The organism is Desulfovibrio subterraneus, from assembly GCF_013340285.1.
GTDB lineage: Bacteria > Desulfobacterota > Desulfovibrionia > Desulfovibrionales > Desulfovibrionaceae > Halodesulfovibrio > Halodesulfovibrio subterraneus.
In genome coordinates, this window is sequence record NZ_BLVO01000016.1 from 467,707 (window position 1) to 583,049 (window position 115,343).

93 protein-coding genes and 2 riboswitches (2 of these 95 only partly in view) are annotated in these 115,343 nt (G+C 58.4%); of the genes, 31 read left to right on the forward strand and 62 right to left on the reverse strand.

Features of this window, described 5'->3' with window-relative positions; genetic code table 11:
• The 10 genes from HUV30_RS16345 to HUV30_RS16390 all read left to right on the forward strand — a co-directional run.
• Nucleotides 1-1,106 carry the 3' portion of an iron-containing alcohol dehydrogenase gene (locus HUV30_RS16345; RefSeq protein ID WP_174406571.1) on the forward strand. 76 nt of this gene lie to the left of the window's left edge, so the window shows 1,106 of its 1,182 coding nt (coding positions 77-1,182); its start codon lies off the left edge, out of view; its stop codon occupies nucleotides 1,104-1,106.
• Nucleotides 1,107-1,230: 124 nt separating this feature from the next.
• Complete coding sequence (locus HUV30_RS16350; protein WP_174406572.1) at nucleotides 1,231-1,785, forward strand: 4Fe-4S dicluster domain-containing protein; 555 nt, start codon at nucleotides 1,231-1,233, stop codon at nucleotides 1,783-1,785.
• Between the two features lie 9 nt (nucleotides 1,786-1,794).
• Complete coding sequence (locus HUV30_RS16355; RefSeq protein WP_174406573.1) at nucleotides 1,795-2,691, forward strand: CoB--CoM heterodisulfide reductase iron-sulfur subunit B family protein; 897 nt, start codon at nucleotides 1,795-1,797, stop codon at nucleotides 2,689-2,691.
• Nucleotides 2,688-4,646, forward strand: coding sequence for a CoB--CoM heterodisulfide reductase iron-sulfur subunit A family protein (locus HUV30_RS16360; protein ID WP_174406574.1), 1,959 nt, complete (start codon nucleotides 2,688-2,690; stop codon nucleotides 4,644-4,646). Before HUV30_RS16355 ends, HUV30_RS16360 begins: the two co-directional genes overlap by 4 nt.
• Nucleotides 4,634-5,098, forward strand: coding sequence for a hydrogenase iron-sulfur subunit (locus HUV30_RS16365; RefSeq protein WP_174406575.1), 465 nt, complete (start codon nucleotides 4,634-4,636; stop codon nucleotides 5,096-5,098). The genes HUV30_RS16360 and HUV30_RS16365 overlap by 13 nt, the downstream gene beginning before the upstream one ends.
• Before the next feature lie 12 nt (nucleotides 5,099-5,110).
• Entirely contained in the window at nucleotides 5,111-6,073 is a 963-nt protein-coding gene (locus tag HUV30_RS16370) for a 4Fe-4S dicluster domain-containing protein (RefSeq protein ID WP_243452225.1), read from the forward strand.
• Complete coding sequence (locus HUV30_RS16375) at nucleotides 6,070-7,140, forward strand: 4Fe-4S dicluster domain-containing protein (RefSeq protein ID WP_174406576.1); 1,071 nt, start codon at nucleotides 6,070-6,072, stop codon at nucleotides 7,138-7,140. Before HUV30_RS16370 ends, HUV30_RS16375 begins: the two co-directional genes overlap by 4 nt.
• Complete coding sequence (locus HUV30_RS16380) at nucleotides 7,133-7,972, forward strand: FAD/NAD(P)-binding protein (RefSeq protein WP_174406577.1); 840 nt, start codon at nucleotides 7,133-7,135, stop codon at nucleotides 7,970-7,972. The genes HUV30_RS16375 and HUV30_RS16380 overlap by 8 nt, the downstream gene beginning before the upstream one ends.
• A gap of 157 nt (nucleotides 7,973-8,129) precedes the next feature.
• Nucleotides 8,130-9,866: an aldehyde ferredoxin oxidoreductase family protein gene (locus HUV30_RS16385; RefSeq protein ID WP_174406578.1), complete on the forward strand. Its 1,737-nt coding sequence runs from the start codon at nucleotides 8,130-8,132 to the stop codon at nucleotides 9,864-9,866.
• 165 nt (nucleotides 9,867-10,031) lie between these two features.
• Complete coding sequence (locus HUV30_RS16390) at nucleotides 10,032-10,832, forward strand: hypothetical protein (protein ID WP_174406579.1); 801 nt, start codon at nucleotides 10,032-10,034, stop codon at nucleotides 10,830-10,832.
• Between the two features lie 89 nt (nucleotides 10,833-10,921).
• Here HUV30_RS16390 and HUV30_RS16395 read toward each other — a convergent pair whose 3' ends face one another.
• Together HUV30_RS16395 and HUV30_RS16400 are read right to left on the reverse strand one after the other, a co-directional pair.
• Complete coding sequence (locus tag HUV30_RS16395; protein ID WP_174406580.1) at nucleotides 10,922-11,116, reverse strand: hypothetical protein; 195 nt, start codon at nucleotides 11,114-11,116, stop codon at nucleotides 10,922-10,924.
• 388 nt (nucleotides 11,117-11,504) lie between these two features.
• A complete protein-coding gene (locus HUV30_RS16400; protein WP_174406581.1) occupies nucleotides 11,505-12,164 on the reverse strand; it encodes a ferredoxin-like domain-containing protein in 660 nt (219 codons plus the stop codon).
• 379 nt (nucleotides 12,165-12,543) lie between these two features.
• Here HUV30_RS16400 and HUV30_RS16405 point away from each other — a divergent pair, with 379 nt between their 5' ends.
• On the forward strand, nucleotides 12,544-13,323 hold the full coding sequence (locus HUV30_RS16405) for a DUF169 domain-containing protein (RefSeq protein WP_174406582.1): 780 nt from the start codon (nucleotides 12,544-12,546) through the stop codon (nucleotides 13,321-13,323).
• Between the two features lie 252 nt (nucleotides 13,324-13,575).
• Here HUV30_RS16405 and HUV30_RS16410 read toward each other — a convergent pair whose 3' ends face one another.
• The 5 genes from HUV30_RS16410 to HUV30_RS16430 all read right to left on the reverse strand — a co-directional run bounded on the left by HUV30_RS16410 (nucleotide 13,576) and on the right by HUV30_RS16430 (nucleotide 19,539).
• The gene (locus HUV30_RS16410) at nucleotides 13,576-15,243 is read right to left on the reverse strand and encodes a nickel-dependent hydrogenase large subunit (protein ID WP_174406583.1); all 1,668 of its coding nucleotides are present in this window, start codon (nucleotides 15,241-15,243) and stop codon (nucleotides 13,576-13,578) included.
• A 39-nt stretch (nucleotides 15,244-15,282) separates the two neighbouring features.
• Entirely contained in the window at nucleotides 15,283-16,248 is a 966-nt protein-coding gene (locus HUV30_RS16415) for a hydrogenase small subunit (protein ID WP_174406584.1), read from the reverse strand.
• 15 nt (nucleotides 16,249-16,263) lie between these two features.
• The gene (locus HUV30_RS16420; RefSeq protein WP_174406585.1) at nucleotides 16,264-16,665 is read right to left on the reverse strand and encodes a cytochrome c3 family protein; all 402 of its coding nucleotides are present in this window, start codon (nucleotides 16,663-16,665) and stop codon (nucleotides 16,264-16,266) included.
• Nucleotides 16,666-17,005: 340 nt separating this feature from the next.
• A complete protein-coding gene (locus tag HUV30_RS16425; RefSeq protein WP_174406586.1) occupies nucleotides 17,006-17,584 on the reverse strand; it encodes a hypothetical protein in 579 nt (192 codons plus the stop codon).
• A gap of 68 nt (nucleotides 17,585-17,652) precedes the next feature.
• A complete protein-coding gene (locus HUV30_RS16430; RefSeq protein ID WP_174406587.1) occupies nucleotides 17,653-19,539 on the reverse strand; it encodes an alkaline phosphatase family protein in 1,887 nt (628 codons plus the stop codon).
• Between the two features lie 728 nt (nucleotides 19,540-20,267).
• On the opposite strand from HUV30_RS16430, the gene HUV30_RS16435 reads away from it, so the two are divergent.
• Nucleotides 20,268-21,827: a BCCT family transporter gene (locus tag HUV30_RS16435; protein ID WP_174406588.1), complete on the forward strand. Its 1,560-nt coding sequence runs from the start codon at nucleotides 20,268-20,270 to the stop codon at nucleotides 21,825-21,827.
• A 373-nt stretch (nucleotides 21,828-22,200) separates the two neighbouring features.
• Here HUV30_RS16435 and HUV30_RS16440 read toward each other — a convergent pair whose 3' ends face one another.
• Nucleotides 22,201-23,703, reverse strand: coding sequence for a sigma-54 interaction domain-containing protein (locus tag HUV30_RS16440; RefSeq protein WP_243452226.1), 1,503 nt, complete (start codon nucleotides 23,701-23,703; stop codon nucleotides 22,201-22,203).
• Nucleotides 23,704-24,101: 398 nt separating this feature from the next.
• Between HUV30_RS16440 and HUV30_RS16445 the strand changes: the two genes are divergently transcribed.
• From HUV30_RS16445 to HUV30_RS16465, 5 genes are all read left to right on the forward strand, one after another.
• Nucleotides 24,102-24,527, forward strand: coding sequence for an OsmC family protein (locus HUV30_RS16445; protein WP_174406590.1), 426 nt, complete (start codon nucleotides 24,102-24,104; stop codon nucleotides 24,525-24,527).
• A 32-nt stretch (nucleotides 24,528-24,559) separates the two neighbouring features.
• Nucleotides 24,560-25,981: a dihydrolipoyl dehydrogenase gene (gene lpdA, locus HUV30_RS16450; RefSeq protein WP_174406591.1), complete on the forward strand. Its 1,422-nt coding sequence runs from the start codon at nucleotides 24,560-24,562 to the stop codon at nucleotides 25,979-25,981.
• Between the two features lie 43 nt (nucleotides 25,982-26,024).
• Entirely contained in the window at nucleotides 26,025-26,414 is a 390-nt protein-coding gene (gcvH, locus tag HUV30_RS16455; protein WP_174406592.1) for a glycine cleavage system protein GcvH, read from the forward strand.
• 519 nt (nucleotides 26,415-26,933) lie between these two features.
• Complete coding sequence (locus tag HUV30_RS16460; RefSeq protein WP_174406593.1) at nucleotides 26,934-27,899, forward strand: DMT family transporter; 966 nt, start codon at nucleotides 26,934-26,936, stop codon at nucleotides 27,897-27,899.
• Nucleotides 27,871-28,734, forward strand: coding sequence for a YitT family protein (locus tag HUV30_RS16465; RefSeq protein ID WP_174406594.1), 864 nt, complete (start codon nucleotides 27,871-27,873; stop codon nucleotides 28,732-28,734). Before HUV30_RS16460 ends, HUV30_RS16465 begins: the two co-directional genes overlap by 29 nt.
• A gap of 56 nt (nucleotides 28,735-28,790) precedes the next feature.
• On the opposite strand, the gene HUV30_RS16470 is transcribed toward HUV30_RS16465, so the two are convergent.
• Complete coding sequence (locus tag HUV30_RS16470) at nucleotides 28,791-29,630, reverse strand: MerR family transcriptional regulator (protein WP_174406595.1); 840 nt, start codon at nucleotides 29,628-29,630, stop codon at nucleotides 28,791-28,793.
• Between the two features lie 455 nt (nucleotides 29,631-30,085).
• Between HUV30_RS16470 and HUV30_RS16475 the strand changes: the two genes are divergently transcribed.
• On the forward strand, nucleotides 30,086-30,982 hold the full coding sequence (locus tag HUV30_RS16475) for an AEC family transporter (protein ID WP_174406596.1): 897 nt from the start codon (nucleotides 30,086-30,088) through the stop codon (nucleotides 30,980-30,982).
• Nucleotides 30,983-31,082: 100 nt separating this feature from the next.
• Here the strand turns inward: HUV30_RS16475 and HUV30_RS16480 are convergent, their stop codons facing one another.
• The 12 genes from HUV30_RS16480 to HUV30_RS16535 form a co-directional block, all read right to left on the reverse strand.
• Nucleotides 31,083-33,089 (reverse strand): ABC transporter ATP-binding protein, encoded by a 2,007-nt coding sequence (locus HUV30_RS16480; RefSeq protein ID WP_174406597.1) that lies wholly within the window; start codon nucleotides 33,087-33,089, stop codon nucleotides 31,083-31,085.
• Between the two features lie 140 nt (nucleotides 33,090-33,229).
• Nucleotides 33,230-34,009 (reverse strand): energy-coupling factor transporter transmembrane component T family protein, encoded by a 780-nt coding sequence (locus HUV30_RS16485; RefSeq protein ID WP_174406598.1) that lies wholly within the window; start codon nucleotides 34,007-34,009, stop codon nucleotides 33,230-33,232.
• A gap of 20 nt (nucleotides 34,010-34,029) precedes the next feature.
• A complete protein-coding gene (locus HUV30_RS16490) occupies nucleotides 34,030-34,623 on the reverse strand; it encodes an ECF transporter S component (RefSeq protein ID WP_174406599.1) in 594 nt (197 codons plus the stop codon).
• Nucleotides 34,624-34,628: 5 nt separating this feature from the next.
• Nucleotides 34,629-35,078: a PPC domain-containing DNA-binding protein gene (locus tag HUV30_RS16495; protein WP_243452227.1), complete on the reverse strand. Its 450-nt coding sequence runs from the start codon at nucleotides 35,076-35,078 to the stop codon at nucleotides 34,629-34,631.
• 521 nt (nucleotides 35,079-35,599) lie between these two features.
• Nucleotides 35,600-36,604: a substrate-binding domain-containing protein gene (locus HUV30_RS16500; protein ID WP_174406600.1), complete on the reverse strand. Its 1,005-nt coding sequence runs from the start codon at nucleotides 36,602-36,604 to the stop codon at nucleotides 35,600-35,602.
• Between the two features lie 6 nt (nucleotides 36,605-36,610).
• Entirely contained in the window at nucleotides 36,611-37,537 is a 927-nt protein-coding gene (gene rbsK, locus HUV30_RS16505) for a ribokinase (protein ID WP_174406601.1), read from the reverse strand.
• A gap of 199 nt (nucleotides 37,538-37,736) precedes the next feature.
• A complete protein-coding gene (gene rbsB, locus HUV30_RS16510) occupies nucleotides 37,737-38,612 on the reverse strand; it encodes a ribose ABC transporter substrate-binding protein RbsB (protein ID WP_174406602.1) in 876 nt (291 codons plus the stop codon).
• 23 nt (nucleotides 38,613-38,635) lie between these two features.
• Complete coding sequence (gene rbsC / locus HUV30_RS16515) at nucleotides 38,636-39,610, reverse strand: ribose ABC transporter permease (protein ID WP_174406603.1); 975 nt, start codon at nucleotides 39,608-39,610, stop codon at nucleotides 38,636-38,638.
• Nucleotides 39,607-41,124, reverse strand: coding sequence for a ribose ABC transporter ATP-binding protein RbsA (gene rbsA, locus HUV30_RS16520; RefSeq protein ID WP_243452228.1), 1,518 nt, complete (start codon nucleotides 41,122-41,124; stop codon nucleotides 39,607-39,609). The genes rbsC and rbsA overlap by 4 nt, the downstream gene beginning before the upstream one ends.
• Entirely contained in the window at nucleotides 41,124-41,543 is a 420-nt protein-coding gene (gene rbsD, locus HUV30_RS16525) for a D-ribose pyranase (RefSeq protein WP_174406604.1), read from the reverse strand. Before rbsD ends, rbsA begins: the two co-directional genes overlap by 1 nt.
• 179 nt (nucleotides 41,544-41,722) lie before the next feature.
• The gene (gene ybaK, locus HUV30_RS16530; RefSeq protein ID WP_174406605.1) at nucleotides 41,723-42,190 is read right to left on the reverse strand and encodes a Cys-tRNA(Pro) deacylase; all 468 of its coding nucleotides are present in this window, start codon (nucleotides 42,188-42,190) and stop codon (nucleotides 41,723-41,725) included.
• A gap of 129 nt (nucleotides 42,191-42,319) precedes the next feature.
• Nucleotides 42,320-47,119, reverse strand: a complete 4,800-nt coding sequence (locus HUV30_RS16535; RefSeq protein WP_174406606.1) for an AAA family ATPase — start codon at nucleotides 47,117-47,119, stop codon at nucleotides 42,320-42,322.
• A 443-nt stretch (nucleotides 47,120-47,562) separates the two neighbouring features.
• Between HUV30_RS16535 and HUV30_RS16540 the strand changes: the two genes are divergently transcribed.
• Together HUV30_RS16540 and HUV30_RS16545 are read left to right on the forward strand one after the other, a co-directional pair.
• Nucleotides 47,563-48,471 carry a helix-turn-helix domain-containing protein gene (locus HUV30_RS16540; RefSeq protein WP_174406607.1) on the forward strand — a complete coding sequence of 303 codons (909 nt, stop codon included), beginning with the start codon at nucleotides 47,563-47,565 and terminating at the stop codon, nucleotides 48,469-48,471.
• Nucleotides 48,472-48,534: 63 nt separating this feature from the next.
• Nucleotides 48,535-49,089 (forward strand): YbhB/YbcL family Raf kinase inhibitor-like protein, encoded by a 555-nt coding sequence (locus HUV30_RS16545; protein WP_174406608.1) that lies wholly within the window; start codon nucleotides 48,535-48,537, stop codon nucleotides 49,087-49,089.
• Between the two features lie 181 nt (nucleotides 49,090-49,270).
• On the opposite strand, the gene HUV30_RS16550 is transcribed toward HUV30_RS16545, so the two are convergent.
• The 5 genes from HUV30_RS16550 to HUV30_RS16570 form a co-directional block, all read right to left on the reverse strand.
• Complete coding sequence (locus HUV30_RS16550) at nucleotides 49,271-50,065, reverse strand: dimethyl sulfoxide reductase anchor subunit family protein (protein ID WP_174406609.1); 795 nt, start codon at nucleotides 50,063-50,065, stop codon at nucleotides 49,271-49,273.
• Nucleotides 50,066-50,068: 3 nt separating this feature from the next.
• Nucleotides 50,069-50,629, reverse strand: a complete 561-nt coding sequence (locus tag HUV30_RS16555; RefSeq protein ID WP_174406610.1) for a 4Fe-4S dicluster domain-containing protein — start codon at nucleotides 50,627-50,629, stop codon at nucleotides 50,069-50,071.
• A 12-nt stretch (nucleotides 50,630-50,641) separates the two neighbouring features.
• Entirely contained in the window at nucleotides 50,642-52,888 is a 2,247-nt protein-coding gene (locus HUV30_RS16560; protein ID WP_174406611.1) for a molybdopterin-dependent oxidoreductase, read from the reverse strand.
• Nucleotides 52,889-52,896: 8 nt separating this feature from the next.
• Nucleotides 52,897-53,505: a molecular chaperone TorD family protein gene (locus HUV30_RS16565; protein WP_174406612.1), complete on the reverse strand. Its 609-nt coding sequence runs from the start codon at nucleotides 53,503-53,505 to the stop codon at nucleotides 52,897-52,899.
• A 116-nt stretch (nucleotides 53,506-53,621) separates the two neighbouring features.
• Nucleotides 53,622-54,968 carry a LuxR C-terminal-related transcriptional regulator gene (locus tag HUV30_RS16570; RefSeq protein WP_174406613.1) on the reverse strand — a complete coding sequence of 449 codons (1,347 nt, stop codon included), beginning with the start codon at nucleotides 54,966-54,968 and terminating at the stop codon, nucleotides 53,622-53,624.
• A gap of 73 nt (nucleotides 54,969-55,041) precedes the next feature.
• Between HUV30_RS16570 and HUV30_RS16575 the strand changes: the two genes are divergently transcribed.
• Entirely contained in the window at nucleotides 55,042-55,458 is a 417-nt protein-coding gene (locus tag HUV30_RS16575) for a hypothetical protein (RefSeq protein ID WP_174406614.1), read from the forward strand.
• Nucleotides 55,459-55,579: 121 nt separating this feature from the next.
• On the opposite strand, the gene HUV30_RS16580 is transcribed toward HUV30_RS16575, so the two are convergent.
• Complete coding sequence (locus HUV30_RS16580; RefSeq protein WP_174406615.1) at nucleotides 55,580-56,308, reverse strand: sulfite exporter TauE/SafE family protein; 729 nt, start codon at nucleotides 56,306-56,308, stop codon at nucleotides 55,580-55,582.
• 328 nt (nucleotides 56,309-56,636) lie between these two features.
• Here HUV30_RS16580 and katG point away from each other — a divergent pair, with 328 nt between their 5' ends.
• Complete coding sequence (gene katG / locus HUV30_RS16585) at nucleotides 56,637-58,832, forward strand: catalase/peroxidase HPI (RefSeq protein WP_174406616.1); 2,196 nt, start codon at nucleotides 56,637-56,639, stop codon at nucleotides 58,830-58,832.
• Nucleotides 58,833-59,161: 329 nt separating this feature from the next.
• Here the strand turns inward: katG and HUV30_RS16590 are convergent, their stop codons facing one another.
• Nucleotides 59,162-59,464 (reverse strand): HlyD family efflux transporter periplasmic adaptor subunit, encoded by a 303-nt coding sequence (locus HUV30_RS16590; protein WP_174406617.1) that lies wholly within the window; start codon nucleotides 59,462-59,464, stop codon nucleotides 59,162-59,164.
• A 717-nt stretch (nucleotides 59,465-60,181) separates the two neighbouring features.
• On the opposite strand from HUV30_RS16590, the gene rnk reads away from it, so the two are divergent.
• From rnk to HUV30_RS16610, 4 genes are all read left to right on the forward strand, one after another.
• Complete coding sequence (gene rnk, locus HUV30_RS16595; RefSeq protein WP_174406618.1) at nucleotides 60,182-60,595, forward strand: nucleoside diphosphate kinase regulator; 414 nt, start codon at nucleotides 60,182-60,184, stop codon at nucleotides 60,593-60,595.
• Nucleotides 60,596-60,670: 75 nt separating this feature from the next.
• A complete protein-coding gene (locus HUV30_RS16600; protein ID WP_174406619.1) occupies nucleotides 60,671-61,735 on the forward strand; it encodes a lipid II:glycine glycyltransferase FemX in 1,065 nt (354 codons plus the stop codon).
• A 165-nt stretch (nucleotides 61,736-61,900) separates the two neighbouring features.
• Entirely contained in the window at nucleotides 61,901-62,347 is a 447-nt protein-coding gene (locus HUV30_RS16605) for a DsrE family protein (RefSeq protein ID WP_174406620.1), read from the forward strand.
• Between the two features lie 380 nt (nucleotides 62,348-62,727).
• Nucleotides 62,728-62,815, forward strand: a riboswitch (glycine riboswitch).
• Nucleotides 62,816-62,818: 3 nt separating this feature from the next.
• Nucleotides 62,819-62,903, forward strand: a riboswitch (glycine riboswitch).
• 116 nt (nucleotides 62,904-63,019) lie between these two features.
• Entirely contained in the window at nucleotides 63,020-64,405 is a 1,386-nt protein-coding gene (locus HUV30_RS16610) for an alanine/glycine:cation symporter family protein (protein WP_174406621.1), read from the forward strand.
• 361 nt (nucleotides 64,406-64,766) lie between these two features.
• Here HUV30_RS16610 and HUV30_RS16615 read toward each other — a convergent pair whose 3' ends face one another.
• The 15 genes from HUV30_RS16615 to HUV30_RS16685 all read right to left on the reverse strand — a co-directional run bounded on the left by HUV30_RS16615 (nucleotide 64,767) and on the right by HUV30_RS16685 (nucleotide 87,938).
• Nucleotides 64,767-65,879, reverse strand: coding sequence for a glycosyltransferase (locus HUV30_RS16615; protein WP_174406622.1), 1,113 nt, complete (start codon nucleotides 65,877-65,879; stop codon nucleotides 64,767-64,769).
• 1,184 nt (nucleotides 65,880-67,063) lie between these two features.
• Nucleotides 67,064-67,774: an SAM-dependent methyltransferase gene (locus tag HUV30_RS16620; protein WP_174406623.1), complete on the reverse strand. Its 711-nt coding sequence runs from the start codon at nucleotides 67,772-67,774 to the stop codon at nucleotides 67,064-67,066.
• Between the two features lie 108 nt (nucleotides 67,775-67,882).
• Nucleotides 67,883-68,155 (reverse strand): CD3324 family protein, encoded by a 273-nt coding sequence (locus HUV30_RS16625; RefSeq protein WP_174406624.1) that lies wholly within the window; start codon nucleotides 68,153-68,155, stop codon nucleotides 67,883-67,885.
• 226 nt (nucleotides 68,156-68,381) lie between these two features.
• Entirely contained in the window at nucleotides 68,382-69,797 is a 1,416-nt protein-coding gene (wbaP, locus tag HUV30_RS16630) for an undecaprenyl-phosphate galactose phosphotransferase WbaP (RefSeq protein WP_174406625.1), read from the reverse strand.
• A 107-nt stretch (nucleotides 69,798-69,904) separates the two neighbouring features.
• Entirely contained in the window at nucleotides 69,905-71,170 is a 1,266-nt protein-coding gene (locus HUV30_RS16635; protein ID WP_174406626.1) for an O-antigen ligase family protein, read from the reverse strand.
• A gap of 77 nt (nucleotides 71,171-71,247) precedes the next feature.
• Entirely contained in the window at nucleotides 71,248-72,333 is a 1,086-nt protein-coding gene (locus tag HUV30_RS16640) for a glycosyltransferase (RefSeq protein WP_174406627.1), read from the reverse strand.
• Nucleotides 72,334-72,635: 302 nt separating this feature from the next.
• Nucleotides 72,636-73,214, reverse strand: coding sequence for a DNA-3-methyladenine glycosylase I (locus tag HUV30_RS16645; RefSeq protein ID WP_174406628.1), 579 nt, complete (start codon nucleotides 73,212-73,214; stop codon nucleotides 72,636-72,638).
• Between the two features lie 173 nt (nucleotides 73,215-73,387).
• Entirely contained in the window at nucleotides 73,388-75,490 is a 2,103-nt protein-coding gene (locus HUV30_RS16650; protein ID WP_174406629.1) for a methyl-accepting chemotaxis protein, read from the reverse strand.
• A gap of 399 nt (nucleotides 75,491-75,889) precedes the next feature.
• On the reverse strand, nucleotides 75,890-76,714 hold the full coding sequence (locus tag HUV30_RS16655) for a nitroreductase family protein (protein WP_174406630.1): 825 nt from the start codon (nucleotides 76,712-76,714) through the stop codon (nucleotides 75,890-75,892).
• Nucleotides 76,715-77,190: 476 nt separating this feature from the next.
• Nucleotides 77,191-78,501 (reverse strand): cyclic 2,3-diphosphoglycerate synthase, encoded by a 1,311-nt coding sequence (locus HUV30_RS16660; protein WP_174406631.1) that lies wholly within the window; start codon nucleotides 78,499-78,501, stop codon nucleotides 77,191-77,193.
• Nucleotides 78,502-78,535: 34 nt separating this feature from the next.
• On the reverse strand, nucleotides 78,536-82,660 hold the full coding sequence (locus HUV30_RS16665) for an AAA family ATPase (RefSeq protein WP_174406632.1): 4,125 nt from the start codon (nucleotides 82,658-82,660) through the stop codon (nucleotides 78,536-78,538).
• Nucleotides 82,657-83,985, reverse strand: a complete 1,329-nt coding sequence (locus HUV30_RS16670) for a metallophosphoesterase family protein (protein ID WP_174406633.1) — start codon at nucleotides 83,983-83,985, stop codon at nucleotides 82,657-82,659. The genes HUV30_RS16665 and HUV30_RS16670 overlap by 4 nt, the downstream gene beginning before the upstream one ends.
• Nucleotides 83,986-84,283: 298 nt before the next feature.
• Complete coding sequence (locus HUV30_RS16675) at nucleotides 84,284-84,850, reverse strand: DUF3568 family protein (RefSeq protein ID WP_174406634.1); 567 nt, start codon at nucleotides 84,848-84,850, stop codon at nucleotides 84,284-84,286.
• Nucleotides 84,851-85,073: 223 nt separating this feature from the next.
• Nucleotides 85,074-86,183 carry an RluA family pseudouridine synthase gene (locus HUV30_RS16680; RefSeq protein ID WP_174406635.1) on the reverse strand — a complete coding sequence of 370 codons (1,110 nt, stop codon included), beginning with the start codon at nucleotides 86,181-86,183 and terminating at the stop codon, nucleotides 85,074-85,076.
• Between the two features lie 84 nt (nucleotides 86,184-86,267).
• The gene (locus HUV30_RS16685) at nucleotides 86,268-87,938 is read right to left on the reverse strand and encodes an FG-GAP repeat domain-containing protein (RefSeq protein ID WP_174406636.1); all 1,671 of its coding nucleotides are present in this window, start codon (nucleotides 87,936-87,938) and stop codon (nucleotides 86,268-86,270) included.
• Nucleotides 87,939-88,199: 261 nt separating this feature from the next.
• Here HUV30_RS16685 and HUV30_RS16690 point away from each other — a divergent pair, with 261 nt between their 5' ends.
• Nucleotides 88,200-89,432, forward strand: a complete 1,233-nt coding sequence (locus HUV30_RS16690) for an RsmB/NOP family class I SAM-dependent RNA methyltransferase (protein ID WP_243452245.1) — start codon at nucleotides 88,200-88,202, stop codon at nucleotides 89,430-89,432.
• 174 nt (nucleotides 89,433-89,606) lie between these two features.
• Here the strand turns inward: HUV30_RS16690 and HUV30_RS16695 are convergent, their stop codons facing one another.
• The 5 genes from HUV30_RS16695 to topA form a co-directional block, all read right to left on the reverse strand.
• The gene (locus HUV30_RS16695) at nucleotides 89,607-89,906 is read right to left on the reverse strand and encodes a metal-sensitive transcriptional regulator (protein ID WP_174406638.1); all 300 of its coding nucleotides are present in this window, start codon (nucleotides 89,904-89,906) and stop codon (nucleotides 89,607-89,609) included.
• A 198-nt stretch (nucleotides 89,907-90,104) separates the two neighbouring features.
• Nucleotides 90,105-91,394, reverse strand: coding sequence for a type 2 periplasmic-binding domain-containing protein (locus tag HUV30_RS16700; RefSeq protein WP_174406639.1), 1,290 nt, complete (start codon nucleotides 91,392-91,394; stop codon nucleotides 90,105-90,107).
• Nucleotides 91,395-91,548: 154 nt separating this feature from the next.
• A complete protein-coding gene (locus tag HUV30_RS16705; RefSeq protein ID WP_174406640.1) occupies nucleotides 91,549-92,175 on the reverse strand; it encodes a cytochrome b/b6 domain-containing protein in 627 nt (208 codons plus the stop codon).
• A 10-nt stretch (nucleotides 92,176-92,185) separates the two neighbouring features.
• Nucleotides 92,186-93,778 carry a tetrathionate reductase family octaheme c-type cytochrome gene (locus tag HUV30_RS16710; RefSeq protein WP_174406951.1) on the reverse strand — a complete coding sequence of 531 codons (1,593 nt, stop codon included), beginning with the start codon at nucleotides 93,776-93,778 and terminating at the stop codon, nucleotides 92,186-92,188.
• A 559-nt stretch (nucleotides 93,779-94,337) separates the two neighbouring features.
• On the reverse strand, nucleotides 94,338-96,611 hold the full coding sequence (topA, locus tag HUV30_RS16715; RefSeq protein WP_174406641.1) for a type I DNA topoisomerase: 2,274 nt from the start codon (nucleotides 96,609-96,611) through the stop codon (nucleotides 94,338-94,340).
• A gap of 285 nt (nucleotides 96,612-96,896) precedes the next feature.
• Here topA and HUV30_RS16720 point away from each other — a divergent pair, with 285 nt between their 5' ends.
• A complete protein-coding gene (locus HUV30_RS16720) occupies nucleotides 96,897-97,679 on the forward strand; it encodes a M48 family metallopeptidase (protein WP_174406642.1) in 783 nt (260 codons plus the stop codon).
• Nucleotides 97,680-98,391: 712 nt separating this feature from the next.
• A complete protein-coding gene (locus HUV30_RS16725; protein WP_174406643.1) occupies nucleotides 98,392-98,553 on the forward strand; it encodes a hypothetical protein in 162 nt (53 codons plus the stop codon).
• 499 nt (nucleotides 98,554-99,052) lie between these two features.
• Here the strand turns inward: HUV30_RS16725 and HUV30_RS16730 are convergent, their stop codons facing one another.
• Nucleotides 99,053-99,307: a hypothetical protein gene (locus HUV30_RS16730; protein ID WP_174406214.1), complete on the reverse strand. Its 255-nt coding sequence runs from the start codon at nucleotides 99,305-99,307 to the stop codon at nucleotides 99,053-99,055.
• Nucleotides 99,308-99,406: 99 nt separating this feature from the next.
• Entirely contained in the window at nucleotides 99,407-99,670 is a 264-nt protein-coding gene (rbp, locus tag HUV30_RS16735; protein WP_174406644.1) for an RNA-binding regulator, read from the reverse strand.
• A gap of 863 nt (nucleotides 99,671-100,533) precedes the next feature.
• On the opposite strand from rbp, the gene HUV30_RS16740 reads away from it, so the two are divergent.
• Nucleotides 100,534-101,220 (forward strand): substrate-binding periplasmic protein, encoded by a 687-nt coding sequence (locus HUV30_RS16740; protein ID WP_174406645.1) that lies wholly within the window; start codon nucleotides 100,534-100,536, stop codon nucleotides 101,218-101,220.
• Nucleotides 101,221-101,486: 266 nt separating this feature from the next.
• Here HUV30_RS16740 and HUV30_RS16745 read toward each other — a convergent pair whose 3' ends face one another.
• From HUV30_RS16745 to lgt, 3 genes are all read right to left on the reverse strand, one after another.
• Complete coding sequence (locus tag HUV30_RS16745; RefSeq protein ID WP_174406952.1) at nucleotides 101,487-104,513, reverse strand: proline dehydrogenase family protein; 3,027 nt, start codon at nucleotides 104,511-104,513, stop codon at nucleotides 101,487-101,489.
• A gap of 572 nt (nucleotides 104,514-105,085) precedes the next feature.
• Nucleotides 105,086-105,304, reverse strand: coding sequence for a translation initiation factor IF-1 (gene infA, locus HUV30_RS16750; protein ID WP_174406646.1), 219 nt, complete (start codon nucleotides 105,302-105,304; stop codon nucleotides 105,086-105,088).
• Between the two features lie 178 nt (nucleotides 105,305-105,482).
• Nucleotides 105,483-106,271: a prolipoprotein diacylglyceryl transferase gene (lgt, locus tag HUV30_RS16755; protein WP_174406647.1), complete on the reverse strand. Its 789-nt coding sequence runs from the start codon at nucleotides 106,269-106,271 to the stop codon at nucleotides 105,483-105,485.
• Nucleotides 106,272-106,454: 183 nt separating this feature from the next.
• On the opposite strand from lgt, the gene HUV30_RS16760 reads away from it, so the two are divergent.
• Nucleotides 106,455-106,868, forward strand: a complete 414-nt coding sequence (locus tag HUV30_RS16760) for a universal stress protein (protein WP_174406648.1) — start codon at nucleotides 106,455-106,457, stop codon at nucleotides 106,866-106,868.
• A gap of 190 nt (nucleotides 106,869-107,058) precedes the next feature.
• On the opposite strand, the gene bioD is transcribed toward HUV30_RS16760, so the two are convergent.
• The 9 genes from bioD to bioB all read right to left on the reverse strand — a co-directional run.
• Nucleotides 107,059-107,823 carry a dethiobiotin synthase gene (gene bioD, locus HUV30_RS16765; RefSeq protein WP_174406649.1) on the reverse strand — a complete coding sequence of 255 codons (765 nt, stop codon included), beginning with the start codon at nucleotides 107,821-107,823 and terminating at the stop codon, nucleotides 107,059-107,061.
• On the reverse strand, nucleotides 107,820-109,214 hold the full coding sequence (locus tag HUV30_RS16770) for an aminotransferase class I/II-fold pyridoxal phosphate-dependent enzyme (RefSeq protein ID WP_174406650.1): 1,395 nt from the start codon (nucleotides 109,212-109,214) through the stop codon (nucleotides 107,820-107,822). The genes bioD and HUV30_RS16770 overlap by 4 nt, the downstream gene beginning before the upstream one ends.
• A complete protein-coding gene (locus HUV30_RS16775; RefSeq protein ID WP_174406651.1) occupies nucleotides 109,211-109,807 on the reverse strand; it encodes a hypothetical protein in 597 nt (198 codons plus the stop codon). The genes HUV30_RS16770 and HUV30_RS16775 overlap by 4 nt, the downstream gene beginning before the upstream one ends.
• On the reverse strand, nucleotides 109,808-111,283 hold the full coding sequence (locus HUV30_RS16780; RefSeq protein WP_174406652.1) for a beta-ketoacyl-[acyl-carrier-protein] synthase family protein: 1,476 nt from the start codon (nucleotides 111,281-111,283) through the stop codon (nucleotides 109,808-109,810). It lies immediately after the preceding gene.
• Between the two features lie 89 nt (nucleotides 111,284-111,372).
• Nucleotides 111,373-111,837: an acyl carrier protein gene (locus HUV30_RS16785; RefSeq protein ID WP_174406653.1), complete on the reverse strand. Its 465-nt coding sequence runs from the start codon at nucleotides 111,835-111,837 to the stop codon at nucleotides 111,373-111,375.
• 14 nt (nucleotides 111,838-111,851) lie between these two features.
• A complete protein-coding gene (locus tag HUV30_RS16790) occupies nucleotides 111,852-112,676 on the reverse strand; it encodes an SDR family oxidoreductase (RefSeq protein ID WP_174406654.1) in 825 nt (274 codons plus the stop codon).
• Nucleotides 112,669-113,094, reverse strand: a complete 426-nt coding sequence (locus tag HUV30_RS16795; RefSeq protein WP_174406655.1) for an ApeI family dehydratase — start codon at nucleotides 113,092-113,094, stop codon at nucleotides 112,669-112,671. Before HUV30_RS16795 ends, HUV30_RS16790 begins: the two co-directional genes overlap by 8 nt.
• A 31-nt stretch (nucleotides 113,095-113,125) precedes the next feature.
• Entirely contained in the window at nucleotides 113,126-114,499 is a 1,374-nt protein-coding gene (gene bioA / locus HUV30_RS16800) for an adenosylmethionine--8-amino-7-oxononanoate transaminase (protein ID WP_373869342.1), read from the reverse strand.
• Nucleotides 114,496-115,343 carry the 3' portion of a biotin synthase BioB gene (bioB, locus tag HUV30_RS16805; RefSeq protein ID WP_174406656.1) on the reverse strand. Its footprint extends 205 nt past the window's final position, so the window shows 848 of its 1,053 coding nt (coding positions 206-1,053); its start codon lies off the right edge, out of view — the gene reads right to left on this strand; it ends in the stop codon at nucleotides 114,496-114,498. Before bioB ends, bioA begins: the two co-directional genes overlap by 4 nt.

The window sequence follows — 115,343 nt, forward strand, 5'->3', positions numbered from 1 at the left end:
TCCCCAACAAGATCAAGGCGCTTGGCAGCAAAAAACCTTTGCTGGTAACCGACAAGGGTATCACCGCTGTAGGGATTACCCAGCAGATAGTCGATCTGCTCAAGGCCAACGGCATGGACTGCGTGGTCTATGACGAAACCATACCCAACCCCACTGACAAGAACGTGCACGACGGCGTTGAAGTCTACAAGAAGAACAAGTGCGACTCCCTTATCACCCTTGGCGGCGGCAGCTCGCATGACTGTGGCAAGGGCGTGGGTCTCGTCATTGCCAACGGCGGCAAGATTCATGACTTCGAAGGTGTGGATAAGTCCACCAAGCCCATGCCCCCCTATATTGCGGTGAACACCACCGCCGGCACCGCATCTGAAATGACCCGTTTCTGCATCATCACCGATACCTCCCGCAAGGTGAAGATGGCCATTGTTGACTGGCGTGTTACTCCCACCATCGCCATCGACGATCCGCTGCTCATGATGGGTATGCCTCCTGCCCTGACCGCAGCCACCGGTATGGATGCCCTGACGCACGCCGTAGAAGCCTATGTCTCCACCATAGCCACCCCCATGACCGACGCCTGCGCCGAAAAGTCCATCAAGCTCATTTTCCAGTTCCTGCGCCGTGCCGTTGCCAACGGTCAGGACATCGATGCCCGCGAAGGTATGTGCTACGCACAGTATCTGGCCGGTATGGCATTCAACAACGCCAGCCTCGGCCATGTGCACGCCATGGCTCACCAGCTGGGCGGCTTCTACGATCTGCCGCATGGCGAATGTAACGCCATTCTGCTGCCGCACGTTGAACAGTTCAACCTTATTGCCCGGGTTGAGCGCTTTGCCGAAATGGCAACCTGGATGGGTGAAAACATCGAAGGCCTGAGCCCCAGAGCAGCCGCCGAAAAGGCGCTTGTTGCCATCCGTCAGCTTTCCTCTGACGTGGGCATTCCTTCCGGCCTCATCGAACTCGGCAAGCGTTACGGAAAGGACGTGAAGGCCGAAGACATCCCCACCATGACCTCCAATGCACAGAAAGATGCCTGCGGCCTGACTAACCCCCGCCGTCCCAAGGACAGCGACGTCACGGCCATCTACCAGGCAGCTCTGTAACCCCGTAGCAGGGGGGAGAAAGCCCCCTCCCCCTTCACCCAGTCCCTTTGCTCCTGTCAGCCCTGCTGCGTAACCCCCGCAGCAGGGCACAGGAGCCCCTTGCCTAAAAACGGAGTAGAAGCTGATGCCCACCCCCAGTGCAACCCACCGTTTTGACGAAGATTTCCTCAAAGAAGTGCAACAAGGCAGCGAACAGAACCTTACCCGCTGCTATCAGTGCGGCAACTGCACGGCAGGCTGCCCGCTCTCTTTTGCCTACGACATTCCGGTCAACCGGCTCATGCGCCTGCTGCAGGCCGGAGAAAAGCACGCCGTGCTTTCCTCCAAGGCCATATGGCTGTGTGCTTCGTGCGAGACGTGCACCACCCGCTGCCCCAACGAGATAGACGTTGCCCGCATCATGGACGTGCTGCGGCACATGGCGCGGCGTGAAGGGCTGGTGGCGGAACCCCCTGTCCGGCATATGTGGGACGCCTTTCTCAGCTCCGTGGAAAAATACGGCCGTGTGTTCGAGGCAGGCATGATGGCCAACTTCGTACGACGCACCGGCCGGTTCTGGACCGATGCCGACCTTGCTCCTGTTGCCATAGGCAAGGGCAAGCTGGGGCTGCGTCCGCATGCCATCAAACATCCGGATGAAGTGCAGCGTATTTTCGCCCGCTTCAGGGACCAGCGCTAGGGAGACCGCATGACCAGACAATATGCTTATTACCCCGGATGCTCCGCCATGGGCTCCTCCATCGAATACGATATTTCCACCCGCGCCCTGTGCAAGTCACTGGGCGTGGAGCTGGTGGATATTCCGGACTGGAACTGCTGTGGCTCCACTCCGGCCCATGCCAGCGATCACCTTCTTTCGGCCAGCCTTGTGGCGCGCAACCTCGCCATTGCAGAGAGCATGGACGTGGAAGGCATCATCACCCCCTGTCCCAGCTGCCTGAAGAATCTGAAGACCACCAGCCTGCGCATGCAGCGCAAGGGGTTTCACGAAAAGGTGGAGCATATTGTGGAGCGCCCCGTGCGCGCCGATCTGCCCATCCGCTCCGTGCTGCAGACCGTTATCGAGCACTGCTCGCCCGAGGCCATTGCCGAGCATGTCTCCAAGCCGCTCAAGGGCCTGAAGGTGGTTCCCTATTACGGGTGCATCATGAACCGCCCGCCGGATGTCATGACCTTTGACGACCCTGAGAATCCCACCAGTCTGGACAGGCTCATGCAGGCTCTGGGGGCCGAGGTGCTGCCCTTCCCCCACAAGGTGGACTGCTGCGGTGCCTCGCTGGGCCTTGTGCGGCGCGAGCTTGTTACCCGCCTTTCCGGTCGTATTCTCGATACAGCGGCCTCGCTGGGGGCGGATGCCATCGTCACCGCCTGCCCCATGTGCCAGATGAACCTTGATCTGCGCCAGAACCAGATAAACAGGGCCAACGGAACGCAACACCGTATGCCGATCTTTTATTACACCCAGCTCGCGGGTCTGGCGCTGGGGCAGCACGAATCCTGCCTGCGCATGGACAAGCTGTGCGTGAGCCCTGCCAGAGCCCTGCAACAGGTCGGAGCACCTGCCCAAGAGGAGCCAGCACGATGAATATAGGGGTTTTCGTGTGCCACTGCGGTTCAAACATCGCAGGCACCGTGGATACGGAAAAGGTTGCGGAAGCGGCACGCAGCTTCCCGGACGTGGCCTTTGCCACGGACACCATGTACGCCTGCTCCGAACCGGGACAGGCGGGCATAATTGACGCCATCAAAGATTACGGGCTGGACGGCATTGTTGTTGCTTCCTGCACGCCCCGCATGCACGAGGCAACCTTCCGCAAGACGCTGGAACGCGCCGGTCTGAACAAATACCTCTTTGAAATGGCCAACATCCGCGAGCATGTTTCGTGGATTGGCAAAGACAAGGAGCTCAATACCAACAAGGCCGCGGAACTGGTGCAGATGGCCGTTGCCAAGCTGCGCAACAATACCGAGCTGCACGCGGGCGAGTTCGAGATAAACAAGCGCGTCATGGTCATAGGCGGCGGTGTGGCGGGCATCCAGGCTGCGCTGGACTGCGCGGACGGCGGGCTTGAAGTCATTCTCGTCGAGCGCGAATCGACCATTGGCGGCAAGATGGCCAAACTGGACAAGACCTTCCCCACCGTGGACTGTTCCAGCTGCATTCTCGGCCCCCGCATGGTGGACGTGGCCCAGCATCCCAACATCACGCTCTACGCTATGTCGGAAGTGGAAAGCGTGAACGGGTTTGTGGGCAACTTTGATGTCTCCATCCGCAAAAAGGCCACCTACGTGGACTGGGAAGCCTGCACCGGCTGCGGCCAGTGCATGGAAAAATGTCCCAGCAAAAAGGCAGAAGACCGCTTCAATGAAGGCGTGGGTACCACCACGGCCATTAATATCCCCTTCCCGCAGGCCATTCCCAAGAAGGCCGTGATCAATGCGAATGCCTGCATCATGCTCTCCAAGGGCAAGTGCGGCGCCTGCGCCAAGCTGTGTCCCACGCAGGCCATACGCTTTGAGCAGCAGGACGAGATTGTCCAGGAACAGGTGGGAGCCATTATCGCGGCCACCGGCTACGATCTTTTCGACCATACCCTGTACGGGGAATATGGCGGTGGAAGATATCCGGATGTCATCACATCCATCCAGTACGAACGCCTGCTTTCGGCATCCGGCCCGACGGGGGGGCACATCAAGCGTCCCTCCGACGGCAGGGAACCCAAGAACATCGTGTTCATCCAGTGCGTGGGCTCGCGCGATCCTTCGGTGAACCGCCCGTACTGTTCCGGTTTCTGCTGCATGTATACGGCAAAGCAGGCCATTCTGACCAAAGACCACATCCCGGATTCCCAGTCCCACGTCTTCTACATGGACATCCGCTCGCCCGGTAAGCTCTATGACGAGTTCACCCGCAGAGCCATGGAAGAATACGGCGCGCGCTACATCCGCGGTCGTGTTTCCACCATCCAGCCCCGCGACGGCTATTATGTGGTCAAGGGTGCCGATACCATCATGGGCTCGCAGGTGGAGGTGAAAGCCGACCTCGTTGTGCTGGCCGTGGGTGCGGAGGCATCAAAGGGAGCCGGTGCGCTGGCCGAAAAGCTGCGCATTTCCTACGACGGTTACGGCTTCTTCATGGAAGGCCACCCCAAGCTCAAGCCCGTGGAAACCAACACGGCAGGGGTCTATCTGGCCGGGTCCTGTCAGGGGCCCAAAGACATTCCCGCCTCCGTGGCACAGGGCAGCGCGGCCGCCAGCAAGGTGCAGGCGCTGTTCTCCAAGGACAAGCTCGCCAGCGACCCGCAGGTTTCCAGCGTGGCCATACAGCGCTGTGTGGGCTGCGCCAAGTGCGAATCCACCTGTCCCTTCGGGGCCATTGAAATGACGGAGTTCCGCGGCATGCCCAAGGCATCGGTTGTGGAAACCGTCTGTCAGGGGTGCGGCGTCTGCGCAGTAACCTGTCCGCAGGGGGCCATTCAGCTTCAGCACTTTACCGATAACCAGATTCTTGCCGAGGTGAACGCCTTATGCCCGTACTAGAAGGAAAAGAACTGCGCATTGTGGGATTTCTCTGCAACTGGTGCTCCTACGGGGGCGCAGACACCGCCGGAGTGGGACGCTTTGCCCAGCCCACGGACCTGCGCGTCATCAAGCTGCCCTGCACGGGGCGCGTGAATCCGCTCTTCGTGGTGCGCGCCTTTCTCAACGGTGCGGACGGCGTGCTGGTTTCCGGCTGTCATCCAGGCGACTGCCACTACACTGCAGGCAACTTCTATGCCCGCAGAAGGCTTGAGGTTCTGCGCGAACTGCTCGACGTCATGGGCATTCAGCCCGAGCGTTTTCACTACACCTGGGTTTCCGCATCGGAAGGGCAGAAGTGGAAACAGGTCGTCTCGGATTTCACCGCCCGCATCCATGAACTTGGCCCTGCAACATCCTTCAGCAGTTGTGCTGCTGTTGCGGTCGAAACCGGCATGAAGACCGCAATCTGAGGAGGCCCGAACGTGTCACAGCATACATTGGAACTGCGCAAGCTCATTGCAGAAGCCCTGCCAGGGCTGGATGTGGTGCTGGCATGGACATCCGGCTTCAGCCCGATGACCAGCACCCCGCTTTTCATCGCGACCGACGAAGATCTGGACAGGCTGGATTTCGGTCCCATGCATGTGCAGAACCTTGCCGCCTATCTGCCTTCGCTCAAGGGCCGCAAGGTGGGCATTGTCACCCGCGGGTGCGACAGCCGCACCATTATCGAGCTGCTGCAGGAAAACCTGATCAACCGCGACGAGATTACCATCTTCGGCATTTCCTGCACCGGCGCGATCAACATCCGCAAGGTGCGCGAGGCCGTGGGCGGCGAGAAATTACGGTCGGTGGAGACGGGCAAGGACATCGTTTCCGTCACCACGGACGAAGGCACGCACACGGTTCCCCTGCACAATGTGCTGATGGACAAGTGCTACAGCTGCCAGAGCCAGACTCCGCTCATCCATGACCATATGGTGACGGAGCGCACCGGCTGCCACCTGACCGGCGAAGCACCGGAAAGCTCGCTGGACAGGCTGGATGCCATGGAACCGGCCGCCCGTTTTGCCTTCTGGGAAGAGAGCATGGACCGCTGCATTCGCTGCTATGCCTGCCGCAACGCCTGCCCGCTGTGCGTCTGCAAGGATAGCTGCGTGGCACAGAGCCGCGATCCGCACTGGCTTGATCAGTCCGACACCCCGCGGGAAAAGCTGATGTTTCAGGCCATTCATGCCCTGCACACCGCAGGCCGTTGCACCGAATGCGGCGAATGCGAACGCGCCTGCCCCATGGGCATTCCCGTGCTCGCCATGAAGCAGGCCCTGAACCGGCGGATCAAGCACCTGTTCGACTATCAGGCAGGCATGGATGCGGAGAACACTCCGCCGCTCTTCATGTTCCGCCAGCAGGAAGAACACATCAAGGAGAGGGATGCACGATGAGTACCGTTCGTTTTCTCAAGGCCCGTGACATTGCCCCGTGGCTGGAAGAACTGAGCCGCGACAGAACCGTGCTGGCACCCGCGCAGCATGGCGGCACCATTGTGTTCTGCGAGTTCGACCCCGCACGGGGCGTAGAGCTTTCGCAGCTTTCCACCACTCCCGCCAAACGGGCGCTGCTGCCCCCCTGTGAAACGCTTTTCGAATATGAAACGACCAAAACCCTTGAGCCGCCCTACAAGACACATGTGGAGCTGCGGCCCACACTGCCGCAGGGCAAGGCCGTGGTCTTTGGTGCGCGTCCCTGCGATGCACGCGCCATGCAGATTTTCGACAGGGTGTACAACGGCGAGCAGGTCAAGGACCCGTACTATACGGCCCGCAGAAACAACGCCACCATCGTCACCCTTGCCTGTTCCGAGCAGGATGATACCTGCTTCTGCGACCGCGTGGGCGGCAGCCCCGTGGATGCCACAGGCTCGGATGTGCTGCTCACCCCGCTCAAGGCAGGCTATGTGGCCGAGGCGCTGACCCCCAAGGGCGAAGAGCTGCTGCAGAGCACCAGCTTCATGAAGGCGGAAGGTCTGCGGCAGGAGGCGCTCAATGCCCGCAACAGGATACTGGAGCATGTGCCGGAGCGCAGTTCCTTCCTCGACATGGAGCGCAACCTGCTCTCGCTGTTCGGTGATCTGGGCTTCTGGGACAAGACGGCGGAAGCCTGTCTGAGCTGCGGCGCCTGCACCTACCTGTGTCCCACCTGCTACTGCTTCAACATCACGGACGAAACTCGCGGCGAATCGGGCAGGCGTATCCGCACATGGGATAACTGCATGTCCAGCCAGTTCACCCTTGAAGGCAGCGGGCATAATCCGCGCCCGACCAAGGCGCACCGTATGCGCAACCGCATAGGGCACAAATTCAGCTATTATCCGCAGCTGCATGATAAAACGCTTGCCTGTGTGGGCTGCGGCAGATGCGTTTCCAACTGTCCTGTATCATTTGATATCCGCAACGCCGTTGCCTGCGCCATACAGCAGGCAGACGCAGCCCGGGAGCACGCTCATGACTAGCAATCCACCCAATGTGTATCTGCCGGATATGGCCACCATTGTGGAGGTGGTGCAGGAAACGCCTGCCATCAAGACCTTTCGCGTGGTCCTGAATAATGAAGAGAGAATGCGGGCTTTCAACTTCGAGCCCGGTCAGGTGGGCCAGCTTTCCGTGCTTGGCGTGGGTGAATCCACCTTTGTCATCAACTCCCCGCCCACCAGAAAGGACTACCTGCAGTTCAGCGTCATGAAGGTGGGCGAGCTGACCGGCCGTCTGCACCGCCTCAAAGCGGGCGACCAGATCGGCGTGCGCGCTCCGCTGGGCAATGCTTTTCCCTACGAGTCCATGAAGGGCAAGAACATCGTGTTTATCGGCGGCGGCATCGGCATGGCCCCGCTGCGCACCTTGCTGCTCTTCATGCTGGATAACCGTGCGGATTACGGCGACATCACCCTGCTCTACGGCGCCCGCAGCCCCCGCGACATGGCCTATGGCTATGAAGTGGAGGAATGGCTGAAGCGCAAGGACATGCACACCGTGCTGACCGTGGATAACGGCACGCCGGAGTGGAAGCACAAGGTGGGGCTTATTCCCAACATTCTGCGCGAGATCAATCCCAGTCCGGAAAATACCGTGGCCGTCACCTGCGGCCCGCCCATCATGATCAAATTCACGGTGCAGGCGTTGCAGGAACTCGGTTTCAACGACGAACAGGTCGTGACCACGCTCGAAAAACGCATGAAATGCGGCGTGGGCATCTGCGGCCGCTGCAACATCGGCACAAGCTACGTCTGCAAGGACGGGCCTGTGTATACGCTGGCGCAGCTCAAGCAGCTCCCCGCCGAAATGTAGATATTCCGAACCTCCAATTCTTTCGTGGGGGCGGCGTGGTGCCGCCCCTGCGGAAGGCGTTACCGGCAGACGGCCAGCTGCATGGCCGCTGCCGGAGCCGGGAGGTTTCAGGGCAGCCTGGATCGCAACGTGCGGTAACAGCAGGGAAGGAGAATCCATGGATACCATTCTTCGTGTGCGGTGCAACGGCACCGGAATACCGGCCCTGACCACGCACTCCATCGGCACCTATGCCGGACTGGGGGGCAGAGGCATGACCTCCAAGGTAATCTGCGCGGAAGTGCCTGCGGACTGCCATCCGCTGGGGCCTGAAAACAAGCTTGTGTTCGCTCCCGGACTCATGAGCGGTACGGCGGCCGCAACCTCGGGGCGTCTGTCTGTAGGCTGCAAGAGCCCGCTCACCGGCACCATCAAGGAAGCCAATGCGGGCGGCACGGCAGCGCAGGCGCTTGCCAAGCTGGGCTATGCCGCGATCATTTTCGAAGGAGAGGCCAAGGGCGATGCCCTGTATCGCCTTGTCATCGACGAGAAGGGCGCAAAGGTGGAACCTGCGGACGAATACCGCATGCTCCCCAACTATGCCCTGCGTGACAAGGTGCAGGAAGAGTTCGGCGACAAGGTTTCGCTCATCAGCATCGGCACCGCCGGTGAAATGCGCATGTCCAACTCCACCATCGCGGTCACGGACCCCGAGTTCCGGCCCACGCGGCATGCCGGTCGCGGCGGGGTGGGCGCTGTCATGGGCTCCAAGGGCTTCAAGTGCATTATCGTGAATGCGGAAAAGGCCTCCATCCGCAAACCCGCATTGCCGGAAGCCTTCAAGGCCGCCAACAAGAAATTTGTGGAAGGGCTGAAAAGCCATCCTGTCACTGGCACCGGGCTGCCTGCCTTCGGAACCAATATACTGACCAATATCCTGAATGAGGCCGGGGGCTACCCCTCCCGCAACTTCTCCACGGGACGGTTCGAGGGGGCAGGCAGCATTTCCGGAGAGGCACAGGCCGAACTGGAACGTGCACGCGGTGGCAACCCGACCCATGGTTGCCACAAGGGTTGTGTGATCAAGTGTTCCGGCATCTACGTGGACAAGGAAGGCAACTACCTGACCAAGCAGCCGGAGTATGAAACCGTGTGGTCGCATGGCGGCAACTGCGGCATTGACGATCTGGACGCCATAGCCATGATGGACCGTCTTGATGACGACTACGGGCTGGATACCATTGAAATGGGTGCCACCATCGGCGTTGCCATGGAGGCGGGTGTTATTCCCTTCGGCGACAAGGAAGGGGCCATCAACCTTATCCATCAGGTGGGCAAGGGCACGCCGCTGGGCCGCATTCTCGGAGCGGGTACGGCTGTCACGGCCAAGTGCTACGGGCTGGAACGCGCGCCTGTGGTCAAGAATCAGGCCATGCCTGCGTACGATCCGCGTGCGGTAAAGGGCATAGGGGTAACCTATGCAACCACCACGCAGGGCGCCGACCACACCGCAGGCTATGCCGTTGCCACCAACATTCTGAGCGTGGGCGGGCATGTGAACCCGCTTGGCTCCGAAGGGCAGGCCGAGCTTTCCCGCAGCCTGCAGATAGCTACCGCCGCGCTGGACGCCACGGGCTACTGCCTGTTCATTGCCTTTGCCATTCTCGATCAGTCCGAAACCTTCGATGCCATGGTGGACAGCATCAACGCCATGTACGACCTCAAGCTGACCGGCGGCGATGTTGTGGCCCTAGGGCAGGATATTCTGCGCATGGAGCGTGAATTCAACAAGGCTGCGGGCTTCGGTCCTGCCCATGACCGCCTGCCGCGTTACTTCACGCGTGAACCGCTTGCCCCGCACGGCGTTGTCTTTGACGTGCCGGAAGCGGAACTGGATTCCGTGTACAACTTCTAGTGACTACGGTGTATGCGGCCGGACTCCTGACAGGGTTTGGTAGAATGCAAACAGGTGTTCGGCCGTTTTTCCGGAAAGGAGCGTTTACGGCGCGCCACGTCCTCCGTACGTTGTTCGGCGCTCCTTTCCGGATTCCGCACACAGCATTCCGTAAGGGGAGACAGCATGCTCTATGACGATGGCTTCCTGCACGACAGGGAACCTATGCAGATAGGCTGGCGCTACGGCGCGCACGATGCGGGCAGTGCAACCATAACCCCTGCGGAGCGGCAGTTCATGCAGCTGCCTCCCGAACTGCTGTTTGCTTCGGATTGTTTTCAGGCCATTTATGCGCGCAAACGCCAGCATGTGAGCCGCCACCCCCTCGTCACGGCCCTGCCCCAGTTCACGCTTCTGTATACGGGAGAGCGTCTGGATCAGTTCGATCTGGACGTGCTGCTCGCCTGCCTGCGCAGCACCCACAGGGCTGTGCCGGTCAAGGGCATGGTCAGAATATCCCTGCGCGAACTGGCGCAGAAGGTATCGCGCACAACGGGGAAAATGGTGCAGGCCCGAGTAAGGGGCAGCCTGCGCAGGCTGGAGGCCGGAACCCTGCATATCAGCGATGCCCGCTACGAATTTCTGTTTTCCTTTCTGCAGCAGGTCATGATCAACAGGGAGAACGATCTCTGTCTTGTTGCCGTGCACCCGATGCTGCTGGAAAGCCTGAACGCCATTCCCCGTCTGGACCTGAAGATACGGGACAGGGGGGCTCTTGCCGCAGACGGGCTGCTGCGCTGGCTGCATGCCCTGTCGCATTGCTGCAGCGAAATGTGCATTCCGCAGGCCATGTTGCCGGAACTCAGCGGCAGCCGCGCCCTGCCCCGCGACAGGGTGGAAACGGCCATGGCAACCTTGGCGGATACCGGGTGCCGTCATTATCTGGGCCTGACAGACACGCAGGAGTTGTTTCTCTGCCTGCGCTGAGTGTTCATACCCTGAATCCGTAAAGCAAGAACGCCTGCCCGCAAAGCGGACAGGCGTTTTCATATGTTCAGCATGAGCATGCCCCGTGCCTATTGCACGGTACCCTCATCATAGTGGTAGAGAATTTTGTCTTCCTGCGAGGCCCTGTCGTAGTCGGTCCACTGAAGGTCCGTCTGGCTCAGGAGCCACTGAATCACCTCGCCCTGACTGCCCGGTCTGCCGGGATAATCCACAAGCTTCGTGATCTCTTCGCCGAAAAATGTCAGTCTGACAGCTATCTTCATGGCGCCCTCCCTGCATTGTCGCAGCCTGCGTTAGGGCTGCATTCCGGTCGGCCATGCGGCCTGCGCACCCCGTGCAAACAGAGTACTCTCCACTATCAAGCATAAGCACGGAAATGCGGGGCGCAATGATTGGTTTGCGGGGCCGGACGTGCAAGCAGGCGTAGACTGTCGTGGACTGCGGCCAGTCAGGCCTGTTTTCGATTTGTATTCCAAGAAAAAGGCTCCGTACCAGAGCTCCTGAACCTAAAGGCTCGGTGAATGCTAATGCGCTTGTCAAAGGAGAGCTTTGCGCCGCCTGCAAAGAAAAAACGCCGGACTGAGACGTGCTCTGTCCGGCGCTTACGGGGCAGTCGATCTGCTGATATGGGCAGATAGTTGTGTGCTGTCGTTATGCGTTCACAGCATCCAGCAGGGCCTGCTTGCCCAGTCTGGTCACGGTGGCGGCAGTGCGCTCGCGCTTTTCACCGTTCTCGCGGTAGAACACCAGCGCCTTCTGCAGCAGGGCAAGGGCGTTGTCGCTGCTGACATGCTCGCCGATGAGTACGCCCGGAGCTGCGTTCTGCAGGGCGCAGCCGCCGAAGAACACGTTCCAGCCCTTGGCGGTGGCCACAAGGCCGATATCGCGAACATAGCTCAGGCCGCAGCTCATCTTGCAGCCGGAAACGCCGCTCTTCACCTTATAGGGGTAGGGGCCGTTCTGCTTGACCAGCTCGACAATGGCGTTGCCAAGGTCGGTAGTTTCCTGAATGCCGAGCCTGCAGGTTCCCTTGCCGGGACAGACCGTTGCACCGGGGGCGCATTTTTCGACACGGGTGCCGAGAAAATCGCATATTTCATCCAGCTTGCCGGCGGGAATGCCCTCCAGATTCATGCGCTGGCCGGTGGTGGCCCGCAGGGAGGGCAGGTTGTATTTTTCGATCACTTCAAGGACGCGGCGGAGCATCCCGGGAGTCATGAGGCCCTGATTGAGGCACAGGCGCAGAACGTAGATGTCGTCCTTGCGTGCGATGGGCATGACAGTGAGGGATTCGGTAATGGTATTGTTCATGATGTCTCCTGAAAATGCTGAAGCCGGTGCAGGCACCGGCTGGTGGGGAAGATAGGCATATGCGGGCATGAAGGCCAGCATTTTCCTTGCGGCATCACGCTTCCTGTGAGGGGCGGGAGCAATGGTGAGAGGTTGGTCATTATTCACCGTAACATAGGAGAGATGAAGGGTATTTCTCCATATCTCCGTGAGTGTTTGTTAAAAATATCACAATCTATTCCGGCTCATGAGACGCATGTTATGCCAAAAGGAACATATGATTGTGACGAATGCCACTTTCGCTGTTTGGTTTGCCCCTTGTGCACGATCTACCTATGAACGGGACAGTCAATTTTGGCTTGTGCCATTTTATACGCAAGAAATACAAGGAGGAGTGCTCATGACCAGCTACAAAGAGGCGCAGGAAGTTCTGATGAAGGAACTGCGGCTGTATCATTACCCCGTAGCCGTGAAGTTCTTCTATGATCAGGCCGAGCTGGATGCGTTTCATGCCAAGGCTCCCGAGATCCACACCCCGCTCAAGCCCATGACCTTTTGTCAGTGGGAACTTGGTGCCCGCATGAAGGGACAGATTGTCTATTCCGACATGCAGGGACTGGGCTGCGGCAACGCGCAGTTCTGTTTCGGCTGGAAGGGGCTGGACGACGGCGAGATCAAGGGCCATGCAAAGTACACCCGCGATCTGGATCAGGCCGAGCGCTTTGTGAAGAGCAAGTCCCGCCTGAAAGAAGGCCTGCTGGGCATTGCCGTTGCTCCTCTGGGCAGCGTGGACGGCCTTTTCGAGCCTGACACCGTTCATTTCTACTGCGACAACATGCAGGCATACCACCTTGCTGTCGATTACATGGCCGCCACCGACACGCATCCGCTGCGCCCCAGCATCACCATGAACTCCTCTGCCTGCGGCGGCAACGTGTTCTCGTATGTGGAGCAGGAATTCAACATGCTTCCCGCCTGTTCCGGCAGCTACAACGCCGGCAAGACCGAGCGCGGCGAGATTAACGTCATCATCCCCGGCACCAAGTTCGGCGCGATGTTTGACAGACTGATGGACCGCATCAATGCCGCAAGCAGCTCCATCACCCGTCCCGGTGACGGCTTCCCCGGTGCGGACATCTGCAAGAACTGCCCGCTCATCATCTTCAAGAAAGAAAAGTAGACTCTTCTGCTATGCATCGGCGGAGAAGGCGCTTCCCTTGCGTCTTCTCCTCCCCTCCCATCGGCAAGGGATCTGCGCGGGCAGTCGTCCGGCATTGTGTGGTTCAGCCGGACGCAGGCTTGCCGCTTCCCCGTTCCCTTCGCCAACCCATGCCCGCTTAAGCCCATATAAGCCCGCATAAGTCCATATAAGCATGAAGCGGTCAGGTTTTGCCCAACCTGACCGCTCTGCTTGTTTGTTCTGCCGATAAGGCTATCGGGCTGTGAATGTGCGCATCGTTCTGCCCCGTGCGTCCACCAGATGCACCGCGCAGGCGATGCAGGGGTCAAAGGAGTGGATGGTGCGCAGAATCTCCACAGGACGCTCAGGGTCGGGACACGGGCAGCCTATGAGGGACTGCTCGCCTGCGCTCAGTTTGCCGTTGGCGCAGCGCGGCCCGAGATTCCATGTGGAGGGAACCACCATCTGGTAGTTCTCGATCTTGCCGTCCTTGATGTTGATCCAGTGGGAAAGGCCGCCGCGCGTGACGCAGCACAGGCCCACGCCCTTCACTGCGGCGTCCGGCATTGTCCATTTCTTGTAGATGGTGTCATCTCCGGCCTTGATGCGGGCTTCGGTATCGTTGATCCATCCTTCCATGCGGGCCAGCAGCAGGTTGGTTTCCACCACGCGGCAGACGGTGCGCCCCATGGTGGAGAACAACTGGTCGGGCTTCATGCCGGTTTCCTTGAACACGCTGTCCAGCAATTCGCGGGTTTCTTTTTCCTTGCGGGCATAGGCAAGGGCGCGGCGGGCCAGCGGGCCGGTTTCCATTGCTTCGCCCTTGTACCGCGGGGCCTTTGCCCAGGAGTATTTTTCCTTGTCCTCGTAGTTGGTGTAGTTGGGCTCGGTTGCGCCCTCGTACGGCTTGCGGGCCTCGTTGCCCACGTACCAGCTGTGCGCCACATGTTCGTCGATGAGGCCGATATCCATCTCATCATGCTTGGTGAGGTCGTTCCCCCACAGCACGCCGGAACGGAAGTACGGGTCATTGCCCTTTTCCGGGTCGTGGAAGTCGGGGAAGGCGAAGAAGTTGGTGGTGCGGCCGTATGCAAGCGCTTCGGGAAAGCGTTTGGCCATGAGCTTCACATCCGGCAGCATGGCGTTTTCGGCGAACTCCATGGACTTTTCCCAAATCTGCCTGAAGTGGGCTATGACATCGGGCTTCAGGCTGTCGTAGCAGGTGACCCCGCCCACAACCAGCGACTGGGCGTGCGGGTTTTTGCCTGCGAACAGGGCCATGGCCCTGCCCAGCTCAAGCTGCACGCGCAGCCCCTCAAAGTAGTGGGCGGCCATGATGAGGTTTTCTTCCGGACTCATGCGATAGGCTGCATTGCCGCCGAGGAAGTAGGCGTTTTCCAGAAAACCCAGCTGACCGGATGCCACAAAGTCCTTCAGGCGTTTCTGCACGATATACAGGTCTGCGGGGTTGTCGCCACGCGCGCTGGTCTGGCCCACAATCTTGCCTGCGGCGGCAGGGTCGGCCGTTGTTGCGGCGGCAAAGTCAATCCAGTCCATGCCGTGCAGGTGGTAGAAGTGCACCAGATGGTCGTGTACCACCAGCGCGGACAGGATAAGATGGCGGATGAGTTGCGCCAGCGGCGGCACGGTGAGATCAATGGCGTTCTCAATGGCGCGTATGCTGGTCAGGGCGTGGGTGTTGGTGCACACCCCGCAGGTACGCTGGGTAAACAGCGGGGCATCCTCCGGTGGTCTGCCCTTGAGTATGGGTTCTATGCCCCGGAACAGCTGGGTGCTGAGCCAGGCGTTTTTCACCCGGTCCTGTTCCAGTTCCACTTCGATCTTCAGGTGGCCTTCTATGCGTGTCACCGGATCGATGATAAGCCGCTTGCCGGATTCGGTGGCCGTTTTCGTGCTCATGCAGTTAATCCTCCTTGGCTGTACGGATTGCCGGGCGGCTTACCCTTTCGGGCCGTCTTCGATGGGGTGGAAGAAGGGCGAATAGTCATCCCAGAAATTGGGTTCGCTGCAGCCTATGCAGGGGGCACCGGCCTTGACGGGCCAGTTCACCTGATTGAACAGGGCAGTGGGGCAGTTGTTGTAGGTGTAGGGTCCCTTGCATCCGAGCTTGTAGAGGCACCAGCCCTTCTTGGCTTCGGGGCTGTCAAAACTCAGGGCGAACTCGCCGCTGTTGAAGTGCTTCTGACGCGGACACTGCGAGTGCACGGTGTCGCCGTAGAACAGCGTGGGCCTGTTCCAGTGGTCCAGATCGGGCATGCCCTTGGTGAGCAGGTGCACCACGGTGCCGACAAAGTTCATGGGGTTGGGCGGACAGCCCGCAATGTTGATGGCGTTTACCCCAACTGCCTTGAGCGCTTCGTTCACGCCCTTGGCGCCGGAGAGATTGGGTCTGGCAGCCTGCACGCCGCCAAAGCTGGCGCAGGAACCCATGGCAATGGTGGCCTTGGCCTTGGATGCCACCCGCGCACACAGTTGGAACATGGTTTCGCCGCCGACCTTGCCGTATTCGCCCCCGTGGAAGGTGGGTATGCCGCCTTCGATAACACAGATGAATCCTTCGGGGTTGGTTATGGCCTTTTCCAGCGCCGCATGCGCTGCCGTGCCTGCAGCCGCCATGACCGTTTCGCAGTAATCGAGCGAAATGGTGCTCATGATTATTTCATCAAAATAGGGTTCATAGGCCCTGAGCAGGCCTTCGGTGCAGCCTGTGCATTCCGCGCAGTGCAGATACACGACCGAGGGACGCTTCTTTGTGGTGAGGGCATGGGCCACTTCGGCGGCGAATCCGGGTCCAAGCCCGATGAACGTGGCCATGAGCCCGCAGAATTTCATGAAGTCGCGTCGGCTTACGCCACCCTGTCCGGCCATCATCTTCAGTCCGTCAAATCTGGTTCCGTTCGGCATGTGATCCTCCCGGGGCTATTTGGGTTTATGGCAGGCGGTGGTACAGCCCACGGGGTTCTTGCCGCCTTCGGAGCGCATCTGCGTATGACAGCCCAGACAGCTGGGAGGCCCCGGCGAATGCCATGCCCTGTAGAAACCGGATTCCGCAGTGGGATCATCGTCGGTATGGCACTGGCGGCAGGGCACATACTTGCCGAGGGTCTTGTCGGTTTCCTTGTGGTGGCAGTCGCGACAGGCCAGCCGGATGGCATGGAAACCGTGGGGGAAGCTGACAGGGGCCACCCATGAATTCAGCTTCTGATTTCCTTTGGGGCGCTCGATCAGAACCTTGTCCGGCACTTCGTACGCCAGCACGGTGGTGACGGCGAATATGAGCATGGCCGTCAGCGACACAAAAAGTAACATGTTGCGAAGCATGGAACCTCCTGATGGATGGGGTGACAACACACATGCCAGAATATCGCGAAACGTCTGCCCGTATATTATAAGTGGGTTGGAATAGAGGGTGCCCTGTAAGGGGCGTGTCTGGAGCAAAGAAGGGGGGGAAGAGGCAAGTTCGGATGGCGCATACGGAGTGACTGTTTGGGGCAACTCCTTGGACAAAACGCCCTGAACAGCACCTGAACAGCACTCGAACAGGACCTTGGACAGAGCTTTGGAGAGGCAGATGGAGCGGCAGATGGAGCGGTAGGAACGCAAAAAAGAAAAGCGGGGTGGTTAACCCCGCTTTTTCAAGTATGGCAGCATGCCGCAACTGCTATGCGCAGTCGTGCTTGTCCCAGGGTTCGCGGTTGTCGCGAGCCAGGGCGCCTTCCATGCGGATGAGGGCTTCTTTCAGCTTGGTGGTTTCATCCAGCTTCATGTTGGCGCTCTTCAGAGCCTGATACAGGATGGCACCGCAGCATTCGGTGGTGATGGGGAAGTCGGTGATGTATGCCAGAGTGGGCACGATGTCCTTGGCGCAGGCTGCGCGGTCCACGGAACCGGCCTTGGCGTTGATGCCGGACCCCTGCAGAACGAGGGCGTTCTTGGCGGCAACGGCGATAACGGTCTTGCGGTCGGCGGCGTCCAGAATGGTAGCCAGAGCGGCATCAAGGGCAGCGGTGTCGGCATTGCCGAGGTCGATCAGGCCGAGGGCCACGCCGTTTTCAATGGCGGCTGCCACGTCCTGGGGCTGCAGGGCGGTAACGGTTTCAGCGGCCACAGCAGCGTCGATCACGTCGCCGGCTGCAAAATTGGCGAACTTCACGCCCTTCTTGAGCAGCTTTTCAATGGAAGCGCCTGCGCCGAGTTCGGCTGCGGGGGCAAGTACGATAAGAGCTTTCTTCTCAGCCATGATTCAATCCTTGCAGGTATACCCCGTGCGGCAGAGCGGGTCTGCCGCACGGGATGAGATGTTTGGAATTACTTAACCAGGTTGGGGTCTTCCATGATCTGGTACATGATGCCGCCTTCGGCATCGTCCGGAATGGGGTTACCGGTGGCGTAGCAGATGGTGGGCACGATGTCGGCCAGCCAGCGGGGACGTTCGTACTTGAAGTTCTTCTTGATGTTGGGGCCCTTGAACAGAAGGATGTTCTTCAGGCTGCCGCATCCGGATTCGCCGGTGGGGAACCCGTAGCCGTGTTCTGCCATGTATTCGGGCTTCAGTGCGTATACAACGTCACCGGCCTGGGCGCCGCCCATGCCGAACACGGTTGCATCTTCCTTGCGCACTGCCAGCAGCACGGGGCGTTCGCCGGTGTCGGGGTGCTTGAAGTCGAGCAGGGCGTCGATGATCTGGTCGCGCACCTTTTCATAATCTTCAGCTTCAACAATGCCGCCCGGGTACTTGTCCTTCAGGTTCACGTACACGAACATGTAGCGCTGGGGCACTGCCACAGACTTGGAAACGTCCAGCACGTAGTTGAAGCCTTCGGTTTCTTCGTAGATTTCCCAGTAGTTCTCGGAATTCTTGGGCTCGTAGTGGCACAGACCCTTGGCCTTGAGTGCCTCTGCGGTGTTCAGAATGGGACCGATGGGGGTTGCGCCGTGGTCGGAGCACAGGCAGACGAGGGTTTCGTCGCCGAAGATTTCCATCATCTTGCCGAGCATGCGGTCTTCGATCTGGTAAATCTTGCGTTCCATGTCGTAGGCGCGGTTGCGTACTTCTTCGTCCTTGCTGTCCATGTCGCCCAGCCAGCCGTGGTAGAACCAGTCGATGGGGTGGGAGTGCATGTAGAAGAGGTCCCAGTCGGCATTGGAGGTCAGCAGGCTGGAAGCGACACGCACGAGCCAGTCGGAATGGAACTGGGCCAGTTCGACCACGGTGTCCATGTCCAGAATGCCGTGCATGAAGCCCACGAGACCGATGTCGTTGGCGATGACGTCATGGGAGAAGTCGATGTCGCCAGCTGCCTCGGCAGGAGCAATGAAGCCGCGATGACCGGAAATGCCGGTGATGTAGAGCTTGAATTCTTCGGCATCGTCGGAAAGGCTGATCAGCTTGCAGCGGAAGGTGCCCTTCTCGTTGCGGCCGTCTTCCTTGACGGTGAAGTCGTGCACCACGGGGGCGCTCCACTTGCCGGTGGTGATGGTGAAGAAGGCCTTGGAGTAGTCCTTTTCAGGACACAGCGCGAAGGTGTCGAAACCGTCGTCGCCGCTTTCCCAGCACAGGCCGTACCAGGTCTGGTTTTCCAGCGGGGACATGGATTCCTTGAAAGCCATGTCTACGGTGAACTCCAGAGGCTCATCGCACTCGGGAAGGTTCGCCCAGCCGCGTGCCTTATCAAAGCTGGCCTGCACACCCATGGGGAAGAAGTCGCTGGAGATGACGCTTTCGGAAGCGAGGAATTCGCGGTGCGCGTTGCCTTCTTCCATCCAGCGGGTTTCAGCAGGGGAGATGCCTTCGCCCATGACCATGACGCCGTTCTTCATCTTGCTCGGCCATGCCATGGGGTAGTTGACGACGATGCACTTCTTGCCGTCCTTGTCCCAACGGTCCCAGATGGTCTGAGCGGTCAGGATTTCGGAACCGAATGCCTGTACGGTCTGCTTATGTTCGAGGCTTCTGCCTTCAACGTAGTAGTAATAGTCTTCAACACCGTGGGTGCGGGGGTAAGCGCCGGTGCAGATGGTTGCCCATGAGGGCGGGGTAACCGTAGGCAGGTTGTAGCCTTCGGTCATATAGCTGCCGGTTTCCATGAATTTCTTGAAGTTGGGCAGCGCGCCTTCGGCAACGAGTGCCTCAAGGCGCTTGGGGATGGCGCAGTCAAAGCCCAGAAGGGCCGCGCGCTTTGCTTTGACAGTCATGTTCCGACTCCTGTGTGATTATGAAAAGCGCCTGAGCGCAGGTCCAGCTGGCCCCACAGTTACAAAAACAGTGCCACTTCGTTTTATTCTTTTATTTCAATGTGATGTCTAAATACTGATTGCTGGAGGGCATGCAGGGGCGACAGAGGTGTCTCCCGTGCTCTGCCCAAACTTTCACAAAGAGTGCCTGTCGCGCTTGGGTTTATACTATGTCGCCTTTCATGCCCCGCAAAAAGGCGCAGGGATGGGGACGACAGGCAGAGGCGACAGTTGTGACGCAGTTTGCGAAGGATACCAGCGAGGTGGAACGGAGAGACAGACAGGGGTTGTGAATTCCGTGGCAAATCGCCGCAGCACAAGAGGGTCCGGCATGTTTTTTTAGCTTGTCAGGAAGGCGCAGTAAGGCGAAAAGGCGCGCAGCCATGCAGCGGAAAAAGCCTGAAAAGCAAGGCGGGGCGACATTCATGACGTTACCCGCAGCCGCTGCCATTTGAAGATGGATGTATGTTCTCGGGGAATGTCCTTACAGCATAGCAGGTTAGGGCTGAGTTGTGAAAAATGGCACAAAACGTGCTCCTATAGGGGAACGTATCGCCTGATTCGCTCGTCCAGCTGAGCATCTGGAGTACTATGCAGCTGAAACACACGGTATTGGCCGGGAGGTACCCCGGTCTCAACCTGAAACGGACAGCCCCCCCTGAACATCCTTATTTGAGGAGCTGACGCGTATGTCTATGAAACCGAACGACGAAACCCCGAACCTTCGCCCTGATAAATTCATTCTTATTCCTGCGACCCTGGTTCTGGTCGCCATCATTGCCTGCTCCATTCTGTTCACCAAGTCTTGTGAAGAGATTCTGAAGACGGCTTACAACGCTTTCACATACACCACCGGTACCTGGTACCTCTGGGTTACCGTGTTCATGATCCTGCTTTCCGGTTATTTTGTTTTCAGTAAGTACGGCGAAATCAAGTTCGGCGAACCTGATGAAAAGCCCGAGTTCAACAATTACTCGTGGCTGGCCATGATGTTCTGTTCCGGCGTTGCCGGTGCGGTCATGTTCTGGTCCATTGCAGAGCCGCTGTACAACCTTGCCTATCCCCCCATGTTTGCAGAGCCCCTTTCGCGCGAATCCTATGAATGGGCCATGTCCTATGTGCTGCTGCACTGGGGGCCTGTTACCTGGCCCTGGTACATGGTGACTGCGCTGCCCATCTGCTACATGTTCTACAAGCGCAAAAAGCCCGTTCTGCGCATCAGTTCCGCCGCTGAACCGGTTCTCGGCGAGAGGGTGAACGGCGGCATCGGCCGTGCCATTGAAGTGTTCTTCATCATCGGCCTCATGTTCTCCAACGCAGCCGTCATGGGCGTTTCCGTACCGATTGTTAACCATGCTCTTGCTGCCACGCTGCATATCGAACCTTCGTTTACTCTTGAGCTTATCATTCTGGCCGTCAGCGCCGTTATCTTCACCGCCTCCGTTTCTCTCGGTCTGCAGAAGGGCATCAAGCTGCTTTCCGACGCAAACGTGGTTATTGCCCTGATGCTTGTGTTCTTCTGTTTTGTGACCGGTCCCACCGTATTTATTGTGAACAACTTCACCAGTTCCTTCGGTCACATGCTGAATAACTTCTTCGAGATGATCTTCTGGACCGACCCCTACACCAAGGGCACCTTCCCGCAGGACTGGACCATCTTCTATGCTCTCTGGATGGCTTCCTACGGTCCCTTCATGGGTCTGTTCATTGCCCGTATCTCCCGCGGCCGTACCGTTCGTCAGGTTGTGGCCATGGGTCTTGCAGGCGGTATTGCCGGTTCGTACATGATTCACGCCGTGTTCGGCGGGTACACCCTCTTTGCCCAGCTTAACGGTGTTGTTGACGCCGTGGGCGTGCTCAATGCCAGCGGCGGCCCTGCTGCTCTGGTTTCCGTGCTCAGCACCCTGCCCGCAGGCACCGCCGTGCTCATCGGTTACTGCCTCTTCTCCACCATCTTCCTTGCGACCAGCGTAGACTCCTGCGCATACGTCATTGCCTGTTCCGCTACCACCAAGCTCACCATCGGTGCCGAACCCACCCGTGGTCACCGCTTCTACTGGGCAGCGGTGCAGGCCGGTCTGGCCCTTGCCGCCATTACCATGGGCGGTCTCGGACCTGTGCGCGTATTCGCGAACTTCTCCGGCGCACTCATGCTCATCCCCATTGCACTGGTTGTGGTGTCGTGGTTCAAGATGGTGCGTGAGGACAAGGCTCTGGAACAAATCTGCAAACAGAACCCCAATGCCTAACCCAACGTTTGGCGGCTAGGCCGTTACCGGAACTCGTGTCCGGCAGCGTGCTGCCGGACAGCTGATATATAGGAAACAGATGCGGGCGGAGCACATAGTGCTCCGCCCGATATGGCTTGCCGTGCGGTGTGGCACTCAAGGGAGGCTCCCGCCGGAGCATGCCGTATCCGCGGGGCGTGCTGCTTCAGCTCCTGAGCAAAGGGCATATAGGCCCCGATGCAATGCCGTATCTGCTTTCCGGCAGAAACCAGTTTGGCTTGCATCCGGCCGGCGGCTGCCGGAATATCCTTTCAGCAGATTCCGATAGAATAATAAGGGCCGGTACAACGCGTATGCGCTGTACCGGCCCTTTTTGTATTCGGACGACTGCGAATCAGGAATGTCGTTTTATGCCGTATTTCTTGAGCTTGCGTTGCAGGGTGCGGATGGTCACCCCGAGCGTGTCGGCAGTTTTGCCCTTCTTCCAGCTGTTCTGTTCCAGAGCGAGCAGAATGCGCTGCATTTCGATCTGGCTCTTGGCGTCGGAAAGGGAGCCGTCGGTGGGGGAATGCTGAAAAACCGGTCCTGCCGTGCTGGCAGAATTGGGCTGCATGCTTTCGCTGGAAAAAGAGATGGTCGAGGCGCTGTGTTCGTCTTCCTGCGCTTTCAGCGGTGCAAAGTCGAAGATGTCCGGACACGGGGTTTCCGAGGCCAGCACAAGCTCGCCGAACGCCCAGTAGTTTTCGAGCGTGTTCTGCAGTTCGCGCACATTGCCGGGCCAGCCGTGCCGGACGAGCTGTTGCATGATCTGTTTGGGAACTGGCTTGGATATGCCCTTTTTGCGGGCATAATCCGCCACAAGCAGAGGGATGTCCGCCCTGCGTTCCCGCAGCGGGGGCAGAACAATGGGCAGCACGTGGATGCGGTAGAAGAAGTCCGCCCGCATGGATTTGTTCTTCACCAGCTCGCTCAGGTTGCGGTTGGTGGCGGAAATGAGCCGGAAGTTGGAGGTTTTGACGTCGTTCGACCCCACAGGCGTGTAGGACTTGCCTTCCAGCGCGCGGAGCAGCTTCACCTGCAGGTTCAGGGGCAGATCCGCAATTTCATCAAGGAAGAGGGTGCCGTCGTCCGCAGCGGCCAGATAGCCGGGCCTGTTGGTGGTGGCACCGGAAAAAGCGCCCTTGACGTGGCCGAAAAATTCACTTTCGAGCAACTGTTCGGGAATGGCGGCACAGTTTACCGGAATGTAGCGCCCCTTCACGTTGGACATTTCGTGAATGGTCTGCGCCGCAAGGTCTTTGCCCACGCCGGTTTCGCCATAGAGGATGACGCTCATATTCGTTTTGGCGGCCTTGAGGAGCAGATTGTAGACCCGTTGCATGGGCTCGCTGGTGCCTATTATGCGGCTGAAGCCTGCGGGGTTGGCGGCAGAGGTGCGCAGCAGGGTGTTTTCTTCTTTCAGCTTGAACTCCCGCGCTTTCTGCGCGGTGACGTCCATCATTATGCCCTCAAGGTAGGTGCAGTTACCCGCCGCGTCGAAAACCCCTTCGCCCTGGTCCCATATCCATCGTGTTTCGTCGGAGGGAAGGCGCACGCGGTAGTAGATTTCGTAACTCTTCCTCTGGCTTATGGCCTCATGGATTCTCTTGCGCATCTTGGCGAGATCTTCTTCATGGGTCATGCGCTCCACCGTGTTGGAAGGATTTTTCATCACTTCGTCCACGGTAAGACCGAGCAGTCTTTCGCTTCCCTTGCTGGCAAAGACCATGCGGTATTCATAGCTGCGCTCCACAACGCAGCGGTAGGCCATGCCGGGAAGGTGGTTGAGCAGGCGGGTGTGGCTTGCCTCAACTTCATTCAGGCGTTGCTGCAGAATTTCGTATGATGTGCTTTTCATGAGTGTGTTCTCTGCTGGTTTGTTCAATCCAGCACAATGCATATACCGCGCCGTTTTCAGGACATTTGTGTCTTGTTTTTCAACGCGCCGACTTAATTGTATTTTATTATGAGCAGCAGGCGGGAATGCAGATAACGGGAGAAGGAAATGGCCGAAATGCGACATGGGTGTCGCGGTCTGCTCTGTGTGTCGTATGGCTCCCCGGGCCATACACATGCCGAAAAGGTGTGCGACATGGCTGTCGCTCTCTATGGGTGGTACGGGGAGTTGCGTCAAGCCAAATTATGTATTTTTTAATTAACTATCTGAAATAAATTGTATTTATTGGCTTGGTATGGACTGTGCTACTTCGCGGCCAATGGACGGCCTTGTCCAAATAATCACGAGGGAGATGCAATATGGCCCATGTCATTGTTTCATATGACCGCGAAGGTGAAAAGCAGACCATTAACACTGGTTCCAAGATTCTCGGCGAACTCAATATCAACTACGACGGCGTACCCGAAGACGAGCGCGGCGGTACCGCCAAGCAGCTGCTGGCTTCTTCAGCGCTGTACTGCTTCTGCGGCGCACTGGGCAAGGCGCTGGAAACCCGTGGCGCCAAGTACGAGCGCATAACCGGCACCGCCACTCTTGAAACAGGCGTGGATGACAAGAAGCGCGCCCGTGTTATCGGCATTGCTCTGGATGTGACTGTGTACATGGATGAGGAATTCGAATTCATTTTCGACCGGGTGGAAAAGATCATGCAGCAGGGCTGTCTCGTTACCGCTTCCCTGCACGAAGCCTTCCCTGTCACCTACAAGCTTCATCACGAATTCTAACCGGTTCGCAGTCCGGGCAAAGAGGAAGAGCAATGCCAACCATCACCATCATAGGAGCAGGTCCCGGCGGCCATATCGCAGCCTTTGAAGCCGCACGCCGCGGAGCTGCCGTCACGCTGGTCGAAAAGGCTGAAGTAGGCGGTACCTGCCTGAATACGGGGTGTATTCCTACCAAGACCATCAAGGCTTCGGCAGAGGCACTCGAATCTGCCGCCCGTCTTGCCGAATTCGGCATTACCACGTCCGCAGAGGCCGGTGCCATAAGTTTCAAGGCTGACATGCCTGCTATCGTCGCCCGCAAGGAGCGCGTGCGCAAGGTGCTGTGCGGCGGTCTGGAAAAGACCTGCGCGGCCCTCAAAATCCGCCTTGTGCGCGGTGCTGCAGAGCTTGGTGCCGACCGTACCGTGCTTGTGCACACCGCAGAAGGCACCGAGACGGTGAAGAGCGATGCCGTCATCATCGCCACCGGCTCCAGAACCCTTGATCTGCCTTCGCTGCCCGTTGATCACAAGTTCATCATAAACAGTGATGACGCGCTGAATCTCGACCACGTTCCCGCCCGCATGGTCATCGTGGGCGGCGGGGTCATCGGCTGCGAGCTGGCGTTCATCTACCGTGCTTTCGGCGCACAGGTAACGGTTGTGGAAGGTCTGAACCGCCTGCTCCCCATTCCTTCAGTGGATGAGGACATGAGCCGCCTTCTGCAGCGCGAAGCCAAGAAACACGGCATTCGCGTGGAACTCGCCAAGACCGTGAAGAGCGCCACCGTTGCAGACGGCAAGGTGACCTGCGTGCTCGGCCCCTCGCCCTTTGTGGAAGGCGCCACCGGCGCTGATTCCACCCTTGAGGCCGATATGGTGCTGGTTGCCGTGGGCCGCACGCCCAATACCGAAGGGCTGAAGCTGGCTGAAGCCGGAGTGGAAACTGATGCCCGCGGCTGGATCAAGGCTGACATGGGCATGCGCACCACAGCTGACGGCATTTACGCCATAGGCGATGCGCTCGGACCCGCCCGCGTCATGCTGGCGCATGTGGCTTCCGCAGAAGGGCTGTGCGCTGTTGCCAACTGTTTCGGCGAAGACAGAAAGCTGGAGTACGGCGTTATTCCCGCAGGCATTTTCACCTCTCCCGAAATCGGCACCGTGGGCCTCTCCGAAGCGGATGCTGTAAAGCAGGGCATTGAGTTCCGTTCGCAGGTCTTCCAGTTCCGCGAGCTGGGCAAGGCACAGGCCATGGGCGAACTGCCCGGCATGTTCAAGCTGATCTGCGAAAAGAACAGCGGCCGCATTCTGGGCGCACATATCGCCGGTGCCCACGCCACCGACCTTATCGCCGAAGCCGCGCTTGCCATGGAAAAGGGGCTTACGGCCTCTGACCTTGCCCACACCATTCATGCGCACCCCACGCTGGCCGAAGGCCTGTACGAAGCCGCAGAAGGCTGGCTGCGCGGCTAAGGCCACGGGCTCTGCAACCGCACGCAATCATAAAGGAAATATCATGAGCGAACTTACCTTTCCCGACGACATTCTCTACCATCCCGAACATACCTGGGTACGCATTGCAGACGATAACACTGCCGTAGTGGGTATCACGGATTTTGCGCAGGAGCAGCTGGGCGAAGTTGCTTTTGTGGACCTGCCTTCTGCCGGTGCCGCCTTTGGTGCCGGTGATGAATTCGGCACCGTGGAATCCATCAAGGCCGTCAGCAGTCTGCATATGCCCATCACCGGCACGGTGACCGAAGTGAACGAAGCCCTTGGCAGCGATCCTTCGCACGTGAACACTTCTCCTTACGGGGAAGGTTGGATGCTGCGCATCAGCATCGCGCCTGACGCTGACAGAACGCAACTGCTCAATGGCCCGGCATACGCCGCCCAGCTCAAGTAGCGGCCATTCAGTAACGATACTCCCCAAGACTGGGCCCCACCGTCCCCTCCGGGTGGGAAGGCCTTGCGCCAGAGCGGCTTCCGTGTGCAGGAAGCCGCTTTTGTTTTGCCCGCCGGGGAAATTTCTCTCCCCTTTCTTTGTTCCGTGGCCGCACTTGTGCCGCTTTTTGCGAAAAGGCGACGCGGCACCGGTCTGTCCGACATGTCGCTGCGACAGGCGTGTCGCATTGTGTGCGGTTCTGACCCGCTGTTCCAATGAATACTATGTGAAATTTCGAATGGTTATCGGTTTGGCGCGACATGTGCTGTAGGCCGTGTGCGAGCAGGCCATGTGAAACCTTTCCCGAAGGCGACAGGGCCGCATCGCGTGACGATGGATTTCACGACCGGGATCTTAAACGGCCGGTGTTTTCAAACGTTTCAACAGGCATCCGACGGGGTGCCGACTCGGCATGAGTCCGGACGTGTCCTCCCCGGCCGCAGGGAAGACAGGAAACGGCTGGCCCACAGGAATCAGCACATGAACTGGAATACATTCAAGATGACGCACGTTGCAGGCTACCTTTTTATCGTTCTCAGCATCATCAACTGGAGCGGAAACTTTGTTGCCTCGCGCGGTATGGCCAGCATGGGCGATCCCGGCACCCTGAATTTGCTGCGATGGGGATTTGCGACGCTGCTGTTCGTTCCCTTCGGCATACGCGCGCTGTGGCAGGAGCGGTCAGAAGTCATCAAGCTGTTCATTCCGCTTTCCGTCATTGCGCTGTGCGGCATATCCCTGTTTGATACGTTGATCTTTCTGGCAGGGCACACCTCTGCCGCACTGAACATGTCGCTTATTTCCACACTCTCTCCCTTGCTGACCGCGCTGACGGCTCAGTGTTTTCTGGGTGAGAAGTTCCATAGCCGCATGTATGTGGGCATTGGCGTGAGTTTTCTCGGCGTCTGCCTGCTGGTGACCAACGGCGATCTGATGCGGCTGGCCACCATGGAATTTGCCTCCGGCGATATCATCATTCTCATGACCGCGCTCATGAGCGCCGTATACAACCACACCCTCAAGCTGGTCACCGACAGGGTGAGCCAGACCACTCTGCTCATGGCCATCTGCCTGCTGGGGAGCATATACCTGATCCCCGTGGCGCTCTGGGAAGGCGGCGGCACCATTGTCATGCCCGAAATGAGCTCTGCCCTTGTGTGGTCGCTGGTCTATCTGGCCGTGTTTGCCTCGCTGCTGTGCTACCTGCTCTGGAACATGGCCGTGCAGGTGCTCGGTGCCACCAAGACTGCCATGTTCTACTATACCCTGCCGCCAGTGAGCGGTTTTGCCGCATGGCTTGTTCTGGGCGAACCGGTAACCGTGGCCCAGCTGCTCAGCGGGGGTATTATTCTTGCGGGTATCATCATTGCCCTTTATGCTAAGACGCCAAGATGGATGAGGATAAAGGTGGCGCCACATGAACAGTTCGCTCAAAACACTGAGTAATTCCCTTGTATGGAATACCTTTCTGCTGATGCTCGGAGCATTTGTCTTCATCGTCGGCTACAACGGTATTGCCATGCACTACAACTTTGTTCCCGGAGCCTTGTACGGTCTGGCCGTGGTGGCGCATAGCGCCATCCCGGCCATATCGCTTTCGCAGTGGTATTTCATGTTCAACGTACCCCTGTTTGCGGCAGCGTGGACAGGGGTGAGCAGGCGGTTCTTCTTTCTCAACCTGCTGACCATGAGCGCCATTGCGTTGATGACCTCGTATGTGCAGCTTGATCTCGGCATACGCGACGGCATGAACGCCGCCATTGCCGCAGGCGCCTTCATGGGAGCGGGCAGCGGCATTATTCTGCGTTCATATGGAGGCGGGGGCGGGCTCGATGTGCTTGCGGTCATCCTCAACCGCAAATACGGCATCCGCTTCGGCGTGTTCTACTTTGCCATTAACGGGGCGGTGATGCTGCTGGCGCTGTCCAGATTCAGCTCGGATACCATTGTCTCGTCGTTCGTCATGCTGTTTATCAGCTCGGTGGTCACGGAATATGTGCTGTCGCTGTTCAACCAGCGCAAGGCCGTGCGTGTCATCACCCGCAAGGCGGACGCCATAGTCCGGCAGCTTACGGAGACCAGCAAGTTCTATGCGACGGTGATTCCCGCACGCGGCGGGTATTCCGGAGCGCCCATCGACATGGTCTATTCCATTACGGACAACCTGCGCCTGCGTGCGCTTGAAGAGATTATTTTCGCCGTGGACCCGGACGCCGTTCTGGTGGTGGAAAACACCTTCAGCGTGCTCGGTGGCAAGATAGCCATTCGAAAAGAGTATTAAAACCGCCTTCGTGGGCCTGCCGCAGCACCGTGGCGGCAGGCCCACGAAGGACAAGCCTAGCGCGAAACCTTGATAAGCACTTCGGTCACGAACTGGTCACTGTTCTTGGTTGTCCAATAGTCGGTGACATACCGTTCGTACGATCCCCCCACATAGGAATAGCCGTATCGCTCGGCCCACTTGAACATCTTGGTGTAGGTCTCGTTGATGGTTTCGTGCGGGCCTATGTGATAGCAGGCGGCCATCATGCATTCCCCGAATCGTATGGTGGTGCCCTCCGGTGCCGGGCGCAGGGGCTTCTGCATCACCACGATTTGCTTGGGGTGTTCGTCGGTCCTGTTTTTGAGGGAAAGAAAGTTGAGCATCACAGGGCCGGTTATCTCCATATTCAGACTGTCCAGATAGTTGGTCCAGTCTATGTTGATGATGCTGCTCTTGAAGTCGTTGTTGAAGACCTGCTTCTGGTACAGGTACTCGGCACCCTCGACATATTTGATGGCAACTTCGCGGGTGTCGGAGGCAAGCACCAGTTCTGCTTCCGTTATCAGGTCGTGCCAGCCCTTGATAGATACGTACTGCTTGTCTATTTCTCTTTGAACCCGCTCCAGCTCTTTGATCTTGTTGCTGAATGAGGTTTTGATGGAGTAGTAGTTCTGGCCGCTTTCCCTGTTTTCTTCGATGAACCGGCGCATTTCTTCGAGGGTGAATCCCATCTGCTTGTAGAATTTGATGACGGGAAGGGTCAGCAGCGCCTCGTGCGAGTAGTATCTGTAGTTGTTGTAGTTCTGGCGCTCAGGGGTGATGAGGTTGATATCATCGTAATATCGCAGAGTTTTTCTTGAGACGTTACAGATGCGGCTGACATCTCCGATGGAATACTTCGCCTTGCAGTTCATGATATTCCTCTGTTGAAGCTGATAAAGTGGTTTCCGGCGCTGCAACAAAACGCGGCCGGTGCGTGCGTGCGAACAATGCCCGGCCGGAAGTCACTCCGGTCCGTCATGTCGCGTTAATATCTTCTGCATATCGTGTTCCAAAGTGTTGCATTTCTGCGGGCTTCAGCCTGATTACCCTTCCCGCATACGCCTATGCCACGCGGACCATGCAATTCTGCCCTCTCTGGGAGCATCCTGTCCGGCCCTGTACCAGACGAGCTCTCCCTACCCCCCTCTTGTTCGGCGCTTTTCAGCCAGCTTTGGCCATCGGATACCCGCCGCTGCAATTGTTGTGTTACGATAGGTTGACTGTACAAATTGCGCATTGAAGAGATGGTGCTCTTCATCTATGTTCGTGCAGGGCTCGGAGTGGCGCCTTGCTGTTTGTTCAGACAGTCAATTCGTATGGAGATAGAATGGAGAATTTTGTTGTCATCGGGTTTTTCGTGGGGCTGGGCATGCTGTTCAGAAGGATCAAGGCGTTTCCCGACCAGTCCGCACAGGCCTTTAACATGCTGGCCCTGTACGTTGCCCTGCCCGCGGTCATTCTGCTCAAGGTTCCCCAGTTACAGCTTTCCCGTGATATGCTGGTGCCTGCGGTGGTGCCCTGGGCCATGCTCATTCTTTCTGCTGCTCTGGTAGCAGGGGCTGGGCGCATGATGCGTTGGTCGCGCGAAACCGTTGGGGTGCTGCTGCTCATCGTCCCCATAGGCAACACGGCCTTCATGGGCGTGCCCATGGTGGAGGCCTTTTACGGCGGGCAGGGGCTGCCGTACCTGATCATCTACGACCAGATTGGCACGATACTCATCTTTGCCCTGTACGGGTCCGTCATGCTTGCCATGTTCGGTTCAGAGGGCAAGGTTTCTGCCGCCAATGTGCTCAGGCGGGCATTCTTCTTTCCGCCCACCATGGCACTGGTGGCAGGCATTGCCCTGCGCGGCTGGCCGTATCCTGAACCGCTGGTACGCGGACTGGGTTCGCTGGGGGGGATGCTTACGCCGCTGGTGATGACAGCCATAGGCTTTCAGCTGAGAATCCGGCTGAGTCCGGCCGTGATGAAGCCGCTGGGGTTTGGTCTTGCAATCAAGCTGGTGGTGGCTCCGCTGGCAGCCTTGGCAGGATGCCGATTGCTTGGCGTGCACGGGCTGGCTGCCGACGTGGCCATTTTCGAGGCGGGTATGCCGCCCATGGTCACTGCCGGAGCTCTGGCCATTGCCGGAGGCCTGCTGCCCGAACTTGCGGCGGCGCTGGTCAGTCTGGGCATGGCGTTGTCGTTCATTACACTGCCCTTGCTGTATCTGATTATCTAGTTGTTTCGTCTCAGGACATGAGACGTGTGGGGGCGTGCGTGATGCGGGTGACGCGGGTGCAGTGGTCGAGGGGCCAGCGAATGTCGTCCGCCACGGCAGGTCAGCGGGGAGGTGTTTTTGCACTTTCCGTCAGCAGGCGCTGCACCAGTCCTTCCGGTGTGATGGTGTGCAGGTGCATGCCGCAGCCTGTTGCCACGCGCACGGTCTGCGGCGGAAGCAGGCCGCATTGTTCCAGCAGAGGGGTGTCGGCAAATAATCCGGAAACGGGTCCCTGATAGCGGATATGCCCAGCCTCAAGGCAAATGGCGCGGCTCAGGTTTTCCGCCACGAAATCCATGTCGTGGCTGATGACCACAACGCTCTTGCCGCACGTCGTCAGCTGGCGCATGGCAGTTTCCAGAAGGGCTATCTCCCGCGGGTCGAGTCCTGCCGTGGGCTCATCCAGCACCACGATATCCGTATCCATGGCCAGAATGGAGGCAATGGCAAGGCGCTTGCGCTCGCTCAGGCCAAGGTCGTAGGGATTACTGCGTTCCCTGCCTGCAAGGTCCATGGCCGCGAGGGCTGAGCGGGTAAGTTCGCTGACCCTGTCTTCTGCAAAGCCGAGATTGCGGGGGCCGAGAGCCACTTCATCCAGCACCGTGCCTTTGCATATCTGGTCGTCCGGATTCTGGAACAGCAGGGCCACGTGTCCGGCCAGTTGCGCTATGCGCTGTGTGGCGGTGGAAAGTCCGTTTACCTGCACCGTGCCTTTGCAGGGCTTGAGCAGGCCGTTGAAATGCCGCACCAGCGTGCTTTTGCCGGAGCCGTTATGCCCGAGCAGGGCAATGGTTTCGCCTTGTCCGTTCTGCGTTGCCCCGCCTATGCGAAGGGTGATGTCCGTGAGTACCTGCGGCCCGTTGCCGTATTCGAAGCATACCCCGTTCAGGACAATGCCTTTGATGTTGGCTGAGCTCGTTTCTGCATCTGGGCCAGTAGCAACTCCGACAGTAATTCCGGCAGCAATTTGAGCATCCCTTCTGGTGGCCGCCTCAGAACGTGGTTCAGAACTCGGCTCAAAAATTGGCGCAGAATCCTGCCGGGCATCCATATCTGTTTCCTCTGCCGTGACAGAGTGAGCAGGCTGGCAAACTTCGTTTCTGCGGTTCGCAAAATGCTGCAGGCCCTCCAGCGTTTCCTCAAGGCAGACAGGCAACGGTTGTTCATCCGTTTCCGCAGGTGTGCAGCCCGTGCGCCACAGCCCGTGGCTGTGGGCCAGCCCTGCTATTCTGGTGTATCGCGACCAGTTCAGCCCTGCCTCGCGAAGGTGCGGCGAGGTGAGCACCTGACGGGGCGGGCCATCCATGGCGACTGTTCCTTCATGCAGCACGACAATTCTGTCGGCCTGTGCGGTCATGGCATCGGGGCGTTGTCCGGCCAGTATGACGGTGCGACCCTCGTCGCATAAGCGCCGCAGCAGGTACAGCACCTCCTGCTCGCCTGCGGGGTCCAGAAATGTTGTAGGCTCGTCCAGCACCAGAACGGGGCTGTTGCCCGCAACGGCCGCCGCCAGCATGACGCGTTGCAGCTGCCCGCCGGAAAGATGGTGGGGAGAATGGTCCGCCAGCGCTTCAAGCCCGGTCTGGCACAGGGCGGCATCGACCCGTTGCAGCATCTCTGCCCGTTCCACCCCCCTGTTCTCCAGCGCAAAGGCCACCTCTTCCCGCACGGTGAAGCGTACGCCGGAAAGCTGCTGCTCAGGCTTCTGCATTACAAGGGTGAGGTGTTTTGCCAGCTCGGCCACCCGCAGCGCCCCAGCATCATTGCCGCAGATGTGCACGCTGCCCTGAACCGTGCCGGAAAGCAGGTGCGGAATGACTCCGGCAAGGGCGTGGCAGAGCGTGGATTTGCCGGCGTTGTTGGCGCCGGCCAGCACCACGAATTCTCCGTGGCCTATGCGCAGACTGACATCGCGCAGGGACGGTGCTGTGGCTCCGGCATAGGTGAAGCTGAAGGAGTCGACCACCACCTGTGTATCGGAACTCGGAGAATGCGCGTTCTGATGGGCATGCTGATGTGCGTTCGGGCGCGCGGCAGTTTGGAGCGGGGGCGTGTTTTCAGATGTCATAGTCGTCTCGGGTACGTCTCAAGGAACTCTCGGGAAAATTCAGATGTGGCTCAAGCCACGTTCATGCAGGCCGCTGTATGCTGTTGTACGCCAGTGAAGGCCTGCGTCATCGTAGTTGACCGGTATTGGTTTGGGTCACGTCAGGCAAACACCGCATACGCGGCAAGGCCCAAGGAGAGGGCAAGCATGGCCTTTCGGGCAGTGCGCTGCAGGGAGGAATCCGCCACTTCGCGCAGGCTGGTTCTGGGGCCTGTGGCGCTGAATCCGCGCAGTTCCAGCGCAATGGCCCGTTGTTCGATCTCGGAAAAAGCCCCCAGCACAAGCGGTGTCACCAGTGGCGGCAGTGCGCGTATGCGCCCCATAAGCCCGCCTTCAGAATCCAGTCCCCGCGCCCGTTGTGCTGCCTGAATGGTTGCTGTGCGGGCGCGCATGGCAGGCAGCATGAGCAGGGGGCTGCCCATGAGGTAGGCAACAAAGGGGGGCCAACCTGCCTGCGTGAGCGAGGTGATGTAGTCGGCCGGATGCGTGGTGAAGGCGAACAGCAGCGAGGCCGTGAGAATGGTTGCCAGCTGCAGCAGGACGATGCCCGCAAAGTGCAGCCCTTCCGCATACAGGGTGATGCCCTGAACGGCATAGACCGGCGTGTGATTACCCGGAAACAGCAGGCCGTGTATGGGGAGCATGAACAGGGCAAGCGGCAGCATGGTGCGCCACGAAAGCTTCCATACGGCAGGCAGAATGCCGCACCACGCGGCCAGAGCCACGTTCAGCACCAGCAGGGCCGCATCGGGAATCCATGCACCGGGGGCGCAATACACCGCCACCGCGATCAGCAGAAGATAGGCAAGTTTGCTGAAGGGGTGGCGGGAATGCAGCCACGAAGCGCCCTCCGTGTAGAGGGTGAGGCTGGGAGAATGCACGGAACGTTCCTTTGCGCCGCCTAGTTCGCCACCGTGCTGCCGGAGAAGCGGGCCTGTGTCTTGGCGGGCATGAGCTGCACGATGCCGCACACAAGAATGGCCGTGGCAACCTTGTCGATGATGTTGGAGGTGAACACCGTCACTACAACGGAGCCGAACAGGTCCTTGCCGAGCGCCAGCATGTAGGCGGTGACAAAGTCTGCGCCGCTGCCGGTGATGCCGCCGAACATGTACAGGCGGATGGGTACGGCCACAATGGCGTTGAACACGGTGATGATGACACCGGCAAGGATGGCAAGCCACCAGTTGCGGAAAAGACCGTAATGGGCCGTGAAACCGGCGGCAATGCCGATAACCATGGCCACGGGGGCAAAGGCTGCAGCCACGGGCGAGGTGAGCATGCCCCATATGAGGTTGGTGAGCAGACCGGTCAGCCCGCCTGCCCAGGGACCGGCCAGCACGCCCACGAGCACCGTGCCGATGGAATCCAGAAACAGGGGCAGTTTGAGAAGCGAAACAAGCTGGCCGACGACGATGTTAAGCACAATGGCAACGGCGATCAGAACCCATGTGAACGTAGAAAAATCCTGTTTGACGCGTTCAGCGAAACTCATGCCACTCACTCCTTGGCTAAAGTTTGTATGTCCAGTTCGGGGAATCCTGTCTGGGAATCATGGGTGCGCAGAAAGCGCAGGTCCGGAAGGATGCCGAGCACGATTTCCGCCGTGGTATAGACGGCGCTGCCGGGGAGCAGGTGCGCTCCTATGGTCCTGCCCTGACCGTCGGCTATGGCGATGTGAAAGTGGGAACCGTGACGGGAGAATGTGCCGGTAAGAGAGAGTATTTCAAAATGGCCTTGCAGCTCTGTGGCATCGGGGCTGTTGGCAAAGCGCAGGCAGGCTTTTGTCAGGCTGCCCGCACAGGTGAGAACGCAGGCGGCTTCTATGCCGTGTTCCACGGCAAGGCGCTCAAGCTCGGCAAGAGGGTCCTGACCGGGATGAAGCCGCAGAGCCATATGCGTCATGTTCGACATGCACACTGAGGGCGTGCGGGGTTCCATGCATGACATGCCGTTGCTCCTTGTGCCGTTCTGAAGGCTCTAGCCGCGGCATGCGCGGTGCCGCAAGGTGCGCAGACTCCCGTATGGCAGGGGGAGCAGGGGCCTTGAGACATGACAGGCTATCAGAAAGGCAAATGGGATTTACCTGAATTTATGATACATACTGCCGGGGGTGGGCTGTGTCCAATCGAATGGCGTGATAGCTTTTGCCAATAACCATAGGCAATTGCTATTGATCTAATCAGTGCGATGGGCAATGAGGCAGGCACTCGTTCGTCGCGAAGCCCGAAAAAAGCGGCCGGACAATTGTCCGGCCGCATTGGGGTAATGACGAACTTCGATTTTGCGGAAAACAGACTTCATTAAGCCGGGAATGAAGCCAATAAAATAAATTATCTCGCTTATATCGGGTGCAGGGGGATTATCCCCCTGCCCGCCGGAGGCGAAGAAAACTCAAAATGGCTTCGTCAGCAGCCTGAAAGTCCGGACAATTGTCCGGCCTTATTCCTGCTATGGGGGCATGAAAACGGTTACGCGATTCTGCGGACAGAGGCCCGCTCAATAAGCCCCGGCTCAATGAGTATGGCCTTGCCTTCTTCCCGCTTGCTGCCGAGCCGGTCGATGAGCGTATCAACGGCCATGGCGGCGATGGTACCCTTGGGCTGGTGGATGGTCGTGAGCGGGGGCGTCATGTAGCGCGCGATGTAGATGTCGTCATAGCCGATGACGGAAAGATCGTCGGGAACGCGCACGCCGAGACGGGCGGCTTCCGCAAAGACACCCAGCGCCATCATGTCGTTGCAGACGAAAAGGGCATCCGGCCTGTGCGGCAGGGCATGCAGTCGGGCCATGGCCGCAACGCCGCCTGCGCAGTCGTAGTCGCCCTCGATGATCCATTCGGGGGAAACGGGTAATCCTGCTTCATCCATGGCCTTGTGGAAGCCTTGGACCCGTTCGCGGGCAGAGCGCCGTTCTATGGGGCCGGTAACGCAGCCTATGCGCGTGTGCCCCATGTCAATGAGGTGCCTGGTGGCCAGATAGCCGCCATAGAGCGAGTTGTCGTAGATGCGGTCTACATGCTCGGAATCTGACCCCCAGTCGAAGATGACCACCGGGGTGCTGCGTTCTTCCTCAAGCAGGCGGAGCACTTCGTTGGAGGCCTCGCTGCACAGCAGCAACAGGCCGTCCACGCGCTTTTCTTCCAGCGCATCAAGGTTTGCGCGCATGCGGTGGGCGTCACCGTCAGTATTGCACAGAAAAAGGGTGTAGCCGCGCTCGTAGCAACGGCGTTCAACGTTGTGCACCACCTCTGCGAAGAAAGGGTTCTTGCTGGTGGAAACCAGCATGCCCAGCGTGTTCGTGCGATTCACTTTCAGGCTGCGGGCGATGGATGAGGGGCGGTAGTTCAGCGTGTTCACTGCCGTGCGCACCCGTTCCGAAATTTGCTCGCTCACGAAGCGGGTTTCGTTCAGTACATGAGAAACCGTAGAGGTGGAAACACCGGCGAGCTTTGCAACGTCTTTGATGGTAGCCATGCAACCCTAGCTTTTGGACTGTAGAAAAGTGTCTATCTCCGCACGGTACGGAATGGATGTCTGCGCGCCAAGCCGTGTAACGGATATGGCGGCTGCCGCGTGGGCCATGCGTATGGCGGCATCCACGTCCAGACCTTCCTGCAGGGCGGCGGCAAATGCACCGTTGAAGGTGTCTCCGGCTGCGGTGGTATCCGTCGCCTGCACGCGGAAGCCGGGAATGAGGCGTTCCCCTTCCGGTCCGCTGTAATAGGCCCCTTGCGCGCCGAGGGTTATTAGTACCGATTGCACGCCTTTGTCACGCAGCTTGTGTGCTGCGGTGCAGGCGCTTGCGGCATCGGTTACCTTGATGCCGGTCAGCATTTCGGCTTCGGTTTCGTTGGGCGTGATCATGGTCAGCGCGGCCAGCAGCGCATCGGAGAGCGGACGCGCGGGAGCAGGGTTAAGGATGACGGCAACACCGGCCTTGCGGGCTTCGAACGCGGCAAGCTCCACGGTTTCCATGGGGCTTTCCAGCTGCATGAGCAGGGTCTGCGCCTGCCGCAGATAGTTCAGATGGGGTTCCAGCATGGCAGGCGTGAGACAGGCATTGGCCTCGGCAGAGATGACAATGGAATTTTCGCCGTTTGCGGCTATCTGTATGAAGGCAATGCCCGTGGGCATGTCCGGCACGGCCATGACCGCGCGGGTGTCCATGCCGTCTTCGCGGAATGCCTGTTCCATGCGCGTGCCGAAGTCATCGGAGCCAAGGCAGGCGATGAAGCCTATGTCCGCGCCGAAGCGGGCAGCGGCCACGGCCTGATTGGCCCCCTTGCCGCCGGGAAGAACCTGATAGCCGTGCCCCGTGATGGTCTCGCCCGGGCGGGGAAAGGCATTCACCTGTACAACGTGGTCGGCATTGACGCTGCCAAGGACAATGAGCTTGTTTGCAGGCATCCGGTGCTCCTGTGCGTGCATGAAATGTGTGACTAGTCTTCCGAATACGCTGGATTATAATGAGAAAATTCGGAAGGTTTTCGATGGGTTTACGAAAAGTGTCCGGTGGGTGTTCTGCTGGTGGAAGGGGCGTGCGCCCTGCCTGTGGTGGATGAAGCGGCGCGCCGGAATGTTCCGGCGCACCGCGCAGGTGAATCGCTTACTTGACCACCATCAGGGGCACGGGAATGTACTTTTCCACGGCCTGACCCTTCAGTACCTTGTCGGCTGCTTCCACGCCGAGCGCGCCGATAAGGGCGGGCTGCTGGGCAATGGTGCCGGCCATGTCGCCGCGCTTCACAGCGGCCACGCCGTCGTCGGTGCCGTCAAAGCCGACCAGCACAACCTTCTTGCCTGCGGCCTGCAGGGCGCGCAGGGCACCAAGCGCCATTTCATCATTCTGGGCGAAAACGCCCTGAACATCGGCATTGCTGGCGAGCATGTTTTCCATGACATTCAGGCCCTTGGTGCGGTCAAAATCGGCAGGCTGGCTGGCCAGCACCTTGAAGCCGTTTGCCTTTACGGCAGCGGCAAAGCCCTCGCCACGGTCACGGGCGGCGGAGGTGCCTGCAAGACCTTCCAGCTGGATGACCTTGGCGTTCTTGCCGAGCTTTTCGGCCATGAAGTCGCCAGCCATCTTGCCGCCGGCAACGTTGTCGGAAGCGATGTGGCTGGTCACGGTGCCGTGCGATGCGCCACGGTCAAGCGTAAGCACGGGAATGCCCGCCTTGTTGATGAGGCGGATGGCGTTGGAAACGGCATCGGAATCGGTGGGGTTGATCAGAATGGCTTTTACGCCGCGCACGGTAAGGTCTTCCACATTGGCAAGTTCCTTGGCGGGATCGTTCTGGGAATCAAGCACGATGAGCTCATAGCCCAGTTCCTGTGCCTTTTTCACGGCACCGTCCTTCAGCGTGACGAAGAAGGGGTTGTCCAGGGTGGAAACAACCAGCGCAAGGGTGTCCTTGGCCTGAGCGGACACGGTGAGCCCAAAAGACAGCAACATTGCCACAACGAGAGTCGTAATCCTTTTCATACCATACTCCTTTGGATGTCCTTCTACTTGCTCTTCGTATCAACAAGCACTGCCAGCAGAATGACCAGCGCCTTGGCGATCATCTGATAATATGACGATACATCGAGCAAATTCAGAGCGTTATTGAGGAAGCCGATAATCAGGGCACCGAGCAGCGTACCCATGATGGTGCCCTTGCCCCCCATGAGGCTGGTGCCGCCGAGCACCACGGCCGCAATGGCGTCCAGCTCATAGCCTGCGCCTGCCGTGGGCTGTGCGGAAGAAAGGCGCGAGGTGACCACAAGTCCCGCCAGCGCGGAAAGAAAACCCGCAATGGCATAGACGGTGATCTTGATGCGGTCCACATTGATGCCGGAAAGGCGGGTGGCGGCCTCGTTGCCGCCGAGCGCATAGACATAGCGGCCGAGGCGTGTGTGCTTGAGCACATACCATGCGGCCGCGAACACCACAGCCATGATCCAGATGGGAACCGGAAGGCCGAGCATGTAGCCGGTGCCGATGTAGGAGAAGGCATCCGCCGTGTCGGTAAAACCGGTGCTGATGGGGCGGCCATCCGTGTAGACCAGTGTGAGGCCGCGCACCATGGTCATGCTGACCAGAGTGGCGATGAATGCCTGCACCTTGCCCTTGGAGATGATGACACCGCTTGCCGCGCCGAGCAGAATGCCCGAGCCGAGCGCGGCCCCCACGGCCAGCACGATGGGCAGCTCCGCCGCGATGAGGCTGGCACCTATGGCACCGCACAGCGCCAGCACGGAACCGACGGAAAGGTCTATGCCTGCCGTGAGAATGACAAAGGTCATGCCCACGGCAATGATGGCGTTAACCGCTGTCTGGCGCAGGATGTTGAGCAGATTTCCCGTGGTGAAGAAATTGGGGTTGAGCAGGGAAACGACAATGATCATTACCACGAGCGCAATCAGGGTTTTCTGCTGAATGAGGCGCTGCTTGAGCGATACGCCTTCTCCCGCATGCGATGCGGATTTTGTTGAGCTCATGCCTGAGCCTCCTTCCGTGTTCTGCCGATGGCGCACGCCATGAGTTTTTCCTGATCAGCCTCTGCCGCAGAGAATTCGCCGCTTATGCGTCCCTGATGCATCACGAGGATGCGGTCGCTCATGCCCAGCACTTCCGGCATTTCGGACGAGACGAGAATAATGCTCATGCCTTCCTGCTTGAACTGGTTGATCAGATGATAGATTTCTTTTTTTGCTCCCACATCCACGCCGCGCGTGGGCTCATCCAGAATGAGCACCTTGGGCTGGGACATGAGCCCCTTGGCAATGGCCACCTTCTGCTGGTTGCCGCCGGAAAGATTGCCCACGGACTGTTCCCGCGAGGGCGTGCGGATGTTGAAGGCATTTATGAATCCGTCCACGGCGGTGTGTTCGTCCGGAGTGCGTATGTGTCCGGCGGCGTTGGAAATGCGCTTGAGTGCGGAGAGGGTCATGTTCTCCTTCACCGACAGGCCCAGAATGAGGCCGTCCGCCTTTCTGTCCTCGCTGATGTAGGCAATGCCCGCCTGCAGGGCTTCCCCCGGCGAGGAGATTCTGAGCGGTTCACCGAACATGGCCACCCCGCCGCTGCGGATGCCGTAGCCGCAGAATATGGCCTTCATCAGTTCGGTGCGTCCTGCCCCCATGAGGCCGGATATGCCGAGAATCTCGCCTTCACGCACGGCCAGTGACACGCCGTTCAGCCCCGGTGCCACAAGGTCGTGTACCTCAAGGCTGACGTTGCCCGCGCCCACATGCACGCGCGGGTATTGTTCCTCAAGCTTGCGACCCACCATCATTTCTATGAGCGTGTCTTCGTCAATGTCGGTCACACGGCGTTCGCCTATGAACTTACCGTCGCGCAGCACGGTAACGTCGTCGCAGATTTCGAAGATTTCCTTCAGGCGGTGGGATATGTAGACGATGCCGTGACCGGCGTGGCGCAGTTCATCTATGACGGCGAACAGGGCGCGGGTTTCCGTGTCGGTGAGGGTGTCTGTGGGCTCATCCATGATGATGACGCGCGATTCGAAGGAGAGCGCCTTGGCGATCTCCACCATCTGTTGCTCGCCTATGCCGAGCTCGCCAACGCGGGTACGCGAGGGGCGGTTCACGCCCAGTTTGCGGAGCAGGGCATCGGCCTTTTCGTACAGCTCGCTCCAGAGGATTCTGCCGAATGCGCCCACAGGTTCGCGCCCGAGAAAGATGTTCTCCGCAATGGAAAGTTCGGGCAGCAGATTCAGTTCCTGATGGATGATGCTTATGCCCGCCTTCTGCGATTCCCTTGGCCCTTTGAAGATGCCCGGCTTGCCCAGAAAGACGATGGAGCCTGCATCCGCTTTGTAGATGCCCGTGAGCACCTTCATGAGCGTGGATTTGCCCGCGCCGTTTTCACCCACAAGGGCCATGACGCGGCCAGCTTCCACACGCAGAGAAACGCCGTCCAGCGCCTTTACACCCGGAAAGCTCTTTTCGATGCCTTCCAGCGTGAGCAGTGTGCCTTGCGCGCCGTCCACTAGAAGACCACGCCGGACTTCAAGGTTATGTTGGCGTAGGGGGTGAACTCGCCCGTGCGTATAACGGCCACGCTTCTGCGGGTGTTCAGTTTGAACTGCTCGTGCCGCACATGGGAAACCGGAATGGGCTTGCCGCGTTCCTTTGCCACGCCTTCCAGAAAGGCGAGCAGCTCTTTGTGCAGGGCGGGGCTGACCGTTTCAAATTCTTCGGCCAGTTCCACGCCTTCCAGCTCCATTTCGGAGACCACGGCCCGTACTGTGTCCATGAAGGAGGGGATGCCCTGTGATACCGCCAGATCGACCCGCTGCACACCGGCCGGAACAGGCAGACCGGCATCGCACACGGTAAGGGCGTCAAAGTGCCCCATTTTGGCAATGAGATAGGATATTTCTGAATTGATCAGTGCTGTTCTTTTCATCAGTTTCCACCCCGTAAAACTGTGCATTGCGCAATTGATAAGCGTATTCTACACGCATCGAAACGTTTGCGCAAACGTTTCGATGCGGGAGAAGCACAAAATAACGTGATGCTCACAAGGCACCGGAGAAAGCGGACAAGCCGGTAAAAACGGCAGAAGATCGGCAGGTGCGCGCGGAATTATCTGGCTACAGGCGCGAAGATGGCTCCGGTAAGGGCAGCAAGATCAGCGGGGGAAAGTTCAATTTCAAGGCCTCTGCGGCCCGCGCTTACGAACATGGTTTCAAACTCCTGCGCTGATGCGTCTATGACCGTGCGCAGGCGTTTTTTCTGTCCCAGCGGACTTACGCCGCCCACCACATAGCCGGTGGTGCGTTCCACCAGTTTTACGTCAGCCATGGCCATTTTCTTTGCGCCCACGGCTTTGGCCAGCAGCTTGAGATCCAGCTGGTGCTCCACAGGCACAACGGCCACGGTCAGGTCCTTGCCGCCATCGCTCACCACAAGGGTCTTGAACACGCGGGCGGGGTCGGTATTGAGCTTTTCCGCCGCTTCCAGCCCGTACGATTCTGCATCCGGGTCATGGTGGTATTCGTGAACAACATAGGAAATCTTGGCCTTTTTCGCGGTATCAATGGCAGGGGTCATGTGTCGTATCCGGTTGAATGTTGCGGGAAGAGTTCAGGCGCGCTATCGCCTGCCGCTCTTTTTTCCGCAGATGCGGCCGCAGGTCAACGGGTAATGCCTCACCGGTCGGGGCAGGGGAGCGCTGATGCCTTAGCGGAGTTGCCCCAGCCAATCTTCAAGTTCGCCGAATTCCACCGGTTTGGATATGTAGCCTGACATGCCTGCGGCAAGGAACGATTCCCTGTCGCCGGACATGGTGTATGCTGTCATGGCGATGATGGGTATGTCTTTTACATCCGTACCCGCTGCACCTCTGCGGATGTTTCTGGTGGCTTCCACCCCGTCCATCACAGGCATCTGCACATCCATGAAAACGAGGTCGAAGGATTCTTCCGCCAGCAGATTCAGAGCCATTTTTCCGTTCTCGGCACAGCGGACCATATGGCCCATCTTTTCGAGCATGCGGATAATGGTAAGCTGGCTGACCTTGTCGTCTTCTGCCAGAAGAATGCGTAGTGTGGAGGATGGGGCTTCCTGCATCTCTGCGGGGGCGTCGAGCATGTCGGCCGAGGCCACACTGCAGGGGATGGAGACATGAAACTCCGTTCCCCTGTTCGGATGGCTTTCCACATAGACCGTGCCGTGCATGAGGTTGACCAGCTCGCGGGTAATGGCAAGCCCAAGCCCGGCTCCCTGAAACTGTCTTGTGTGGTCGCCCTCTGCCTGTGTGAAGGATTCGAACAGCTTGTCCAATATGGATCCCGAAATGCCTATGCCCGTATCGGAAACCGAGAACAGCAGCCGCGGCGTGGTGCCGTATGTGGCCGGAATGAAGCAGGCTTCAAGCAGCACATGGCCTGAATTGGTGAACTTGATGGCATTGCCGACAAGGTTGTTCAGTATCTGCTGTATGCGCAGCATGTCGCCGACGAGAATGGGGGGCATATCCCCGTCCAGTGTAACCTTGAACTGCAGCCTCTTCTGGCTGGCAACCGGTTCGAAAAGCTGAGAGATGGAAGTGGCCATATCGGCAAACCTGAAGGGCATGAAGGCAAGCTCCAGCCGTCCTGCCTCTACCCGTGACAGGTCGAGGATGTCGGAAAGCAGTTGCGTCAGGCGCCGTGTGGATTGCAGGGCGGCGGTAGTATATTCGGCCTGCTCCGCATCAAGGTCGGTTTTCTGCATCAGTTGCAGCATGCCGGTTATGCCATTTATCGGGGTGCGTATCTCATGGCTCATGTTTGCAAGGAACATGGATTTGGCCCGGCTGGCGGCATCGGCATCGTCCTTGGCTTTGCGCAGGGAAAGTTCGAACTGCTTGCGTTCCGTAATGTCCTGAAATGCCCCATGCAGGCAGAAAACCTTGCCGTTGCGCGATTCAGGCTGGCAGGTGGTGCGCACCCAGAGTTCGTTCCCTTTTGCCGTGGTGAGGCGCAGCTCCAGATCAAAGGGCGTGCCGTGTTCCCTCGATGCATCTATGGCGGCGACAAGAACGGGAACGTCATCCGGATGGTAGAATTGAATGCCCGTTGCCGCAGAGGGCACGTAGTCCGGGGCGACCTCATGAATATCGTATACCTGCTCGCTCCATTCCAGCCGGTCGGAATCGGTATACAGCTTCCACCCGCCCACTCTGGCCATTCTGCCCGTGGCGTTCAGAAGAGTCAGGCTTTCACGATATTTGCCTTCCAGAATCTTGCGGTTGGCTACCTCTTCTCTGAGTCGCGTCATGGCCTGTGCCAGTTCTTGGGCCTGCTGTTCCGCATCCCGCCGTTTCGAGTGCTCCTCCTGATGTATTTCGCGGGAGCGCAGAAGTTCCAGCCGTTTTGTCAGCAGTGAGTCGCGGATGTCCTTGACCCGCTGGGCCTGCCTGCTGTCGTTCGCCACAGGAAAAGCCTTGAGTATTCTGTCCTGAAAGCGTTTTTCCATCAGGGAGGTCTTGTAGTAGGCATTCCAGCTGTCAAAACAGGTGTATGCCTGCTGCCAGTAGATGACGGCATTCATGCTCAGTCCGAGTTCTTCCCAGAACCGGGCCGCCCGTTCGTTCGCAACGCCCTGCCACTGGATAAAACCGCCTTTCTGCGCCTCTTCTATGGCATGCTCGTAGTGCACGGTGGCGTCGCCGTGGAGATTGGCAAGGCGCGCCATTTCTGCCTCGGCCAGACTGAGTTTGAATGCGTAGTTCTCGGGGCAGTGTTGCGCCCAGACCCGCAGGCGCTCCAGAATGGCTTCCATTTCGGGCAGTCTGAGGTGCCTATCTTTTGCTTTGACACTACCCTGCAGCGAGGCAAGGATCATGAACCGGATGAGCAGGTGTTCGGGCCACGGGAGCAGCCCCTGCACACCTACCGAGTAGATGGTTTCGTCCGCCATGTCCGAATACTGCAGGGCCTTCTGATGGTCGCCGGAAAGGAAGAGCATGAAGGAGCGCAGCACATTGTAAATGCAGGCAACCTGAATGTTGTCGTGGCTGTCCACGCTGTGCAGATAGTTCCTTTCCCAATTGCGGCTGCCTGTCGTGGTTTCGTTTGTCAGCTCGTCTATGATGCGGCAGCCGCCTTCCAGCAGGTCTATGGCCCACTGGTTGCGGCGGGTGCGGCTGAAATTGAGGGAATGTTCTATTTCCTTGCGCAGCCTGAGCAGCGGCGTACCCTGAAAGAAGCGGCAATACATGTCGTGCCCGAAGGCATAGGCGGCATATTGCAGGTTGCCGAAGCGCGAACCGATCTCATAAGCATCTGCATAATCCTGGCTGGAGCGGCTCATATGGTGGAACCAATGACGGGCTGAACTGCCGATCATGAGATGGAAGACGCTCCTGTCGGATGGCGATTGGAACATGCGTGTCATGAGGTTTGAGGCAAGATCGGAAAACTCCCGTGCCAGAGCGAAGTCGTTTTTCACCCAGATGAGCAGTCCGGCGAGTGCGGTGTGGCTGTAGCCCACTTCCGGCATGTTGCCGTATTTGAGCACAAGGTTCACCACCTTGGGGACGAGCACCGACCATAGTCGCTGGTGCGAACGGTAGCACGGCGGTCCCATGGTGATGAGCAACTGTGTCGCCTTGCTCATTTCAGGGTGGCTCATGACGGGCTTGTCGAAAAACGAGGCGACGGACTTTCTGCCGATGTGCTCCCGCACCTGCCGTATTTCCTTGTCGCGCATGGTTTCGTAATCATCGTGGGGCAGGAAGATGCCAAGGGCTTCAAGCCCGTTGCGGCCTGCGGCAATGGCATCCGGATAATGCGCCTGCAGGGTGTACTGCACAATGAGCACCCGCTGGGCTTCGGCCCGTTCGAGCGGAGTTGCGGCGTGGTCCATGGCTGTTTTGATATGCTGCACCGAGCTGGGCTGGTCTCCTTCAAGAAATTCCGTTTCAGCCCATTCCAGATACAGCGCCATGGTTTCTTCATGGTGTTTCTTCCATGCCTTGTCCGCCGTGTTCCGGTCATCCAGCAGTTCCCCTGCTTCCCTGTGAAATTCGAGAGCGGCGTTGAAGGCGGAGGCGGCTTTGGCCTTGCGGGCCGCACGGACATTCAGCTGCAGAAGCAGAATACGCTCTGCGGGATCGGTAAGCAGGTGTTTGCCCGCATTCATGTGCCGTGTGATTTCGAAGAGATGGTCGGCAAGAGCAGTATGGTCGAGCCGTTTGAGCAGTATTCTGCCTATGGCAAGCTTTTCGGCAGGCCGTTCGGTTTCAGGGACAAGGCTGTATGCCGCCTGCTGCACGCGGTCATGGATGAAGCGCACATGCGTGGGCAGCTCTCCGTGGTTTTGTGCAGGAAAATCGGTGCTCAGTGGAACAAGTAACCCCTTTTGCACCTCGGTGCGCAGAAGCTCAAGGCAGATCTGCTGCTCATGACCGCTCACCATGCTCAGCCGCGCCAGTTCGAAGACGTTGCCAAGGCTTGCCGCCTGAAACAACAGTTTCTGTTTGGCGGGAGCGTACTGGCGGAACCGCTTGGCAAAGAGTGAGACTACATCTTCCGGGAATGCTTCCGTATCCTTTCTGCTGCCGCTCCACCGCCATGCCGATTTTGCCGGATCGTACTGCAACAGCCCGTTGTCATGGATGAACTCCAGAAAGGCGTGCATGAAGAAGGGATTTCCCCGTGTCCGGTCATGGACTATGCGGGCAAGCCCGTCGAACTTGATGACAGAAGGCGGCAATGCGTCTTTGACGAACTGCGCAACGTTTTCAAAGGAAAGGGGTTTTACTTCCAGCGATAAGGCCGGGGTTCCCAGTATGTTCAGTTCGCTGAGCACGGCCGCAAAGGGGTGGGATTCATGAATCTCGTTGTTGCGGTAGGCTGCAACAACAAGAATATAGTTCAGGTCCCTGCCTATGCCGAGAGTCTTGAGCAGTTCAAGGGAGGCCTGATCCGCCCACTGCCAGTCGTCTATGAACAGGACAAGGGGATGGTCCGGTTTGCAGAAGACCTTGATGATGTTTCTGAACAGGTCGGAGAAGCGGTGGCGCGCTTCCATGGGGTTTATGTTTGCAACCTGCGGCTGCGGGCCGATGAGTGCTTCGAATCTCGGGGAAAGGTCTATGAGCAGCTGTCCGAGGTTGCCCACGGCTTCCAGAATCTTCTGCCGCCATTCGTTTTTGCGGGATTCTTCCTCGCGGAGAAGCTGATAGAGCAGATCCGTCAAAGCCTGCTGGATGGCAAAGTAGGGTACTCCCTGCTGAAACTGGTTGAACTTGCCCTGACAAAAAAAGCCGTTGCGGCGGGAGGTTGGTGTTCTGAGCTGCTGCACGAGAGATGTTTTGCCCACACCGGAATAGCCCGGCACGAGCATGAGCAGGCCCGCGCCTTCGCACACACTTTCAAAGGCGCTGACCATCGCATCAATGGTGTTCTCGCGCCCGTAGAGCTTGGTGGGAATGTTCAACCGGCTCTGCCGGTTGGCCGCCACTTCTTTTGCAACTGCAGGTTGTCTTGTCAAAAGGCAGTCCTCCTTGAAGTCGGCAGCAGCCCTTGTAACGCTGGTCTACTCCGGATCTGGCTCCAGAAGTTACCTTGTACCTTATGCGGTTTCAGAACCAATTATAAAATATGCGATAGGTGGTAATGGTGGAAGAGAAAACAGGAGTTGTTACTGATATGCCAGCAGAATTTTATTTCGGCGTGAGACCGGCTCATATGGACGGACGGCCGCTACGGGCAAGGCGCGGTGTGGCTCTGTCTGCTATTTAGGGGGGGCGGGTAGGTTTCAACAATTCCGCGATAGGGTGTTACGGCCTGTGAAGGTCCGTTACCATCTGATACGCTTGGGCAAAACCGGTACTGTGTGATGAGGTTCTCCGATATTCGGCCCGGGGCGATGTGACGATACATTGCATGTCACGGGCGTTTGCCTTTTCACGGGGCTGCTGCTAGACGGGCCATATGCTTGCCTCTCTCATGGAACGGCTGGAGTGGGTTCCGGCCTCTTCGCAATCAGCCGCCGGGTTGACCGTCAACGCCTACACCACCGTCCATGCCGTGCAGCGGCACCGGCTGCACTCCGTCATGGTTTCCGGTGCCTGCGCTGTTCTGGTGCTGCAGGGAGAAAAGGTGCTTTCCACAGGGCAGGCAAGCTCTGTCTTTCCTGCAGGAAGCATGTTCATGCTGCCGCCCCGCATTCCGTTCAGCGTGGAAAACCATCCCGACAGCGTTTCCGGCCGGTACATGGCCCTGTGCCTTGCGTTCGGTGAAGAGCAACTGGCGCGGGCGGCTGGTCTGCCTTGCGCAGCATCCGATTCCGCTACCGTAACGGTGACCGATAGCCTGCGGGTGCGGGTCGATACCCCGCTCATCGGCTCCATTGCGCATTTTCTGGATATGGCGCACCAGTGTCCCGCCGAGCAGACCGTGCTTTCTCTCTGCCTTGAAACGGTGCTCACGCTCATTGCCGCGCGCAGCACCTGCCTGCCTTCCATCTGGGACAAGGCCGCAACATGGAGCGCGCGCTGCGCCTTCATGGTGGGCATGGACCCCGCCCGCAAGTGGGACGTGGCAGGCATTGCCCGGCATCTGGCCGTGAGCGACCGCACCCTGCGCAGACGGCTTGAGGCGGAAGGCACCAGCCTGCGGACCGTGCTGCGTGATGTGCGCCTGAACTCGGCGCTTTCCCTGCTGCAGACCAACGCGGGCAGTGTGGGTGAGGTGGCGGCACGGTGCGGTTACGATTCACCCTCCCGCTTTGCCGTGCTGTTCAGGGAACGGTTCGGGCTGGCACCGGCCGAGGTACTCCGGCTCAATGCGGCAAACGGAGCGCATTTGTCCGTTACGGGACGGCAAATGGCCGTTTCGTGAGCGCATTCTCCCGCAGAAGGGGGCATGATACCCGCATGCAACCTCTTCAAAAGGAGAATACCCATGCGTATCACACTGCTTTCCACCTGTCTGGCCCTGCTGCTTTCGGCATCGGCGGCCCTTGCCTCTGATTTCACCCTTTCCAGCCCTGACATGACCGAAGGCGGCATGCTCTCCGCCGTACAGGTGTATAAGGGCTTCGGCTGCGACGGTGACAACCGTTCGCCCGCACTCAACTGGACAGCCCCGCCCGCCGGCACCCGCAGTTTTGCCCTTACCGTCTACGATCCTGATGCGCCCACGGGCAGCGGCTGGTGGCACTGGGTGGTCTTCAATATTCAGGCAACGGAACGCGCCCTGCCTGCCGGAGCCGGTGCAGCGGACGGAAAAGCCCTGCCCGCAGGCGTTGTGCAGTCCCGTACGGATTTCGGGACTCCCGGATTCGGCGGAGCCTGTCCGCCTTCAGGTGACGCCGCCCACCGTTATATATTCACCCTGCACGCGCTGGACACGGAACAGCTTGATCTGCCGCAGGATGCCTCTGCGGCCATGGTCGGTTTCATGCTGGGGCAGCACACCATCGCCAAGGCCACGTTGACCGCGCGGTATGGCCGGTAGCCCCTTGCGGCAAAAAAAAGAGGCACCGGTTTTCTGCCGGTGCCTCTGGCCGTTGAAGAAGTCATTTCTGGTTTCTTGGCTCCGCCGGGCAGGAACCTAACGTTCCTGCACCTCGTATAAGCGATACAAATCCGTTTTTGGACCTCAGTTTCGGCTTAACGGGGACCTTTAGGGAACATGGTTAGTACAGGCCACCCATGTTTGCTGCGGTGTGTATGGTGTCTGTAAAGAATCCGGCACGGCCCACAAGCTCACCGAACAGGACGAACGGCGGCAGCCAGATGGGCATGTAGGCTGTTCTGCCGTTCACCAGCAGGGCGATTGCCAGCACCGCCAGATGAATCCAGTAGAAGGGCGATGCAAGCCACGCCGTACCTGTCATGCTCATCACCGTGCTGCCGGAAAGCCACACGCACGGCACCACCAGATTGAGCACCAGCGCCACAAACAGTGTTACGGTGAAGATGCGTGAGAGCATCTTTCTGCTTTTGTCACCCGCAAACCAGCTTGCAAATCCGGCACCCAGCAACACGGACGTGATGAGAAAAAAGGCGGCGGGCAGGGCATTGTTCAGGGCAGGCAGGGCCGGGGGCGCATAGGTCATGCCTGCCGAGAGCACGGCCACAAGCCCGAGCGCGGCACCGGCCCAGCTGAGAGCGGGGCGGCTGGCTCTGCCGCTGAGGAAGAAGCCCAGCAGGGCAAGGCCCGCAAATGCGCCGGAGAACAGCACTTCGCGGCTGAGCCATGCCTTGTCCAGATGACGCAGGGCTGTGGGGGCCTCGAACGGATGGCCGAGATGGAAAATGGAGGCGATGAGGCCGACCAGCATGAGGCCCGCGATCATGCGCCATTCCCTGTGGCTGTCTTTGTTGTCGACGGTGCCTGTCACGAGCTGCGCAACCTTCATGAAGGTGAGGCCAATGGCTGCCTGCGACAATACCGTGAACAGAACGAGCGGAAGTTCCATGGATTGCATATACTATCTCCTCGCTATCTTGGGGGCCTTGGGAAGGATGAACCGCGTGGAGGGGTTCAGCCGCGTCATCTTGGGATAGCCCGCCGGGTATTGCACCTGTCCCGTCTCGGGCAGGGTTGCCAGATCCACCAGCGTGAGCGCTCCGGTGGGACAGGCCTGCGTGCACATGGGGTTGAGTCCCGCGTCCAGCCGCTCGTGGCACAGGCTGCACTTCTCGGCCCGCTTTTCAACGGGGTTGAAGGTGGGGGCGCCGTACGGACAGGAGCGTATGCAGTTGCCGCAGCCTATGCACCGGTCCTGATGGTGCACCACCACGCCGTCTTCCTCGCGCTTGGTATATGCCTTTACGGGGCAGACGTTGAGGCAGGCGGGATCTTCGCAGTGGTTGCAGGCAAGGGACAGAAACGCCCTTTCGCGGTGGGGATAGATCTCTTCACTCAGGGGATAGACCTGACGCCACACCACACCCTTTTCCTGATGGTAGTAGTTGCGGCAGGCCATGGCACAGGTGAAACAGCCGATGCATCGCTCGGCATCGACCAGAAATGCGTATTGTTTTTGCATTGTCAGCACTCCTTAAGCCCTTTCGATGTCGGCAAACTGTCCATGAATGGCCACGCCGGGGGCTCCGGCCTTGAACGCGCCCATGTCGGCGGATTCGTCATCCACAAGGTTCTGCACGTTGAAGTCGAATCCCTTGCCGAACCATGCTTCGTACATGAGCAGGCAGTCTCTGGCCACGTTATTGGTCAGCTTCACGCGCACCTTCTGCTCGCCCACCTTGTTGAACACGCGCACCATGTCCAGATCGCGTATGCCCTTTTCGGCGGCTGCCTGCGGATGCATGTAGACGTAGGGTTCCTTGTTGTATTCGTGCATCCAGTCCAGATTGACGAACTGGGAGTGCAGGCCGAACTTGGTGTGCGGTGTGAGCAGGCGGAATTTGTCGTATCCCTTGCGGCCTTCCTTGTATTCGGGCAGCGCCTTGTGACCGTTCTGCTCGCACAGCTCGGACTTGAACTCGTACTTGCCCGAAGGCGTGGCGAACTTCAGTTCGTTCCATGCGGCCGAAGAGGTAAGTCGGGCCTTTACGGGGCCGTTCTTCAGGTCGGTCCAGTGCTTGATGCCGAAGAGGTCATACACGCCCTGGTTGAATTCCTTTTCCAGCCATTCCCGCGTGTCTATTTCCTGCGGGAAGGTGCAGGAACCGGGCGACAGCTCATTCATCTTTTTTGAAAGTGCTGCGGCGATCTCGATATTGGACTTGGTTTCGTACATGGGTTTGACGGCCTGCTCGTTGAGGCCGAGCCAGTAATGCCAGTACGAGACGTTCACGGTCCACTCCTCGAAAAGGGTGGTCACGGGCAGCACGATATCCGAGTTGGCCACGGTTTCGTTGAAGAACTGATCTACCGTGACAACCAGATCAAGCGAGTCGAAGGCCTTTTCCAGCTTGTTACGGTCGAAGTCCTGCGCAAGGGGGTTCTTGCACGAGACCCACAGCATTTTCAGGGCGGGGTCTTTGGCGTCCAGAATGGACTGTGCGGTCTTGTTGATGTTGACCGTGCGGTCGGAATAGCTGTTGCCGCTGCCGGAGGTGAAGTCGAATTCACCCTTGGCTGCACCGCCGACAAAGCCCACGGAACCTTCGGGCTGCTTCTGGATCATGGCGTGGTAGTTGAAGCCCCATGTCTGCAGGTGGCCGTAGCGTGCGCCGCCGCCTTCCTTGCCGACGTTGCCGGTCATGGCCACCAGTGCGTCCAGTGCGCGGACAGATGCTCCGCCGTTGGTGTGGCGCTGCATGCCGTACCCTATCCAGACCGTGGCAGGCTTGGCCGTGGCGAATTCTTCCGCCACTTCGCGGATTTCCTGCGCCGGGATGCCGGACAGTTCAGAGGCCCATTCAACAGTCACGTTCTGGCGCAGGTAGGCGGCGAATTCTTCGTAGCCCACACTGTGGTTCTTCACGAAATCCTCGTCCACAAGTCCCAGGTCCAGAATGTGCCGCGCCATGCCCAGTGCAAGCGCGCCGTCGCTGGAGACATTGGGCTGCCAGAAGACATCGCCCTTGGCCGCCGTCTGGGTGAACACGGGGTCCACGACCACCACCTTGGCACCGCGGCGTTTGGCTTCCATGACGTATTTCATGGAATGCACGGAACACCACGCGGGGTTTGCGCCCCAGAGGATGATGTACTTGGCCTTCACCATGTCTTCGGGGTCGTTGCACCACATGTTGCCAAGATCGTAGTTCTGGGCGTCTATGCCTGCGGGCCAGCACGGAGTGCCCACAAAACGGGTGGTGTAGCCGAGCGAGGACATCATGCCCTCGACACCGTAGTTGGTAATGCCGAAGTTGCCGGAATATTTGGTCAGGCCCAGCCCGAGCAGGCTGCCGTCCTTTTCTTTGAGTTCAAGAATCTTGCGGGCGATGCGGTCCATGGCTTCGTCCCATGTCACGCGGCGCCATTTGCCGCTGCGGCGGCCGTCCTGCACCATGGGGTACTTGATGCGGTCGGGGCTGTAGATGCGGTGGCCATAGGTATAGCCTTTCACGCACAGCCCGCCGTTGGTGAAGGTGGACTCCGGTGCGCCTTCGATAAACTGCACCACACCGTCCTTCACATAGGTTTTGATGCTGCACGTGTCGTAACAGTTTCTGGGGCACGCGTTACGAAAGACCTGATAGTCGGCCGCATTGAACGGCGCGGCGTTTGCTCCGGCAGGCACCAGCAGCCCGCACGGCAGCATCGCGGCAGCGCCCGCAGCGCTCATGCCCTGCAGGAACCGTCTTCTGCTGAGCGTGCTTTTCTTCGTTGTCATAGAGCCTCCTATCTGTCCGTAAGGTGGATGAGTCCTTCGTTATCCGCAGGCAGAGCGCCCTTTGCGCCTGCCAGCCATTGTTCAAGGGCAGAGACGGCCATTGCCACGGGTTGCGATACACCCTGCTGTGCGTTTACCGCCTGCACGAACAGAGGTACCCAGCCGGATAGATGTTCATTGACCAGCCATTCCCTGACCTTGCTCACCGTCCGGGGAGAAACGGTGTCTGCTGTTCGGGAGAAATCGTGCGCGAGCATGGTGTCGCACGCGGAAACGGCATCCAGCTCATAGGCCAGATGGTCGTCGGGGGTTGAGCCTTCATCAGGCACGGCAAGGCCCAGCTGCCTGTATGCTGCGCGCACGGCAAGGGCGGGTGGTCCCATGAGCTGGGGTTCTGTCTGGTAGGCGGATGCGTAGGGCGGTGCGGGGATGGCGAGGGGGCCTACAAAGAGCCGGTTGAAGTCGTATTCAACTTCCCGCCAGTCTGTTGCTGCATCCAGTGGTTGTTGAAAACATACGGCGATACCGCCTGCTGCGGCTCGCAGCTCTTCCGCATTACGGGCGGAAAAGAAATCTCGCAGCGCGGCCAAGGCCACGCCGGTTGTCGGTTCTGACATGCTGCAGTTCCTCCAATATCATTATACCGGACTCTTCATGAGTATCATTATGATATTTGTAAGGAAATAATACAGGCGGGAAACAGGGGATATAGTGGGTATATCGTTATACCCAGTCAGGAGGGCAACCCCGCAGTTTTGAGATGGGCATACAAGCCGGTGGTTTTGCCATGCAGGCCCAGCTTGCGGCGGATGTGCTTGCGGTGGGTTTGCACGGTTTCAATGGACAGGTTCAGGCTGTTGGCTATGTCCTTGCTGCTGTGTCCGGCCTGAATGAACTGGCAGACTTTGGCTTCCATGGGGGTGAGCTTGAGGAGCAGCGGGTCGGAAGCCTCGTCGCCCGGTGTCATCCGCGCCAGCTGGTCGCGCACCACGGTTACGTACCCGCGCCGTATGGCGGGGTCGCTTTCCGCCTCTATCCGTTCAAGTGCGGGCAGTACGATATGGCCGAGCTTGGCGGAGATGTCGCGGATGAACGATTCCCTGTCCTTTTCAATGCTCTTGAGCACATTGCGCAGGGTTATGTTCATCTCTTCAAGATGTTCCTTTTCCCTGAGCAGGTCGTCTGTCCGCTGGGCAACCACCTGTTCGAGCGCATCGCGTTGCGAAGCCTGCGAGGTGACATTGGTGAGGGCGATCAGGTATTCGTCGCTGGCAAGGCTGACCGTGTTCATGGGGGTCATCTGCATGCGGTAGATGAGCCCGTTATCAAGCGGACTCATTTCGCACGACACGCCGACAGGATAGTAGCGGAGAAGCTCTTCCATGGACCGGGCTTCAATATTGAGCAGCTCCCAGACGGGAACGCCGAAGAGTTTGCGTTCCGGCAGGGCATGCAGGGCGGCGGCATTTACGTTGGTGATGCGTCCGTCGGGGCCGGTGACGAACAGCAGGTCGGATGTGGCGTTGAGAATGTTCTCGAAACGGCATTTTTCAAGGGTCAGCAGCCTGTTGGCCTCATCAAGCCTCTGGGCGGCAAGGTCCGGCAGGGTGCGGGTCCAGTCGCTTACAAAAAGCACTTCAAGGGCATCGCCGTACCGTCTTGCCAGTCTGCGGGCCATGGCCTTGTCCCTGAAGTCGCCGTCCATGTGTTCTATGACGTCCACAAGGCTGTGGATAAAGGTCTTGAAGCAGCCAAGGTACATGTCGGCGGTAATGCCGCGCATGCGGTGGCGGCGGGCGGATTCTATCTGTGTGCGCGCCCATTCGCCTTCGTTGCGTACGAGCCACAGATAGTCCGGCCATTCGGGATCGTCTCCCGCAGGGCTTTCTTCGTGGGTGAACATGGGGGTGAGAAATTCGTTCAGCGCCTGCATGCAATCCAGACGCCTGGCCGTGGTGTGCTCAAGATAGCCCGCCCGTGCCATATGCAGCGACCAGCGTTCGAGAAAGAAGCCCTCGTCATCCGCCAGTGCGTGCAAAAGTCGTCTGCAGCCGTTTTGTCTTTCCTGTCCGTCCCGCATGGAGCCTCCTGTGAGCATACCCGCCTTCTACCCACTTCCTTGCAATAAAACGCCGGGGGCGTAATATCAACCCATGAAATACATACTTGGTATCCCGTGGCTGGCCCCTGTTCTGCTGGCGATGTTTCTTGTCAGCGCGCTGCATCAGGTGGCGCACGCCGCTGAAACGGGTAAGGCGAAAAAGGAGGGCGCATCACGCCTTACGGTGCAGGGCGAGCTTGTAACGGAGCAGCCTGTGCGTGTTGTCTTCAACCTCGGCGACTACACCGTGCCGCAGGGAGCATACACCTCCATCAACATTGCCGTGATAGAGGCCCCGCAGGGCGGCAAGCCCAGCGTGCAGAGCGGGTATCCTGCCTCCACGATCACGTTTCATGCGCCGGGTACCTATACGCTGGAATTCCTGCTCAACGAGGTGCGCAAGCCCAGTTGCGGCGGGGTACTTCTGAATCCCCTGCTGGAAGAGCGTAAAACCTTCCTCATACAATAGCTCTGCGCCATACGCCCTTCAGGGCATATGATGCAGCAAAAGAGCGGTCAGGGTATCTACCTTGACCGCTCTTTGTCTATGTAGGGGCGTGTATGGCAGAGCGTCCGCCCGCCATGGGGCATTACAGGTTGCGGAAGATGAGACCCGCAGCGCTGAGTGCGGAAAGCAGAAAGACCGCCGGACGGGTGTAGCCCGCATCAAACTTGGGCGCAGCCTTGATTGAAGCGGCAAAGCCCAGCAGCACGGCGGGTGCAAGGCACAGGGATATGGTCAGTTCCCGCAGGCCGATCTTGTTCACTCCCACCAGCGCCACAATGGCCATGAGAATGGAGATGAAGCCCACGCAGGCAAGGGTGCCGCGCAGTCTCGGGCCGGGTTCGCTCTGCAGGGCGAGCGCCAGCGGGGGAAGGCCCACGCCGCTGATGGTACCCATGAAGCCGCCCACAATCCCTGCGGAGAACAGCACCTTGCGGGTTGCGGGCAGGTGAATGCCCGCCACGCTTATGCCCACGGCGCACAGAATGAGGCCGCCGAGCAGAAAGGCGGTTTCGCGCTGCGGCAGGCTGCTGATGATGGCGGCCGCAACAAGGGTGCCGAGCAGGTAGCCGCCTATGGAGCGCTTCACGCCGTCCACATTGACGGCCTTGCGCCCGTTCCACGCCATGGAGGCGGTGATAACGCTGACCAGCAGCACCACGGGGCCGGGCAGGAATACGGGGCTTATCATGCTGAGCAGCGGGCCGATGAGCAGGGCAAGGCCGAAGCCCACAACGCCCTGTGCAAATGCGCCGAAGAAGACGACCGCAAAGGCCATGGCAAGTTCGACGATGGAAAGATCGATAAGGGACATGGAACGCTCCCGTCAGGTTTCAGGCCCACCGGCCGTGGTCAGGAAGGGGAACTCCTATAATCTTTCCTGCCGGAATGCCAGCCCTGAAATATCCTTACAAAACCACCTTCCCACCCTTACAAAGCTTTATACACATACCCTTCTAACCTGCTGTATCCATTGGGCGGAATAATCAACAAGACGGTGGCCTCCCCGGATAACTTATGGTATTTTAGGAATAAGTATCAATAAAATAGCGGATACAGCCTACTCGGGGGAGATACAAGTAACCCGTACCGGAAGAATGCACTCTGACCGGTCCGCTGAATCAACCAGCAGGAGACAAGCAATGGCTGAACATGGCGGATGCCCTGTTACGGGGCGCAACAGACACGTGGCTGGCAGCGGCACGACCAACCGCGATTGGTGGCCGAACCAGCTCAATCTCAACATTTTGCATCAGCATTCACACAAATCCAACCCCATGGGTGCGGACTTCGATTATGCGGAAGCATTTCGCAAGCTCGACCTTGAGGCCGTGAAAAAAGACCTCATGGAGCTCATGACTACCTCGCAGGACTGGTGGCCCGCAGACTACGGTCATTACGGACCGCTTTTCATCCGCATGGCGTGGCACAGCGCAGGCACCTACCGCACCGGCGACGGCAGGGGCGGTGCGGGTAGCGGCAGCCAGCGCCTTGCACCCCTGAACAGCTGGCCGGACAACGTGAACCTCGACAAGGCCCGCAGACTGCTCTGGCCCATCAAGCAGAAGTACGGCAAACACATTTCGTGGGCCGATCTTCTTGTTCTGGCAGGTGCCTGCGCCATAGAATCCATGGGCCTCAAGCCTTTCGGCTTTGCGGGCGGCCGTGTGGACGTATGGGAACCTGAACAGGACATCTATTGGGGATCGGAAGATACGTGGCTCGGCGATTCCCGTTACAAGGGCGACAGGGAGTTGGATAACCCCCTTGCCGCCGTGCAGATGGGGCTGATTTACGTGAACCCGGAAGGTCCCAACGGCAATCCCGATCCTGTGGCATCCGGCCGCGACGTGCGCGAAACCTTTGCGCGCATGGCCATGAACGATGAAGAAACCGTGGCCCTTGTGGCGGGCGGTCATACATTCGGCAAATGCCACGGCGCAGGCAGTGCCTCGCACGTGGGACCGGAACCGGAAGGCGCACCCATTGAGCAGCAGGGGCTGGGCTGGAAGAGCAGCTTCGGCAGCGGCAAGGGTGTTCATACCATATCCAGCGGTATCGAAGGCGCATGGAAGCCCAACCCCACCAAGTGGGACATGGGCTACCTCAAGGTGCTGTTCAAATATGAATGGGAACTGGTGAAGAGCGCCGCCGGTGCGCATCAGTGGCTCGCCAAGGACGTGGAACCCGAGGACATGATCGTGGATGCCCATGATCCGGTCAGAAAGAACCGGCCCATGATGACCACGGCAGACCTCTCGCTGCGATTCGACCCCGTGTACGAACCCATCGCACGCCGGTATCTGGAGAATCCCGAGGAATTTGCCGATGCCTTTGCGCGTGCATGGTTCAAGCTCACGCACCGCGACATGGGCCCCCGCTCCCGTTACCTCGGCAGTCTGGTGCCCAAGGAAGAGCTTATCTGGCAGGACCCCGTGCCCGCAGTGCAGCATCCTCTCATTGATGAAAACGATGCGGCCGACCTCAAGGCGCGCATCCTTGCTTCGGGCATTCCGGTTTCCCGTCTGGTCTACACCGCGTGGTCTGCCGCTTCCACCTTCCGTGGTTCGGACATGCGCGGCGGTGCCAATGGCGCACGCATAGCCCTTGCACCGCAGAAGGATTGGGCCGTGAACGAGCCGGAAGCCCTGCAGGGTGTGCTGAATACCCTTGAGGGCATACGCAGGCAGTTCAACGAAGCTCACACCGGCGGAAAGCAGGTGTCCCTTGCCGACCTCATCGTCCTTGGCGGCTGCGCTGCCGTGGAAAAGGCCGCAAAGGATGCCGGACATGCCGTGAAGGTACCCTTCCATCCCGGCAGGACGGATGCCCTGCAGGAACAGACGGATATGGAATCCTTCAGCGTGCTGGAACCCCTTGCGGACGGATTCCGTAACTACCGCAAGGCCAGATTCTCGGTTTCTGCCGAAGAACTGCTGGTGGACAGGGCGCAGCTGCTGACCCTGACCGCGCCGGAAATGACGGTGCTGCTCGGCGGCATGCGTGCGCTGGATGCCAATTTTGGCCAGTCGCGGCTTGGTGTGCTCACAGACCGCCCCGGTGTGCTGAGCAACGACTTCTTCGTCAATCTGCTCGACATGCGCACGGAATGGGCTCCCTCCGCAGGTGATGCGGATGTGTTCGAAGGGCGCGACCGCACAACCGGCAATCCTAGGTGGACCGCCACCCGCGTGGACCTCATCTTCGGTGCCAATTCGCAGTTGCGTGCCATTGCAGAAGTCTACGGCTGCGCCGATTCCGGCGGCAAGTTTGTGGATGATTTCGTGGCGGCATGGTTCAAGGTCATGCACCTTGACCGGTTCGATCTGAAGAAATAGCCGGTATCCCCGACCAGGAAAGTAAAAGGCCCTGCCCGCACCACGCGGGCAGGGCTTCCCCTTAATGATAAACCTTCGTCTTCAGCAAAACCATCTTCCCGTTAAGCCGGAACCGAGGTCAAAAACGGATTTGCACCGCTTCTACGAGGTGCGGGAACGTTAGGTTCCTGCCAGGCGGAGCCAAAACAATACCAAAAATGAGTTTGTCAGAAGGCAAAGCTATTTTGAATAATGCTTGCCTCCGGACCTTCAGCCGTTAGGTGAGCCGTGCACGGCTTACGGATAAAGAGAGCGTAGATGGGCAGGGGGATAGTCCCGTTTTGCTCTCATCATTCGTAAGCCTCGCAAGACTCGGCTAACGACTGAAGGCCTGCACCCGATGTAAGCGATACAATTTCGTTAGTTGGCTTCAGACTCAGCTTAATGAAGTCTGTATTTGTGTACTCAAGGTTTGCCATTATGCGGCCGGTTATGGCCTCACCCTTGAGCGCAGGGAAGGAAACCACGGTTTCTTCACCCTGTTTTACGGAGCCGATGAGGGGGGCAGGCACTTGAATTATCACCTTGAGGCCGGAATCGCCCATGAGGGTGAACAGGGCTTCGCCCGCCTTGACCTCCTGATACAGTTCCACGTTCCGTCTGGCGATAACGCCGGAGAAGGGGCCTTCAGCTCGGCCCGCTGCCGGCCATACTGCAGGCGCACCGGTCTGCGCCGGAAAAGGAATTTCATCATGGTCCTTCCATGAAATGTGTAAATCCCGTATTGAGCTGATTTTATACACATTGACAACGTTGCTGCAGGCGTATGGCTGCGCGGACAGGTTCGTTGACTGACGGTGCGTCAGTAAGGGTGGGTGTTTTATGCGTCAGATGAAGGATAGCCCGGGTGCAGGCATGCTTCTGCCGCTCGCAGGTGTGGCATTTTGTGTGAGGATGTAGTGCTGCTGCAATCCGTTTCAGTTTCGTTTTGTTTCATGGAGAGGCAATACATAGTATATTAATTGGTAATTTCGTTTCTGAGACAGCATTTTGCTTTTGTGCTTGCACAGATTTCAGGGAATGGCTAAGATGTGTTTGTTTATGTTTGGCAATCGATTCGGGAAGCTTTCCATATGCAGGGAAAGCTGCCCTTTTTTTCTGCGTTCATACTTTTTTTCACATCAGGATAACACCATGCGTTCGAGCGTTTCTTCTGTAAAAAACATTTCTTGCGAAGTGAAAAAGCTTCGCGGCTTTTTTGCAACCTGATAACGCCCCTACAGCTGCAGTTCACAACAAGAGGGCGTACCGGGTACGCCCTCTTTTTTTATTCAACGAAGACTGTTTTACACAATACAATGGAGGCTGACATGCAAGCATTTCCCGACATTATCATTACAAGCCAGGATGCTTCCAGACTGGAAACCCTGCTGGAGGCTCTGCCCTCTGACGTTTTTCCCGGACGCGATGCTCTGGAAGGCGAACTGTTCCGTGCAAGCGTTGTGGCACCTGAAGAAGTGCCGCCTTCGGTGGTGACCATGAACTCGACCGTGCGTTTTGCACTGCTGCCTTCCGGCATAGAGCGTCGTCTGAAGCTGGTGTACCCCGGCAATTCGGATTCCGGCGAAGAGACCGTTTCCATTCTTGCCCCTGTGGGCAGCGCCCTGCTGGGGCTTGCCGAAGGTGACGAGATTCACTGGCCCAACCCCAATGGCGGCACGCTGCGCCTTGTGGTGTACGAAGTGGAAGACCAGCCGGAACGTACCGGACGCTATCATCTGTAGCATCCCTTCAACAGCCGCAACCGGATTTGCCGGAACGGCAGAACTTCATTTCCCCACCGGTGAAAGGAGGATTTCATGGTGGACGTGATCGCCAAGGCGACAAACGAACTGTATCCGACAGACATACTGTTTCAGACACCCTACTGGGCGCAGGTCAAGTCGCGTCTGGGCATGGAGCCCATGGCGTTTGACATTCTTTCTTCGGAAACATGGGGCGACGTGCTGGTGCTGATACGCAACCACTGCGGCCACAAGCTGGCGCTCGTGCCGCAGGGACCGGAGCACGCCCCTGACGAGGAGTCTTACGGACAGTATCTGGAAGACCTTTCCGTTGCTCTGGCAGACCGGCTTGAGCCGGACGTGGCCTTTATCCGGTATGACCTGCCGTGGAAGTCGCTGTATGCGGACGAAATGCAGGAACAGGGCTGGAGAGCCTTTCCCGAGGCACGCATACGCGAAATGCGCATGAACATGGGGACCAGATTCTGGAATTTCAGAAAGGCTCCAACGGACATGACGGTGGCAAGCTCGCTTGTTGTGGATCTTGACGGGAGTGAGGATGACATTCTGGGAAGAATGAAACCCAAGACCCGCTACAATATCGGTCTGGCCCGCCGCAAGGGCGTATATGTGCAGGAAGCGGACAGCAGCAACCTTGTCGATTTTTATGGCCTGTATGAACAGACGGCCAGAAGAAACGGCTTTATCCCCTGCTGCATGGAGCAGTTCTCGGCCATGTTCCGATGCAACTTCGGCGCAAAGGATGAGGCTGATATCATCTTCCTGCTGGCGCGGCACGGACGCGATATCCTTTCCGGTGCCATAATAGGCATTTCGGGACAGTCCGCGAACTTCCTGTACGGAGCATCCGGCAACATCAAGCGGAACTACATGCCGTCCAGCCTCATGCACTGGGCAGGCATGTGCATGGCGCGGCAGCGCGGCTGCCTGACCTATGAAATGGGGGCTGTTTCGCCCACGCCTGATGATGAGCATCCTTTTAACGGGCTGCATCGTTTCAAGACCGGCTTCGGCGGCCGCATCGAGTTCCGGAGCGGTTCGTGGGATTACCCCCTGAACGAGGGGGCCTACCGCGCAATTCAGAACGCCGAGACGATGTATCGGGAACTCGGCGCATGAAGGGAACGGTGCGGCAGTGCCGCAGAGGGGTGAAGAAAGGGCGGTAACCGGTTGTCGGTTGCCGCTTTTTTCGTGGGGCGTATGGTCAAAAATCATGGTCCGGCCATTGCGAACTGGTATTCTCGCGGATAAAAACGTCGGAATATCCGATTACTGGAGGTAAACATGATTCTCTGTCGCCGTTTCATCCTTGTCATTCTGGTGCTGTGCTCGGTTGCCATGCTGTCTGCCCCTCACCATGTGCGCGCCGAAGGTTTTAAACAGGTGGTCACAAGCGTCACCACCGATGACGTGAACCGTGCTGCCATGGCCATTCAGTTCACCCGCTCGATCATGCAGGAAAAGAACTGCGCCGGAGTGTTGTTCTTCAATGTGTACGGGGTGAATCTGGTCAACGCGAAAATAGCTTCCCCGACCTATGACAGCGGAGAGAGCATTGCCGCCATGCTTGCCGACTTCATGAAGGCCGGGGGGCAGGTGTTCGCCTGCCCCATGTGCATGAAGCACGTGGGCAAGATGACCAATGCGGATCTTCTGCAGGGTGTTGCCGCCGTGAAGGGAGCCGGAGTGAAGGCGGTGAGCGCGTCGGATACTCTGGTTCTTTCCTACTGAGTCGGGCTGCCTTCTGATCGTCGGATGCATTTATCCGGTAATGGTTTGAATTTGCGAACCCATTTTAGCCGGACTACGTGGTCCGCCCTCAGACTGCTGACAAATTTATTTCTGGTATTTTTTGGCTCCGCCGGGCAGGAACCTAACGTTCCTGCACCTCGTATAAGCGATGCAAATCCGTTTTCGGACCTCGGTTCCGGCTTAACGGAAATACGGTTTTACTGAAAACGAAGGTTTGTCATTACCCTGCGGCCGGACCATATGGTCCGGCCTATTTCTTTGCCGTTATGCAGGCGGACAAATCAAAAAAATGGGGTGAGCAGGTACTTGCAAAGGAGAAAAGGTGGCGGTATAGAGCGTTTCCCAATTTGGAAAATCGGATGACGATAGCAGGAGAGAGCACCTTTATCCCCTCTAAGGTGCCGCCGAAGAAGTAAATCTTTCAGGCAAAAGGACTGCTGTTTGACGAACCTCTGGAGAGACTTCCCTCGTGGAAGCGCCGAAGGAGCAACCCCTGCCGCCAGGCCGGGCGAACCTCTCAGGCAAAAGGACAGAGTGAAAATTCCTGCCGCACCTCTTTTATTCGGGTACGACTCGCGTAATTTTCTGCCCTCCATTGTTCGCATCATCCACTTTTGATTGTTTAACCATTCATTGTGAAGGACATCAGAAATGGACTTGCTGCAACTTCTTGATCGTATTGATTCTTTTGTTTGGGGACCTCCGCTGCTTACGCTGCTTGTGGGAACGGGTGTGTATCTCACCCTGCGCCTTGGCGTGCTGCAGGTCGTAAGGCTGCCTCTGGCCCTCAAATACGTCTTTCGTCCGGAAAAGAATCCCAATCCTGCTGCGCAGGGTGACGTGTCTCCCTTTGCCGCGCTGTGCACGGCGCTTTCCGCCACCATCGGCACCGGTAACATCGTGGGGGTTGCCACGGCCATCAAGGCCGGTGGTCCCGGTGCTATGTTCTGGATGTGGGTTGCCGCCTTCTTCGGCATGGCAACCAAATATGCCGAATCGCTGCTGGCCGTGAAATACCGCACCGTGGACGCCAACGGGCAGATGTCCGGCGGCCCCATGTACTATCTTGAGCGTGGCCTGAACAACAAGTTCCTTGCCCGCATGTTTGCCGTGTTCGGCATCGGCGTGGCCTTTCTGGGCATAGGCACCTTCCCGCAGGTCAACGCCATCGTGGACGCCACTGCCGGTTCCTTCGGCGTACCGAAACTGGCCACTGCCGCCGTGCTGACGCTGCTCGTGGCTGCGGTTACGCTGGGCGGCATCAAGCGTATATCGGAAACCGCCAAGCTCGTGGTGCCGTTTGCGGCCGTGTTTTACATCCTGGCTTCTCTGCTGGTGCTGGTGCTTAATGCCAGCCAGATTCCTGCGACCGTGTCGCTGATTGTGGAATCCGCATTCTCTCCCGAAGCGGCTTTTGGCGGTACACTGGGCATCACCATGATGATGGCCATGCGCAACGGCGTTGCGCGCGGAGTGTTCTCCAACGAATCCGGTCTTGGCAGCGCACCCATTGCCGCAGCCGCGGCCCGCACCGATTCGTGTGTGCGTCAGGGGCTTATCGCCATGACGGGAACCTTCTTCGACACCATCGTCATCTGCTCCATGACAGGTCTTGTGCTGGTTATGACCGGCGTGTGGACCAATCCCGATCTGGCCGGTGCCGCCATGACCAACGAGGCCTTCAATCTGGGGCTCGGCACTCAGCTCGGGCAATATGCCGTGACCATCGGCCTGATCTTCTTTGCCTTCACCACCATTCTCGGCTGGAACTACTATGGTGAGCGCTGCACGGAATACCTTGTGGGCGTGAAGGGCATTCTGCCGTTCAAGAGCGTCTACATCCTGCTGGTGGCCGGTGGCGCTTTCATCAAGCTGGAAACCATCTGGCTGCTGGCCGATATCGTGAACGGCCTGATGGCCATTCCCAACCTCGTGGGCCTGCTTGGTCTTTCCGGTGTGGTTATTGCCGAGACCAAGGCCTATTTTGCCGAACTGCGGCAGGAGAATACATCCGAGCCGGTACTGGCTGCGGACTAGTTTTGGTGCGGCTGAAGCTGTGTGCGCAATGCCGTGGCCGGGAATGTCCGGCGACGTAGCCTGTGCAGTTTAAACGGTGTGATCCTGTGCAGGTGAGGGGCCGGCAGGAGTACGCAGCGTTTCAGTATGTAAAGGCGGTCAGATTGCACGATCTGACCGCCTTTTGCGTTGCAGGAACTTTCTTCACAGGAGCGGCTGTTTGAGCAGGAGTGGGCTGTCGAGGCTGTACGCGACTTTGTTGAACGTAACGCGAGGCGAGTTGTCACTCACGCTGAGAGCTCTCAATATGTCGACGCAAGTATTCTGGAGAGTGCTAAGATAAAACAGTTTCGCAGGTGGTTCGCGCAAGAGCTGTAAGGTTTCAGCGTGTTGTCTGCATGAGTTCGAAGTATACTGACAGGGTGTTTGCAGACATCTGCTTGCTGCTGAAGTGTTCAAGGGCCCTGCGGTGGGCATTGGCACACATGCTGGACCACAAGGCCTGGTTGTTTATCAATCCGGCTATGCACCGGGTGGCCGCCTTTTCGTCGTGAAGCGGGTAAAGGAAGCCAGTCTTGCCATCTTCAATAGCTTCTGCATTGCCAACAACGTTGGTTACAATACAGGGTACTCCCGCGGCCTGCGCTTCCAGCACTGCAAGGGGTAACCCTTCTCTGAGCGATGTGGAGATAAGGCAGCCCGCGTGATCAAAATATGGAATGACGGAAGGTTGCATTCCGACAAACTCGAATGCCTGAGATAATCCTGCCTGCTGCGCTTCCTGCTCCATTGCTGCGCGTTCTTCTCCATCACCTACCAGGACAAAGCGGCATTGCTTCAGGATGCCTGTATCATCCATTGCTTTGGCAAGTTGCAAGAGCCACTTGCTCCCTTTGACCGGGTCAAAGCGGCTTACATGGACGATTTTGAAAGGCATAGAAGGGACCCGCTCAGGAGTAACTTCTCCTACCTCTACTCCGTTAAGGATAGTCTTGAGTTTGTGTGGGCAAAAACGGAGCTTTGTGGCGAGCGTGGCTTCGCCAGCAGAAACGGTAATGCATGTTTTGCTTATTGCACACAACAGTCTTTCCAGATTTGTGTAGGCTATCCTCAAGAGTGGATTGACTGGGAGATGAATACCGTGAAACGTGTGAACGCTGCATGTTCCGGTAACAAAAGCCGCAAGGCGTGCGTATAAACCGGCACCCTTTCCATGTGAATGAATAATGTCTATCTGATTACGTTTTATGAAACGGACAAGCTCCCACCATGCTGACAGTGAGAACGAGCGCTGCGGAATAGTCAGGAGCCGCTCTTTGCCGACAAGTGCAGTAAATCTGTCACCGTAGGGTCTGCGGTCGGGGGCAGCGATAAAGGAACGGATGGTGTTTTCAGTATTGTGAACCAGCTGCCATATATGTTCAGGACCTCCCCCGATTTTTGAAGAGGCGGTAATGTGCAATACGTTGAGGGGGGAGGTTGTTGTCTGCGGCATTGTATGTAATGATTTATGGTTTTCTCATGTGCAAAATCAGTAAATCACTGTCATCTTTGCATGATGGACAACGACTTGATCTGGCTCAGAATTTAATTTTTCTGGATAGATATGGGATGGCGTTAACATCCATATCTCAGGTTATTCTTTGGCGTCAAGAATGGTAGAAAGATAAGATTGCACAGCCAGTAGCCCAATTCAGTCATATTGGTGATTGCTTCGCTGATCATTGTTCTTCATAGAGGCTGTGACCATGTGTTATTTTATCAAAAACATCATGCATGGCTTTCGCCTCCTCTTGGTGGTACAGGGCAGGTATGCGTAGCGCAGATCAGCACATATTCGCCATTGGTGACATTCCCAGAACCATATTCTGGCCAAGCTCAAGCAATACGGGGTGGAGTAAACAGGGGATTCGTCCGCGTGCTGTGGAATGTTGCGGCATAAAAGGACAATTGTGAAAAGATTGGTGTTTGCAGGCTGTTTTTATTCATTACTTTTGTCTGTTGTTGCGGCTGAGCAGTGGACTTGCTTGCAGACATTTTGTTCGCGAAGACTTGGCAACCAATGAACTCTGCCGTGCTGGCGAGGTGGTTGTTTTAACATGTCATATTTTCGAAGGATACCGTTTGCAGACGGCACTATCCAAGCCGGTGTTGTATGGTGCAGAGAGTCGACCATACGGTGTCTGTCTTGAAAAGGACCGGCTCAATGGGGCACTTGAACAGAAGTGGCGAGGCCTGCTCGCCGGAGTGTAGTATTTGATCGGAAGAGCGACTAATGTGCTGCTTTTTATTGTGTAACTATGCTGAATCAAATCATATCTATGGTTTTTGAGTCCCTTCCCCTGTTCGGAGACGGGGAGGCCGCGCGCCGGATTGTCGATGTGCTCATAGCCGAGAATCTCGTCTAACACTGGGTATTCTGCTGAATACGGCATATTGCAATCGGGCTCTTCCGAAAGGAAGAGCCCGATTTTTGTCATGTGGCTTTAGTCATGTGAGAGGCGGTGAGGGAGTAGTACCGTTCCGTGCGGCGTGCAGAAGCCTTGCAGTGGTGCTTGTCCAGCTGGCTTATCTAGCAGGCTTTCCTGTGTGCTTCTCCGGCTGGTGTTGCGGGTACCTTTTCTGGCACTTATCCTTCTTTGCCGTACTAGCGGGTCAAGAAGATATGCAAGCAGCAGCTTAGGCTTTTTGCCCGGTCAGCTGTGTGAGTGAGAAGTACTTGCCGCCCTCGGCTTCCATCATGGGAATATCACGTTGAGCATAGGGATTGGGGCTTTGCAGCCATTCGCTCCATGCTTGCCGTTCGCAATCCATAGCCCGGCAATGCTGCAGGCACAGGTTTGGTTCCCTGCTCCACAGTGCCCGCCACCATGAAGGCGGGTAGAAGTTCATGTCCGGTTGCCAGTACGGCTGCATTTCCTCCGGGATGCTGTCCTGCGGAAACGTATCCTGCACGCCGCAGACGGCAATGCCTATATGGCCGTTCTTTTTCACAAACTGCAGCAGATACGGTAGCATGTCTTCATTGCAGCCAAAGTAGTGGTACGCGTCAATCGAGATGACGGCGTCAAAGTAGCCTTGCGCGAATGGAAGTCCTTTGGTCACATCGACGGAAAGCGGAATTATCTTGTCCGACAGCCCCTGCGAGCTAAAGCGCAGATGGTTGTCAGTGGGGGATACCCACAGGTCGGCTGCATAGACGGTAACGCCATATTTCTCTGCCAGCAGGATGGAAGATATGCCCATGCCACACCCCAGATCGAGCACCCGCATGCCCTTGGTCAGGGGAATGAAGGTGGTCAGTTCTTCGGTGATGCGCATGGCATTGGGGCCCATCATGGTGTCGAGCAGGAATTGTTTGTCATAGTTGTCTGTAAAAGGGGTATGCATATGTTCCTCCGGTTGTTTTGCTTTTCATAGCGTGCAATCCGGCTCATGGCATTCTCCATTTCGACTTGAAAAGAAAAAGCGCCCCGGAGTATCCGGGGCGCTTCAGCGTCAGCCGTTGTTCATGGCAGAGAGTATCTTGTACACAGCCTTGACGGACAGGAAATAGTCGTCCGCCAATGTGGTGACAGGGCAGCCTGCCCTGCGCCGTGCTGCGATCTCGTGGTTGCGTTCGGTAAGACGCTGCCTGCTTTGCGTGCTTTCTCCCCACAGTTTTCTGTGTTCTTCCTTGCGGGGAATATACAGGCATTCACCGTCGATATACTGCTGTATGGCGATCAGCAAATGCTGCGGTAGCACCGAGTTTGCATTTCTGTAGCCCATTATGCTCCTCCTAATGATGTATCAGGATCGAGCAAGGGCTATTGCCGCAACGAGTTACGTGGTTATGCAATAGCCCTTGCTATGCATAACGCACAGTATCCGGAGAATTGAACATCCACTGTCCTTGTTGAGGTTGAAGTATTATTGCTCTGCGGTACATGCTGTGCCGCATGATGTCAACGCGTGCTTGTATGGATGAGAGGGCCTGCACTTAGTTTGTGCGGGACTAAAAGGCCCCGTGTCCTGTCAGTACCACAGGGATTGTCTTGGCCAGTATGTAGATGTCGAACCAGATGGACCAGTTGCGTACGTAGTAGGAGTCAAGGTCGATGCGCTCGTCATACGATGTCAGGTTGCGGCCGGAGATCTGCCACAGGCCCGTTATGCCGGGACGAATGCGGGAATACAAGGTAAACGAGTCCTTGTAGCGGGTTTTTTCATCTTCAACGATGGGGCGTGGACCCACAAGGCTCAGATCGCCGCATACCACGTTCCAGAGCTGCGGCAGCTCATCAAGGCTGGTTTTACGAAGAAACTTACCCGCTCTGGTTACCCTGGGATCGTTGCGGAGCTTCTGCGTTTCTTCCCATTCCCTGCGGCTGTCTTCGTCCTCTGCGAGCAGGCGTTCCAATATTTCCTTGCTGTTGTGGGCCATGGTGCGGAACTTCCAGACCTTGATGGGGCGCCCGTCTCTGCCTATGCGGGTGTGACCGAAGAAGATCGGTCCCTTGCTGTCGAGCTTGATCCATATGGCCATAACAAGAAAGAAGGGAGACAGGGCAAGAACACCGAAAAGGGCGGCGCAAAAATCCAAAGATCGTTTTATGAGCAGCCGGTTGCCGTCCAGAAGGTTCTGGCGCATCTCAAGACCCACCAGGCCGCCGATATCTCTGGCGGTTGCCCAGCGTTTGCTCAGGGCATCTGCATTAGGCAGCATGATGATGCGGGGGAAATGTCTGTCCAGACGGGCGATAAGGTCCTTGTTGGCACTTTGGTCCGGTTCTTCAGGAACAATGGCATAGCTGCCGGGATAGGCTGCCGCAATGGCTTCTACTTCAGCCATGCTGCCGAGCACGGGCAGAGATTCGAAGGTCTCTCCCTTTGCGATGGAGTTGGAGACAATGCCTACGACCTTGAGGCCGATGCGCGGGCGTAAGCGGGTGTTGCGCGCCATGATGCTGGATGCTGCTCCGGTGCCAAATATGATGGCCGGAACTCCCCACTTGTCGCGGAGTACAAGTTTACCGCGCATTCGCGCGCGTACTGCTGGGATGAGCATCATGGAAAGCAGCCATGAGAAGAAGAAAACCAGACGGGAGTATGTTTCGGCTCCGCGTGAGAAAAAGGTGAAGGTACCGAGGAGCAGAAAACAGGCCGTGACAGTAATACAGAATTTTTTGAGTTCTTCGTGTGGCGGCATCAGGGTACCGGGATACAGGTCTGCCACTGCGAAGACCATAGGGAAAAGAGCCATAATCGGAAGCAGTGCCGCATATGTGGCCAGCGAAAATTCTCCGCCGAAGACAAAGCGTAACAGCGTGACTGTGGTAATTACGGCAAAAAGGGTAGTCACATCAACCAAGGCCATACGAAGGCCCATATTCCTGCGGGTTCTTCTGGCGTCTTCAACTATTCCGTTCATAGAGGACTCGTGTTTCAAATGGAGTATGAGTTGGCAAAGGAAGCTGATGCCGCAATTCTATGTATTCTGAGGCAATACAGTATATTTGCCTGCCAGTGTGCGTGGAATTAGGCTGTGCTGTCAATCTGCTCATGAGCTGAGGCGGCAAGGCAGGCTGCAATTGATGCCCCCAGTAGAGCCATGCCCATAGCAAGCCACCATGTGCGGTAGAAATTGTGGCCGAAAACCGCTGTTCCCAGGTAGCAGGAATAGCCGCCCCATATGAAGGCTGCATAATGCCATTCCCGTGCGGAGCGGCAATACATCAGCCCTTTGATGATGCGCAAGGCACACCAGCCCCAGTAGCCGAGGAGAAAGCTGCAGGCAATTGCAAAGCCTGTAATGCCGCCGTCCGCTAGCAACTGAATGAAAGCCCCGTGGGGGTGGGGAATTTTGTTGCTGTTTCGTACCAGTTCAATGCCCATCTCTAAATATGCCGGCTTGAAGGTGCTGGCTCCTGCTCCCCATATGGGATTCTGTTTGAAAATCTCAATGGCGGTGCCCCAAAGCTCCCATCGGGCATCCTGCATGGCTGTTTCCAGTGATATGCGGCTGGGGCCAAATATGATGGCAAGAACAACCAGAATGATGCCAATCGGAAGAATGTACCATTTGCGATATTGGCGAATGGTCACGATAAGTACGGCTCCCGCAGCAAGGCCCAGTATTCCGGTTCGGGCCTGCGCACCAACGAGCAGAAACAGTGGAGGAATGAGACCAAGAGCAATAAGCCCCAATCTCCTGAACGCAGACCAGTGAGAGGGCATTGCATAATATGCAAGGCACGCCGGCAGGATGGTTATGGCAATATAGTTCCCTACCCGATAGGAGCCGAAGGATCCGGTAAGTCTGCCCGTCATGAGCGGGTCACCGGTTATGAGGTCAAAGCCGGTAACATATTGCCAGATTCCCGCGAGTCCTTCGCCGAAGGCTGCACCGAAGAAGGCGAGTCCCAGAAGCAGCATGTCCTTGCGACTTCTGATGACCTCAAGCCCTGCAAAGAGCATGGGCCAGCTTTCGTTCAGCGTGGGACGCAGGTAGGAAAAACTGTGTGCCGGCCACCCGGAAAGGGCCGTGTTCAGAAATATGAATAGGAAGAACAGGCCGAAAAGCCATTTACCCGGAACCTTTTTAAGGTTCGAACCGGCATAGTCGTTCAGGTAGTAGAAGGGGAGCAGGATAAGGCAGATGGTTCCCCCTGCAACCTGAAAGGCCTTGCCGAAGGGATACAGCAGCCAGCAGGCAAGAAAGACGTAGCGCATGAGCGCCAGAATGAAGGCCCCTCTCTGTTGAGGGGTATATCGCGTATAGTAAGTTTTGAGTGTGCTTATCATGCCTGTGGTTGTTGGAGTTGGTTGCCGAATGGTTTCGGGCTGTTTCGGTGGACAGAAGCCCCCCCGTTATGGGGTGGCTACAGTACCGACCGTATATGCGTGTCCATTTCTGTGATGAACCGCTGTCTGGAAAAACGTTGTGTGTGCGCAGCAATTTCCTGCGCGGTCCAACGCACCCCTTTTGCCTCGAACAGTCTGATGGCCTCTTCAAGGCTCTGGCTTGTCTGTTCGGCAAAGTAGATGGCCGTCTTGTCCGGCACTGTTGAATCCAGAATGCCGCCGTTGCCGTAGGCAATGACAGGCGCACCGGAAGCCATGGCCTCGACCGGCAGTATGCCGAAGTCTTCCATTCCCGGAAAAAGCAGGGCTTTGCAGCGGGCAAGGTGATCCTTGAGAACGGAGAAGGGCTGTCTTCCCATGACCTGCACTGTCGGGCCTGCCATGCTGCGAATGCTCTCTACCATGGGGCCGCCGCCGATGACCACCAGCTTTTTGCCCAGCGCGTTGCACGCGGCAACGGCAAGTTCCGGCTTTTTGTAGGGGACCAATTCACCCGCAAGAAGGTAAAAATCGTCGCGGGACCGGGTCGGATCGAAATCGTTCACATCCACGGGAGGGTGTATGACAGTTGATTCGCGGCGGTAGCAAAGCTCAATGCGGCGCTGGATGCAGGACGAATTGGCCACGAAGGAGTCAACCCTGTTGGCCGTGCTTGCATCCCACATGCGCAGGTAATGCAGCAGCGGCGCGGCCAGCACTTTCTTCACAATGGAAGCGTTGGCAAAATATTCGGGCTGCATGTCCCATACATAGCGCATGGGGGAGTGACAGTAGCAGACGTGTCGGGAGTTGGGTGAAACGAGCACGCCCTTGGCGGGGCCGGATTCGCTGGAGAGTATGAGTTTGTAGTCCCGCAGGTCGAGCTGCTCCAGCGCAAGGGGCATGAGCGGCAGGTACCACTGATACTTCGTTTTGGCGAAGGGCAGCCTGTTCACGAAGGTGGTGTGGACATTGTGGCGTTGTATGATGGGCGAATCGAGCTGTTCCGGATCGTAGACATGGGTGAATATGTCCGCTTGCGGAAAGAGTTCGCAAAGCGCTTCAAGCACCCGTTCTCCGCCTCTGCGGTTGCACAGCCAGTAGTGGACGATTGCTGTTTTCATAAGCCGGTCATGCTCTCGGTTCGCACGTTCAAAGCTCTCTATACTGTTGTGTTTGCAGGGTGCAGGTGCAAAATGCGGATGTATGCCTGCATCAGCCATTCCGGAATTGCGGGCTCAACCGTGCGTTCTGCCTGCGGCCCGGGGATGGCGAAAGTGTGGCAATCAGCAGCTGGTGGTATGTGGATACCCTGAAATAATTCATGATTTCAGCCGTTCGCAAGCAAGTTGCAGGGCAGAAATCGTCACGAGACATAGCAGGGAACAGGGCATCTGTAAACCGGACGGTGGTATGCCGGTTCCTGCTATCCGAGGCTGCGTATGTAGTCGTACCGGAAGCAGCTTGTCAGGTGGTCGTTGACGAGGCCTGTCGCCTGCAGGTGCGCATACATGGTGGTTGTTCCCACGAACTTGAAGCCGCGTTTCTTCAGATCTTTGGCAATGGTATCCGACAGCGGGGTGGAGGCGGGCACCTGCTCCAGACGCTGCCATTCATTCTGCACCGACCGGCCGTCCACGAATCCCCAGAAGTAGTCGGTGAAGGAGCCAAAGGCGGCCTGAACTTCCTGAAACCGCAGTGCATTGTTGATGGTTGCGGCGATTTTGAGGCGATTACGGATAATGCGCGTATCCTGCATCAGCCGTTCCGCATCGGCCTCGGTGAGCTTGCCCACGGCGACAGGGTCAAAGTGCAGGAAGGCCTCACGGTACCCTTCGCGGCGCTGCAGAATGGTGTGCCAGCTCAGCCCTGCCTGTGCCCCTTCCAGAATGAGGAACTCGAAATGGGTATTGTCGTCACGTACGGGAACGCCCCACTCCTCGTCATGGTATCGAGTTTCCAGCGGGCTGGCTTCGGCCCACGGGCACCTGTTCTGATCGGGCATGTCTTCTCTCCTCGAGCGTCTCGGTTTGTCGGATTTCGGGAGTATGCTGCAAAATTTCCGGTAAGGGAAGCGTTGCACGGCGTATTCCCTGCTCAATCTGCCACACAAAAGAAGCGGGGCGCGCTCTTGCAGCGCGCCCCGTGTGGTGCTTGTGGTGAGAGAGAGGAATACGGCTACATGCCGCCTTCCTTCTTGAGGTCCCTGATGAGTTTCACAAGTTGCTCGGTTTGGCCGGAAAGCTCCTGAAGGGCGTCGGTTGCTTCTTCAACACTTGCGGCGGTGTCCATGGCAATACTGTTGATCTCTTCAATGGCGTGGGTGATTTCCTCGGAAGCTGCGGACTGTTCTTCCGCCGCGGTGGCGATGGACTGAATCTGTCCGGCCGATTCCTCGGTTCCGCTCACGATCTGCGAAAGGGTGGTGCCGGAGGTATTGGCAAGCGAGGTCGCGTGCTCAAGGTCCTTCACCGCAGCCTTCATGGCAGAGACGTTGTTGGCGGCCACACGCTGGATGGACTGGATGGAAGAGCCCACTTCCTGCGTGGCGTGCATGGTCTTTTCAGCCAGCTTGCGCACTTCGTCTGCAACGACCGCAAAGCCTCGCCCGGCTTCGCCCGCACGGGCAGCTTCAATGGCGGCGTTCAGGGCAAGCAGGTTGGTCTGGTCGGCGATGTCGGAAATCACGGTCATGATATTGCCGATGGCCTTGGCCTGCTCATCCAGCTGCGCCATGTCGGCGTTCAGCGCCTCGGCCTGCTGCTGGGTCGAGTTCATGGCCTTGATGGACTGATCCACGATCTTGGCACCTTCCTGCGCCCTGTCGCGTACAGTGGAACCCTTGTCGGCCGCGTTGCTCGCGTTCTGGGCAACTTCCAGCACGGTGGCGTTCATTTCTTCCATGGCGGTTGCCGTGGTCTGGATGCGGTCGCGCTGGGTTTCCGTTCCCTGACGTATGCCGGAAGTTTTGTTGGAAATTTCCGATGTTGCGTGTGAAATGGCGGCGACAACGGCTTCCAGCTGGCCTGCCGCATGCAACATGCCTTCCGCGCGGGCCTTCTGGGCCTTTTCAAGCGCTTCCTTCGCCTGCTGTGTGGCAGATTCCGCAGTTCTTGCCTTGTCTTCGGCCTCATCGGTCTTCCGGGTGATTTCCCGCATATTTTCAGACAACTTCAGGGCCATGCTGTTCAGCGAGGCGTAAATCTGCCCCATCTCATCCATACTGCGCGGGGCAAGCTGTTTGTCGTAGCGTCCGGCGGAGATGTCGTTGAGGAAGCCCACAACAGCACCGAGCGGGCGCAGCGTGGTGAACTCAATGAAGAACCAGATGAAAAGAGTAATGAGCAGCAGGCTGGCACACCCGATGTAGACGAGCTTGGTCAGGGTGTCGTACACGGGCACCATGATCTCGGCCTTTTCCTTCAGGCCTACCAGCTTCCACTTGGTGTGGGGAGAGGTGACGATGACGCCGAGGTATTCCTTGCCGTCGACCGTCACATCCGCATAGCCGCTGCCTTTTTTGAAGAGCTCATCAAGGTGGGGGCTGGAAATCTCGCCAACCTGCTTGAAGTTGTAATCGGAGTGTTTGGGATCGGCCAGAATGACACCGTCATCCTGAATGAGCACCATGTAGCCCGTTTCACCCAGACGGATGGAGTTCACGAGGTCGGTCAGCTGCTTCAGGGATATATCCACCCCTACACAGCCTATGATTTCACCATTGCGCTTTACCACACGCATGACGCTGGTGACAGCCTCTCCGGTGGTGGACTTGTATGCCTTGGATGCGGCTGCGCTGTCGGGCGTCTGCAAGGCTTCTTTGTACCACGGGCGCTTGCGCGGGTCGTAGCCTGCGGGCATTGCACTGTCGACAAGAGCACTTACGAAGGCGCCGTTTTCAGTACCCAGAAACACTTCTACATAGGCGGGGTGCGAGCGTTGAACCGCAGAGAAAAGTTTGACAATTTCCTGCCCCACAGTGTCGTCCTGGTCAGGCTTGGCGGCGCGCGATGCCGTGGTGTTCACATGCGAGGTGGTCACCTCGTCTATGCGCATGGCAATGGGGAAAGACGCAAGCATGTTGGCGTTTCGCTTGCTCTCATCCATGAAGAGGCTGATGGCAGTATCAACCTGTCCCAGCTCGCCCTTGACAGACTCATGGCTTGCCCGGTTGGACTGGTTGCTGACAGTGATGCCTACCGTGATGAAGATTCCTGCCAGAATCAGCACCACCACCGTCAGCAGGCCTGCTATGATCTTGAATTTCAACGACCGGTTCATACATACTCCTCGCTTTATGTGGGCCGTAATCTACCTTGCGTGTTTTCACGCAATCGGAACACAGGCAGCCGGAGTCCCTGCACCAGCAGAGCTGGAACGTTGTACGGGGCCTCTTGTATGTGTTCCTCTCTCCCGCCGCAAACTGCAATCGGCATAACGGCCAAATGCGGTCCCATGCCCGTTATGTCTGCCGGATACGTTATTTGTTCATATCCTGTGTCGTCTTGGATACCCCCCCTGTGAATCCGGCAGAGATTATGGGGCTTATGTTTAATATAATGCATACATTCATATAAAAAATAAACACCTAATAGAAAATAATAATAACGAAAACGGGCCGGCACAAAAAGTGTCGGCCCGTTACGGTGCGGTACCAAATTGTAGGCAGTGAGAGCGGAATTACAGCGTTACGACGTGCAGCGTCTGCTCGGTCCGCTGAACAGTGCGGTGATATCTGACGTCGGGATGACCGAACATCATGACATATCCGTTCGTATGGTTCTCGGGTACGCCCAGTCTGGCTTTCATGTGGGGAAGAACGGAAGAGAAGGCCCATTTGGCAAAGCCGCACCAGACTGTTCCCAGCCCGAACGAGGCTGCCATGAGTTCAAAATAGCTGAGTGCGATGTAGGGGTCGGATTCAGGGCAGGGAGAATCTTCAGGCGCGGTTACCCAGAGCAGATGCGGTGCGCCCCGGAAGACGATATCCATGCCTCTGCCCCAGAGCTTTGCCAGGGTGCCGAAAAACTCCATGCCTTCAGGAAGGCCTTCGGCCGCCATGCGCTGAAGAATACCTTCGTAAACCTCACTTCTGATGCTGTCCATGACTGCCATGTCGTCGATCAGCAGAAAGTGCAGGCGAAGGTTGTTCTTGCCGGTGGGAGCGCTTCTGGTGATATCCATGAGGCGTGTGAGCACGTCCCTGTCCACGTTTTTCTGCTTGTACCGACGAACGGAACGCCGCCCTCTGAGCAGGGTTTCCATCTGATCGGGGGTGGGCATGTTGCCTCTGAGCGGCAGGCTGTCGGCAGGGTTCTTGCCGAGGATAGACAGCGCAGCAGTGGGACAGACTGTCAGGCAGTGCTGGCACCGCAGACATGCCTCTTCCTTTTCGGGAAGGATGAAGGGAACGTCGTCGCGCATGCCGATTATGCCCATGGGGCAGTCTTTGACACATTCTCCGCAGCGTACGCACGCTTCTTCGTTGATGGTGAACTGTAACATGATTCCTCGTCTTCATTTTCGGGGAGCGGGCTCCCTGTATTGCTATCAGGCAGGAACGGCAAATATAGCACGTACCGCCGGTATGGAAAGAAGGCACAAAAAAGGTACTTGGGGGTGCTCATGTAACCGTGCTTCCGAAAACGTTCGCTCGAAACTGTATGTGCGGAACTGTGTGTTCAGAATCGCGCGTCCGGAATTGAGGAGCCGGAAAAATGCGTCGGACGGGGCAGGCAGGAGTAGGTGCAGTCCTGCGGCTGTCGGGTGCCGGAAGAGTGGTGGTTACTCCCAGTCTCACAGGAATGCAAGAATCCCCTGCCGCATTGTTACGGGGCAGGGGATTCTTGTTTGGGAAAGAGGCTGAACCGTGTTGGCTATGGCTGGTATTGTTGAGTCTGGGCCGGTCGCGCCCGATCGTGCAAACCGCGTCTGATCACGTGTCGTTTGGGCCGGGCCAGGGCGCGATGAGCCGCTACGGTCTAGGGCAGCCTGTCGAAGATGGCCTGCTCCAGCGTGCGTGCGCCATGATCCTCATGCGTATAGTGCACTCGTACATAGGGTTTTGTTATGCGGATAAGACGCTCAAGGCGGATGGGAGTGCCGAGCAGCACGGTGTCGCAGTCCGCATTGTTGATGCTGGCTTCAAGATCGGCCAGTTGCTTGCCGGAATACCCCATGGCGGGCAGCGCCCTGCCGATGTGGGGATAGCGGGCAAAGGTTTCGGCAATGGAGCCTGCGGCGGCGGGTCTGGGATCGACAACCGATGCAGCGCCGTAGATGTCCGCAGCTATCTGCGCGGCCCCATAGCCCATTTCGCCGTGCGTCAGCGTGGGGCCGTCTTCAACCAGCAGAACGCGCTTGCCCTGTACCATCTGCGGCGTATCCACCGTGACGGTGGACTTGGCCAGCAGCAGCTCCGCAAGCGGAGCATGGGTGCGCACGGATTCCGTAACCTGTGCTATGGCGGGCAGCGGAGCCGAGTTTACTTTGTTGATGATGGCTATGTCCGCAAGGCGCAGGTTGGTTTCGCCGGGATGATAGGTGCGTTCGTGTCCTGGGCGCAGCGGGTCGAGCACGGTAATGTGTATGGTGGGGCGTATGAACGGGGTGTCGTTGTTGCCGCCGTCCCAGACAATGACATCGGCTTCCGCTTCGGCCGCGGCAAGGATGCGGGCGTAGTCCACCCCCGCGAACACGGTGAACCCCTGCTCCACATGGTGTTCGTATTCCTCGCGTTCTTCAATGGTGCAGTTTGCGGCGTCCATGTCTTCAAGGGAGGCAAAGCGTTGCACGGCCTGCTTTTCAAGGTCTCCGTACGGCATGGGGTGGCGGATGATGGCTGTTCTGATTCCCCTGTCGCGGAGCATGGAGCATATGTGGCGGGTGACAGGCGACTTGCCGCAGCCCGTGCGCACAGCGCAGACGGCGATGACCGGCTTGGCGGAGTCCAGCATGGTCTGCGCGGGGGCTGCCAGCATGAAGTTGGCTCCGAGGGCGTTGACCAGCGAGGCGCGGTGCATGACGGTTTCGTGCGAGATGTCGCTGTACGAAAAGACTGCCGTGTCCACGCGGTGCAGCTGTATCAGTTCCTGCAGCCTGTCTTCCGATACCACGGGGATGCCTTCGGGATACCGTCCGCCCGCCAGCGAGGGGGGGTAACAGCGGCCGTCTATGTCCGGTATCTGCGTGGCCGTGAAGGCGACAACCCGGTATTCCGGATTGTCGCGGAACAGGACATTGAAGTTGTGAAAGTCGCGTCCGGCAGCGCCCATTATGATGATCGTGCGCATGGCAGCCTCCTCGGATGGAAAACCGTGTGCGAAATTATGCCGTAGAGGCAGCCACTGCGGCACCTCTGCGGGTGTCGGTCCTTTCTGCGGTAATGGTGCCGTCCGCAACTTTGTAGAGCGCTGCGGAAGGGGCCGTTGCAAGCAGGGTATCCGCTGTCTGCGGATGGCAGGTGAAAAAGAGAATCTGGTTGTGTTCCGCCAGTTCGGCAAGGGCCTGTGCCGTGAGCGAGGCTCTGCCGGGATCGAAGTTGACGAGAATATCGTCCATGATCACGGGCAGCGCTTCCGCCCCTGCGGAATGGCTGAGGATGAAGCCGAGCCGCAGCGCAAGAAAGAGTTGCTCGCGGGTGCCGCGGCTGAGCTGGTCCGGCAGGCGGCTTTTGCCCCCCGGCAGCAGGGCGCGGATGGAATCATCTTCCAGACTGGTGTGCAGGCCGGAGTATGCCCCGCCCGTAATGGTGCGGAAAAAGCCGCTGGCATGGCGGATGACCGCAGGCTGGCGCTGTTGTTCAAAAGTGCGCTTGGCGGAGAGCACCAGCTGTCGTGCCATGGCATGGCGCGCCCACTGGCGGCTGAGCTGGTGCAGGTCTTCGCGTATGGCGGCTTCGCGGCTGCGCAATTCCGACATCTGCTCTGCATTGGCCAGATTTTTGAGAGCCGTGCTGCTGTCACTTATCTGCTGCCGCAGTTCATTTTCCTGCTTCCTGTCGTCGGCAAGGGCGCTGTCGAGCGTTTGCAGCCGGGCGGCCAGTTCGGCCTTGGCATCGCCGGAGAGCGGTTCGGCAAGAAAGGTTTCCAGCAGCAGAGCGGGAGATGCCTGCCCTTCTGCGGAATCAGGGGAACTGCCTGTTTCGGCTCGGGCAGTCCCTGCCGCCAGCGCCGCTTCAAGCGATGCCTGCAGGGGTGTCATTTCGTTCAGTACGGTCACGCGTGCCGCATAGGCAGCTCCGCGCTGGCGGAAGCGTTCTTCAGCTTCGGATAATGCCTCCGGTGCATCATGAGCGGGCTGTGCACCACCGTGCCGCAGCAGCTCAAGGTGTTCAGCCTCGAAGGTGCGCAGACGGTTCTGACATGTCTGCAGGGCGCCGCGCAGTTCGGGTAGTTCCCGTTCCAGTGCGGTGTGTTCCGCAAGCGCTTCGCGTGCGGCGGCAAGGGCCTGCGAAAGCCTGTCGGTTGCAGCCAGCCGGTCTGCCAATGTTTTTCCGGTTCTTCCCTGCTCTTCGCTTTGTGCTGCCATCGGCGATTCTGACCCGTCATGTGAACCGGACAGGTGCAGAGCCGCCTGTGCCGCTGCTAACAGAGCATCCTGCCGTTCGGCATAGGCATCGGCTTCTCGCTGCAGAGCGGTATGATGCCGCATCTGCTGTTCAAGGGTATCGAGAAGCTGCACGCCCTCGCCCACATGACGCAGGGCAACAAGGGCTGTAGCAGGGCTGAGGGTGGAGACAAGGCCACGGACGGTGAGCCACTCGCGCCACTCTGCGGCAAGGGTGTTCCTTGTGTTGGCAGCGGCCTCTTCCCGCTGCCGTGCGGCTTCGACTGCCGCAAGGCATTGCTTTGCCTGCGCGTCTCTTTCTGCGAGCATCTGAGCTGCGCGGGCCTGTTCCGTGGCGGTTTCCCGCTGCCTGCGGGCATTGTCCACGGCGTGGTCGGCAAGGGAGAGCAGTTCGTCTTCCGAGGGCGAAGCGGCCTCGGGGGACAATTGCTTTGCCAGTTCAAGGTAGCTGTCCACGGCGGAACGCATGGCGGCGGTTTCCTGCATCGCTGTTTCCAGCCCCTGTAGTCTGGCACGTATGCCTTCCACCCTGTCGAAAATGGAGAGAGCCACCTCGGGTGTTGCCGTGGCAGGCAGCTGCAGGTCGCGCAGCCGCACGGACCAGTTCTGTCTGGCGAGATCGCGTTCATTCCGCGCGCTGTCCATGCTGCGGACTGTTTCGGCCAGTTGTCTGGCCAGCCGTTCCCGTTCCTGCCGCAGTTCTTCAAGCGAACGGAGCAGGCGGTGATGATTTTCCGCCGCATCGCGCATGGCGTCTGCGGCAAGTTCCGCTCTGTCGAGATCTGCCTGTTCAGGCGAAGCCGCTCCGGCTGCCACGCACAGAGACTGCATCTGTTCCGTGAGGCCGTGCAGCTTGGCTTCTTCCTGCTCGATCTGCGCCTGCAGTTCAGCATCCGGAGCGCCGGAGCGGGCGCGCAGATACAGCAGGGCCGCGCCGCACAGAGACACAAGAACAAGCCCCGCGGCGGCGTATAGGGGGACTTGCGGAATGTGCATGGCGACAGCCTGCGGCAGTTGCGCAAGGTTCGCGGAGACGACACTCAGGACACAGCCTGCGGCAAAGACAAGGGCCATGATGGAGTACCCCGCAGCAAGCAGGGCCGGTGCAGGGCGGGATGCCTGTCTGACGGACTGTTGCGTGCACAGGCTTTCGAGTCGGTGGCGCGCTTCTACAACATCGCGCAGCAGGCTGCGCAGCGAGCGCAGGGCGGCTTTGCGGGCCTCGGCCTCTTCGCGTGTAGGGGCAACATGTTGGCGTATTTCGGCCTGCCGACCGGCAAGGCGCTCATCATGCTGTTCCAGTTGAGTTGCGGCGGACTGGTGCAGCACCGTTGCGTCGTGCAGGGCGCGTTCTGAGTCGGCAAGGGTGCGGGCTGCCCCTGCCACGGCTTCGCGGGCCGTGAACGAGGTGTCGAGTGCGAGAATGTGCTCGCGGTGCCAGTGGGGAACCAGCCGGACAATATCCGAATCCAGTTCCTGTTCGGTCTGGGAATGGGTCTGTCGCCTGCGGGGCAGATCGCTGAGAATGCGCCGCACATGCTCGCGGCGTGCGCCCAGTTCTTCCACCAGCGCGGGGTCTGCCATGGTTTCCTGCCCGCAGAGGCGTGCAAGGTTGGCCTTGGCATTGTCGCGTTCAGTTTCCGCTTTTTCCAGCTCCCGCTTGCGCACTTCATGCTGTTCGCGGGCGTGGGCAAGCCCTGTATCTGCCTGCTGCATGGCATCGGCAAACTGTTCAATGCGCTCCTGCGTGAACAGGGAGCGGTCGAACGTGCGCAGGCGGTCGGCATCCCATTCGTTGCCAAGGGCTTCCAGCGTGCGGTGCAGTGCAGCCTGTGTGCCGGAAATATCCCGTGCGGCAGTGGCTATCTGCTCGGCAAGCGACCGGTAACGGCCCTTTTCCTCGGCCAGTGCCGTGATTGCCGACTGATGGCTGATGACGGTCTGGTGAGCGGGTATGGCAAGCTGCTGCCGGCGCTCTTCAAGGCGGGAAATCTTGAGGGCAATGCCCTGCTGTTCCGCGCGGCGTTCGGCAATGGCTTCGCGCAGACGCTCCAGCCGGAGAACGCCTTCATCCGGAAAGTTGTCGATAACCGGCGCAATGGAGGCAAGCTGTGCCCTGAGCTGCTGAAGCCGCTCCCCCTGTTCCCAGAGGGAAAGCCTGCGTTCTATGGCATTGCGCTCGGCAAGCTGGCCTGCCTGCCTGTGCTGCAGCGATGTCAGTTCACTGGTCATGGCATCCCGCAGGGCCACGGTTGCTTCATATGCCTGCACGGCGTTGTCGCATTCCCGTATCTGGCGCAGGGTATCTTCCAGTTCCGCAAGTTTGCGGTTCATCAGGGGTTTTTGTCCGCTGAACTTGTAGAGGTTCTCCATGGCGGCATCGAGCGACTTGAGCACCTGCCCCACCGGTTTGGTGGCAGCGCCGAAGCTGGCTCCGTACAATGCGTGCCGCACCTTGTCGCCGTTCAGCGAGGCAAGCTCCTGCAATTCGGTGAGGGAAAAGCCGTAGACGGATTCGTATACTTCCTTGGTGACGCCGCCGAGGAGCGTATTCAGTAACTCGGTATCAAGCGGTTCGCCCGAATTTCTGTGCAGGGAAACCGGACCGCCGCGAACACCGGGCCTGCGCTCCATACGCAGCAGGCCGTGCGTTCCCGTGTGCAGCAGCAGACTGCCACCGGGCGTGCCGCCGCGCAACGCGGGGGTGAACTCCCTGTGGCTGGGCGTGGGATAGCCGAAGAGGATGTGGCGGAAAAAACGCAGGCAGGTGGTCTTGCCCGCCTCGTTGTTACCGAGAAAGATGGATATGCCGTCCGGCAGGCCGTTGACGTTCTGTCCGGCAAAGATGCCGAAGCCGTCCATGGTGAAATCGCGGATGATCATTGGTCGGCCTCCAGCATGTCCATGCACAGCAGTTCGGCTTCTTCCAGCAGGTGCAGCAGTTCAGCCGCATCCGGCGGGTCAATGGCCTTGCGGAGTTTGGGCTTGTCGAACATGGGGGCCAGTGCCTCGGAAAAATGTGTGGCTACGGCGTCCTTGTCATCCTGCAGCGCAAGGGCCATGCGCAGGGTTTCGCCCAGCAGGTCGGGGCGCCTGCGCTGGGCGTCCATATCCGCATCGGGGCGGCAGGCAAGCTCGATATCCTTGATCCAGATGAAGGGGCTTTGCACGGCAAGAGACTCGCGCAGCCGCTCCAGCAGGTCGGTCAGTGTGCCGGGGGCGCGCAGAAGTGTGTCCAGCGGCCCGCGCCCTGTGAGCGTGATGCGCAGCACCATACCTTCCGGTGCGGCAGGCGTTATGCCCCACGGCTTGCCTGCGGCGTCGCAGGCTTCAAGCGATTCGGTAAGGGCGTTGTCTGCCGCGGCAAAGAGGGCGTCGTCCAGCCGCTCTGCCGTTTCGTGGCCGGTAATATCCACTTCGACCTTTTTCCACACAACGGATGCCAGCGGGAACAGCTCTGCCTGCAGGGTGTGCCTGTCACCTTCAAGAATCATGCATCCGTGCAGGCCCTGTTCGTTGATATGCAGACCCTGCGTGCTGCCGGGGTAGACGACGAGCGGGGTGCGGCTGACCTGCTGCGGTTCGTGGATATGGCCAAGGGCCCAGTAGTCCAGCCCCGTGGCGGAAAGTTCCTTGAGGGTTGCGGGGGCGTATATGTCTGCCGAGGCCACCGCATCAAGGGTGCAGTGAAGCACGCCGACCTGCACGGTGTCATGCAGGGTGCGGCTGAACTTGCGGGCAAGGGATTTGCGTTCACGCGCCGTTGCGTGGCTGATGCCGTGTACCACTGCCACGAGGTCATTGTTGCGGGGCACTTCCACCACATCCACGGCGTCCGTGCCGAAGACGGTGACGTTGTCCGGCAGGGTGATGGACGCGGCACGGCTTGAGTAAGGATCATGGTTGCCGTGGGCGATGAAGACACGGACTCCTGCCTCACGCAGGCGCATGCAGCCGTCTCTGAGCGTCAGCTGGGCTTTGAGGCTGCCGTCTTCCTGATTGTAGATGTCGCCCGCCAGTACGAGAAAATCGGGCCTGAGCCTGCAGCCGAGTTCCACCAGACGGTGAAAGGCCGTGAACGTGGCGCGTTGCAGGGTAGTCCGGACGGAGGCCGGGGCGTCTGAGGCAATGCCTTTGAAGGCGGCATCGAGGTGCAGGTCTGCCGCATGGATGAAGCGTAGCGGGCGGTCAGGGGACGTTGATGGCATGTCTCGTGTGGGTCTCGTGTGGCGGCTACAGGGTTGGCGATACGTCGGCAGGGTTCCGTTTCCCGCAGGGGGCGTGTGCCGTGCAGGAGCGGTTCACCGTACCATAAAGCGCGGCCGACATGAATGGGCAATTGTGCACGTGGGGTGGAAAAAAGGCGTGATTTCCCGATAGCGCAGGAGAGCTATGCAATACGGCAGCAGTGTGAGGACGGTAGTACAGATTCGGCTGGTGGTGCCGGATTGTCTGAAAACAGTGGGGAGGGGGAGTGAATGCGGACAGATGGGCTATCAGCCGGTGTCAGTCATTGGAGATCAGATGGTGCTGCTTGTCAGAATGAGATTGTTTGGACTCGGTATTAGTCTGCTCGGAATTTGCCGGGGGGCAGGTGCCCGGCTGCTGGGTGCTGCTCACGGTGGTGCAGGGCGGCGGGGGTGGCATGACCATGCCCGCCTGCAGGTTGCGCTCGATGATGTCGTGAATGGCATCGGCAACGGCGGTAGCAGTGGCCTGATCCTGCTGGAAGATATTCTTGCCTGCGTCCACGCGCACCTTGGTCACGTTGTCCGTGATGCGGGTAAGCTCGATGATCACAGGATAGTCGGTGGTTTTGGCCGTGAATATGTCGCCTTTTTCTTCGGGGGCGATGTTGTCCACATTTATGGCCATTTCCCGCAGCGCGGCATGGGTTGCCCTGTATACGCACCAGTATGGCTGCGGGTAGGAGCGTTCCACGACGTCTTCCATGGTCTGCTTGGCCGTGGCAACGCCTGCCGCGGCAAGGCCGACAGCCGTGACAACGCATCCTGTCTGCAACAGGAGCAGGCACAGGGCGAGAATGGTCAGGCAAATACGGAAGTGGCGCATCGGGATTCGGGAGTCCTTGTCGGAAAAAAGGCAACAGCACATGTCTTACTGTAGCGGAAGGTAGCAACACCTGCCAAGCAGGTCAACAAAACTATGCGCAGGTGTGCAGAAGCGCGGCATGGCCGGAAGAGCCGCAGGGGCAGAATCCGAATGAAAGGTCAGAATGAAAGGCCAAAATGAGAGCCCGGAAGGAGAGGCCAGAAGGAGAGGCCAGAAGGAGAGGCTAGAAGGAACAGCCGGCAAGGTCATCATCAGTGATGGCAAACGGCGCTGTCCATTCCGGCAGGCAGGTGAATGCCTGATCCGTGGCGAAGTCTTCCGGCCGGTCGGATTCGGGAGCAAGGCCGGGCAATACAAGCTTCCATGCGTGCAGCAGCATGCCCTGCGGACAGGCGGGGCCGCCATATTTGCGGTCGCCGAGAATAGGGAAACCGCGTCCTGAAAGCTGCACGCGTATCTGATGGGTCCTGCCCGTATGCAGACGAATGGCAAGCAGTGTGGTCTTGCCGGTACGCAACACCGGAACCACCGTGCAGGATGCCTCTTTGGCTGTTCCCGCTCCATTGCGGCAGTCTTGGGCGGCGGAATGGTTTTCTGCGGTGTTCAGGCGCAGCACTTTTTCCCGTCCTCGCCCACCCGTTCCGGTCCCTTCCGGCTCTTGAGAAGTGGCGCGCTTGGCCAGAGTGTCATGCAGAGTACGCGGGCCGCTATCCGGCCAGTCGCTCTGCACCCACGCGAGATAGTACTTCCCTATGGCGTGTTCATTGCGGAACAGGGTGTGCAGCGACTGCAGGCGTGCATAGCTGGTGGCTACCAGCAGAAGGCCGGATGTATCCCTGTCCAGCCTGTGAGCCGGAGTGGGCATGAAGGGAGCGTTTGCGAAACAGGCGGCAAGTCTGGTGGTTACGGCATCTGTATGGCCCGTTCCGGGCTGGACGGGCAGTCCGGCCGGTTTGCGGAGTATCAGCAGGCCTTCAGCCGTTGCGGCAACGGGGAGTCCGGCCTTGGCAAGCCGTCCGACGCCGTCCTGCGTTGCAGAGGGAACGATAGGATTGGGGGATATGCCGTCTGCTGCTGTGGCTCCGTTATCGTTGTGAGAGTCGCAGTGCACGGAGGCGGTGTCGGAATGAAAGGGGGGAACGCGGACGATGTCACCCGCATCAAGCCTGTCAAAGGGCTTTACCCGCCCCTTGTTCAGGCGCACCTGGCCGGTGCGTATCCAGCGCATGATGGCGGCCTTGGGGACATCCTTGCCCAGTCTGCGTTGCAGGAATTGCAGCAGTTTCTGGCCGGATTCCTCCGGAGTGACAGTGATGTGCAGTACCGTGGCCATGCGTGCTACCTGTTGCAGTTCCATAATGAAAAAAAGCCCGGTGAACGGTGTCCACCGGGCTTTGCGGGACATGTATGCAGCCGGTTATTCCGACTTGTAGTCCTTGTGGACTTCAGTAGTAGGACTGGTCTTTTCCAGGTCGAGCGGGAAGGCGAGCAGCATGGTCTTGCGGTCACCCATGCCGGTATTGCCGGGGTGGGTGTTAATGCAGACCACGAGATCGCGGATACCGTCGTTGTTTACGTCCTTCACGTCAAAGGCGACAACGCTGCCCTTGATGCGGCGGGTCTTCCACTGCAGGCCGAGGCCCACACCATCCCAGAAAAGGGAGTGGATTTCACCCTGCGGGAAGAAGCGGTAGCGGTCGAAGAACTGTGCAGCCACGGAAATGGGCTTGTTCACCAGCAGTTCGTAACGGCCGTCGTTATCGAAGTCCGTGGGGATCATGGACAGCGGAATGAAGTACTTGGAGGAAATGAGCAGCGTATCCTTGCCCATATTGTTCAGAGACTGGTCCTGCAGCAGGCCGATGGAGGCACCGGAGTAGCCATCGTCGGTTTCCGCAAGGCGGGCGTACTTCTGGGAGTATACGCGCAGGTGTTCGCTGTCCGCTTCCAGCACGATGAGCTTGGGATCTTCAGTGGTGCTGGCAGGCAGCCATACGAAGTTGAACAGGTTGGTGCCGGTGGGCAGGTCGATCTTGCGACCTCTCTCCCATCCGCTGCTGGCCTTGACCATCTCGTACACAGGCTCGCGCCACATGTTGTTGCCCTTGGAAAGGCGCTGGCCGATAATCACGGGCATGTAGTCCGGAGGGAACTTGGCAATGTTGAGCAGGTAGGGAATTTTTTCGTCCTGCACGGTGAACTTGCCGTTCTGGAAGTTCAGGATGAAGGAGTAGGGAGCCTGCTCGGAGTCCACGGCGCAGACCACGATTTCCATGACGCCGTCACGGTTGAGGTCGGCTGCACGTACGGAAATCAGGGAGAAGCGCAGAGCGGCTTCATAGTTGCCGAGGGGGGTAAGGCGGGTGCCGTCAAAGGAGTATGCGCCCAGCGCATGCTCGGAAAGCAGAAGCACTTCGTTCTTGCCGTCGCCGTCGATATCGTCAACAACCATGCCGTGCGCAGCAATCTTGAGCGAGTTGGAGCGCAGGCGGTTGCCTTCGTCCGTGTCACCGGCATAACGGAACTGCGGGTTCAGGTATACCTGCTGGTTGGCGGTAAGCTGGTTCTGCTGGATGGACGGGTTCATCTGGTTGACCATGTTGGTCTGAGCGGCATCAGCGGCGGGAGCTTCCTCGCGCTTGAACACTTCGCTGTTGATGGACTCGGCAATGTTCTTCAGCGTGGGGATCATCTCGCTGACCTTGCTGGAGGCGGAACGGGGCCAGTTGGAACCGTCCTTGCCTGCAACCTGCAGGTCGATGGAGCTTTCGTCACCGATGATGGTGGTGGAGCCGTAAATGAGATAGTCCACACCTATCTTCTGCAGGGCGGCCTGTGCCTGAGCCTGCGAGGAGGGAGTGGCAATGCCGCTGTAGGCGGACTTGTCGACGGCCACAAAATTATCCTTCCAGTACAGACGGGAAGTCAGCATCTGGGGAATGGCTTTTTCGAGATGCTTGTAAGAGGCGGGGCCGTTAACCTGAAACGGAAGAACCGCAAAGGTCTTCATGCCTTCCGCATAGGCGGAAAGGACGCCTGCCGCCATAAACAGGCAGGTCAGGAATGCCGTACGCACGGTAAGACGCATACTGTCTCCTTGAAAAAATTTCATAAAACGGCTTTGATAGCCGGGACGATCGCGTAACAGTCGACCATCCATAATACCTCTTGCCCGTTCAGGCAACCATGAGGTAGAGGCGCGAGGCCGTAGAGGTCATTTTTTTATTCGTTTTAATGTACCGGAGTCCGCTTCGTGACCAGAAAGTATGCCGCAAAACCCGTCCGGAGCCCCAAGCGGACCGGCACTGCCGAATCTGCCCCGCAATCTTCCGCCCGTTCGTTCAGGCTTGTGTGCAAGCCGGACCAGCGCCCGCTTGTTGAAGATCTGCTCAGGGCGCAGGGCTATGACTTTGAACCGGAACCTTTTTCGGAATGGTGCCGCAGGCTCACTGTAGAGCCACGCCCGCTCGGTTCCAGCCTTGCCGCTTTTTTCGGGCTTATCTACATTCAGGACCGTTCTTCCATGCTGCCGCCGCTGGCCCTTAATCCTGTTGCGGGTAGTGCCGTGCTGGACATGTGCGCAAGCCCCGGCAGCAAGACGGGTTTTCTCGGCCAGCTTGTGGGGCCGGATGGCTTTGTCATGGGCAACGAGCCCAACCACGCCCGCCTTGCCACCCTGCGCCAGAATCTGTTCACCCTGAACCTGCTGCACTCTGCCACCTGCTCGTACGGTGGCGAGGCGCTGCCCCTGCCTTCCGGCATGTGGCAGCAGATTCAGCTGGACCCGCCGTGCAGCGGCTGGGGGACGGTTGAGCGGCACCCCGACGTGCTCAAGCTGTGGCAGGGGGACAAGGTTAAGCCCCTTGTGGGCATTCAACGTAAGCTTCTGGAAGAGGCAGAACGCCTGCTCGCACCGGGCGGGCGGGTGGTCTTTTCCACCTGCACCACCAACGTGCAGGAAAATGAGGAGCAGGTGCTGTGGGCAAAGGAAACGCTGGGGTTGGAAGTGGACCCCATTACGCCCTTTGCCGGATTCACCTTTGAGGCGCCCTATCTTGCAGGCTGCGAAGGCACCTTGCGGGTGGATTCTGAAGCCTCGGGCGCGCAGGGTTTCTATATCGCGGCCTTCCGCAAGCCGGCAACGGCTCCCGTGCGTGACGATGAGCAGGTGTATGAAACGGGGCTCGCGGCCGATATTCTGCCCCGCCACCATCTCACCATGCCCGGTGTGGACCCCGATCTGCTGCCGGAAGGCGAAATCGCCGTGGTGAATGAGCAGGCTATTTTTCTGCAGCAGTTCGCGCTGGACCATTTCCCCAGACAGTTCCGCTGGCGCGGGTTTTCCCTCGGCAAGGCAGCGGCCGGAGAAGTGCGTCCTTCCCCCCGCCTGCGCACCCTCATGCCGGACTACGCCGAGGGCAACGGCATAAACATGGACGAGCCCGCCCCCATTCAGGCCCTGCTCACCGGTCAGAGCCTTACCGTGGATACTACGGAAAAAGAGCTTGGCCTCTACTTCCGCGGCCTGCCGCTGGGCAGACTGCGCGTGAAGGGGAAGCGGGCCTTGTGGTCGGAGAAGTAGTACGCTTTTCATCGCTCCGGCCTGATATTGCCGCTGTTTGAAAATCGAACCGGCCCTGCGGAAATGTTCCGCAGGGCCGGTTTTTTACTATTCCGGAAGGAATCAGGAGGCGGGAGCCGGACAGCGGGAGTTAGCCCTCCGGGCTGCTATCATGGCTCAGGCAGCTCTTCCCCGTTAATCATCCACATACTGCGCCAGCACGTCGATGACCTTCTCGATGGGGTCCTTGCGGCCTTCGGGGGCATCGCGCAGCGCATCTATATGACAGCGCAGAATGTAGCGGCGCAGAATGAGCTTGCTGGCAGACTGCAGGGCAGAGCGGGCGGCGCGGACCTGCACGAGGATGTCCTCGCATTCCTTGCCGTCCTCGATCATGCGCTGGATGCCGCGAATCTGGCCTTCTATGCGTTTAAGCCGTTTCTGAACGTTCTGTTTGACGGCTTCCTGTTCCTTGTTCATTTCGACTTCGTTCATGGACACTCCTTGCAGGTGGTCGCTCTCGATTTCCTGTAGAGGGGAGAGCGAACGGGACACAGTGCAACTTTTTGAAAAAAGCTGCAACTCATACCCCGGAGACAGGAATTCGGCTGGTGACGGAATGCGGGATGCCCTTTCACGTTCTTTCACCGTGCCGCCGATACTGCCGCAACGTGTCCGGAACCGGATGCGCTTCTATTTCTTCATGTCTTTCATGCGTTTCATGTGCTGCTGCATAAGACCCTTGCGCGGGCCGACCTGTCTGGTACCGTTCAGATAGGGCATAACCTGATCATAAATGCGGTCACGATTATCCGGTACAAACAGGTTGGGGTAGTTGGTGCCGCCCTGCGATGTCATGGCAGCGAACACACGCTGGTAGTAGATGTCGTTCTTCAGGTCGGGCAGGGCGAATATGCCCAGACGTGCCGGAGCAAGGTAGCGCGGCACCTTCTGCCCGGGCTGGCCGCCGGAGAAGATGATGGACTGGTACGTGCCGTCTTTCATCATGTAGTTGTAGAACTTCTCGGCAGCAGCTGCGGTGGCGGGGGCCATGTCCTTGCGGGCGATATAGGCGTCACCCAGAATGACATTGCGGGTCACGGCCCCCACGGGCAGCGGAGAAATATACCACTCTGCAGGGCTGGCACCATACTGCATCAGGTACCACATGCTTTCGGAAAAGCCCTGCATGGCCGCATAGTCACCCTTGACCGTGCGCTCGAAAATGGGGGTGAAGTCGTTGTAATAGGTGCCGTCCACGCAGGGGTTTTTGCCGTTTTCTATGCACAGGTCGGAGGCCACGGCAACACTGCGGGCATTGACAGGTTCAACAGGTCCCACAATGGCGGGCAGCAGGTCACTGACCTGCGGGCGGAATTGCCCCCATGACTGCGTGTAGTAGAGCACGAGATAGGAATTGCCCGCATAGTTTCCGGCAAGCCCCGGGCCTTGCGGCTTGGCGGCGCGGATGCGGCGGTACATGTCCTTCACGCCCTGCGCCTCGGTGATGTTCTTGTCGCGGGAGATGAGAAAGTTGCCGCACAGCCAGTGGGGCACACCGTAGCGCACACCCTTGACCGTGGTGCCCTGTACGATGAGCGGATGCCAGTCGTCGCGGGTGAAGGTCTGGGGGCGAATCACACCCTCAAGGGCAAGGTCGCCCATCATGATGGTATCCGTCTCCACGATATGCGCACCGCCGCGGTCCGTGGGGTTGGTGAGCAGGCCCCGCAGGAAGGGGAGTTCATACATGTCGCCGACGGACGCCGTGACAAGCACAAGGTCGATATCGGGATTTTCCTTTTCAAACCCCTGCTCCACAATGGAGAGCATGGTGTCGAAGCTGCCCGGAATGTCGGGATAGGGAACCACTTTCAGCACCGTGCGTTGCGGACCTGCCACGGCACATGCGGCAAGCATGACAAGGCACAGGGCGGAGGCCATAACGGTTGATAAACGCCTAACCTGTTGTCTGAACGGCATGTCTCTCTCCTTGCGGGATGGATTGTTGCTGTATCCTTTAGTCTATATGGCAGGTTTTTGGCAAGGCGGTGCCTGAGAGATGGCCGGAAATGCGACGTCCGGCAGATGTCATCACCTGCCGGACGTCTGTGGCGCCGCTGAAGAGAGCGGAGGGTTATGGCCTGGAATCATGCGCCGGAGCATCGTGCTCCAGCACCTCGTAGCCGGTGAACATGGCCTTGATATGCGCTCCGACAGTGTGGCCGGTGGTGGTCATGTACACATGCACGATGACGAAGACGAGAAAGGCGAAAGCCCCAGCGGTATGCAGCAGGGCAACGGTCTGCAGTTCCCATCCCCAGCCCATCTGCGGCCACTGGTTGTAGAAGTAATACAGGTAGCCTGTGAGCATCTGGTAGGGAACGAGCAGAGAAACCAGCCCGAGGTAGGTAATGCGCTGCAGCGGGTTGTGTTTTACGCGTTCGGACTTGGGCACGGGGTGCGGTTCACCCTTGAATATGCCCACGCTGTAATAGCGGATGACTTCGAACATCTTCACGAAGGTGGGGACATAGTGCTTCCACTCGCCCGTTGTGAAGATCCAGAAGACGATGAAGGCGTAGAGAACGAACCAGGTCCACGCGCAGAAGTTGTGTACGGTGAAGGCGTCTTCGAATCCGAACAGGGAGTATGTGCCGTGTATTTCGAATCCCGTGACGAGCAGGGTGAGGATGAGCAGCCCCTGCGCCCAATGCCAGAACCGTTCAAACCGGGTGTAGAGATACAGTTTTCTTTCGGCCATGGTAGTTCTCCTATTCCTGCTTGCCGCGTGAGAGTGTGCGCAGCAGCCCGTGTCCCAGAACGCCTATGAGGGCGGCAAGGGTGCCGATCCAGCCTATTTTGTCCAGCATGCCGTTATGATCTCTGCCGGGCATGTAGAAGCCTTCCAGCGTAGCCAGCCTGCCTTCTCTTGCATGGCAGTCGCCGCAGTGCAGGGATTTTTCCTTGGGGGTCACCATGTGGGTGACGGGGTAATGGTATTCGGTGGAGACGAAGCCGTATTCCCCGCTGTAGGGAATGCCCGCAGCAGCCATGCCCGTGGCAATGGCCTTGTTCCAGTCGAAATTCTTCCAGTAGGCCGTGTCGTCCTTGCCGAAGAGATGCGGAATGGCAAGGGTGTTGTGCACTTTGTCATAGGGCTGCTTGCCGCGGTGGACGCGGATGGGGAAGATGCGGGCATTGGGATCGCTCCTGTCACCGAGCACCCTGTTCACCTTGACCACCTGCGTCGGGTTGATGGAGTCTGTGGCAAGCACGTAATCCATGCGCCCGTTATACCACATGTATTCCGGATCAACGTTGGTAGCCCAGACAAATGCGCCCTTCATGGAATCGTATACGGGCCTGTCATAGGCACCCATTATCTTGTAGGGCTTGCCTTCCTTCATGCGTCCGGCCTGCGACCAGTCCCACGAAATCTTGGTGGGCAGCACGCGGGCGTAGGCGGGAATGTGACAGGTCTGGCAGGCTACTCTGTCCGTATGGTCGTTGGCCTTGTGCCCTGCCTTGTGCGGCTTGTCCGTGTGGCACGATTCGCACGAGATGCGTTTGACAAGGTCGTTTTCGATAAGGCTTGTGCGCTCGGTATATGCGGGCTTCTTGTAACTGCGCCCTGCGATGAAGTGAGCTTCGGTCGTATGACATCGCTGGCAGGTGAAGTTTGCACCTTCCGCATTCATGTGCACGTCCAGATCGCGGCTGGGTTTGAGCATGGACGAATCAAGGTCGCCGTGCTTCACACCGTCACCGCCACCCCCGTAGAAATGGCAGTTGCCGCAGTTGTCACGGGCAGGCCGCGCCACCGAGGCTGCAACGACACGGTAGTCCGGCGGCACAAAGGTCTCCTTGCCGAAGGGGGTGGGTTCCTTCACCGGATAACCGGCCATGGTGGGGAATTTCTTGTAGGTGCCTGTGGAATCGTGGCAGACGAGACAGTCTACCCGTTCGGCGCTGGAAAAATCAAAGCTGGCATCCTTCCATCCGTATCCGGCGTGGCATGATGTGCAGCGTGGCTGGTTGGAATGCACGGATATGCAGAAATTGTTCAGGGTAAGACCGTTCTTGCCCATTTTGCGTTCCGTGTCTGCGGGGTCAATCCACATCCAGTGGATGGTTTTGTGTACCTGCATGGCCGCTTCGTTATGGCAGGTGAGGCAGGCTGCGGTCACTTCTTCCGGCGAGGTAAAGTCGCGTTGCAGGGCCTGATGCTTGCTGTGGTCTGCCGTTATCCAGCGTTTGGGCTGCTGCACGACCTTGCGCGCTTCTGCTGCGCCGTAAGTACGGTAGTCGTATTGCGCAGCCTGCGAAGAAGATTGCCAGATAATGCCTGCAACAAGACAGACCATAAGGCCGCCTGCGGCGTGAAGAAGGGAGCGTTTTCTGTGGCAGGTACTCATGAATTGCCTCCGCAATCTACAGTTGGAACATAAGTAAGTATTCACTCCTGTCAGATGGATGGTCAGAATCACTATACCCGGAAGAAGAAAAAATGTGCAATACCCCTGAAAGTTATCTACCTGTCCGGTCGGGTTGAGGGGGAGCTCCTGTGCAGGCTGGGATGGTGGAAATTCAGGGTGTTATGTTCCGGTCACGAACGCGGGGAGTGCTCCTCTGCTCCATGATTATTTCCGGAAAAAACAGGGGGTATGTGTTTTTCCCACTGCGGAAGCTGTTTTGTGTTGCCGGCCCGCTGCCTGCTGCCCGCAGCCTGTTGTCGGAGGTCGGGATTAGGCTGGCAAGATACTATGCCCGGGTATGCATGGCGTACGCGGGCGGGTCTTTCATTGAAACGTGCGCCCGATGTGCGGGCCGTGTGTAAACGTTGGGGCGGCAAAGCAAAACCGCCGTGATGCTGGGCATCACGGCGGTGAATTGCGTGGTATGGCCGGATTTCCCGGCGCGGGGCTATTCTTCCGAATCGTCGGAGGATTCGTTGTCCCCGCCGAGAGAGCGGGTGTAGCGGCAGCTCTTTTCCGGACAGGCAATATGCTTGCCGCGGGCTTTGGTGGTCTTGATGGTCAGCACCTTGGAATCGCACTGCGGGCAGGGTTCGTCCACGGGCCAGTCCCAGAGGGCGAAATCGCACTTGGGGTACTGGTTGCAGGAGTAGAATATCTTGCCACGCTTGGAGCTTTTTTCCACCAGCATGCCGGTTTCGCAGCGGGGGCATTTCACGCCCGTTGAGAACGGCTCGGTATGCTTGCAGTCGGGATAGCCGGAGCAGGCAATGAAGCGGCTGCCGGTGCGCGCCTTCTTAACTATGAGGTCTTTGCCGCACTCAGGGCAGGTGCCTGCCTTTTCGGGCTCTTCCTGCGGGCGTTCCACTATCTGGATGTTTCCGTCTTCATCGCGGGTGAAGTTCGTGGTGTTCTTGCAGTCCGGGTAGCCGGAGCAGGCAAGGAAGGTGCCTGCCTTGCCGAACTTGATGATCATGGGTTTGCCGCATTCGGAGCAGATCACTTCCGTGGTCAGGCCCTGTTTTACGGCTTCCATTTCCGACGAGGCTTTTTCCAGCGTGGGGTCAAAGTCCTTCACGAAGTCCTTGAGCAGGTCCACCCAGTTCTGTTCGCCTTCTGCAACCTTGTCGAGCGCGTCTTCCATCTGTGCGGTAAAGCCCACGTCCATGAGGGTGACAAAGTGCATGCTGAGTTTTTCGCATACAACGCGCCCAAGGTCTGTGGGTATGAAGTGCTTGTCTTCCAGCGAGGTGTAGTCGCGGTCGATGAGGGTGGAGATGATGGAGGCGTAGGTGGAAGGACGGCCGATGCCCTTTTCTTCCAGCTCACGCACCAGCGATGCTTCCGTATAGCGCGGGGGCGGCTGGGTGAACTTCTGTTCCTTTTCAAAATTGGTCAGCGAGACGAGCTGGCCCTCTTCCAGCTTGGGCAGCTCTTCGGTCTCGGTTCCCTTCTGCGGGGAAACAGCAAGAAAACCGGGAAAGAGCATGCGTTCGCCCTTGGCGCGCCATTGGGTGTTGGCTGCGGCCACGGTAACGGCGGTGTCGTGGAATTCGGCCGATGCCATCTGCGAGGCCACAAAGCGCTGCCAGATGAGCTTGTACAGGCTGTGCTGCTCACGGGGGAGCAGGTTGTGGACCATGTCAGGCGTCAGGCTCACATCAACGGGGCGGATGGCTTCATGCGCGTCCTGAGCCGCAGACTTGGTTTTGTAGAAGCGGGGCTTCTCAGGCAGATATTCCTTGCCGTACATGTCGCCGATGAGGGCAAGCGCGGCCTGCTGCGCCTCGTCCGCAATGCGCACGGAGTCGGTACGCATATAGGTGATGAGCGCCACGGTGCCCTGCTCGCCCAGTTCCACACCTTCGTACAGGCGCTGGGCAATGGACATGGTGCGCTTGGCGGAATAGCCGAGCCGCTGGCTGGCAAGCTGCTGCAGGGTGGATGTGATGAACGGCGGCTGGGGATGGCGCAGGCGCTTTTTCTCTTCCACCTTTTCAACCGTGAACTGCGTGTTGCTGTCCTTTACGGTTGCTTCGATGGCGGATGCGGTTTCAGCGTCGCCCACCACGGGCTTTTTGCCGTCCACCTTGTGCAGTTCAGCACGGAAGGGCGGCGGCGTGGCACCGGAAAGTTCCACGCGCAGTGTCCAGTATTCTTCCGCGGTAAAGGCGTGGCGTTCTGCCTCGCGGTCCACGATAAGGCGCAGCGCAACGGATTGCACACGCCCTGCGGAGATGCCTCGCTTCACCTTTTTCCAGAGCAGGGGGGAGAGTTTATACCCCACAAGGCGGTCCAGAACGCGGCGGGCCTGCTGTGCGTCGAAAAGGTTCTCGTTGAGCGGGCGGGGGTTCTCCAGTGCTTCACGCACTGCGCGGGCGGTGATTTCGTTGAACTGGATGCGGCTGATGTTCTGGTTTTCCTTTCTGATCAGCTCTGCCACGTGCCATGCAATGGCCTCGCCCTCGCGGTCGGGGTCGGGTGCGAGATAGACGTTGTCCGCGCTGGCTGCGGCATCGCGCAGTGCGTTAACAACTTTCTGCTTTCCCTGTATGACCTGATACTTGGGCTTGAAGTCCTTTGCTTCGTCCACGCCAAGGTCCTTGGTGGGCAGATCACGTACATGGCCCACGCTTGCGTGCACCATATAGTTGCGCCCGAGGAATTTCTTGATGGTTTTCACCTTGGCTGGTGATTCCACGATAATCAGGTCTTTGCCCATGGAATGTCCTGTCGTCCGTTGATGTTTCCCGGAGGCTTGCTTAGAGTCGCGCCGGAATGACGGTGTGTCGTTCCGGCTGCTGGAGTTGCTTTCCGGGCCGGAGGTGTTCATGATATAGAGAGTCGCAAGCGAGCTGCATGTTGTGCTGCATGTGTGCTGCATGTTGTGCTGCTTTGCTTCAGCTAGGGGAAAATACGACAAATGCCAACCTCGTCAAGTCACGTTTTCCCCGTTCCGAAACGGTGTTCCTCTATGTGGTCGCTAGATATAACAGGAAAATATGCAATGAGAAAAGCAATAATTCTCTGTGCTTGCCTTGCCAGTGCGGTCTTTCTTTCCGCCTGCGCCAAAGCGCCCTATACGGGGCGTAATCAACTTATGATTATTTCGCAGGAAGAGGAACTTGCGCTGGGCAAGCGCACTGCCAGTGACGTGCTGAAAAAGGAAAAGCGCGACACCACGAGCGAGAATTCCAAGGCTGTTGTCCGTGTGGGACGGAATATTGCGGCCGTGGCGGGGCGTGATGATTTTCAGTGGGAGTTTAATACCATACAGAAGGATGATACGCCGAACGCCTTCTGTCTGCCCGGCGGTAAGGTCTTCGTGTATACCGGCATATTCAAGTATATAAAGGATGATGCCGAGCTGGCTGCCGTTATGGGGCATGAAATAGGCCATGCCATTGCCCGCCACGGCGCGGAGCGCGTCTCCACGGCAATGGCGGCACAGACCGGCGCTGTGGTGGGCATGATCGCCCTTTCCGGTCAGGATATGTCGCCTGCTACCAAGGCTGCCATGGGCGCTGCCTTCGGCGTGGGCGTGAACGTGGGTGTTATTCTGCCGTTTTCGCGTATTCAGGAATATGAGGCGGACCGTGTGGGGCTCATCCTCATGGCCAAGGCGGGATACGATCCGCACGCGGCACTGAATTTCTGGAAGGCTTTTGCCCAGCAGCCGGGGAAGAAACCGCCGGAGTTTCTTTCCACCCACCCTGCATCGGAAAATCGCATACAGGCCATTAATGAGCTGATTCCCGAAGCCATGCAGTATTACAAGAAGCCGCAATAACCCGTCTATTCCGATATGAATCATCAAGGCCGCCCGAAAGGGTGGCCTTTCTGATTGGTGGTAAAGACATTTCTGATGTTTTTTGGCTCCGCCGGGCAGGAACCTGACGTTCCTGCACCTCGCACAAGCGATGCGAATCGGTTTTTAGACCTCAGCTCCGGCTTAACGGGAGTATGGTGTTCTTGAAGACGAGGGTTTGTCATTACGCATGAAGGCCGCCCGAAAGGGCGGCCTTAGCTGTTTCATAGAATAAAAAAAGGGAGGCGGAAAAACTCCGCCCCCCGGAAACGACGAAGCGGCTCAAAGTGCCACCTTTGAACCGCTGAAATTTTACGTCGCAAAGAAAGAAGGTAATTAGTCTATAGCAGAATGCGTGCCAAAGTTTAGGCGATGTTGTATTTTATATTTTTACTATGTAAAAACAATAGTTTGTGGCGATATGGAGAGGTGGCGATAATATGTGTGGTATGTACAAGATTTTTAACTGAACGCGCCGGAATCACCAGTCCACGTCGGCCGTGTTAAATAATTTGTACAACAGTGAATATGTATTTGTCCCTGAAATGAAAGGAAAAAATGTCAGATTGTCGCGTGTGCGGTTCAAGAGCCCGCTGTGCTTTTCGTTCGAGGGCGGATACGGCACGAAGTGACCAAAAAATTATACTTCGACTCGTGATGGTTCCGGGGGCAAACAGGTGGGGATGATAGGCATGTGGTGGCAGCAGTTGTGCTGAAGACCTGTGCACTGCAACGTGCTCTGCTGAAGCGCTCTTCCGAAGGAGGGCTGGATCTTTCTCTCAGAAACGACGAAGCGGTTCAAAGTGCCACCTTTGAACCGCTGAAATTTTACGTCGAAAAGAAAGAAGGTAATTAGTCTATAGCAGAATGCGTGCCAAATGCTGTGGCTTGAAAGGATGTTGCTGTATATCACGTTAAATCAATGTGTTGCAGGTTCTTGCAAAATGAATGCGGAAGGTGTGGCGAGTACAAAAAATTTGTTCAGGCTTGGCGGCAAGAGCTGTATCGGGAGGTGGTGTTCAGCTTTTTGTATCCCTGTGCGCTTTGCGCAACATGCTGATTATGCAGAGTATTGCGTTACATTCTGCTTTGCAGGGCGGCAGGCGGGCGGCCGGTAGCGATGTCCGGCATGGTTTACAGCAGGGGGATACAATATCTTGAACTCGTGCGGCGGGGCGGCCATGTATCGGGCAACGTAGATACGGCCAGACGCGGGAAGGAGGGCGGGTAATCTTTCTTGTATCAACGGCAACGAGCCGGACAATGCTATCTATTGTCCGGCTCGTTGCCGTTGGCAGAACTGCCGGATTTGGAGGTGCGCAATTTGAGCATGCTTACCTGACCAAATTGATTTTCTAGTGATTCGTCTCAGGCTGAGCCTGGGCAGAATCAGTGAGGTTGGAAGAGTTGTCTTCCTGTATGGAGTCATTCTGTACAGAATCGTCCTGCTCAGAGTCATTCGTCTCAGAGTCTTCCGGCGTGTTGCCGAATTCGTCCGAAGTGTCGTCAGAGGCTTTTTTCATCAGCTTTTTCTGAAGCTTCTCTTCTTTCTTTTTGTTTTTTGCCAGATCCTTCTGACGCTTTTCAAACTTGTAATTGCGTGGTGGCACTGGGGGACTCCTTAGTTGTGTATGGAGAGGGGAAAAGAAAAGCGCCCGCCTCGCAAAAGAGACGGGCGCCCGTTACCGATGCGGAAACCGCGAACGGAACTACCAGCGGCTACGCTGTTCGCGGGGCTTGGCTTCGTTAACCTTGAGGTTACGTCCGCCGAAATCGCGGCCATCGAGGTTGCGGATGGCTTCTTCAGCGCCGGCGTCGTCCATTTCTACGAAACCGAAACCACGAGCGCGGCCGGTTTCACGGTCTTCAACCAGATTAACGGAAGTTACGGTGCCGTATGCTTCAAAGGCAGCGCGAACTTCGCTTTCGGTAGCGGACCAGGAAAGATTGCCGACATAGAGCTTCTTAGACATGATGTGTTCCTTAGAGAGAAAAAAGTATATTGGTATGGTGCCCGTGCGCCATAATAAAAAAGGAGCAGCTCTATCAGTGCGTAGGCTGCTCCTTGATATTCCTGTTAATTCAAACCAGCGCTGGCAAACATAGTGCCGCGCCTCCACGGGTGCCGCTGGTGTGTGAGTCGAGACATTCTCCTGTTGAAGCAAATAAGTCAAGCGAAATTTTTAAAAAATGATTGTCTGGTGGATTGTGCTGCTGTGTTGCTGCAATATCGCGATTGGTTACTGTTGAGCAATGTGCTCATTCCGGTTTGTTTGAGTTCGCTGAAACTATCGCAGCCCCTCTAAACGACCAAACGGTCCAAGGTGCCACCCCTGAACCGCTGAAATTCTGATCGCAAAAGAAAGAAGATATGTATTCTTTAGCAATCGGTGTGCCAAATCGATCGCAAGGAGTGTTGGAAATAATATGTCGCAAATACAGTATGTTGATGTGGTGCCTGCTCGGGTCAGCAGTCTTCCGGTTCGTATAAATTATTAGACCGCATAATGTGCATAAGGGGGGGCTCCTGTAAGGCGTTCAAGTAATTATACGAAAGTCGATCAGTGTAATAATCTGTTATTACACTGCTTTTCTGGTTTGTGTGCGTGGTGGGCACGGTGAAGGGCATGCACGGAAGGGCGGATTGCCTGCGAGAGGCCACACAGACAAAAATATTGTACCGGAAAGAGCTCCATCGGCGGTAAGCCGGAAGCCATGCTCCGATCCGGCATACACCTCCCCTTTGCTTCAATCGGTAAAAGTATGATACCATAGAAAATATGTTATACCGGACACCAGAAAATCTGGTTGTCATACGGTTACAGGAGGGAGATTCATGCTGCGAGCCGCGATCATCATAGTCCTGCTGACATGTGTGCCTGCCATGGCAGGATCGCATCGTATTTCCGCCTTTGATATGGAGACAGCGCAGGCTCTCGGCCCCATCGTGAAGGAAGCTTACAGGCGAATTGGGGCAGATATCGAACTTGTGACATTGCCCGGAGAAAGGGCTCTGGTCATGGCAAACCGTGGTGATGTGGACGGCGAACTTGCCAGAGTGCCTCTGATTGGAGAGCTGTATCCCAATCTGTTGCCTGTTCCTGTTCCTCTCGGCAGCTATGATGGGGTGGTGTTTGCACACGACTTTGTTCCGCCTGTGCAGAGCTGGGAAGATCTGCGGAAGTACAGAATTGGTGTGGAGATAGGCGTAAAATTTGCTGAAACAGGCACAAAGGGCATGGATGTTGTTCTCTTTGGCGATCGCAGAAAGATGTTCGAGATGCTGGAGCTGGGCCGTATCGACGTGGTTGTGCATCTGCGTGAAACAGGTGAGGCGGAGCTGCGGGCACTTGGACTGAAGGACGTGCATGCACAGGAAAAGCCGCTGACCACGCTGGTAATGTATCATTATGTACACCGCAGGCACGCGGATATCATTCCTCAGCTTGCCAAGGCCTTGGAGGAAATGAAACAGGACGGCACCATGGAGGCTCTGCATCGTAAGGCCGGAGAACAACAGTGATATCAGGTACAATACAAAGGCCGGGCAGTGTTGCCGCCCGGTCCTTCAGGGTAATGATAAACCTTCGTTTTCAGTAAAACTTATATTCCTGTTAAGCCGGAACTTAGGTCCAAAAACGGATTCTCATCGCTTATACGAGGTGCAGGAACATTAGGTTCCTGCCCGGCGGAGCCAAAAAATACCAGAAATGACTTTGTCATCAATCTGAAGGGCCGGACGGTGTTACCGTCCGGCCCTTTTCTATCCATGCCTCGTGAGGGTGAGGCTTAGGCAATCCAGTCGTCGTCTTCCTCGATGGGAGCAAAGCCACGGCGCATGGTGTTTTCCGTCACGCAGCGGGGGTCCATGAACTGCAGCAGGTAATCGGGGCCGCCGGTCTTGGAGCCCACGCCGGACATCTTGAAGCCGCCGAAGGGCTGGCGTTCCACAAGCGCACCGGTGTTGTTGCGGTTCAGGTACAGGTTGCCCACGCGGAAGTCCTTGCGGGCCTTTTCCAGATGCTCGGGGCTTCTGGAGAATACGCCGCCGGTCAGCGCAAAGCGGGTGCCGTTGGCAATGTCTATGGCTTCATCGAAGTTCCTGGCCTTGATCACGGCCAGCACGGGGCCGAATATTTCTTCCTGTGCAATGCGGTGATGCGGCTGTATGTCACCCACAATGGTCATGGGCACGTATGCGCCTTCGGAAGGAATGTCGGTGCGCTTGAGCAGGATGGTGCCTTCCTGCTCGGCGATCTTGATGTAATCGTTCACATTTTTCTGCAGGGTCACATCGGCCACGGGGCCCATGTAGTTTGCGGGATCTTCAGAGGGGCCGATCTTCACGTCGCCCGCAGCCTGCACAAGGCGCTTCACGAAGCGGTCGTAAATGGGCTCCACAACGATAACGCGCGAGCAGGCGGAGCACTTCTGGCCCTGGAAGCCGAAGGCGGAATAGAGCACGTGCAACACTGCTTCATCAAGGTCGGCATCGTCATCGATGATGATGGCGTTCTTGCCGCCCATTTCAGCGATAACGCGCTTGCACTGCATCTGTCCGGGCTTGACCACGCTGGCCTTGTTCTGGATGCGCAGGCCCACTTCCATGGAGCCGGTGAAGCAGATCATGCTTACCTTGGGGTGCTCGATGAGGTAGTCGCCCATAACGGAACTGCGGCCGGGGCAGAAGTTGAACACGCCTGCGGGCAGCCCTGCTTCTCGGAAGACCTCGGTCAGGTTGTATCCCACGCGGGCGCTGATGGAGGAAGGCTTGAACACCACGGGGTTGCCCGTGACGATGGCGGCAGAGGCCATGCCGATGGAGATGGCGAAGGGGAAGTTCCACGGTGAAATGACCGCTGCAATGCCCTTGGGCTGATAGAACAGCTGGTTGTGTTCGCCGGGGGCGCGGCCCATGCGGCGCGGGCGGCCGAGGCGCAGCATTTCGCGGGCGTAGTATTCGAGGAAGTCGATGCCCTCGCCCACGTCGTGGAATGCCTGATCCCACTGCTTGCCCACTTCCAGAATCTGCCATGCGGAAAGCTCATACGCCTTCTTGCGAGCCACTTCGGCCGCCTTCATCAGATAGTTGGCGCGGTCTTCGGGCGATACGTCGCGCCACACATAGAAGGCACGTTCGGCGGCATCAAGGGCAAGGTCAATCTCGGCTACGCCAGCCTGACAGATGTCTGCAAGCTTTTCCGAGTAGTTGGCGGGGTTGGTGGTGGGGATGACATCATTGGTCATCACGTCCTTGCCGTCGATATACAGCGGAATCTTGCCGCCCATGCGGGAGCGGATGTCCTTGATGGCTGCGGGGAAGGCTGCGCGGGCTTCCGGAATGGTGAAGTCGATCATGGCATCGTTCACGAAGAGCGGAATGCCTTCCACCCCTTCGTGGAAACCGGCAGGCTTGGGCGCGGGCTTGGCGGCCAGCTCACGATCCAGCGTCTTCTGCGGGTTCTCCAGCAGGCGTTCCAGTTCCGCGCCGTCTGCAAAGCTCTGGCGCAGGAAGGATTCGTTGGCCGTGTTTTCCAGCAGGCGGCGCACAAGGTAGGCCATGCCGGGAATAAGGTCGCCGTAGGGGCAGTAAAGGCGCACGCGGCCGGCAACGTTCAGCAGCCCCTTGCGCACGGGTTCTGCCATGCCGTAGAGCACCTGGAATTCATAGCGGCTTTCGGCCACGTTCAGTTCGCGGGCCATTTCCATGATGGCGGATATGGTGCGGATGTTGTGCGAGGCGCAGGCAAAGTAGCAGATGTCGCTGTTTTCAAGAATCACGCGGGCAAGGCGCTCGTAGGCAATGTCGGATTCAGGCTTGTGAATCCACACCGGCACTTCCCAGCCGTTCTGCTTGGCAAGAACGGTTTCCATATCCCAGTATGCACCCTTGACCAGACGGATGGCGATGGGCAGGCGCTCGGTGCGCGCCCACTTGATGAGGTCCGCAAGGTCCTGATCGGTGCAGCGCAGGTATGCCTGCAGCACGATGGAAAGGTGGGGGTAATCGCGGAATTCCGGCATGGTGCGCAGGCGGCGGTACAGTTCCAGCGTGATTTCGCGGTACTTGAGCGCTTCCATGTCGATGCACAGAAAGCCCTTCATCGCGATAACCTTGCGGTATACGGGGATGAGGCGGTCTATGATGCCCTGCACGGAGCCTTCCACATCCACAGCCTTGGCCTGCGAGAACAGGGCGGAGGGCTTGATGGAGACGTTCACCTTGGGGGTGTAGCCCCAGTCAAGCGCGCTGTCGCCGCCCTTGCCGGGCAGTGCCTTCCACTTGTCCTGTTCCTTGGCAATGGCGTCGAGCACTTCAAGGTAGCCGTCGCGGTAGGCGTCTGCTTCTTCTTCGCTCACGGTGGCTTCGCCCAGCAGGTCAACGGTAAAGGCAAAGCCGTCCTTGCGCAGTTTGGCAAGGCCCTTTACCGCTTCCTTGGTTTCCTGCCCGACGATGAACTGGCGGCCCATGCCTTCGATGTTGGTGCGGATGGTCTTTTCGACAAGACCGGAAGTGAGCTTGCCGAGCAGGCCGTCGGCCTTGCCTGCGCCCCATTTGAGCACGGCAGGTACGTCCTGATCCTCACCGGAGAAATATTCGCGAATGTGGCGGGAAAGGGATTCGGACGTATTAAGGTAGGGGAACACGTCCACGAAGCGGAAGAGCTGAACCTTGAAGTCTTCATTCTTCATGGCCCAGTCCATTACCTTGCCGGTCCACCAACCCTTGTTGAATATGGACGGTGCTTCACCGCTGATGCTTTTGAAGAACTCTTTGCCGCGCCCGACGATGCGCGTATCAAGACCTGAATCCATCACGTCTCCTCCTTCGTTATCTCTTGCGGGGCGTTGGTGCTCCCGCCGAGCAATCTGTTCGCGTAGGGAAAACCGGTTCCTGCCGACAATGCCAGATATTGCGTCCTGACGCCATGGCCGCGGGAAGTCCTTGAAGAGAAGCGTGATGTCGATGCGGCAACACGCTTTGAACAGGTGTTTTCGTGCGGCAGACAACAATTCAGGCCAGCGGGCATAAAAATGCCGACTGTCGACATTTTCTGTAGCGTAGAAAATGCCGACTGTCGACATTTTCTAAATGAAATAGAAAATACCAATGATTTGTGATGGATGTGATGTGTGAAAAAGTGCCGCTTCAGGTGGCTGGAGTGCTGTTTTGCACGGCACACTGCAGAGGGCGTGAATGGTGCGGGATGGGGGGAGATCAGAGAGAGAACAGAATAAGAGCAGGGGGGAAGGCGTGGCAGGAGAAAACACGAAAAGCCACCGGTCTGAACGGCAACGCTGTACGAAATGCGGTTATACCCGCACAAGCGCTGCGTCAGGCAAGGCGGCTTTGCGTCTGCCTTTGAGCTGCAAGGCCAAAAAGCCAGTTATTTCATGCGATAGGTGATGCGTCCGCGCGTAAGGTCGTACGGTGAGAGTTCCACCTTCACAGAATCGCCGGGCAGAATGCGGATGTAGAACTTGCGCATCTTTCCGGAAATGTGGGCAAGCACATCCAACCCGTTTTCGAGGGTTACCCGAAACATCGCGTTGGGCAGGGCTTCCTGCACTACACCTGCCACCTCAATGGCATCTTCCTTGGCCATGCTTCCTCCATTCGACAATCAAATTGGGGGACGATAGCAATACACCGGTCAACGTGAGGCTTATAAGCAATCAGTGCGCCGGTACTCAGCTGGTTGTCCAACGCAATCGCATTTCCACAAAATGCACACCCTGTCAATACAACATGACTGCAAACTGCGCGGTTTGTGCATGATTACCCTATAGGTGCTGGTTCAATCTTCGGCCTGAGTGGAAAAGGTACATGCCCAGGGCGATCATGGGTAAACAGAGCAGCATGCCCATGGTGAGCCAGTTGAATGCGATGAAGCCGAGCTGCGCATCCGGCTCGCGGAAAAACTCAACAATGAACCGGAACGAGCCGTACAGGATGAGAAAAAGGCCGGAGACACAGCGCCTTGGCGGGCGCTTGCCGGAATAGACCCAGAGCATGGCGAACATGACCACGCCCTCAAGCGCGGCTTCGTAGAGCTGCGAGGGGTGTCTGGGGAAAGGACCGCCGCTGGGGAAGATCATGCCCACTTCGGCCGTGGTGTGGCGTCCCCACAGTTCGCCGTTTATGAAGTTGCCGAGCCGCCCGAAGAACAGGCCCGGAGGAACCAGCGGGGATGCAAAGTCGCCGATGTCGAATATGCTCAGCCCATGCTTGCGGGCAAAAATCCAGAAACAGGCGATAACGCCCACGAGCCCGCCATGGAAGGACATGCCGCCGTTCCATACCTGCAGCACCTGAGCCGGGTTTTCCATATAGTAGGCAAGGTCGTAAAAGAGGATGTAGCCCAGCCTGCCGCCCAGCACCACGCCGAGAATGCAGGTGGTGAGCATGTCGTCCACCATTTCTACCGTCCAGCCGGAACCGGGCTGTTTTGCACGGTGTCTGCCGAGCAGCCATGCGGCCAGAAAGCCGAGAAGATACATCAGCCCGTACCAGTGCACGGAAAGCGGGCCGACGGAAAAGGCAATCGGATCGAAATGTGGATAGGTGAGCATGGGACTCCTTGCAGGTTGAACTCCCGCCTGTGGTACTCTGTAGAAGCGTCTTCCGTCAACGCAGCGGGAGGAGTGAGAAAAAATGGCAAACACATTGCCGTAATACTGCAGACAGGCTACAGTAGTATCCCATACAGGTAGAATTTCCAGCGACTCGTATTTTCAACAATGAGGGGGTTCCATATGGATATCGCCAAGATTCTTCTTCCCGTGGACGGTTCCGAATCATCCGTACGCGCCGCACGCGAAGCGGCTGAGTGGGCCAAGATTTTCAAGTCGGATATCATTCTTCTGCACTGCAGCACGGTATTCCCCAATCTGAAGCTCAAGGGCGATTACGCCCGTGAGGTGGCAGAAAGCGCAAACAAGGCGCTCGGGCCTGCCCGTGATGTGCTGCAGGACAACGGCATACGCTATATGGAACGTGTTGTGGACGGTTCGCCGAGTGAAGAGATTGTTGGCATTGCCGAGCGTGAAAAGGTGGACATGATAGTCATGGCGCCGCGTGGCGTGAACCCGCTGCAGGGGCTGCTGCTTGGCAGCGTGACCGAACGGGTGCTTAAGACTGCGCCCTGTCGGGTGCTGGTCGCCCGCTAGTTTACAGTGAGGCACCCCCTGAAACTGCCGCAAGGCGGTTCAGGCTGCTGACGAAGGCATTATGAGTATTTTTTGGCTCCGCCGGGCAGGAACCTAACGTTCCTGCACCTCGTATAAGCGATGAAAATCTGTCTGTTGGATCTCAGTTCCGGCTTAACGGGAATGCGGTTTGATGCAAAACGAGGGCTTGTCATGAACTACAGCCGCCGCAAGGCGGCTTTTTCATGTTCATTGTCTGGCGGGAGTGCGCGGCATGGGGGGATAGGTGCAGCCGCTCTCGCAGCGTCTGCACTGCGGCATCGCCGTCATGCGCAAAATCCTCAAGCACGGGAACCGTGCAGAGCACCGGAATGCCGGACTGCTGCTCCACGGCTTCGATATTCTCAGCCACCATGGCCCAAGGCGTTTCTGCCTGCCGCGTCTGCACCATCACCACGCCCGCTATGTCCACGTTGCGACGGGTAAGCGCCTCCAGTGTAAGCAGGGTGTGATTGATTGTGCCAAGCCCTGCCCGTGCGGCCACTATGGCGCGTGCACCCGCCACGGGAATCAGGTCTGCCATGGTTACGGTGGGTGTTACCGGCACAAGTGCGCCGCCTGCCCCTTCAAAGACGATGCACTCCCGCGCTGCGGCCAATGCCTGTAAGGTGCTGAAAAGCAGGGTGGTATCCACCACCGTGCCAGCATCGCGTGCCGCAAAGAGCGGGGCCTTGGGCGCAGGATACAGCAGACCCACGGAGTGCACAGGGTCACAGCCTGCAAGGTCTGGGCAGTGGCGGTGCACAAAGAGCGCGTCGCTGTCGGCATCAAGCACGGTGTGGCAGCCGGTCTGCACGGGCTTGTAGTAGAAAGGCCGCTTTCCGGCTGCGAACAGGGCGCGCATGAGCAGCAGGGAGACCACGGTCTTGCCCATGCCGGTATCCGTGCCGGTGACGAAGAAATGTTGCGGAATCATGAGGCAGAAAGCTCCCCTGTCAGAGTATGCAGCGCCGTTGCAAGGCGCATGATGTCGTCTTCCGTATGCGCGGCCGTAAGGCTGATGCGCAGAATGGCCTGCCCTGCGGGAACGGTGGGGTGGCGCGCCGCGAAGACCAGCATGCCTTGCCGGCGCAGGGCGGCTGCCATGCGCGTGGCGCGGTTTTCTTCCCCCACCTCTACAGCAATGATGTGCGCATTGCCGTGCACGGGGCAGGGGTAGTCTGCCAGCAGAGTGTGCAGCAGTGCGCCAAGGCGGGCAAGGTGGGCGCGTTCTGCGTCCATGGTGGCAATGCGGTCCACTGCTGCAAGCGCACAGGCGGCAAAGGCCGGAGGCATGGCCGTGGAATAGATGACCGGCGCGGCAAAGTTGGTGAGAAATTCCTTGAAGCCTCGCGGCATGAGCACGAATGCCCCGAACAGCCCCAGCGCCTTGCCCAGCGTGCCGACCACGATGTCCGCCCCTTTGCGTGACCCCTTGCCAAGCTCCTTGCCCTGTCCCTTGCTCGGCCACTTGTGTTGGCCTTTATGCTGACCTTTACCCAGTCCGTTGGCCAATTCGTTGAACTGTACGGCTCTGTGGCTGGCCAGCCCGAGCCCGCCGGGGCCTAACGCGCCCACGGCATGGGCCTCATCCACTATGGTAAAGGCATCCGGTGCAGCGGCGTGCAGTGCAGGCAGATTCAGGGCGTCCCCATCCATGCTGAACAGGGATTCCGTGAGCACGGCCACGGCGGCATGGTAGGCAGGGGCGTTCTGTCTGTCAGATGCTTCGGTATTCGTGGGGGAGCCTGTCGTATTGTGTGCACGCAGCGCAGTATCACGGAGGAGCTGGGCATTCTCCCCGTCGAGATGACGCCGCAGTTTGCGTTGCAGCTGTGCAAGATCACCGTGGGCGTAGCCGCATAGATTCGGTCCGCCCTCAGCCGTGCCGAGTGCAGAGAGGGCATGTGCCATGCTGGCGTGAATGCGTTTGTCAAAGAATATGGCATCCGCATCGGTCAGCAGGCCGGTAATGACGGCCATGTTTGCCTGATAGCCGCTGGGGAAGAACAGGCATTCGTCGTAGCCGAAGCGGGCGGCAAAGGACGATTCCAGCAATTCGGTTTCCGCAAGATGTCCTGTGACCAGCCGTGATGACGAGGCGGAAGGAGCATGGGCCGCAAAGCAGTCCTGCACGGTGCGTTGCCATTGTGCACAGGTGCCGAGGCCGAGGTAGTCGTTGGAGCCGAAGTTCACATGGGAAATTCCGTTGATAACGATATGTGCGCCATGGCGGGCATCTATGCGCGGCGGGTTGCGGTGCAGCCCCGCAGTGCGCATGGATTCCAGCCGCAGGGCCAGCTTGCGGGAGAGAGCGGAATTGGTCATGGGCGTGCTCCGGCAAAGATGGATATGGGCGGTGTTCGGCCTGCCAGTGTGTGAAACAGGGCCTTGTAGTGCGGGCGCAGCACCTGTTCGGGAAAGCGTTCGGAATAGGGGAGGCTGGAAAGCAGCACTTCGCCCTGTGCTATGACAGCAGCGGGGTCACCTTCCCCCGTGAGCAGGCGGCAAACCACGGTGTATGATGCGCCGGAATCCGTTTCGCCTGTGCGGGTGGCTGTGCAGACAATGGTGCCGGTGAGCAGTATGCGGAATTCTCCATTTTGCTCTTCTGTTTCAATGGGTTGATGTGTGCTGCTTGATTCGGAAAGCTGCACATCCCGCATGCCCAGCAGAAAGACATGACGCTCAAAGCGGAGCGTAACCCGCAGATGCATGGCCGCGCACTGGGCCATGCATTCCAGCGCAAGATAAGCAGGCGCAGATTGCATAGTGGTATGCGTGGTCATGCTGTCGCCGGTTACGCCGCTGTATCCGGTAATGCCGTCCAGCAGCACAAAGCGCGAAACGCCGCCTTGAACCACGTGTTCGGCTTGCGTTTCTGCATGGCAATGTGCCGTGTTCAATGCCGGAGTCGTCATCTATTGCCTCCTGCCGTTCGGGTGGCGTGCCGGTTCATCATGGTTGTTCACGGAGTCTGACTGAACGCCCGAATGCAACCTGACCAGCAGGGCCGCGTTCTGTCCGCCGAATCCGAAGTTCTGCAACAGCAGGGTTTCGGGATGCTTTGTCTGTGCGGACTGCCCGACGTGCTCGGTCTGCCTGATGTGCTCTGGATGCCTGACGAGGTTTGTCTGTCCGGCAAACCGCAGGCGCGCCTCAGGCGAAACAAGGTTGCGTACAGGCGGCACCACGCCATGGGGCAGTGTGGCAAGACAGAAGGCCAGTTCCAACGCGCCGCAGGCAACTGCCCCGTGTCCAATCCATGATTTGGGAGCCAGAATGAGCGGGCCGTTCGGAAGCGGGGCGGGCGGTTCATGTCCGGCAGATTGCAGGGATTGTTCTTCTGGAAGGTCAGGAGGGTAGGTGCCAAACACCCGTTCCAGTAATCGCCCCTCCGCTGTGTCATTAAGCGGGGTGGATGTGCCGTGGGCTGATATCATATCCACAGCCTGCGGCGTCAGGCCTGCTTCCCGCAGGGCAGTGCGAACCGCCAGTTCGGCAAAGTGGCCGTCCGGTTCCGGTGCGGTCATGGCGTGGCCGTCCAGCGAGTTGCCGTAGCCGAGCACTTCGGCAAGGATGCGCGCCCCGCGTTGCAGCGCGTGGTCGCGTTCTTCCAACAGGAACATGGCTCCGCCTTCCGCAGGCACAAAGCCGCAGCGCTGCGCATCAAAGGGGCGGCTTGCGGCTTCGGCAGGCAGGTCCGGATTGTCGCACAGGGCGGATGCCTTGCGGTAGCCCAGCAGGCCACCGGAGCTGAGGCGCGAATCTCCTCCGCCTGCCAGCGCCATGTCCTGATAGCCGTCGCGTATGGCGCGAAAGGCCGTGCCCAGTGCCATGAGCGAGGCGGCGCAGGCCGTGCCAAATGTGGCATTTTCGCCATGCAGCCCGAGCCGCTGGGCAATGGCGGAGGCGGCAGTGTTGGGCAGGTAGCGCAGCAGCCACAGGGCGGAAAGGTCCGCATGATCCAGATCGCCGGGAGCATGAGCGGTTGGCGGGGCTCCTTCGGAAGCCGCGAGGCTTGAGGCCCCGTATTCAGATGCGCCCGCCGCACGCGGAAAATCAGCGGCAATATCCAGATTGGGACCTGTGCCGAGATAGAGGCCTGTCTCGGCGGGCAGGCCATGCGGGGTGGTGTGTCCCATGGCGTCTTCCAGCGCACGCACTGCGGCGGCAAGGGCAAACTGCGCCCCGCGGGAAAGGTACTTGGTGTGCTTCCATCGGCCTGCGTAGTCCGCACAGTTGAAGTCCGGCACGGGAGATTCCGCCACCTCGGGCATGATGGCGGAACGGCGGAACGCAGTGCGCTGGGTCAGCACGCTGTGGCGGATGGCGCTTGCCGAATCACCCAGCGGCGTGACGCAGCCCATGCCGGTTATGACAACGCGGTGTTTCATGGAGTAACGGAGTGGAGTCTCATTGTTTGGCGATGTGATGCTGCATGGCGGGCGACCGTTTCAAGGGGGCGCAGGGTATGCCGGACTATTTATTTCTTCAGCGCATGCCGCACATAGGCCGCAATATCGCCGATGCGCAGCACGGGGCGGGCGTTGGTGCTGGCGGCAAGGTCGTCCAGCATGGCTGCTAGCCGTTCTTCGGTCAGGTGCGGGTAGACTGTGCGCAAATGGGTTATGCGCTGGTCGCGGCGGGCATGCGGCAGATTTGATTGATTGCCCGTGAACTGTTCTCCGCCCAACTGTTCTTCGTTCGTGTCTTCGGCCTGACTGTCGGCGTGCGCAATATGCACGCGCAGGTCTTTCAGAAAGGCCACGCTGTCCTGCATGCGGATGCCGAAGTGCCTGCCCATGCCTATGCTGTATTCCAGCAGGTCTATGGATTCGGTATCCAGATCGCGGAACACGTAGGTTTCCGCCGTGAGGGTGGCGGCGTCCAGATCGAGCACTTCGGCGATGACGGTGCAGACACCGTGCAGTATAGGGTCGTGAGTCATGGGGATCCTTTGCGTTATTTGCAGGCTGTCAGGCCGCCGTCCATGGTGATGGTGGTGGCGTTTATGCCCGTGGCGGCATCGCTGAGCAGCCAGTGCAGGGTGGCGGCCACTTCCTGCGCTGTCAGGGCGCGCCGGAGGGGGATGTTGTGCAGGGCTTCCGGATGCGCGGCCAGATACTGCGCGCCGCGTCCCGCATCCACATAGCCAGCCCTGAGCATGGCAGTGGTTATGCCGCGTGGGGCCAGCTCCACGCCGATGCTGCGATACAGCGCTTCTGCCGCGCTTTTGGCGGCGGCATAGAAGCCCTGCCCCGCATTGGGCATGCCCGCTGCGGTGGAAGAAAGATAGACAAGACGCCCCGCAACGGCGGGTTTGCTGCCGCCGTTCGCGGACGTGTGCTTTTCGGGATGGTGGGCGTGGCGTCCAGGCTGTCCACGGAGTGCAGGGCGTGCAGCCAGCATGGCGCGGGTCAGGCTGTGCAGAATATGATTGCGGGCGCTGATGGCGGCGGCAAAGTAGGCGGCAGCCTCATCCGGCTCCGTGGCGGCAATGAGTCCTTCCAGATGCGGGTGCATGCAGTCCGCAACGCGGGTCGGCGTTCCTCCTTCCATAATCCGCATCAGGCCGTTTTCGACAGATGCCTGATTTTCGAGTGTAAGCGGAAGGATGCGCAGCCTGTCATCCTGTTCCTGCGACAGGCCGAGGGTGTTTCGCAGCGCAGGCACGCGGTGCTCCGCGCTGACGGTAATGGTCACGCTCTGCCCTTCATCCAATAGAAGACGCGCGAGGTGCTGCCCTATGGCGCAGCCGCCGCCCAGAATGCAGGCATGATCAGTCATGGGCGTGTGCCTCCTCTCTGTTCTTCCTGACATTGTGCGCAGGCATGTCGTTCTGCCGTGAACATCGTTCGCTCTGGCGGGCAGGGCTTGCCGCCAGTTCGCCCGTTGCCAGCGGTTTGCCTGCGTTCCCGATTTCATCAGTGCGCGTCAGCGTGCAGCCCAGGCCGTATTCGGTCGGCGTTAGGGTGAAGGCATACGTGCCGGGGGTGACAAAGTGCCGGAAGCGGAATGCGCGGATGCCGCTGACCTGCCAGCCTCTGCGCGTTGCCTCCTGCCGGAAGGCATGGATGATCAGCGTTCCCGGCACCACGGGGGCATGCGGAAAGTGGTCCGCATAGATGGGATCATATGCGGGAAAGGTGAATCTTCCGTGCCATGCAGGCTGGTCGGGGCTGTAGGGGTTGGGGGCGCGCATCATGTTCGTGGTTTGGCAATGTGGTTCTACAAAATTACCCCGTTACTTCGGCAATGGCCTTGCCCACTGCCGTGCAGAGCAAGCCGATCTCCTCATGCGTGACGGATAAAGGCGGCATGAGCACGATTACATCGCCGAGATTGCGGACGATCACGCCGTGCTCCCGCGCCAGCATGCACACGCGGTGCCCTGCCCGCTCGGCCACATCGTATGCGGCCTTGGTGCTGCGGTCCGCCACAAGCTCAATGCCGGTCATTATACCGCGCTGGCGGATATCGCCCACATGTGGCAGGGCGGCGAGGGGCTTGAGGCCGTCCGCAAGATGCGTGGCAATGTCGCGTACATGCTCCAGCAGGCAGTCGGATGCGAACAGGTCGAGGCTGCGGATGGCCACGGCACAGGCCAGCGGGTTGCCCGTGAAGGTGTGCCCGTGGAAGAAGGTGCGAAAATCCTCGTGCCTGCCGAGAAAGCCTTCATACAGGCGCTCGGTGGTCAGGGTGGCGGCAAGGGGCAGATAGCCTGCGCTTATGCCCTTGGCGAGACAGAGCAGATCGGGCGAAACCTCTTCCTGCTCGCAGGCGAACATGGTGCCGGTTTTGCCGAAACCCACGGCAACTTCGTCTGCAATGAGCAGCACCCCATGGCGGTCGCACAGCTCGCGCACGTGGCGCAGATAGCCGTGCGGATGCGTGATCTGCCCTGCGGCCCCCTGCACCAGTGGTTCAATGACAAAGGCGGCCAGCTCATGGCCGTGGCGTTCCATCACGTCTGCCACATGGCCAAAGCACTGCTTATCGCATTGATGATCGCACTGTGTTGGCTCCTGCCCGAAGGGGCAGCGGTAGCAGTAGGGCGATTCCACTTTCACGCTGTCAAAGAGCATGGCGCGGTAGGTGGCGTGGAAGAGGTCCATGCCGCCCACGGAAACGCTGCCGATGGTGTCGCCGTGATAGGCGTTGTGCATGGAGGCGAACTTGCTGCGCTCGGGAGCGCCGTTTTGCAGGCAGAACTGAAAGGCCAGTTTGAGCGCGATTTCCACGGCCGTGGAGCCGGAATCGGAATAGAACACGCGGGTCAGCCCTTGGGGGGCGATGTCGGTAAGTCGCGCCGCCAGTTCGATGGATGGCACGCTGCCCAGCCCCAGCAGGGTGGAATGGGCGATCTTGCCGAGCTGTTCCGTGAGTGCGGCGTCCAGTTCGGGCCTGCGGTGCCCGTGCACGTTGGTCCAGAGCGAGGAAACACCGTCCAGATACCGGTTGCCGTCTGTGTCGATAAGCCAGTTGCCTTCGCCGCGTTCTATGACGAGCGGGTCGGTCTGCACCCAGTCGGCCTGCTGGGTGAAGGGGTGCCAGAGGTGGCGCTTGTCCTGCTCGCGGAGCGTGGCTGTGCGTGCCTGCGTGGGCATCATGCGTCTCCCTGCGCTGCGGCGGATGAGGGAACAAGGCCGAGATCGCGCAGCATGGTCATGTCGTCGTCCGTGTTGCGGCCCGTGGTGGTGAGGTAGTTGCCGATCATCATGCCGTTGGCACCGGCCATGAATATCCATGACTGGTATTGCCCCAGCGTGCGCTCACGTCCGCCTGCCACGAGAATGTCTTTGCGCGGCATGATAAGGCGAAAGAGCGCCAGCGCGCGCAAGGCTTCCATTGGGAGCAGGGGGCGCAGGGACGCGCGGTCCGCAAGGCGGGTGCCTGCGATGGGGTTGAGAAAGTTCACGGGAACGGAATGTACATCCAGCGCGCGCAGGGTCATGGCAAGCTCAACGCGCTGAGCAGGGCTTTCGCCAAGGCCGAGAATGCCGCCGGAACAGACGCGGAATCCGGCATCCAGCGCGTGCCTGACCGTGGCAATGTCGTCCGCATAGGCATGCGTGGTGCAGATCTGCGGGAAGTAGCTCTCGGCTGTTTCCAGATTGTGATGGTAGCTGGAAAAGCCCGCCTGCCGCAGGCGCGTGGCGCGCTCAGGCGTCAGCTGGCCCAGCGAGGCGCAGAGCTTGAGGCCGGTGCGGGCGGCGATCTGCTGCGCTGCTTCGCACAGGCGGTCCAGCTCCCGTTCATTCACGGTATTGCCGCTGGTGACAATGCCGTAGCGGTCTGCCCCGGCATCGGCCAGTTCCCGTGCACGATTGACGAGCGCGCCAGTTTCCAGCAGGGGATACACGGCCACGCCGGTGTCGTGATAACGCGACTGCGCGCAGAAGGCACAGTCTTCGGAACAGCGTCCGGACTTGCCGTTTACGATGCCGCATGTAA

What these genes read in the sequence shown, in the direction of transcription:
- HUV30_RS16570 (WP_174406613.1), bottom strand. Translation starts at nt 54,968, where the DNA reads ATGCGGGACGGACAGGAAAGACAAAACGGCTGCAGACGACTTTTGCAC.
- rbsC (WP_174406603.1), bottom strand. Translation starts at nt 39,610, where the DNA reads ATGAGCTCAACAAAATCCGCATCGCATGCGGGAGAAGGCGTATCGCTC.
- gcvH (WP_174406592.1), top strand. Translation starts at nt 26,025, where the DNA reads ATGAGCGAACTTACCTTTCCCGACGACATTCTCTACCATCCCGAACAT.
- HUV30_RS16705 (WP_174406640.1), bottom strand. Translation starts at nt 92,175, where the DNA reads ATGGCCGAAAGAAAACTGTATCTCTACACCCGGTTTGAACGGTTCTGG.
- topA (WP_174406641.1), bottom strand. Translation starts at nt 96,611, where the DNA reads ATGGGCAAAGACCTGATTATCGTGGAATCACCAGCCAAGGTGAAAACC.
- HUV30_RS16465 (WP_174406594.1), top strand. Translation starts at nt 27,871, where the DNA reads ATGAACAGTTCGCTCAAAACACTGAGTAATTCCCTTGTATGGAATACC.
- HUV30_RS16710 (WP_174406951.1), bottom strand. Translation starts at nt 93,778, where the DNA reads ATGGTCTGTCTTGTTGCAGGCATTATCTGGCAATCTTCTTCGCAGGCT.
- HUV30_RS16685 (WP_174406636.1), bottom strand. Translation starts at nt 87,938, where the DNA reads ATGCGTCTTACCGTGCGTACGGCATTCCTGACCTGCCTGTTTATGGCG.
- HUV30_RS16355 (WP_174406573.1), top strand. Translation starts at nt 1,795, where the DNA reads ATGACCAGACAATATGCTTATTACCCCGGATGCTCCGCCATGGGCTCC.
- HUV30_RS16645 (WP_174406628.1), bottom strand. Translation starts at nt 73,214, where the DNA reads ATGCCCGATCAGAACAGGTGCCCGTGGGCCGAAGCCAGCCCGCTGGAA.
- HUV30_RS16390 (WP_174406579.1), top strand. Translation starts at nt 10,032, where the DNA reads ATGCTCTATGACGATGGCTTCCTGCACGACAGGGAACCTATGCAGATA.
- HUV30_RS16385 (WP_174406578.1), top strand. Translation starts at nt 8,130, where the DNA reads ATGGATACCATTCTTCGTGTGCGGTGCAACGGCACCGGAATACCGGCC.
- HUV30_RS16545 (WP_174406608.1), top strand. Translation starts at nt 48,535, where the DNA reads ATGCGTATCACACTGCTTTCCACCTGTCTGGCCCTGCTGCTTTCGGCA.
- HUV30_RS16655 (WP_174406630.1), bottom strand. Translation starts at nt 76,714, where the DNA reads ATGTTACAGTTCACCATCAACGAAGAAGCGTGCGTACGCTGCGGAGAA.
- wbaP (WP_174406625.1), bottom strand. Translation starts at nt 69,797, where the DNA reads ATGAACGGAATAGTTGAAGACGCCAGAAGAACCCGCAGGAATATGGGC.
- HUV30_RS16600 (WP_174406619.1), top strand. Translation starts at nt 60,671, where the DNA reads ATGGTGGACGTGATCGCCAAGGCGACAAACGAACTGTATCCGACAGAC.
- HUV30_RS16480 (WP_174406597.1), bottom strand. Translation starts at nt 33,089, where the DNA reads ATGACATCTGAAAACACGCCCCCGCTCCAAACTGCCGCGCGCCCGAAC.
- HUV30_RS16580 (WP_174406615.1), bottom strand. Translation starts at nt 56,308, where the DNA reads ATGTCCCTTATCGATCTTTCCATCGTCGAACTTGCCATGGCCTTTGCG.
- HUV30_RS16695 (WP_174406638.1), bottom strand. Translation starts at nt 89,906, where the DNA reads ATGAACGAAGTCGAAATGAACAAGGAACAGGAAGCCGTCAAACAGAAC.
- HUV30_RS16415 (WP_174406584.1), bottom strand. Translation starts at nt 16,248, where the DNA reads ATGCCGAACGGAACCAGATTTGACGGACTGAAGATGATGGCCGGACAG.
- lpdA (WP_174406591.1), top strand. Translation starts at nt 24,560, where the DNA reads ATGCCAACCATCACCATCATAGGAGCAGGTCCCGGCGGCCATATCGCA.
- HUV30_RS16435 (WP_174406588.1), top strand. Translation starts at nt 20,268, where the DNA reads ATGTCTATGAAACCGAACGACGAAACCCCGAACCTTCGCCCTGATAAA.
- HUV30_RS16405 (WP_174406582.1), top strand. Translation starts at nt 12,544, where the DNA reads ATGACCAGCTACAAAGAGGCGCAGGAAGTTCTGATGAAGGAACTGCGG.
- HUV30_RS16500 (WP_174406600.1), bottom strand. Translation starts at nt 36,604, where the DNA reads ATGGCTACCATCAAAGACGTTGCAAAGCTCGCCGGTGTTTCCACCTCT.
- infA (WP_174406646.1), bottom strand. Translation starts at nt 105,304, where the DNA reads ATGGCCAAGGAAGATGCCATTGAGGTGGCAGGTGTAGTGCAGGAAGCC.
- rbp (WP_174406644.1), bottom strand. Translation starts at nt 99,670, where the DNA reads ATGTCTAAGAAGCTCTATGTCGGCAATCTTTCCTGGTCCGCTACCGAA.
- HUV30_RS16790 (WP_174406654.1), bottom strand. Translation starts at nt 112,676, where the DNA reads ATGACTGATCATGCCTGCATTCTGGGCGGCGGCTGCGCCATAGGGCAG.
- HUV30_RS16550 (WP_174406609.1), bottom strand. Translation starts at nt 50,065, where the DNA reads ATGCAATCCATGGAACTTCCGCTCGTTCTGTTCACGGTATTGTCGCAG.
- HUV30_RS16740 (WP_174406645.1), top strand. Translation starts at nt 100,534, where the DNA reads ATGCTGCGAGCCGCGATCATCATAGTCCTGCTGACATGTGTGCCTGCC.
- HUV30_RS16350 (WP_174406572.1), top strand. Translation starts at nt 1,231, where the DNA reads ATGCCCACCCCCAGTGCAACCCACCGTTTTGACGAAGATTTCCTCAAA.
- HUV30_RS16360 (WP_174406574.1), top strand. Translation starts at nt 2,688, where the DNA reads ATGAATATAGGGGTTTTCGTGTGCCACTGCGGTTCAAACATCGCAGGC.
- HUV30_RS16365 (WP_174406575.1), top strand. Translation starts at nt 4,634, where the DNA reads ATGCCCGTACTAGAAGGAAAAGAACTGCGCATTGTGGGATTTCTCTGC.
- bioD (WP_174406649.1), bottom strand. Translation starts at nt 107,823, where the DNA reads ATGATTCCGCAACATTTCTTCGTCACCGGCACGGATACCGGCATGGGC.
- HUV30_RS16470 (WP_174406595.1), bottom strand. Translation starts at nt 29,630, where the DNA reads ATGAACTGCAAGGCGAAGTATTCCATCGGAGATGTCAGCCGCATCTGT.
- HUV30_RS16665 (WP_174406632.1), bottom strand. Translation starts at nt 82,660, where the DNA reads ATGATCATCCGCGATTTCACCATGGACGGCTTCGGCATCTTTGCCGGA.
- HUV30_RS16490 (WP_174406599.1), bottom strand. Translation starts at nt 34,623, where the DNA reads ATGAGTTTCGCTGAACGCGTCAAACAGGATTTTTCTACGTTCACATGG.
- HUV30_RS16785 (WP_174406653.1), bottom strand. Translation starts at nt 111,837, where the DNA reads ATGACTCACGACCCTATACTGCACGGTGTCTGCACCGTCATCGCCGAA.
- HUV30_RS16795 (WP_174406655.1), bottom strand. Translation starts at nt 113,094, where the DNA reads ATGATGCGCGCCCCCAACCCCTACAGCCCCGACCAGCCTGCATGGCAC.
- HUV30_RS16400 (WP_174406581.1), bottom strand. Translation starts at nt 12,164, where the DNA reads ATGAACAATACCATTACCGAATCCCTCACTGTCATGCCCATCGCACGC.
- rnk (WP_174406618.1), top strand. Translation starts at nt 60,182, where the DNA reads ATGCAAGCATTTCCCGACATTATCATTACAAGCCAGGATGCTTCCAGA.
- HUV30_RS16720 (WP_174406642.1), top strand. Translation starts at nt 96,897, where the DNA reads ATGAGAAAAGCAATAATTCTCTGTGCTTGCCTTGCCAGTGCGGTCTTT.
- HUV30_RS16660 (WP_174406631.1), bottom strand. Translation starts at nt 78,501, where the DNA reads ATGCGCACGATCATCATAATGGGCGCTGCCGGACGCGACTTTCACAAC.
- HUV30_RS16395 (WP_174406580.1), bottom strand. Translation starts at nt 11,116, where the DNA reads ATGAAGATAGCTGTCAGACTGACATTTTTCGGCGAAGAGATCACGAAG.
- lgt (WP_174406647.1), bottom strand. Translation starts at nt 106,271, where the DNA reads ATGCTCACCTATCCACATTTCGATCCGATTGCCTTTTCCGTCGGCCCG.
- HUV30_RS16625 (WP_174406624.1), bottom strand. Translation starts at nt 68,155, where the DNA reads ATGGGCTACAGAAATGCAAACTCGGTGCTACCGCAGCATTTGCTGATC.
- HUV30_RS16605 (WP_174406620.1), top strand. Translation starts at nt 61,901, where the DNA reads ATGATTCTCTGTCGCCGTTTCATCCTTGTCATTCTGGTGCTGTGCTCG.
- HUV30_RS16460 (WP_174406593.1), top strand. Translation starts at nt 26,934, where the DNA reads ATGAACTGGAATACATTCAAGATGACGCACGTTGCAGGCTACCTTTTT.
- HUV30_RS16610 (WP_174406621.1), top strand. Translation starts at nt 63,020, where the DNA reads ATGGACTTGCTGCAACTTCTTGATCGTATTGATTCTTTTGTTTGGGGA.
- HUV30_RS16540 (WP_174406607.1), top strand. Translation starts at nt 47,563, where the DNA reads ATGCTTGCCTCTCTCATGGAACGGCTGGAGTGGGTTCCGGCCTCTTCG.
- rbsK (WP_174406601.1), bottom strand. Translation starts at nt 37,537, where the DNA reads ATGCCTGCAAACAAGCTCATTGTCCTTGGCAGCGTCAATGCCGACCAC.
- HUV30_RS16410 (WP_174406583.1), bottom strand. Translation starts at nt 15,243, where the DNA reads ATGAGCACGAAAACGGCCACCGAATCCGGCAAGCGGCTTATCATCGAT.
- HUV30_RS16425 (WP_174406586.1), bottom strand. Translation starts at nt 17,584, where the DNA reads ATGGCTGAGAAGAAAGCTCTTATCGTACTTGCCCCCGCAGCCGAACTC.
- HUV30_RS16780 (WP_174406652.1), bottom strand. Translation starts at nt 111,283, where the DNA reads ATGAAACACCGCGTTGTCATAACCGGCATGGGCTGCGTCACGCCGCTG.
- HUV30_RS16420 (WP_174406585.1), bottom strand. Translation starts at nt 16,665, where the DNA reads ATGCTTCGCAACATGTTACTTTTTGTGTCGCTGACGGCCATGCTCATA.
- HUV30_RS16620 (WP_174406623.1), bottom strand. Translation starts at nt 67,774, where the DNA reads ATGCATACCCCTTTTACAGACAACTATGACAAACAATTCCTGCTCGAC.
- HUV30_RS16430 (WP_174406587.1), bottom strand. Translation starts at nt 19,539, where the DNA reads ATGACTGTCAAAGCAAAGCGCGCGGCCCTTCTGGGCTTTGACTGCGCC.
- HUV30_RS16495 (WP_243452227.1), bottom strand. Translation starts at nt 35,078, where the DNA reads ATGTCATGCATGGAACCCCGCACGCCCTCAGTGTGCATGTCGAACATG.
- ybaK (WP_174406605.1), bottom strand. Translation starts at nt 42,190, where the DNA reads ATGACCCCTGCCATTGATACCGCGAAAAAGGCCAAGATTTCCTATGTT.
- HUV30_RS16615 (WP_174406622.1), bottom strand. Translation starts at nt 65,879, where the DNA reads ATGCCGCAGACAACAACCTCCCCCCTCAACGTATTGCACATTACCGCC.
- rbsD (WP_174406604.1), bottom strand. Translation starts at nt 41,543, where the DNA reads ATGAAAAGAACAGCACTGATCAATTCAGAAATATCCTATCTCATTGCC.
- rbsB (WP_174406602.1), bottom strand. Translation starts at nt 38,612, where the DNA reads ATGAAAAGGATTACGACTCTCGTTGTGGCAATGTTGCTGTCTTTTGGG.
- HUV30_RS16565 (WP_174406612.1), bottom strand. Translation starts at nt 53,505, where the DNA reads ATGTCAGAACCGACAACCGGCGTGGCCTTGGCCGCGCTGCGAGATTTC.
- HUV30_RS16680 (WP_174406635.1), bottom strand. Translation starts at nt 86,183, where the DNA reads ATGGCCACGGTACTGCACATCACTGTCACTCCGGAGGAATCCGGCCAG.
- HUV30_RS16380 (WP_174406577.1), top strand. Translation starts at nt 7,133, where the DNA reads ATGACTAGCAATCCACCCAATGTGTATCTGCCGGATATGGCCACCATT.
- HUV30_RS16700 (WP_174406639.1), bottom strand. Translation starts at nt 91,394, where the DNA reads ATGCCGTTCAGACAACAGGTTAGGCGTTTATCAACCGTTATGGCCTCC.
- HUV30_RS16650 (WP_174406629.1), bottom strand. Translation starts at nt 75,490, where the DNA reads ATGAACCGGTCGTTGAAATTCAAGATCATAGCAGGCCTGCTGACGGTG.
- HUV30_RS16440 (WP_243452226.1), bottom strand. Translation starts at nt 23,703, where the DNA reads ATGAAAAGCACATCATACGAAATTCTGCAGCAACGCCTGAATGAAGTT.
- HUV30_RS16770 (WP_174406650.1), bottom strand. Translation starts at nt 109,214, where the DNA reads ATGACCAATTCCGCTCTCTCCCGCAAGCTGGCCCTGCGGCTGGAATCC.
- HUV30_RS16445 (WP_174406590.1), top strand. Translation starts at nt 24,102, where the DNA reads ATGGCCCATGTCATTGTTTCATATGACCGCGAAGGTGAAAAGCAGACC.
- bioA (WP_373869342.1), bottom strand. Translation starts at nt 114,499, where the DNA reads ATGATGCCCACGCAGGCACGCACAGCCACGCTCCGCGAGCAGGACAAG.
- HUV30_RS16670 (WP_174406633.1), bottom strand. Translation starts at nt 83,985, where the DNA reads ATGCCATCAACGTCCCCTGACCGCCCGCTACGCTTCATCCATGCGGCA.
- HUV30_RS16640 (WP_174406627.1), bottom strand. Translation starts at nt 72,333, where the DNA reads ATGAAAACAGCAATCGTCCACTACTGGCTGTGCAACCGCAGAGGCGGA.
- katG (WP_174406616.1), top strand. Translation starts at nt 56,637, where the DNA reads ATGGCTGAACATGGCGGATGCCCTGTTACGGGGCGCAACAGACACGTG.
- HUV30_RS16760 (WP_174406648.1), top strand. Translation starts at nt 106,455, where the DNA reads ATGGATATCGCCAAGATTCTTCTTCCCGTGGACGGTTCCGAATCATCC.
- HUV30_RS16375 (WP_174406576.1), top strand. Translation starts at nt 6,070, where the DNA reads ATGAGTACCGTTCGTTTTCTCAAGGCCCGTGACATTGCCCCGTGGCTG.
- HUV30_RS16675 (WP_174406634.1), bottom strand. Translation starts at nt 84,850, where the DNA reads ATGCGCCACTTCCGTATTTGCCTGACCATTCTCGCCCTGTGCCTGCTC.
- HUV30_RS16635 (WP_174406626.1), bottom strand. Translation starts at nt 71,170, where the DNA reads ATGATAAGCACACTCAAAACTTACTATACGCGATATACCCCTCAACAG.
- HUV30_RS16745 (WP_174406952.1), bottom strand. Translation starts at nt 104,513, where the DNA reads ATGGATTCAGGTCTTGATACGCGCATCGTCGGGCGCGGCAAAGAGTTC.
- HUV30_RS16475 (WP_174406596.1), top strand. Translation starts at nt 30,086, where the DNA reads ATGGAGAATTTTGTTGTCATCGGGTTTTTCGTGGGGCTGGGCATGCTG.
- HUV30_RS16575 (WP_174406614.1), top strand. Translation starts at nt 55,042, where the DNA reads ATGAAATACATACTTGGTATCCCGTGGCTGGCCCCTGTTCTGCTGGCG.
- HUV30_RS16560 (WP_174406611.1), bottom strand. Translation starts at nt 52,888, where the DNA reads ATGACAACGAAGAAAAGCACGCTCAGCAGAAGACGGTTCCTGCAGGGC.
- HUV30_RS16555 (WP_174406610.1), bottom strand. Translation starts at nt 50,629, where the DNA reads ATGCAAAAACAATACGCATTTCTGGTCGATGCCGAGCGATGCATCGGC.
- HUV30_RS16775 (WP_174406651.1), bottom strand. Translation starts at nt 109,807, where the DNA reads ATGACGACTCCGGCATTGAACACGGCACATTGCCATGCAGAAACGCAA.